This is a genomic window from Streptomyces ardesiacus (assembly GCF_003112575.1).
Taxonomy (GTDB): domain Bacteria; phylum Actinomycetota; class Actinomycetes; order Streptomycetales; family Streptomycetaceae; genus Streptomyces; species Streptomyces ardesiacus.
In genome coordinates, this window is record NZ_BEWC01000009.1 from 1 (window position 1) to 115343 (window position 115343).

Here is a 115343-nt window from a genome sequence, read left to right on the forward strand (position 1 = left end):
ACGTTCATGGCGTGGTGCGGTTGAGTGTTTCATAGTGTTTCGGTGGTCATAGCGTAGGGGAAACGCCCGGTTACATTCCGAACCCGGAAGCTAAGCCTTACAGCGCCGATGGTACTGCAGGGGGGACCCTGTGGGAGAGTAGGACGCCGCCGAACAATTATTGGAAGGGCTGGTCCCGGAACTTCGGTTCCGGGACCAGCCCTTTTTTGTTTTCCGTCACTTCGCGTTCACGTTCCGCACCGACCATCCCAGCCATGGGTACTTCAGCAATGCTCAGGGCCGCCGGCGTGGGCGTCGGTGACGAGGTCGTCGTACCTGCCTTCGGAAACGTGGAAGTCGCCGAGGCCGTGGCCCTGGTGGGCGCGTTGCCGGTGTTCGCCGACATAGATCCGGCGACGTACTGCCTGGACCCCTCCCTGGTGGAGGCGGCGCTGACGCCCCGCACCGCGGCCGTGGTCGCCGTGCACCGCTTCGGGCGGCCGGCGGACATGGGAGCGCTGCACCGCATCGGGCAGCGGCACGGGCTGCTCGTGCTGGAGCACGGCGAGTCCGAGGTGCCGTACGAGGAGATAGCCCGGCGCAGGCAGCGGGCGGCCTATCTCGACGGGAAGTTGAGGGGTGTGCGGACGCCTGACTGGGGCGACGGGCACACCTATCAGGAGTACGTGGTGCGCGTGCCGGGGAACGGGCGGCCGGATCGGGACGCGTTCGCCCGCGCGGTGCGGGGGAGAGGCGTCGAATGCCGGGTGCCGGTGAAGGTGCCGGTGCACCGGATGCCTGGATTCCGGCGATGCGTGTCGCTGCCGGAGACGGAACGGGCCGTCGACGAGACACTCGCGCTGCCCGTCGAGGCGGCGTTGACCAAGCGGGACATGCAGCGGATCGTGTCCGCCTGCAACGCTCTCGGCGGCCTGCTGCAGCCCGCCTACTGACGGCACGTCCGTGGTTGGGAGCACCGGCTTGTTCGGGGTATGATCTATTCCGTTGCCGCGAGGGAAACCTCGAAAAGCGACAGGCCCCTATAGCTCAGTCGGCAGAGCGTCTCCATGGTAAGGAGAAGGTCAACGGTTCGATTCCGTTTGGGGGCTCCGACACGAAAGGCCCCGCCCATTGGGCGGGGCCTTTCGCATGCTAGTCCGCGTGGGGCTCCGGGACGCGCATCGCGAGGATGGCCATGTCGTCGGACGGTGCGTCCGACGCGAAACGCTCCACCGCGCGCAGGATGCGAGCGGCCACCGCGCCGGCCGTCAGGCCCGTGCAGGTCTTCAGGACGTCGGCGAGGCCGTCGTCGCCCAACATGCGTGCGCCCTCACGGCGTTCGGTCACGCCGTCAGTGACGCACAGCAGGACGTCGCCCGGATCGAGGGTGACCGTCTGCTCGTACAGCTCCAGGTCCTCGATGACACCGAGGAGGGGCTGCGGTTCCGCGGCCGGTTCGACCGTGCCGTCCTGGCGCAGGCGGAGGGGGAGCGGGTGGCCGGCGCAGACCACCTTGAGCTCGGCGCTGCCGTCCTCCTGCGGGCGCATCTCGCCGTACAGCAGCGTGAGGAAGCGGCTGCGGGCACCCTCGTCGAGGATGGCGGAGTTGAGGCGCTGCAGGACCGCCGGGCCGCTGAGCCCCTCGCGGGCCAGCAGGCGCAACGCGTGCCGGGCGAGGCCCGTGACGGCCGCCGCGTTGGGGCCCGTACCGCAGACGTCGCCGATGGCGAAGCCGTACGCGTCGTCGCTGATGGGGAAGAGGTCGTAGAAGTCGCCGCCGACCTCGTTGCCCTCGCCGGCCGCGCGGTAGATGACGTCGACCTCGACGCCGTCCACGACGGGGAGTTCCGGGGGCAGCAGGCTGCGCTGGAGGGACTGGCTGATGGCCGTGCGCTCCGAGTACAGCCGGGCGTTGTCCAGGGCCAGGGCGGCCCGTCGGGAGAGGTCCTCGGCGAGTTCCAGGATCTCCTGGCGGAAGTGGTCGTCGGTGGGCTTGCCGAGGGTGAGCATGCCGATGACGCGGTTGCGGGCGACCAGCGGCAGGACGACGGTCTCGCCGCCGACGGCGGAGGCCGTCGCGAGGGTCGGGCCGATGCCGGTGCTCATCGGCTGGGGCGTGCCGCCGCTGAGGCCGAGGTCGCGCATGGAGGTGCGCAGCGCCGCCTGGTGGGCCATCTCCGCGGGGGCCGTCCACACGCGGGCACCCGGGGTGGGCACCGGGTCGGGCGGGGCGATCTTCGACAGCAGGGACTTGATGCCGTCGATGAGTTCCTCGTCCTCGTGCAGGACGTACGAGAGGTACGGGTCCGAGGACTGGTCGGCGATGGTGTAGACGGCGCACCAGGTGGCCAGGGTCGGGACCGTCATCTGGGCCATCAGGGCCAGCGTCTGGTCGCGGTCCAGGGTGCCGGCGAGGAGGTCGGAGGCCTCGACGAGGAAGCTGAGCGAGCCTCGGCGCAGCCGCTCCAGCTCGCCGAGCCGTGCGGACTCGACGGCCAGGGCGATGCGGTCGGCCGCGAACTGGAGACGCAGCGCCTCCTCGTTGGTGTACCGGCCGGGGGCCTCGGCCGCGACGCCGAGGGAGCCGGTGAGGCGGCCCTCGACCTTGAGGGGGACGGTGACGACCGAGCGCATGCCGGTGCTGCTGAGCAGCGGGACGGCGCCGGGGACGGCCTCCAGGTCGTCGTGGACGGCGGGCATGCGCGCCGAGCCGTAGCGGCCGGGGCCGGCCTCCACGGGGACGCGGGCGAAGCGCTGGCGGGCGGAGGGCAGGCCGGTGGAGGCGCGGACCTCCAGCTCCGTTTCGTCGTCGGTGGCCAGGAGCAGGAAGGCGGCGTCGGCGTCGAGCATGTCGCGGGCGCGTTCGACCGTGCGCTGGAGGAGGCCGTCGAGGTCGTCCGGGGCGGGGGAGCCGATGAACACCTCGAAGGGGTCGGCGCTCTGGCCCTCGGAGGCCGGGGAGTCGGAGGCCGGTCCGCGCGACGGGGTCTGCAGCACCGCGCGTTCGTGGTCGCGGACGAGGAGGCAGACCGTGGAGGGTTCGCCGTCGGCGTCGCGGACGCGCAGGTGGGAGGCGTAGACCGGGGTGACGCGGCCGTCGGCGCCCCTTATGCCGTAGCTGCCCTCCCAGCGGGAGAGCTGGAGCGCCTCGGCGATGCCGGTGCTGGTGCCCGGGGTGTGCGGCCAGGCGGCCAGGTCGGTCAGCGGCTTGCCGGTGACCTGGTCGGCGGGGTAGCCGAAGAGGTCCTCGGCGTCCTCGTTCCACGACGTGACGGCGCCGGTGCGGTCGATCTGGACGACGGCGACGCGGACCCGGCCGTCGGCGAGCGGCAGCAGGGCGGCCGGCAGGGAGGGACCGGCGGCACGGGTGCCGACGGGTCGCTCGGGCAGATGGAGGTGGAACCAGACGTTCTTCAGGGTCGGCGTGTACTCCACGCCCCAGCGGTCGGCCAGTGCCGCGCACAGCTGGAGGCCGCGGCCGCCCTCGCGGTCGAGGCTGCCCATCGTGGCGGGGGAGCCCTGGAGCGGGACCTCTCGCTCGGGGTAGTGGTCGGCGACCTCGATCCGTACGCCGTCGTCGCTGCGCAGGCAGACGACGTCCGCGGTGGTGCCGGCGTGGACCACGGCATTGGTCACCAGTTCGCTGGTGAGCACCACGGCGTCGTCGACGATGTCGGCCTGGCCCCAGCCCTGGAGCGTGTCGCGGACGAAGGACCGGGCGCTCGCCACGGATCGCCCGACGGGCTCGAAGCTGGCGGCCGCGCGCGCGGTGATCACAGAACTCCCCGACCCTCTCTCCCCGTGCACGGCCTCACGGCCGACCGGCTCGTGCCGCTGCTGTGGCAGTCCACCCGTCGGCCCGGGATCCGGGGGCTGCTCCCCCGGGATCAGTCCGGTGGTCATTCCGGCCGCCCCTCCGATGCCCGCTCGTCTCCGTGCCACCGCCCAGACCGGACGGACCGGTGTGGCTGGACAGCCGTGTGCAAGGTTACTTACCTTCGCCGTCCATCCGGATGCCGGTCTGCAGTGTTTCCGCCCAGAGGGTGTGCGGACGATGTGCGAAGCTGCCGAACTGTTATGGCCTGGTTCAGCCGGGGTGAAACACTGGGCAGGCTGCTTATGAAGGTCCGGGCAGGTGAATGCGCGCCGAGTCGGGTGGGCAGCAGCCCCTGGAGCGGTCCGGAGTGCCGGGCCGCGGCGCCCGGCGGTATCAGGACATGGGCGGCACAACCCGGCCCGCCGAGTGGTGGCGGCCGGGCACAGCGGTATCGGTCGACCCCCGCGGGAGGGACACAGTGGAGTCTGGCGCAGCGACGCGGGCCACGAAGACGCGCGCGAAAGGCGGACAGTCCCTGAGTAACCAGGGCAAGTCGCGGGGCGGCGGTGCGCGGACCGGCAGTACGACGGTGGACACGGCAGCGCTGAACAGGCTGCTCGCGGCACTCGTGTCCATGCGGGAGGGGAACTTCCGCAAGCGGCTCACGGTGTCCGGCGACGGCGTGATGGCGGAGATCGCGGCGGTCTTCAACGAGGTGGCCGACCGCAATCTGCACCTCACGGGTGAGCTGGCGCGGGTACGGCGCGTGGTCGGACGTGAGGGAAAGCTCACGGAGCGGCTGGAGACCGGCGCCTGCGAGGGGTCCTGGGCGGCCGCGATCGACCACTCGAACGCGCTGGTGGACGACCTGGTACGGCCCGTCTCCGAGGTCAGCCGGGTGCTGTCGGCGGTCGCGGACGGTGATCTGTCGCCACGCATGGAACTGCGGACACAGAGTGACGAGGGCACCGGGCAGCCGCTGCGCGGTGAGTTCCTGAAGGTCGGCCGGACCGTGAACAACCTGGTCGACCAGTTGTCGACGTTCACGGACGAGGTCACGCGGGTGGCCAGCGAGGTCGGCACCGAGGGCAAGCTGGGCGGTCAGGCCCGGGTGCGCGGCATGTCGGGTTCGTGGAAGGACCTGACGGACTCCGTCAACACCATGGCGTACCGGCTCACCGCCCAGGTGCGGGACATCGCGCTGGTGACGACGGCCGTGGCCAAGGGCGACCTGTCCCGGAAGGTCACGGTGCACGTGGCCGGCGAGATGCTGGAGCTGAAGAACACCGTCAACACGATGGTGGACCAGCTCTCGGCGTTCTCGTCCGAGGTGACGCGCGTCGCACGCGAGGTCGGCACCGAGGGCGCCCTGGGCGGGCAGGCACGGGTGCCGGGGGTGGCCGGGGTGTGGAAGGAGCTGACCGACTCCGTCAACACCATGGCCGGGAACCTGACGGCGCAGGTGCGGGAGATCTCCCACGTGACGACGGCGGTCGCCAACGGCGACCTGTCGAAGAAGGTGACGGTGCCGGCCCGGGGCGAGGTCGCGCAGCTCGCCGAGACGATCAACCAGATGACCGAGACGCTGCGGATCTTCGCGGACGAGGTCACGCGCGTGGCGAACGAGACCGGCGGCGAGGGACAGCTCGGCGGCCAGGCGAACGTGCCGGGCGCGGCCGGCATCTGGAAGGACCTCACCGACTCCGTCAACACGGTCTTCCGCAACCTCACCACGCAGGTGCGCGACATCGCCGCCGTGACGACGGCCGTGGCCAGCGGCGACCTGTCGCAGAAGGTCACCGTGGACGTGGCCGGCGAGATGCTGGAGCTGAAGAACACCGTCAACACGATGGTGGACCAGCTCTCCGCGTTCGGTGCCGAGGTCACGCGGGTGGCGCGCGAGGTCGGTGTCGAGGGCGAGCTGGGCGGCCAGGCGCAGGTGCCGGGGGCGGCGGGGACCTGGAAGGACCTCACCGACTCCGTCAACACCGCGTTCCGCAACCTCACCGGTCAGGTGAGGAACATCGCCCAGGTGACGACGGCGGTGGCCAACGGCGACCTGTCGCAGAAGGTCACGGTGGACGTCTCCGGCGAGATGCTCCAGCTGAAGAACACCGTGAACACGATGGTGGACCAGCTCTCCAGCTTCGCCGACCAGGTGACGCGGATGGCCCGGGACGTGGGCACGGAGGGCCGCCTGGGCGGTCAGGCCCGCGTCGACGGCGTGTCGGGGACCTGGAAGGAGCTGACGGACTCCGTCAACTCCATGGCCGGCAATCTCACCTCGCAGGTGCGCAACATCGCGCAGGTGACGACGGCGGTGGCGCGGGGCGACCTGTCGCAGAAGATCGACGTCGACGCGCGCGGCGAGATCCTGGAGCTGAAGAACACCATCAACACGATGGTCGACCAGCTCTCGTCGTTCGCCGAGCAGGTCACGCGGGTGGCCCGCGAGGTGGGGACGGAGGGCCGCCTGGGCGGTCAGGCGCAGGTGCCGGGGGTCGCGGGCGTCTGGCGCGACCTGACGGACTCCGTGAACGGCATGGCCGGCAATCTGACCGCGCAGGTGCGCAACATCGCGCAGGTCGCGACGGCGGTGGCGCGTGGTGACCTGTCCCAGAAGATCACCGTGGACGCGCGCGGGGAGATCCTGGAGCTGAAGAACACCCTGAACACGATGGTGGACCAGCTCTCGTCGTTCGCCCAGGAGGTCACGCGGGTCGCGCGCGAGGTGGGCACCGAGGGCATCCTCGGCGGCCAGGCGGAGGTGCAGGGCGTCTCCGGCACCTGGAAGGACCTCACGCAGTCCGTGAACGGCATGGCCAACAACCTGACCATGCAGGTGCGCAACATCGCCGAGGTGACGACCGCGGTCGCCAAGGGCGACCTGTCGAAGAAGATCACCGTCGACGCCAAGGGCGAGATCCTCGAACTGGTCACGACCGTGAACACCATGGTCGACCAGCTCTCCAGCTTCGCCGAGCAGGTCACGCGGGTGGCCCGCGAAGTGGGTACGGAGGGCATCCTCGGCGGTCAGGCGCACGTGCCCGGCGTGGTGGGCATCTGGAAGGACCTGAGCGACAACGTCAACCTGATGGCGAAGAACCTCACCGTGCAGGTGCGGAACATCTCCCAGGTGGCCGCGGCCGTCGCCAACGGCGACCTGACGCGGACGGTGACGATCGAGGCGCGCGGTGAGGTCGCGCAGCTCGCGGACACGTTCAACACCATGGTGAAGACGCTGAGTTCGTTCGCGGACCAGGTCACCAAGGTGGCCCGCGAGGTGGGTACGGACGGCATCCTCGGCGGTCAGGCGCACGTGCCCGGCGTGTCGGGGACGTGGAAGGACCTCACCGAGTCGGTGAACCAGATGGCGTCCAACCTGACCGGTCAGGTGCGCAACATCGCCATGGTGACCACGGCGATCGCGAAGGGCGACCTGACCAAGAAGATCGACATCGACGCGCGCGGCGAGATCCTGGAGCTGAAGACGACCATCAACACGATGGTGGACCAGCTCTCCTCCTTCGCCGAGGAGGTCACCCGCGTCGCCCGTGAGGTGGGCACGGAGGGCCAGCTCGGCGGTCAGGCCCGCGTGCGGGACGTCGACGGGACCTGGCGCGACCTGACGGAGTCCGTGAACGAGATGGCCGGGAACCTCACCCGGCAGGTGCGGGCCATCGCGCGCGTGGCGACCGCGGTGACCCGCGGCGACCTGAACCTGAAGATCGACGTGGACGCCTCCGGCGAGATCTCGGAGCTGCAGGACTACATCAACAAGATGATCGCCAACCTGCGCGACACCACGATCGCCAACAAGGAGCAGGACTGGCTCAAGGGCAATCTGGCCCGGATCTCCGGCCTGATGCAGGGCCGCCGGGACCTCCAGGACGTGGCCTCGCTGATCATGAGCGAGCTGACGCCCGTGGTCTCGGCGCAGCACGGGGCGTTCTTCCTCGCCATGCCGCTGGTCGACGGGCAGGAGCAGGCGGGTGCCGAGGGCGACGCGTACGAGCTGCGGATGCTCGGGTCGTACGGCTACTCGATGGGGTCCATGCCGACCTCCTTCCGGCCGGGGGAGGCGCTGGTGGGCACCGCGGCCAAGGAGAAGCGCACGATCCTGGTGGAGAACGCGCCGACCGGCTACCTGAAGATCTCCTCCGGCCTCGGCGAGGCCCCGCCGGCGCAGGTGATCGTCCTGCCGGTGCTGTTCGAGGGGCAGGTGCTCGGGGTCATCGAGCTGGCGTCGTTCACGCCGTTCACCCACATCCAGAAGGACTTCCTCAACCAGATCGCCGAGATGATCGCGACCAGCGTCAACACCATCTCCGTCAACACCAAGACGGAGGTGCTGCTGAAGCAGTCGCAGGAGCTGACCGAGCAACTGCGGGACCGCTCGGAGGAGTTGGAGCAGCGGCAGAAGGCGCTCCAGTCGTCCAACGCCGAACTGGAGGAGAAGGCCGAGCTGCTGGCGCAGCAGAACCGCGACATCGAGGTGAAGAACACCGAGATCGAGGAGGCGCGGCAGGTCCTGGAGGAGCGTGCCGAGCAGCTCGCGGTCTCCATGCGGTACAAGAGCGAGTTCCTGGCCAACATGTCGCACGAGCTGCGTACGCCGCTCAACTCCCTGCTGATCCTGGCCAAGTTGCTCGCCGACAACGCGGACGCGAACCTGACCCCGAAGCAGGTCGAGTTCGCCGAGACCATCCACGGCGCGGGCTCCGACCTGCTCCAGCTCATCAACGACATCCTCGACCTGTCGAAGGTCGACGCGGGGAAGATGGACGTCTCCCCGACGCGCATCGCGCTCGTCCAGCTCGTGGACTACGTGGAGGCCACCTTCCGGCCGTTGAGCGCGGAGAAGGGCCTCGACCTGTCGGTGCGGGTGTCGCCGGGGCTGCCCGCGACCATGCACACCGACGAGCAGCGGCTGCTCCAGGTGCTGCGCAACCTGCTGTCCAACGCGGTGAAGTTCACCGACTCGGGCTCGGTCGAGCTGGTCATCCGGCCGGCCCGGGACGAGGTTCCGCAGGCCATCCGGGAGCAGTTGCTGGAGGCCGGTTCGATGAGCGACCCGGACGGCGAGCTGATCGCGTTCTCCGTGAGCGACACGGGCATCGGGATCGCGGCCAGCAAGATGCAGGTGATCTTCGAGGCGTTCAAGCAGGCCGACGGCACCACCAGCCGCAAGTACGGCGGTACGGGGCTCGGGCTGTCCATCTCGCGGGAGATCGCGCAGTTGCTCGGCGGCGAGATCCACGCGCAGAGCGAGCCGGGCCGCGGCTCGACGTTCACGCTCTATCTGCCGCTGCACCCGAGCGAGCTGCCGCCGCACGGATACCAGCAGCCGCTGCCCTCCGCGGAGGGCGGTGAGCCGACGGCGTCCTCCGGCGCCGTGGCCGAACTCCCGGGCGCGGAGACCGAGACGGCGGACGAGGCGAGGCCGTACCAGGACGCGCCGAACGGGGCGGCCACGCTGTTCCGGCACCGCCGCCGGCCGGCCGGGACCGAGGAGCCGAGCGCGCCGCGCGAGCGGCGGACGGACGCCGACCGGGAGCCGGCGCCGCAGTCCGGCCGGGGGATCCGCTTCGGCGGGCAGAAGGTGCTGATCGTGGACGACGACATCCGCAACGTCTTCGCCCTCACCAGCGTCCTGGAGCAGCACGGCCTGTCCGTGCTGTACGCCGAGAACGGGCGGGAGGGCATCGAGGTCCTGGAGCAGCACGAGGACGTGGCGGTCGTCCTGATGGACATCATGATGCCGGAGATGGACGGGTACGCGACGACCACGGCGATCCGCCGGATGCCCCAGTTCGCCGGCCTGCCGATCATCGCGCTCACCGCGAAGGCGATGAAGGGCGACCGGGAGAAGGCGATCGAGTCGGGTGCGTCCGACTACGTGACGAAGCCGGTGGACCCCGACCACCTGCTGACGGTGATGCAGCAGTGGATGCACGAGGAGTGAGCACGGCCGCGCCGGTGGGGGCCGGCGGGAAGCGGCCGGTACGTTCGGACTCCGTGCCCGGAGTACCTTCGGGCACGGTGTCCTCGCACGTTCGGGCACCTTCCGTGCGGCTCGTCCGGGCGGTGTGCGAACGTGGAGTGCGTGCCGTCGGCGGGAACCTCCGGGCTCACGCGGGGTCGCGACCCGGCCTGCCCGGAGCCGTGTAGAAGCACGGGAAACGGGGAACCTTCCGGTCTCCCGCCGCGTTTCCGCTACAAGCACAGTGACATCACGGTGACAGGGTGTGGCGACAGGCGGGGTGCGGCTACGATGACCGGCACAAGGACGGACGGCGCAAGGGAGCCGTCCCCGGGGGCGGCACCCGCCGGTGCCGTGCCAAGTCCTGTGGACAGGGGAGGCCCCACGCCGGGGCGAGGAGGGCGGGCCATGGTGCAGAAGGCCAAGATCCTCCTGGTCGATGACCGGCCGGAGAATCTGCTTGCGCTGGAGGCGATCCTCTCGGCGCTCGATCAGACGCTGGTGCGGGCATCGTCCGGGGAGGAAGCGCTCAAAGCACTGCTCACGGACGACTTCGCGGTCATTCTGCTGGACGTCCAGATGCCGGGCATGGACGGTTTCGAGACCGCCGCGCACATCAAGCGACGGGAGCGGACCCGGGACATCCCGATCATCTTCCTCACGGCGATCAACCACGGCCCCCACCACACCTTCCGCGGGTACGCGGCGGGAGCGGTGGACTACATCTCCAAGCCGTTCGACCCCTGGGTGCTGCGCGCCAAGGTCTCGGTCTTCGTCGAGCTGTACATGAAGAACTGCCAGCTGCGCGAGCAGGCGGCCCTGCTGCGGCTCCAGTTGGAGGGCAACGGCAAGGCCGAGGCCGGCGAGGCCAAGGAGCCGGCCGGGCTGCTCGCCGAGCTGTCGGCGCGGCTCGCGGCCGTGGAGGAGCAGGCGGAGGCGCTGTCCAAGCAGCTCGGCGACGAGTCGACGGATGCGGCGGCGGTGGCGACGGCCGCCCATCTGGAGCGCAAGCTCACCGGACTGCGGCGGGCGCTGGACGCCCTGGAGCCGGGCTCGCCCGGAGGCCAGGCCGCCGTCAACTGACGGCGCTCGACCCCATGGTGCCGCGCAAAGCCCCGTGCGGCGGCCCGCCGGTCCGGCGCAGTCGTCCGCGAGGCGGCCTCCGTGAGCACTTGTCAGGCGCGGTACCGGATGCGTCAGTTCCGTGTCCGTCCGGGGGCGACACGAACGGGTGAAGCGGTAGGCACACGTGTCGACGGCCGTCTCCCCCGGTAACCTCACACCCATGGCCTCACGTCCCTCCGCAGCCAAGAAGCAGCCCGCGAAGAAGGCGGCCGCTCCCGCGAAGGGTCCCGCCAAGAAGGCCGCCGCGAAAAAGGCACCCGCGAAGAAGGCGCCCGCCAAGAAGGCCGCGGCGAAGAAGCCCGCGCCCCAACCGGCTCCGAACCCCACCGGAGGCGTCTACCGGCTGGTGCGCGCGCTCTGGCTGGGCCTCGCGCACGGAGTCGGCGCCGTCTTCCGCGGCATAGGGCAGGGCGCCAGGAACCTCGACCCGGCCCACCGCAAGGACGGCGTCGCCCTGCTGCTGCTCGGCGTCGCCCTGATCGTCGCCGCGGGCACCTGGGCCGACCTCAAGGGCCCCGTCGGCGACCTCGTCGAGATCCTCGTGACCGGCGCCTTCGGCCGCCTCGACCTGCTCGTGCCGATCCTGCTCGGCGCCATCGCCGTACGCCTGATCCGGCATCCCGAGAAGCCCGAGGCCAACGGGCGGATCGTGATCGGCCTGTCCGCCCTCGTCGTCGGCGTGCTCGGCCAGGTGCACATCGCCTGCGGCTCACCGGCCCGCAGCGAGGGCATGCAGGCGATAAGGGACGCCGGCGGCCTGATCGGCTGGGGCGCGGCGACCCCGCTGTCGTACACGATGACCGACGTGCTGGCCGTGCCGCTGCTCGTGCTGCTCACGGTCTTCGGGCTGCTCGTCGTCACCGCCACCCCGGTCAACGCGATCCCGCAGCGGTTGCGGCAGCTCGGGGTGCGGCTCGGCGTGGTCCACGACCCCGAGGCGGACGCCTACACGGACGACGACGAGCGCTACGACGAACAGTGGCGCGAGGCGCTGCCCGCCCGGCCCCGCAAGCGCGGAACCCCGGCCGCCGCCGAGCCGTACGACCCCGACGCCGCCGAGCAGGAGGCGCTCGGCAGGCGCCGTGGCAGGCCCCGGCGCTCCGCGGTGCCGCAGCCCGAGATGAACCGGTCGATGGACGCCGTGGACGTCGCCGCCGCGGCCGCCGCCGCGCTCGACGGCGCCGTGCTGCACGGGATGCCGCCCTCGCCGCTGGTCGCCGACCTCACCCAGGGCGTGAGCACGGGGGACCGCGAGTCCACGACGCCGACCCCCACGCCCGTGCCGGCGGCGCGGCCGCAGCCGGGGAAGCTCAAGAACGACGCCGTCAAGACGCCCGAGGAGGCCCCGGCGGGCGGTGGTGGTGTCCCCGACCTGACGAAGACACCGCTGCCCAAGGAGCGCGACCTGCCGCCGCGTGCCGAGCAGCTCCAGCTCTCCGGCGACATCACCTACTCCCTGCCGTCCCTGGACTCCCTCACGCGCGGCGGCCCCGGCAAGGCGCGCAGCGCCGCCAACGACGCCATAGTGGACTCGCTGACCACCGTCTTCACCGAGTTCAAGGTCGACGCCCGCGTCACCGGCTTCACCCGCGGTCCGACGGTCACGCGCTACGAGGTCGAGCTGGGCCCCGCCGTCAAGGTCGAGCGGATCACCGCGCTGACCAAGAACATCGCGTACGCCGTCGCCAGTCCCGACGTGCGGATCATCAGCCCGATCCCCGGCAAGTCCGCGGTGGGCATCGAGATCCCCAACACCGACCGGGAGATGGTCAACCTCGGCGACGTACTGCGCCTCGCGGAGTCCGCCGAGGACGACGACCCGATGCTGGTCGCCTTCGGCAAGGACGTCGAGGGCGGCTACGTCATGCACTCGCTGGCGAAGATGCCGCACATGCTGGTCGCCGGCGCCACCGGCTCCGGCAAGTCGTCCTGCATCAACTGCCTGATCACCTCGATCATGATGCGGGCGACCCCCGAGGACGTCCGGATGATCCTGGTCGACCCCAAACGCGTCGAGCTGACCGCGTACGAGGGCATCCCGCACCTGATCACGCCGATCATCACCAACCCGAAGCGGGCCGCCGAGGCGCTCCAGTGGGTCGTGCGCGAGATGGACCTGCGCTACGACGACCTCGCCGCCTACGGCTACCGGCACATCGACGACTTCAACCGCGCGGTGCGCGAGGGCAAGGTCAAGCCGCCCGAGGGCAGCGAGCGCGAGCTCCAGCCCTACCCGTACCTGCTGGTGATCGTGGACGAGCTGGCCGACCTGATGATGGTGGCTCCGCGCGACGTCGAGGACGCGATCGTGCGGATCACGCAGCTCGCGCGCGCGGCCGGCATCCACCTCGTCCTCGCCACCCAGCGGCCCTCCGTGGACGTCGTCACCGGTCTGATCAAGGCCAACGTGCCCTCGCGGCTGGCCTTCGCCACCTCCTCGCTCGCCGACTCCCGGGTCATCCTCGACCAGCCCGGTGCCGAGAAACTCATCGGCAAGGGCGACGGCCTCTTCCTGCCGATGGGCGCGAACAAGCCGACCCGTATGCAGGGCGCGTTCGTGACCGAGGAGGAGGTCGCGCTCGTCGTCCAGCACTGCAAGGACCAGATGGCGCCGGTCTTCCGGGACGACGTCACGGTCGGCACCAAGCAGAAGAAGGAGATCGACGAGGACATCGGCGACGACCTCGACCTGCTGTGCCAGGCCGCCGAGCTGGTCGTCTCCACGCAGTTCGGGTCGACCTCGATGCTCCAGCGCAAGCTGCGCGTCGGCTTCGCCAAGGCCGGGCGGCTGATGGACCTGATGGAGTCCCGGAGCATCGTCGGACCGAGCGAGGGTTCGAAGGCTCGTGACGTTCTGGTGAAGCCCGACGAGCTGGACGGCGTGCTCGCGGTGATCCGGGGGGAGTCTGAGGGCTAGGGACGGGTAGGCGAAGGGTTCCGCCGACGGAGGGACACGACGGCCGGGCGGCCGATCGTGACTCACCCGTTAGGGATCATTGAGCAACCGTTTCCCCATGCCCTACGTCAAGTTGAGGGAAGTGACCAACAGATGGGCCACCATCGGGGTGCCGGGCCATTCCGATGGCGTAAAGGTCGTACCGCCCGGTTGCCCCACCCCTTCGCACCCCTCCTAGACTGAACGCCCAGCACAGGCGGCTAAACGCTCGAAAGGCGCCCCCGTGTCCAACGGCATCTCTCCCGAAGACGAGCGTCCGATCGAAGACGTGTCCCACGACGTCCCCGAAGGCGTTTCCGAGGAAGCCCGCCCCTCCGTCGGCCGTGCCCTCAAGCAGGCCCGGATCGCCGCCGGGCTGACCGTCGACGACGTCACCACCGCCACCCGTGTCCGCATCGCCATCGTGCACGCCATCGAGGCGGACGACTTCGCGCCCTGCGGCGGCGACGTCTACGCGCGCGGTCACATCCGCACCCTCGCCAAGGCCGTCGGGCTCGATCCGGGCGCGCTGCTCGCCCAGTTCGACGCCGAGCACGGCGGGCGCCCGGCACCGACCCCCGCCGCGCCCCTGTTCGAGGCGGAGCGCATCCGTCCCGAGCGGCGCGGACCCAACTGGACCGCCGCCATGGTCGCCGCCATCGTCGTCGTGATCGGCTTCGTGGGCTTCACCTTCGTCAAGGGCGGCGACGACGGCGGCAACGAGGCCAGCGTCGCCGAGGGGGCCCAGCCCTCGGCCGGCCGCTCCGCCTCCTCCAGCGCCGAGCCCAAGAAGCCCGCCGACCCCAAGCCGAGCGACAGCGCCATCGCCGCCGCGCCCGCGGACAAGGTGACCGTCAAGGTCAGCGCCAGCGACGGGCGCAGCTGGATCTCCGCCAAGGACCACAACGGCCGGCTGCTCTTCGACGGACTGCTCAACCAGGGCGACTCCAAGACCTTCCAGGACAACGAGAAGGTCGACCTCGTCCTCGGCGACGCCGGTGCCATAGAGCTCTACGTCAACGGCAAGAAGATCGAGGACGACTTCCGGCCCGGCGCCGTCGAGCGGCTGACGTACACGAAGGGCGACCCGCAGGTCGGATAGCGGATCCGCCGCAGCGGGAGAAGACGGGGTCGGCCGGGAACGGCCAACCCCGTCGACGTGGGCCGTCGGCGGGACGAAGTAGTCTTGAGCCCATGCCTGAAAGCCGCACCGTCGCACTCGTCACCCTTGGCTGCGCCCGTAACGAGGTGGACTCGGAGGAGCTCGCAGGCCGTCTGGAGGCGGACGGCTGGAAGCTCGTCGACGACGCCGAGGAAGCGGACGTCGCCGTCGTGAACACGTGCGGCTTCGTCGAGGCCGCCAAGAAGGACTCCGTGGACGCCCTCCTGGAGGCCAACGACCTCAAGGGTCACGGAAGAACGCAGGCCGTGGTCGCGGTCGGCTGCATGGCCGAGCGGTACGGCAAGGAGCTGGCCGACGCCCTCCCCGAGGCCGACGGCGTGCTCGGCTTCGACGACTACGCCGACATCTCCGACCGCCTGCAGACCATCCTCAGCGGCGGCGTCCACGCCGCCCACACCCCGCGCGACCGGCGCAAGCTGCTGCCGATCAGCCCCGCCGAGCGCCAGGAGGCCGGCGCCTCCGTCGCTCTGCCGGGACACGGCCCGGCCGACCTCCCCGAGGGTGTCGCCCCCGCCTCCGGGCCCCGCGCACCCCTGCGCCGCCGGCTGGACGGCTCCCCGGTCGCCTCGGTGAAGCTGGCCTCCGGCTGCGACCGGCGCTGCTCCTTCTGCGCCATCCCGTCCTTCCGCGGCTCCTTCATCTCGCGCCGCCCGAGCGACGTGCTCAACGAGACGCGGTGGCTGGCCGAGCAGGGCGTCAAGGAGATCATGCTGGTCTCCGAGAACAACACCTCCTACGGCAAGGACCTCGGCGACATCCGCCTCCTGGAGTCGCTGCTGCCCAACCTCGCCGAGGTCGACGGCATCGAGCGGGTGCGGGTCAGCTACCTCCAGCCGGCCGAGATGCGCCCCGGGCTGATCGACGTGCTGACCTCCACGCCGAAGGTCGTGCCCTACTTCGACCTCTCCTTCCAGCACTCCGCTCCGAACGTGCTGCGCGCGATGCGCCGCTTCGGCGACACCGACCGCTTCCTGGAGCTCCTCGACACCATCCGGGCCAAGGCCCCCGAGGCGGGTGTGCGCTCCAACTTCATCGTCGGCTTCCCCGGCGAGTCCGAGGCCGACCTCGCCGAGCTGGAGCGGTTCCTGAACCACGCGCGGCTGGACGCCATCGGCGTCTTCGGCTACTCCGACGAGGAGGGCACCGAGGCCGCGACCTACGGCGACAAGCTCGACGAGGACGTCGTCGCCGAGCGGCTGGCCCGTGTCTCCCGGCTCGCCGAGGAACTGGTCTCGCAGCGGGCCGACGAGCGTGTCGGAGCGACCGTGCGGGTACTGGTCGAGTCCGTGGACCCGGCCGACGAGGGCGACGGCGTCCGCGGCCGCGCGGAGCACCAGGCGCCCGAGACGGACGGCCAGGTGCTGCTCACGAGCGGCGAGGGCCTGAGTGTGGGTCGTATGGTCGACGCGAAGGTGGTCGGTACGGAGGGTGTCGACCTGGTGGCCGAGCCCCTTCAGGGCTCGCCCGAGTGGAGTGAGGAGGCCGGCAGATGACCGGAGTCCCGGCGTCCGCGGCGGGCGGCTCCTCCCGTGCGAGCAGGACCGGCCCGCGCGGCGGCACGGGGGCGGCACAGGAACCGGGGGAGTGTACGGCTCCGGCGGGCGCCGTGGACCGGGGCAGGGCGGAACGGGGCGCGACCGAGGGCGGAGCGTCCGGGCGCGGTGGCAAGATCGCGGCCGCGGCCGTCAATCAGGCGAGCGTCTGGAACGTCGCCAATCTGCTGACGATGCTCCGGCTGCTCCTCGTGCCGGCCTTCGTCGCGCTGATGCTCGGCAACGGCGGGTACGACCCGGCCTGGCGCTCCTTCGCCTGGGCCGCCTTCGCCATCGCCATGATCACCGACCTGTTCGACGGGCATCTGGCGCGCACCTACAACCTCGTCACCGACTTCGGGAAGATCGCCGACCCCATCGCCGACAAAGCGATCATGGGAGCGGCGCTCATCTGCCTGTCCGCGCTCGGCGACCTGCCGTGGTGGGTGACGGCCGTCATCCTCGGCCGGGAACTCGGGATCACCGTCCTGCGTTTCGTGGTCATCCGGTACGGCGTCATCCCCGCCAGCCGGGGCGGCAAGCTGAAGACGCTCACCCAGGGCATCGCCGTCGGCATGTACGTCCTGGCACTGACGGGGCCCCTGGCCACCCTGAGGTTCTGGGTGATGGCCGCTGCGGTCGTCCTGACCGTGGCGACCGGGCTGGACTATGTGAAGCAGGCCATTGTGCTGCGCCGCCGGGGAATCGCCGAACGCAGAGCGGCGTTGAAGGAGACGGAAGCTTGAGTTCTACGGCCGCCGACGTGGTGCGACTACTCACGGTCAGGGGCGAGACCCTCGCGGTCGCCGAGTCACTGACGGGTGGAATGGCCGCTGCCGCGCTCACGGCGGTCCCCGGGGCGTCCAAGGCGTTCCGGGGCTCCGTCACCGCCTACGCGACGGAACTGAAGCAGGAACTCCTCGGCGTCGACGGCGAGCTGCTCGCGGCGCACGGGGCGGTGGATCCGCAGGTCGCCGCCCAGATGGCGGCAGGCGTGCGCACGGCGCTGGGCGCCGACTGGGGCATCGCGACGACGGGCGTGGCCGGTCCGGACCCCCAGGACGGGAAGCCCGTGGGGACGGTCTTCGTGGCCGTGGACGGGCCCGGCAAGGGCTGCACCGATGGCGGAAAAGTGGAGGCGCTGCGGTTGAACGGCGACCGCGCGGAAATTCGTATGGAGAGTGTACGGAGCGTACTCGCGCTTCTTTTGACGGAGCTTGCGAGCGAACAGACCGGGAATGAGCGGGCACAGGATACGGAACGGAACGGGGGGTTTTGATGTTTGCAGCCCTGAGTGAACACGACATCGCTCCCCGCACGGCCGCGGCGCGAGGCGGTACGGTGGGGCGTGAAGGATGCGGTTACACGGTCCGAGGAGGGAGCCACCGATGATTCTGCTCCGTCGCCTGCTGGGTGACGTGCTGCGTCGGCAGCGCCAACGCCAGGGCCGTACTCTGCGCGAAGTCTCCTCGTCCGCCCGAGTCTCACTCGGCTATCTCTCCGAGGTGGAGCGGGGGCAGAAGGAGGCTTCTTCCGAGCTGCTCTCCGCCATCTGCGACGCGCTGGACGTACGGATGTCCGAGCTCATGCGCGAAGTGAGCGACGAACTCGCCCTCGCCGAGCTGGCCCAGTCCGCTGCGGCGACGCCCAGCGAGACCGTACCGGCGCCGGTACGCCCGATGCTGGGTTCCGTCTCGGTGACCGGTGTGCCACCGGAACGGGTCACCATCAAGGCGCCCGCCGAGGCAGTGGACGTCGTCGCCGCCTGAACGCCCGAGAACGTGTGCGTGTGAGACCCCGGCCGGGGTCGCTCCGACGGACCGGAGTGACGTGGCCGGGGTTTTCGCATGCCCGGGGCCGTCGTGCGGGCCGCCCCGAGCGCCGTCGGCGCCGCCCGCGCCCGTTTGCCGGTCCGTGCGGGTGCGGTCATCGTGGAGGGAGATGGCCGGGGGACGAACCGACGGAGGCGTGGATGTACGTCGTGAAGAGCCCGTTGTCCGACGCGGACCTGAAGACCGTCTCCGAGGCGCTGCAGGGCGCGCTCGTCGACCTGGTCGACCTGGCCCTGGTGGCGAAGCAGATCCACTGGAACGTGGTCGGTCCGCGCTTTCGCTCCGTACACCTCCAGCTCGACGAACTCGTCGACACCGCCCGCGCGCACTCGGACACCGTGGCGGAACGCGCGTCGGCGCTCGGCGTGTCCCCGGACGGGCGGGCCGCGACGGTCGCCGTCGGCAGCGGCATCGACGTGACGCCGGAGGGCTGGGTCGACGACACCGCCGCCGTGCAGACCATCGTGGACGCGCTGGGTGCGGTGATCGGGCGGATGCGTGAGCGGATAGCGGCGAGCGGTGACCCCGATCCCGTGAGCCAGGACATCTTCATCCAGATCACGGCCGATCTCGAGAAGCAGCATTGGATGTTCCAGGCCGGAAACGGATGACCCGGGATGGCGGCGGCGCGGACGGCCCGCTGGACGGTCGCGCTGGGTCTGTGCGCGCTGTGGTGGTGGGCCGTACTGCGGCTGGTGCTGGCGCCCGGCGCCGGGGTGGTCGAAGGGGCGGTCGCGGCCGGCGGGTGGGGTCTGAGCGTGCTGCCGGTGCACTGCGTGCCGCGGCGCCGGGCCGCGGGCGCGCTGGAGGCCGGGCGGTGGCGGCGGGCCCTGCGTGGGACGGGGCCGGGTGACGGACCGAACGGGCTGACGGGAGCGAGCGGGCCGACGGAAGCCAACCGGCTGACGGACCGAACCGGCTGAGGGAAGCCAACCGGCTGACGGACCGAACCGGCTGAGGGAAGCGAGCGGGCCGACGGAAGCGAGCGGGCCGACGGAAGGGCGGAGCCGATGACAGTCACCAGTCTGGACAAGGACCTCGACCACCTGACCCTCACCCTGGTCGCCGACTTCGGCGCCCCCGTGGAACGGGTGTGGCGGCTGTGGGCCGATCCACGGCAACTGGAGCGCTGGTGGGGACCGCCGTCCTTCCCGGCGACGGTGGAGGAGCACGACCTGACCCCGGGCGGGGACGTCACGTACTACATGACCGGCCCGCAGGGTGAGAAGTACCGGGGCTGGTGGCGGGTGGCCACGGTCGACGAGCCTCGGTCGCTGGAGTTCACCGACGGGTTCGCCGACGAGCACGGGGCGCCGAACGCCGCGATGCCGACGACCGCCAACCGGGTGACGCTCACCGAGCACGACGGCGGCACCCGCCTGGAAATGCGGGCGGTCTTCGACACGCGGGAGCAGATGGACCAGCTCATGTCGATGGGCATGGACGAGGGCATGCGCGAGGCGGCCGGTCAGATGGACGCCCTCGTCACCGCCGGCTGAGCCTTCCCCGGCACCCTCAGCCGCCCGGACGGCGCCGGATCCGTGAAGCCGACGGGCCGCCGGGACGTGGCGCGGGCCCCGGCTGGCAGGTCGGGCACCAGTACGTGGGGCGCTCGCGGGAGCCGTCGCCCTGGTCGGCCACCCGGACCGACGTGCGGCAGCGCAGGCAGGGGCGGGGCGCCCGGCCGTACACGAACAGGTCGTGGCCGCGCAGGCCCGTCGTCCGACGGACCGGGCGGTCGCGGTTGGCCTCCAGGAGCTTGTGCGCGAGTGCGGGAAGCCGCGCGGCGCGGTCGGCGGGCAGCTCCCCGACCGGCAGCCAGGGCGTGACGCCGAGCAGGAAGCAGAGCTCGCACTTGTAGACGTTGCCGACGCCGGCCAGATTGCGCTGGTCGAGCAGGGCCTCGCCGAGCGGACGGGCCGGGTCCGCGCGCAGGTTGTCGAGCGCGCGCGCCGGGTCCCAGTCGGGGCCGAGCAGGTCGGGGCCCAGATGGCCGACGGCACGCTGCTCGTCGGCGGTGCGCAGGAGCTCCAGCACCGGGAGGCGATAGCCGACGGCCGTGCGGTCGGCGGTGGCGAGGACCACCCTGATCTGGTGCGCGGGGCCGCCGCTCCACCGCTGACCGGGCGCGAACACCTTCCAGGAGCCGTCCATGCGCAGGTGCGAGTGCACCGTCAGGCCGCCCTCGACGCGGGTCAGCAGGTGCTTGCCGCGCGGGGCCACCTCCAGGACCGTGCGCCCGGCCAGGTCGACCGTCGCGTACCGGGGGACGCGGAAGTCGCTGCGGGTCAGCACCTTGCCCGCGAGGGCGTCGTGCAGCCGTCGCGCCGCCTGCCAGACCGTGTCTCCTTCGGGCATGGTCCAAGGGTGACAGGGTCACGCCCTGATGCGCAGACCGCGCGGGGTGGCGACGAAGCCCGCGTCCTCCAGCAGGGGGCCGAAGGGGGATGTCAGGGCCGCCGCGCCGTTGATCCGCTCCACCGTGACAGTGCCGAGGGAACCGGCACGGGCGGACTGGGCGAGCGCCTCGGCGGCGGCTCGCAGACGGGCGTCCTCGGTGGGCAGCCGGTCGGCGTCGGAGGGCCACAGCAGGAGCGTCTTGCCGCCGCGTTCCATGTAGAGCGCCGGCTCGCCCTCGACCAGCACCACCAGGGAGCCCGCCTTGCGGCCGGGCTTGTGGGTGGCACCGGCCGGCGGCTCGGGCCAGCCGAGGGCCGCGCCGTACGCGTTCGCCGGATCGGCGGCGGCCAGGACGACAGCCCGCGGTCCGGGGGCGGTGCGGTCGCGCCGGCCGGGGAATCCGGTGTCGTACGGGGCACGCGGGCCGCCGTGCCCACCACCCCCGCGCGGACCGCCGGCACCCGGCTCGGCGTAGTCGCGCGGGGAGATGTAGTCGCCCCGGGAAGGGGAACGGCCCAGGTGGTCGGGGTCGGCGAAGACGTCGTCGAAGCCGTCGGTGGGAGGGGCGGGCTCCGGGTGCCCGAAGTCGCCGGGCGCGGAGGAGTCGTGGAAGGGTGCGAGGGAGGGGTCGGCGTCCGGGGTTCCGGGGCCGCCGTTCACGGGCATCGCGGGCGGGGGCGCGTCGTCACCGCGGTCGCGGGCGTTCGCCACCGCGCGCAGCCGGTCCACGGCCCCCTCCATGGCGAACTGCGCCGCGCCCAGCCCCTCGACGACATAGCCGCGCCGCGCCTGGCCGCTCTCCTCGAAGGCGGCCAGGATCCGGTACACCGCCGAGAAGCCGCCCTCCACACCCTCCGCGGCGACGGCGCCCCGGGTCACCACACCGTGCCGGTCGAGGAGCGTGCGGGCCAGGGCATGGGCCCGTACCGTGCCGTCGGCCTCGCGGGCCGGGAGCAGCGACCAGCGGCCCGCGACCGTCGGCGGGCCGGTGCGGGACGCCGGGCGGGCGGCGGCCGTCAGCGAGCCGTACCGCCCCCGGGGCACCGCGCGCTTGGCACGGTGGGCGGTGGACCCCGCGGTGCGTCCGGAGCCCAGCAGGGAGCGCAGGGGCGCGAGGGTGTCGTTCGTCAGCCGTCCGGACCAGGCCAGGTCCCACAGGGCGTCGGCCAACTGCGGGTCGGTGGCCTCCGGGTGGGTGGTGGCGCGGACCTGGTCGGCGATCTGCCGGAAGAACAGGCCGTACCCGCCCGAGAGCGTGCTCAGCACCGACTCGTGCAGGGCGGTCGTCTCCAGGGGATGCGGAGGCGGCAGGAGCAGGGGGGCCGCGTCCGCCAGGTAGAGGGAGACCCAGCCGTCCTTGCCGGGCAGCGAACCCGCTCCCGCCCACACCACCTCACCGGCGGCCGTCAGCTCGTCCAGCATCGCGGGGCTGTAGCCCGCCACGCGGGAGGGCAGGACCAGCTTCTCCAGAGCGGAGGCGGGCACGGAGGCGCCCTGCAACTGCTCGACGGCGCGGACCAGCCCGTCGACGCCGCGCAGGGTGTGCCCCTTGCCGATGTGCTGCCACTGGGGGAGGAACTGGCCGAGCGCGGCCGGCGCCACCGGCTCCAGCTCGTGCCGGAGCGCGGCCAGGGAACGGCGGCGCAGCCTGCGCAGCACGGTCGCGTCGCACCACTCCTGCCCGATGCCCGCCGGGTGGAACTCGCCCTGTACGACTCGTCCCGCCCCGGCGAGCCGCTGCAGGGCGCCCTCGGTGACGGCCACGCCCAGGCCGAAGCGGGCCGCCGCGGTGACCGACGTGAAGGGGCCGTGGGTGCGGGCATGGCGGGCCAGGAGGTCGCCGAGCGGGTCCTTGACCGGCTCGGTGAAGGCCTCGGGCACACCGACGGGCAGTGCCGTGCCCAGCGCGTCGCGCAGCCGGCCCGCGTCCTCGATCGCCGCCCAGTGGTCGGCGCCGGCGATCCGCACCCTGATCGCGCGGCGGGCCGCGGCCAGCTCCGGCGCCCACTGCGGCTCGGCGCCCCGCTCGGCCAGCTCCGCGTCCGTCAGCGGGCCGAGCACCCGCAGTAGGTCGGCGACACCCTCGGAGTCCTTGACCCGGCGGTCCTCGGTGAGCCACTGCAGCTCGCGCTCCAGCTCGGTGAGGACCTCGGCGTCGAGCAGCTCGCGCAGCTCCGCCTGGCCGAGCAGCTCGGCCAGCAGCCGCGAGTCCAGCGACAGCGCGGCGGCCCGGCGCTCGGCGAGCGGCGAGTCGCCCTCGTACAGGAACTGGGCGACGTAGCCGAACAGGAGGGAGCGGGCGAAGGGGGAGGGCTCGGGGGTGGTGACCTCGACGAGGCGGACCTTGCGGGTCTCCACGTCGCCCATCAGCTCGACCAGGCCGGGCACGTCGAAGACGTCCTGGAGGCACTCGCGGACGGCCTCCAGGACGATCGGGAACGAGCCGTACTCGCTCGCCACCTCCAGCAACTGCGCGGCCCGCTGGCGCTGCTGCCACAACGGGGTGCGCTTGCCCGGGCTGCGCCGGGGCAGCAGCAGCGCGCGGGCGGCGCACTCGCGGAACCGGGAGGCGAACAGCGCCGAGCCGCCCACCTGGTCGGTGACGACCCGGTCGACCTCGCCCTTGTCGAAGAGGACGTCGGCCGCGCCCACCGGCGCCTTCTCGGCGTCGTACTCCAGGCCCGGCTTCGCGGGGTCCTGGTCGAGGAAGTCCAGGCCCATCAGGTCGGCGTCCGGCAGGCGCAGCACGATGCCGTCGTCGGCGTGCATGACCTGCGCGTCCATGCCGTACCGCTCGGTGAGCCGGGCACCGAGGGCGAGGGCCCAGGGGGCGTGGACCTGGGCGCCGAAGGGGGAGTGGACCACCACCCGCCAGTCGCCCAGCTCGTCCCGGAAGCGCTCGACGACGATGGTGCGGTCGTCGGGGACGTGGCCGCAGGCCTCGCGCTGCTCGTCGAGGTACGACAGCACGTTGTCCGCGGCCCAGGCGTCCAGGCCCGCGGTGACCAGGCGCAGCCGGGCGTCCTCCTGGGACAGGGAGCCGACCTCGCGCAGGAAGGCGCCGAGGGCGCGGCCCAGCTCCAGTGGGCGGCCGAGCTGGTCGCCCTTCCAGAACGGCAGCCTGCCCGGCACGCCCGGGGCCGGGGAGACCAGGACCCGGTCGCGCGTGATGTCCTCGATCCGCCAGGAACTGGTGCCCAGCGTGAAGACGTCCCCCACGCGGGACTCGTACACCATCTCCTCGTCCAGCTCGCCGACCCGGCCACCGCCCTTCTTCGGATCGGCACCGGCGAGGAACACGCCGAAGAGCCCGCGGTCGGGGATCGTGCCCCCGGACGTCACGGCGAGCCGCTGCGCTCCCGGGCGGCCGGTGACCGTGCCGGCGATCCGGTCCCACACCACGCGCGGGCGCAGCTCGGCGAAGGCGTCGGAGGGATAGCGGCCCGCGAGCATGTCCAAAACGGCGGTGAAGGCCGACTCCGGCAGCGAGGCGAAGGGCGCGGCGCGGCGGACCGTGGCGAGGAGGTCGTCGACCTGCCAGGTGTCCAGCGCGGTCATCGCCACCAGTTGCTGGGCCAGCACGTCCAGCGGGTTGGCGGGGATCCTCAGCGCCTCGATGGCGCCGCTGCGCATCCGCTCGGTGACCACCGCCGACTGCACCAGGTCGCCCCGGTACTTGGGGAAGACCACGCCCGTGGAGACCGCGCCGACCTGGTGCCCCGCGCGGCCGACACGCTGGAGGCCGGAGGCGACGGAGGGCGGCGACTCGACCTGGACGACCAGGTCGACGGCGCCCATGTCGATGCCCAGCTCCAGGCTGGAGGTGGCGACCACGGCGGGCAGCCGGCCCGCCTTCAGGTCCTCCTCGACGAGGGCGCGCTGCTCCTTGGAGACCGAGCCGTGGTGGGCGCGGGCGATCACGGGCGGGGCGCCCTGGGCGGCGCCCGAGCCGCCCATCAGCTCGGCGGGGGAGTGGTGCTCGTCGAGCGGCTCGCCGGTCGCGCGCTCGTACGCGATCTCGTTGAGCCGGTTGCACAGGCGCTCGGCCAGCCGCCGCGAGTTGGCGAAGACGATCGTGGAGCGGTGCGACTGGACCAGGTCGGTGATCCGCTCCTCGACGTGCGGCCAGATCGACGGGCGCTCCGCGCCCTCGTTGCCGTCCGCGACCGGGGAGCCGCCCAGCTCGCCGAGGTCCTCGACCGGGACGACGACGGACAGGTCGAACTCCTTGCCCGACTCCGGCTGGACGATCTCCACCCGGCCGCGCGGCGCGAGGAACCGGGCGACCTCGTCCACCGGGCGGACCGTCGCCGACAGCCCGATGCGGCGGGCCGGCTTCGGCAGCAGCTCGTCCAGCCGCTCCAGGGTGAGCGCAAGATGGGCGCCGCGCTTGGTGCCCGCGACCGCGTGCACCTCGTCCAGGATCACCGTCTCGACGCCGGTCAGCGCGTCGCGCGTGGCCGACGTCAGCATCAGGAAGAGGGACTCCGGGGTGGTGATCAGGATGTCCGGCGGCCGGGTGGCCAGTGCGCGGCGCTCGGCGGCCGGGGTGTCGCCGGAGCGGATGCCGACCTTCACCTCGGGCTCGGGCAGGCCGAGGCGCACGGACTCCTGGCGGATGCCGGTCAGCGGGCTGCGGAGGTTGCGCTCGACGTCGACGGCCAGGGCCTTGAGCGGCGAGACGTACAGCACGCGGCAGCGCTTCTTGGGGTCGGCGGGCGGGGGTGTCGAGGTGAGCTGGTCCAGGGCGGCGAGGAAGGCGGCCAGCGTCTTGCCCGAACCGGTGGGGGCGACCACCAGCACGTCGGAACCCTGCGTGATGGCCTGCCACGCGCCCGCCTGGGCGGACGTGGGCGCGGAGAAGGCCCCCGTGAACCAGCCGCGGGTCGCGGGGGAGAAGCCGTCGAGGGCTCGGTGTGCGGAGCTGACCATGGATCCATCGTGCACCCGGCCACTGACAATCGGCCCGAGCCGAGCGTATGGGCCGGACGCGGGGCGGGTCGGGAGCCGGGCATGCGCCGGGCGGAGCGTGCGCCGGGCGGGGCGTGCGCCGGGTGGGGCGTGCGCCGGGTGGAGCGTGCGCCGGGCCGGAGGGGAGAGCGAGTCGGCCCACGGCCGGTGTGCGGGGCCTGGTGACCGGGTCGGACGCCGGGTACGCCCGGGCCGTCGCCCGAGGCCCGGCGCGGTGGGCGGAGAATGGGGGACATGGCGGGATCGAGCGAGCGGGCACGGCACTGGCGGTACGCGGAGCTGCCCGACGTCGACCTGCTCCGCGCCCAGTACATCCGCAAGACCTTCGTGCGCCACACGCACGAGCACTTCGTCATCGCGGCCATCGCGGACGGCGTGGAGGTCTTCCACCACGGCGGCGGCGACCAGTACGCCGCTGCCGGTTCGCTCGCCCTGGTCAACCCGGACACCCCGCACACCGGCCGGGCGGGCGTGCCGGAGGGGTGGCGGTACGGGGCCGTCTACCCGGCGCCCGAGCTGGTGGCCCGGATAGCGGCGGAGACGACAACGCTGCGCGGTACCCCGGGGTTCGTCCGGCCGGTGCTCGACGACCCGTACGCCGTCGAGCTGGTGCACCGCGTGCTGCGTGCCGCCGACGACGGCAACGCCCTCGCCGCCGACACCCTGCTGCGCGTGGCAGTGACCCGGCTGCTGCGGCTGAACGGCGGGTCACTGCCCCGGCGCCCGGTGCGTACGGCCGGGGCCGGGACGGCGGCACGCGCGCGTGCCGTGCTGGAGGAGCGGATGGCCGACCCGCCGAGCCTGGAGCGGCTCGCCGGGGAACTCGGGAGCAGCCCCTTCGCGCTGCTGCGCGCCTTCCGGGACGCCTACGGCATGCCGCCCCACGCCTGGCTGACGGACGCCCGGGTGCGCCGGGCGCGGCGGCTGCTGGACACCGGGACGTCCCCGGCCGAGGCGGCGGTCGCCGTGGGTTTCACGGACCAGCCCCACCTGAACCGGCACTTCGCGCGGATCGTCGGCGTACCGCCCGGTGCCTACCAGCGGGAGCGCAAGAACGTACAAGACGCGCGGTCGGAGCTGCTCCTACCGTGCGAGGCGTGACAGAACAGACAGCCCTTCCCGACGCTCCCGGCGCGGGCGCGCCCCCCGGCGGCAAGCCGGACGCCGCCGTCGTACGGGACGCCCTCGGAGTCGGAGTCGCCGTCGGACTGTCCGGGTTCGCCTTCGGGGTGACCTCGGCCGGCAGCGGACTCACCCTCGCCCAGACCTGCGCCCTCAGCCTCCTGGTGTTCACCGGGGCGTCCCAGTTCGCGCTCGTCGGCGCCCTCGCGGCCGGCGGCAACCCGCTCACCGCGGCGGCGGGGGCCTTCTTCCTGGGCATGCGCAACGCCTTCTACGGGCTGCGGCTGTCGCAGTTGCTGGCCCTCTCGCGCGCGGCGCGGCCGCTGGCCGCGCAGTGGGTCATCGACGAGACGACGGCCGTGGCCCTCGCCCAGCCCACGCGGCGCGCCGTCCGGATCGGGTTCACGGTCACCGGACTCACCCTGTACGTCCTGTGGAACCTCACCACCCTGCTCGGCGCGCTCGGCGCGGAGGCCATCGGGGACACCGACGCCTGGGGGCTCGACGCGGCCGGTCCCGCGGTCTTCCTGGCGCTGCTCGCGCCGATGCTGAGGACCACGACGGAGCGCGCAGTCGCCGCCCTCGCCGTCCTCCTGGGGCTCGGTCTGCTGCCCGTACTGCCCGCGGGCGTGCCCGTCCTGGTCGCGGCGCTGGCGGCGCCGCTCGTCCTGTGGGCGCGCGGACGCCGCGCGAGTGACGCCGGAGCCGGCCGGGGGGAGGGAGAGCGATGACCATATGGATCGCGATCGGCGTGACGGCGGTGGGCTGCTACGCCGTCAAGCTCCTGGGACTGCTGGTGCCCGCCGGCGCCCTGGAACAGCCCCTGGTCCGGCGGCTCGCCGCGCTGCTGCCCGTCGCCCTCCTCGCGGCGCTCACCGCCCAGCAGACCTTCGCCGACGGACAGGCACTCGTCCTGGACGCGCGGGCCGCGGGCGTCGCCGCGGCAGCCGTCGCGCTGCTGCTGCGCGCTCCCTTCCTGCTCGTCGTCGCGGCCGCCGTGGTCGTCACCGCGGGCGTACGGGCCATGGGAGGCTGACCGCCCGCGGACCGGCCGGCGGGTCAGCCGAGGGGACGGCCGTACGCCCGGAGCGTGCGCAGCGCCTCGACCGTCACCCGGCCGCGGGCCTCCAGCGCCGGGGCGGGGGCCCAGCGGGGCCTGCGGACGGGCCAGCCGCCGTCGGGCTCCTGCCCGGCCGCGAGGAAGTCGAGGGAGCGGGCCATCTCGTCGTCGGTGAACCACGCGCGCGCGAGCGAACGCGGATCCCGCGCGTAGTCGTGCGGGAAGCGGTGCTCGCCCGGGGCACAGCCGGGAGCGGCCGGGTGGGCGTCGAGGGCGTCCGGGTCCAGCACGGCGAGGCGCCGCTCGCGGACCAGGCGGCCCAGCCGGCCGGCCGCGGCCCGTGCGCGCGGACGGTCCGGAGCGGTGTCCAGGAAGGCCACGGCGGCCTCGGCCTCGTACGGGCACGAGGGCTCCAGCGACTCGGCCGCCTGCCAGCAGAAGTCGGTGGCGCGGAACAGCCAGGCGTGCCAGACCTCGTTGCGGTGCAGCAGACCGACCACCGGCCCCGTGGCGAGCAGCTCACCGGGAGGGCCGGTCACGAACGGCACGAAGGGCGCGGTCAAAGCCGCCTCCCCGCCCGCGCGGACCAGCGGCAGGGCACCGTCCGCGGTGGACACGGAGGTCAGGTAGCGGCAGACGCGCTCGGCCCGCTGTCCCCCGCAGAGGCCGACGGCGTCCAGGACGCCCAGGGCGCGCGCGGTGTGCAGCGGCTGACTGACCGGGCCGCGCAGATCCGGCTCGAGCCCGTGGCCGTACCCTCCGTCCTCGTTCCGGTAGGCGTCCAGGGCGGCCTCCACCGGGCCGCGGTCCCCGCCGCGGAAATGATGGGCGAACAGCCGCTGCTCCAGTACGCGCGCGGTGAGCCACACGAAGCGCTCCGCGCGCGTGAGCGGCGACCGCGGGTCCGGGGTGCGGGGGGTCGCGGGCGGCGGGATCGAGGGGAGCGGGGACGCTCCGGTTTCGGCCATGGGACAGACCGTAGGCCGGAAAGCGGTTCCGTCCGGTGGTCCCGGCCCGAGGCCCACTCTCAGGGGCGGGATACTGGGGGCATGCGGTTGACGGTCTTCTGGGAGCGGATGACGGACCACTTCGGTCCGGGGTACGCCGACACCTTCGCGCGCGACCACGTGATGACGGAGCTGGGCGGACGTACGGTGCACGAGGCGCTGGACGCCGGCTGGGACGCCAAGGAGGTGTGGCGGGTGGTGTGCACCGTCATGAACGTGCCGCGGGAGAAGCGGTGAAGTTCCACGAAGATCGCCGGGCGGGGTCCGCCCGTCAGTGGCGTGGGCGAGACTTGCTCCGTGCCATCCACTGACGAGACCGGGCAGGCGACCCGGCACGCATCCCCGGCCGGCTCGACGCCGCCCGCCGGGCCCCCGACCGACGGCGCTCCCGCCGGGCCGGGCGCCCGCATGCCGCGCTGGCTCCCGCGCGCCATGGTGCTGGCCCTCGCGCTCATCGCCGCCTTCCAGCTGGGCAGTTGGGCCTTCCACCAGCTCACCGGGCTGCTGATCAACATCCTCATCGCGTTCTTCCTGGCCCTGGCCATCGAACCGGCGGTGAGCTGGATGTCCGCGCGCGGTCTGCGCCGCGGGTTCGCCACCTTCCTGGTCTTCCTCGCCGTGCTGATCGCCGCCGCGGGGTTCGTCACCCTGCTCGGCTCCATGCTCGCCGGCCAGATCGTGAAGATGGTCGAGGAGTTCCCGGGCTACCTCGACTCCGTCATCAACTGGGTCAACAGCCACTTCCACACCGAGCTGAGACGGGTCGACATCCAGGAGGGGCTGTTGCGCTCCGACTGGCTGCGCAACTACGTGCAGAACAGCGCGACGGGCGTCCTGGACGTGTCGGCCCAGGTCCTCGGCGGTCTCTTCCAGTTGCTGACGATCGTGCTGTTCTCGTTCTACTTCGCCGCCGACGGCCCCCGGCTGCGGCGCGGGCTCTGCTCCGTCCTGCCGCCCGCCCGCCAGGCCGAGGTCCTGCGCGCGTGGGAGATCGCTGTGGACAAGACCGGCGGCTACCTGTACTCACGCGGGCTGATGGCGCTGATCTCCGGCATCGCGCACTACGTCCTCCTGGAGATCCTCGAGGTGCCCTACGCCCCCGCGCTCGCCGTGTGGGTGGGCCTGGTGTCGCAGTTCATCCCGACCATCGGCACCTATCTCGCGGGCGCCCTGCCCATGCTGATCGCTTTCACGGTCAATCCCTGGTACGCGCTGTGGGTGCTGATCTTCGTGGTGGTCTACCAGCAGTTCGAGAACTACATGCTGCAGCCCAAGCTGACGGCGAAGACCGTGGACATCCACCCCGCGGTCGCCTTCGGCTCCGTCATCGCGGGCACCGCCCTGCTCGGTGCCGTCGGCGCGCTGATCGCCATCCCGGCGGTCGCCACGCTGCAGGCGTTCCTCGGGGCGTACGTCAAACGGTACGACGTCACGGACGACCCTCGCGTCCACGGGCGCCGGATACCCCGGGCGGGACCCGCGCGGCCCGCCCGTCTGCGCAGGCTGTGGGCCCGGGACCCGGAGCAGGACCGTCCGGGCCCGGACGGATCGGAGGGGACGGGCGACGGGGGGTCCTGATGACCGGGACGCCGGGCCCGGTGCCGAGCCGGACCGGCCGGATCCGTCAGACCAGACAGAACTCGTTGCCCTCCGGGTCCGCCATCACCACGTGATCCGGTCTGCCCCGCAACCGCTCCTCGCGGACCACGGTCGCGCCCGCGGCGGTCAACCGCTCCACCGCCTCGGCCACGCGCGGCCAGCGGACCTCCCACGGTGTTTCACGGCCGCCGCCGACGTGCACATCGAGGTGCAGCCGGTTCTTCACCAGCTTCGGCTCCGGAACCTTCAAGAAGGACAGAGCGGGGCCCGCGCCGTCGGGATCCGACAGGTACGCCCCGTCGTCCCACTCGTCCCGCGGAACCTCGTGGTGCGAGAACCACTCCTCCCAGCTCCCGAACCCCGCGGGGGCGGGCTTCTCCGCGTAGCCCAGCGCCAGCGCCCAGAAGGCCGCCAGGTCCGCCGGGTGCGCGCAGTCGATCGTCAAGCTCCACGTGGCCGCCATGAGCCCTCCTGAGTCGGGGAACGGACTGTACGCCGCACCGCCGGCCGGACGCGGAACCGAAGGCGCGCGCCCATGGCTCGGCGGCACGGGCAAGTACGCTCGGAGGTGCCGCGTGGTCGCTTGACACAAAAATCGAACATCCATTCTCATGGAGGCTCCGGCAGGGCACGCGACGGGTAATTCGAGTGGTTTCGGGTGGATATGCACCTGGGTTATCCACAGGCCGGACCCGCATCGGGGCCCATTGTCAGTGGCAGGCATTAGCGTCTTTGACGTGAAGCGATCGAATCAAGCAAACCGGGTGGAACCCATGGCAGGAACCGACCGCGAGAAGGCCCTGGACGCCGCGCTCGCACAGATTGAACGGCAGTTCGGCAAGGGCGCGGTCATGCGCATGGGCGAACGGTCGAGGGAGCCCATCGAGGTCATCTCGACCGGTTCGACCGCGCTCGACGTGGCCCTCGGTGTCGGCGGCATCCCGCGCGGCCGGGTCGTGGAGATCTACGGCCCCGAGTCCTCGGGCAAGACGACCCTGACCCTGCACGCCGTGGCGAACGCGCAGAAGGCCGGCGGCCAGGTCGCGTTCGTGGACGCCGAGCACGCCCTCGACCCCGAGTACGCCAAGAAGCTCGGCGTCGACATCGACAACCTGATCCTCTCCCAGCCGGACAATGGCGAGCAGGCCCTGGAGATCGTGGACATGCTGGTCCGCTCCGGCGCCCTCGACCTCATCGTCATCGACTCCGTCGCCGCGCTCGTCCCGCGCGCGGAGATCGAGGGCGAGATGGGCGACAGCCACGTCGGTCTGCAGGCCCGGCTGATGAGCCAGGCCCTGCGGAAGATCACCAGCGCGCTCAACCAGTCCAAGACCACCGCGATCTTCATCAACCAGCTCCGCGAGAAGATCGGCGTGATGTTCGGCTCCCCGGAGACCACGACCGGTGGCCGGGCGCTGAAGTTCTACGCCTCGGTGCGCATCGACATCCGCCGCATCGAGACGCTGAAGGACGGCACGGAGGCGGTCGGCAACCGCACCCGCTGCAAGGTCGTCAAGAACAAGGTCGCGCCGCCCTTCAAGCAGGCCGAGTTCGACATCCTCTACGGCCAGGGCATCAGCCGTGAGGGCGGCCTGATCGACATGGGCGTGGAGCACGGCTTCGTCCGCAAGGCCGGCGCCTGGTACACGTACGAGGGCGACCAGCTCGGCCAGGGCAAGGAGAACGCGCGCAACTTCCTGAAGGACAACCCCGACCTGGCCAACGAGATCGAGAAGAAGATCAAGGAGAAGCTGGGCGTCGGCGTGCGTCCCGAGGAGCCGGCCACCGAGACCGGCACGGACGCCGCCCCCGCCGCCCCGGCCGACGCCGCCCCGGCGGTGCCCGCGCCCACGGCCGCCAAGGCCACCAAGTCCAAGGCCGCGGCAGCCAAGAGCTGACCCGTGACCCGACGAACCGACTGGGCCGAGTACACCGACGGCTCCGCCGGACCGGACGACGGCGCGTACGGGGCGGCTGCGGCCCCGTACGAGACGGGCCCCTTCGCCACGGGCGTCCGCGAGGACGACGAGGTGCGCCACGGTGACGGCGGGGCGCGCCGCGCAGTCGGACGGGGCCGTGGGACGGGCGGCACACGCGGCCGCCGGCGGCGCGAGCGTGCGGAGCCGTCCGCCGAGGACGGAGGTGCCACTTCCTCGTCGAGGGCCGAGAAGGGGGAACCTCCGCGGGACCCGGTCGAGCAGGCACGGGCGATCTGCCTGCGCCTGCTCACCGGGACCCCGCGCACCCGCAGACAACTGGCCGACGCCCTGCGCAAGCGGGAGATCCCCGACGAGGCTGCGGAGGAGGTGCTGTCCCGGTTCGAAGAGGTCGGCCTGATCAACGACGGCGCCTTCGCGGAGGCCTGGGTGGAGTCCCGGCACCACGGCCGCGGGCTGGCCAGACGCGCTCTCGCCCGGGAACTGCGCACCAAGGGCGTCGACGGCACGCTCATCGACGCGGCCGTGTCCCAGCTCGACTCCGAGCAGGAGGAGGAGACCGCACGCGACCTGGTCGACCGCAAGCTGCGGGCCACCCGGGGCCTCGACCGCGACAAGAGACTGCGCCGTCTCGCGGGCATGCTGGCCCGCAAAGGCTACCCCGAGGGCATGGCCCTGCGGGTGGTCCGCCAGGCGCTGGAGGAGGAGGGCGAGGACACGGAGTACCTCGGCGACGAGGGGTTCTGAGCCGTCGGCCGACGCTTCCCCCCCCGCGACCCGCCCGACTCGGGCGCACCCCGCGGCCGGACTGCCGGGCCGGTTCCGGCAGGGCCGGCAAGAGAGCGCAGGCCGACGTGTCCCGCGGGCTATGGAAGGCCGGCGGCCACCGGCAGGCCCGCCGCGCGCCAGGCCTGGAAGCCGCCGATCAGATCGGTGGCCCGGTGCAGACCCAGCCGGTGCAGGGACTCCGCCGCCAGACTCGAGGCGTAGCCCTCGTCGCACACCACGACCACCCGCACGTCGTGGTCCGTGGCCTCCGGGAGGCGGTGGCTGCCCTGCGGATCCAGCCGCCACTCCAGCTCGTTGCGCTCGATCACGAGGGCGCCGGGGATCACGCCGTCCCGCTCGCGCAGGGCCGCGTACCGGATGTCGACGAGCAGTGCCGTACCGGCCTCGGCGGCGTCGTACGCCTCGTCCGGTGCGATCCGCCGGTATCCGGAGCGCACACGCTCCAGCAGGGCGTCGATTCCGGTGGGCCCGCTCACTGCCAGTCCTGCGGGCGCTCGACCTGCTCCAGACGCAGGGTCTGGCCGGTGCGGCTGTAGCGGCGGATCCGGGGCAGCGGCGGGTAGTAGGCGTGCACGGAGACCGCGTGGCGGTCGGACGACTCGTTGAGGACCTCGTGCACGTGGTGCCGGCCGAAGGCGCGGCCCTGACCGGTGCCCAGCCGGCGTTCCCGGTCCACGCCGTCGCTGAGTTCGAGGGTCTTCCAGCCGTCGGTGGGCAGGCGGGCGGCGAGCGCGTTCTCCTTGAGCTCGCCCGCGGCCGTGACAAAGGCGCCCACGGAGTCGGCGTGGTCGTGCCAGCCGGTGCCGGTGCCGGGCGGCCAGCCGATCAGCCAGGCCTCACTGCCGCCGGGCCCGGCCAGCCGCACCCACGTGCGGCCCTCGGGGTCGAGCGGCAGGGAGGCGATCAGCTCGGCGTCGGCCGCCGCACGCCGGACGAAGTCGAGGAGTGCGGCCTGCGTCGGGGCGGCCGTGGAAGCGGAGGCAGGGGAAAGGGAGGGGAGGGACACGGGTACCGTCCTGGGAGTTCGCGAGGGAACGCGCGGCGGCAGACAGGAGCTGCGGCGGGCGCGAAGAGGGGGAGGCGAGTCAGCAGGACGGACGACACACGCAGCCCGCATAGCGGACGAGGTCCATATGGACCCTCCGCCACAGGCGCACACAGGTGTCGGTCACGATCCGGAGTAGACCACGACGGTACGGGCCGGTCAACTCAGCGTCACCATGCGGACAGTGCGCGACCCCGCCCCGTGACCGGAGGCGGGGGCGACGGCCCGCTCAGCGGGACCCGGCCGCGGCCCCCGCCCCCTCCTCGGCCTCCGTGGCGGTCCCGCCCAGCGCGCTCTCCGCGGCCGCGTAGAGGTCGGCAGGGCGCACCCCGTTCAGCGCCGTGACCAGGTGACCGTCGGGCCGCACCAGCAGCACGGTGTGCGCCGCCGCCCCCGGATAGCTCTCGGCGACCAGCAGCTCGGCGTGGTGGGGCAGCGCCGTCACCGCCGCCGCCAGCCGGGGCATGACCCCGGCCGTTACCCAGTGCTTGCGTTCCCACACCCCCGTGCCCGGCGCGATCAGCACCACCAGCAGCGCCCCGCGGCCCAGCCGGTCGCGCAGTCGTACGAAGGTGCCGTCCTCCGCCGTGACCCGCACGTCGGTGACGGGCGTCCCGGGCGCCGTGCCGACGGACACCTCGCCGGCGAGGCCCTCGGGCGCCAGCGGCGAGCCGGCGTACGGCCCCGGCGCGCCCAGCGTCCCGCGCCCGAGGTGACCGTCCGCCAGCAGCGCGTCGTTGCCACGGGCCGCGCCGGGGACGTAGGAGCGCAGTCCGCCGCCGCCACGGAGCAGGGGAAGCACCTGGTCGGCGGCGCGCAGCCGCGCGGAGACCGCCGCCCGACGCTCCGTCTGGTAGCTGTCGAGCAGCGCCTCGCGCGGGCCGTGGTGCCAGACCAGGGCCAGTTTCCAGGCGAGGTTGTCGGCGTCCAGCAGCCCCTCCTCCAGGCCCTGGGTGCCGAGCGCGCCCAGCAGATGGGCCGCGTCCCCGGCGAGCAGCACGCGGCCCACCCGCCAGCGGCGCGCGAGCCGGTGGTGGACCGTGTGGACGCCGGTGTCGAGGAGTTCGTAGGCCGGAGTCGCGCCGTCGGCCCAGCCGGTGAGGGTCTCGCGGACCCGGTTCACGAGGAGTTCCGGTGTGACCAGGTCCTTGCCGGGCGGCAGCAGCCAGTCCAGGCGCCACACACCGTCCGGCAGCGGGCGGCCGACCACCTCGCCGGCCGACGGCCCCGTCGTCCGCCACGGCGGCATGCGGTGGAGCAGCGCCTCGTCGGTCCACGGGAGTTCGGTGCGCAGGGCGGCTACGGCGTATCGTTCCACCGCCGTACGGCCGGGGAAGCGGATGTCCTGGAGTTTGCGGACGGTGGAGCGGGGGCCGTCGCAGCCGACCAGGTAACTGCCGCGCCACCAGGTGCCGGCGGGGCCACGGGTGTGGGCCGTGACACCGGACTTCTCCTGCTCGATGCCGTCCAGCCGGCTGTCCACGGCGACCTTGACCAGCCGTTCACGGGCGAGCGCCGTGCGCAGGACACCGGTCAGCTCGTGCTGGGCGATGTGCAGGGGAGCCGGTTCGGCGTCGCCGAACACGACCTCGCGTGTCACCTGCTTGCGCCGCATCGACCGCCATCCGGCCCAACGCGACCCCAGCCCCGTCAGCGGTGTGCCGGTCAGCCGCTCGACGAGCGCGACGGCCTCCTCGCGCAGGACGACGGTGCGCGCGGGGCGCGGTTCGTCCTTGCCCGGGCCCTCGTCGAGGACGACACAGGGCACCTCCTGCCGCGCCAGCGCCAGGGCGAGCGTGAGCCCGACGGGCCCCGCTCCGGTGATGATCACCGGGTCCACGGTGCGGCGCCCCCTGCCCGTGACGGTGTCCCGGGGGACGTGGGTGAACAGGACATTGGAGCAGGGTGCACGGTCACAGAACGTATGCAACCCATTGCCGCTGCTTGCGTCAAGCGACGGAGGCCGTGGCGATCATGCCACGGCCTCCGTTGACGGTCATACGAGATGACTGTGGGTCGGATGCGTCAGATCTTGCCCACGGTTCCGGCGTCGGCGGTCTCCACGTCGTCCGCGCTCAGCACCGCACCGGTCGACTTCTTCGCCCGCCGCAGCCGGCGCTCCAGCCAGCTCGCGAAGCTCGTGAGGGCGAAGTTGAGCGCGATGTAGATCACGGCGACCACGGTGTAGCTGGCGATGACGTTGGCGCCGTAGTAGCCGCTCATCGTGTTGGCCGAGGCGAGCAGCTCGGGGAAGGTGAGGATCGCGCCGCCGAGCGCGGTGTCCTTGAGGATCACGACGAGCTGGCTGACGATGGCCGGCAGCATCGCCGTGACCGCCTGCGGCAGCAGGATCAGCCGCATGACCTGGCCCTTGCGCAGGCCGATCGCCATCGCGCCCTCCGCCTGGCCCTTGGGCAGGGACAGGATGCCGGAGCGGACGATCTCGGCGAGGACCGAGGCGTTGTACAGCACCAGGCCGGTGACGACGGCGTAGAGCGGCCGGTCGTCCGAGCTGACGTCGGTGTACTCCGCGAACAGCGCCAGACCGAAGATCATCAGGACCAGCACGGGGATGGAACGGAAGAACTCGACCACGATCGCGGCCGGCACCCGGACCCACTGGTGGTCGGAGAGCCGGGCGATGCCCAGCGCCGCGCCGAGGGGCAGGGCGATGACCACGGCGAGGACCGCGGCCTTCAGCGTGTTCTGCAACCCCGGCCAGATGTACGTGGACCACGCCTCGGTGCCGGTGAAGAACGGCTTCCACAGGGCCCACTCCAGCTGGCCCTTGTCGTTGAGGGTGCTGATCACCCACCACAGCAGGGCGGCGAGGGCGACCAGGAAGACGACCGTGAAGAGGACGTTGCGCCGCTTGGCACGCGGGCCCTGGGCGTCGTAGAGAACGGAACTCATCGCTTCACCGCCACCTTCTTGCCCACCCAGCCCAGGATCAGGCCGGTCGGCAGCGTCAACACCACGAACACGAGAGCGATGACGGCGGAGATGAGCAGCAGCTGCGCCTCGTTCTCGATCATCTCCTTCATCAGCAGCGCCGTTTCCGCCACACCGATGGCCGCGGCGACCGTGGTGTTCTTGATCAGCGCGATCAGCACGTTCGCCAGCGGAACGACGGACGAGCGGAACGCCTGCGGCAGCACCACCAGCCGGAGCACCTGGCCGAAGCTCAGGCCGAGGGCCCGGGCGGCCTCCGCCTGGCCGACCGGCACCGTGTTGATGCCGGAGCGCAGCGCCTCGCACACGAACGACGACGTGTAGAGGATCAGGCCGAGGACCGCGAGGCGGAAGTTGATCGTCTCGAAGTCGTTGCCTCCGCCGAGGGTGACCCCCAGCGTCTGGCTCAGTCCCAGCGACGCGAACAGGATGATCACGGTCAGCGGGATGTTCCGCACGATGTTCACATACGCGGTTCCGAAAGCGCGCATCAACGGAACCGGGCCGACCCGCATGGCGGCCAGCATGGTGCCCCAGATCAGGGAACCGACGGCCGAGAGCACAGCGAGCTGCACTGTCGTCCAGACGGCACCCGCCAGGTCGTAATCCTGAAGAAAGTCGAACACGATCTCCCGCGCTTCCGGGTGTAGGGATGCCCGCCCCGGTGCGCCGCCCCTGCGGTGGGGCGGCGCACCTCGTCAGGCCCGGCCTCAGCTCTTGATGTCGCCGATCTTGGGCGCCGGCTCGTTGTTGTAGTTGGCCGGGCCGAAGTTGTCCTTGACGGCCTTGTCCCAGGACTTGTCCGCGACCATCTCCTCAAGGGCCTTGTTGATCTTGTCCTTGAGGTCGCTGCCCTTCTTGACGCCGATGCCGTAGTTCTCGTTCGTCAGCTTGAAGCCGCCGAGCTTGAACTTGCCCTTGAACTGCGACTGGGAGGCGTAACCGGCGAGGATCGAGTCGTCGGTGGTCAGCGCGTCGATGGCGCCGTTCTGCAGGCCGGGCAGGCAGGCCGAGTACGTCGGGTACGGCTGGAGCTGGGCCTTGGGGGCCAGCTTGTCCTTGATGTTCTGCGCCGAGGTCGAGCCGGTGACCGAGCAGAGCTTGGCGTTGTTCAGGTCCTCCGGCGACTTGATCTTGTCGTCGTCGGCGCGGATCAGCACGTCCTGGTGGGCGAGCAGGTAGGGGCCGGCGAAGTCGACCTTCTCCTGGCGCTGCGGGGTGATCGAGTACGTGGCGGCGATGAAGTCGACGTCACCGCGCTGCAGCATGGTCTCGCGGTCGGCGCTCTTCGACTCCTTCCACTCGATCTGGTCCTCGGTGTAGCCGAGCTTCTTCGCGACGTACGTGGCGATGTCCACGTCGAAGCCCGCGTAGCCGTCCGGGGTCTTCTGGCCGAGGCCGGGCTGGTCGAACTTGATGCCGATGGTGATCTTCTTGCTGTCGCCGCCGGACGAACCGCTGTCCTTGTCGTCGCCGCCGCACGCGGTGGCGGTCAGGGCGAGGGCGAGCACGGCGGCCGAGGCGGCGGAGACCTTGCGAAGCTTCATGGTGAACATCCTTTGGCTGTGATCGAGCTGTGATCGGACGATCAGAGGATCAGGCGATCAGATGCGGCCGTCGGCGCGGGCCGCCACGGCGGGCGACGCGGGACTGCGGACCGCCCCGGGAAATCAGTGGTGCAGGATCTTCGACAGGAAGTCCTTGGCACGGTCGCTGCGCGGGTTGCTGAAGAACTGGTCCGGCGCGGCCTCCTCGACGATGCGGCCGTCCGCCATGAACACCACGCGGTTGGCCGCCGAGCGGGCGAAGCCCATCTCGTGCGTGACCACGATCATGGTCATGCCGTCCTCGGCGAGCTGCTTCATGACCTCGAGGACCTCGTTGATCATCTCGGGGTCGAGGGCCGACGTCGGCTCGTCGAAGAGCATGACCTTCGGGTCCATGGCCAGCGCACGCGCGATGGCCACACGCTGCTGCTGACCGCCGGAGAGCTGCGCCGGGTACTTGTCCGCCTGGGCCCCCACGCCGACCCGGTCGAGCAGGGCGCGGGCCTTCTCCTCGGCCTTCTTGGCGTCGACCTTGCGGACCTTGACCTGGCCCAGGGTCACGTTCTCGAGCACCGTCTTGTGCGCGAAGAGGTTGAACGACTGGAAGACCATGCCGACGTCGGCCCGCAGCCGGGCCAGCTCCTTGCCCTCGGCGGGCAGCGGCTTGCCGTCGATCGTGATCGAACCGGCGTCGATGGTCTCCAGACGGTTGATGGTGCGGCACAGAGTGGACTTGCCGGACCCCGAGGGTCCGATGACCACGACGACCTCGCCGCGGTGAATGGTCAGGTCGATGTCCTGGAGCACGTGCAACGCGCCGAAGTGCTTGTTGACACTGTCCAGGACGACCAGATCGCCGGTCGCAGCCTTGTCTTCCTTGGCCACCGATACTTCGGTCATCGCTCTCGGGCTCCGTCCTCCTGGGTTTCGCAGGACAGTAGTGACCCGGGACACGTCACGTCTCTACATCTGAGCGAGATCTGAGCATCACGATCCGATAGCAATCGGACACGAGTCGTAGCACTTGTGACCTGGGCGCATATCGGCCGGATAACTTCGGGCGGCCGCACCCGGCAGCCTCTTGACTCCGCCCCCCTGCATCGGCGTCACTGCACAGGACGCACGCGCGCGTGCTCGCAGTTCCGCCCCGCCCGAACCCACCTGATTCCTACCCGCGCCGAGCGAACGGCCGATGAACCGAAGGGAGCCCGGATGAGACTGCTGCTCGTCGAGGACGACAACCACGTGGCCGCCGCCCTGTCCGCGATCCTGACACGGCACGGCTTCGACGTCACCCACGCGCGCAGCGGCGAGGAGGCGCTCCAGGCGCTCGTCCCCGAGGTCGACGGCTTCGGCGTCGTCCTGCTCGACCTGGGCCTGCCCGACCAGGACGGCTACGAGGTCTGCGGCAAGATCCGCAAGCGCACCAGCACCCCGGTCATCATGGTCACCGCACGCTCCGACGTCCGCTCCCGCATCCACGGCCTCAACCTCGGCGCCGACGACTACGTGGTCAAGCCGTACGACACCGGGGAACTGCTCGCCCGGATCCACGCCGTCAGCCGGCGCACCGCCCACGAGGAGGCCACGGGCGCCGTCGAGACGGTGGTCCGCCTCGGCGCGGTCCGCATCGAGCTGCCGACCCGCCAGGTGAGCGTGGAGGGCTCGGTGGTCCAGCTCACCCGCAAGGAGTTCGACCTGCTCGCCCTGCTCGCCCAGCGTCCCGGTGTGGTCTTCCGCCGGGAGCAGATCATCAGCGAGGTCTGGCGCACCAGCTGGGAGGGGACCGGGCGCACCCTGGAGGTGCACGTCGCCTCCCTGCGCTCCAAGCTGCACATGCCCGCGCTGATCGAGACCGTCCGCGGCGTCGGCTACCGCCTCGTCGCCCCCACCGCCCGAGGGGCCGGGTGAGCACACGCCTGCTGCCGCTGCTCATCGTCCTGATGGCGGCCGTACTGCTCGCGCTCGGTGTGCCGCTCGGCGTCAGCGTCGCCCGCGCGGAGCAGCAGAAGGTCGTCATCGACCGCATCGACGACACGGCACGTTTCGCCGCGCTCGCCCAGTTCGTCACCGAGGACGGCTCGGGCGGCTCACGCCGGACGGACACGGACGAGCGCCTGGAGACCCTGCAGACGGAGCTGACCAGCTACTACGAGGTCTACGGCATCAAGGCGGGGGTCTTCTACCGCAACCACATCCCGATGGCCAACGCGCCCACGACGTGGTTCCTGCCCCAGGACGGCGAGGTCCGCGACTCCTTCGACGAGGCGCTGCTCAGCCGCCGCAGCCACGATCCCGAGCAGGTGTGGCCGTGGCAGGACGGCCGGCTGGTGGTGGCCTCGCCGGTCATCCGGGACGGAGACGTGGTCGCGGTCGTGGTCACCGAGTCGCCGACCGACTCGATGCGCTCGAGCACCCTGCGCGGCTGGCTGGTCATCGGTGCCGGGGAGATCGCCGCGATGCTCCTCGCCGTCGGCGCCGCCCTGCGGCTGACCGGCTGGGTGCTCAGACCGGTGCGGGTGCTCGACGCCACCACGCACGACATCGCCACCGGGCGGCTCAAGTCCCGGGTCGCGCCGGCCGGGGGGCCGCCCGAGCTCAGACGCCTGGCCGGGTCCTTCAACGAGATGGCGGACCACGTGGAGAACGTGCTGGAGCAGCAGCGCGCCTTCGTCGCCGACGCCTCGCACCAACTGCGCAACCCGCTCGCCGCGCTCCTGCTCCGCATCGAGCTGCTCGCCCTGGAGCTGCCCGAGGGAAACGAGGAGATCGCCTCCGTCCGGACCGAGGGAAAGCGCCTGGCCCAGGTCCTGGACGACCTGCTCGACCTGGCCCTGGCCGAGCACACCCAGGCCGACCTCGCGCTCACCGACGTCGGCGCGCTGACCGCCGAGCGGGTGGCGGCCTGGGCGCCGACGGCCGAGGCCAAGGGCGTACGGCTGGTCGGCGACTGCCCCCCGACCACGGGCTGGGCCGACCCGGTGGCCCTGTCCAGCGCCCTGGACGCGGTCATCGACAACGCGGTGAAGTTCACGCCCCCCGACGAGACCGTCCGGGTCGAGGTCGCCTCCGCCGGGGGCGCCGCCACCGTCGTCGTCACCGACAACGGTCCCGGGCTCACCGACGACGAGCTCGCGCGCGTGGGGGACCGTTTCTGGCGCAGCGGGCGGCACCAGAACATCAAGGGGTCCGGGCTGGGCCTGTCCATCTGCCGGGCGCTGCTGGCGGCGGGCGACGGCTCGATCTCCTTCGGCCACCACGAGCCGCACGGCCTCGAAGTCACGGTCCGCGTCCCCAGGACCGGCACGGCACCCGCGGAGCCGCGGGCCTAGGGCTTGACCGACCGGTAGTAGCGCCGGGCGCCCTCGTGGAGTTCCAGCGGGTCGGTGTATATCGCGGTGCGCAGGTCGACGAGTTGCGCGGAGTGCACGTGCGCACCGATGCCGTCGCGGCTGTCCAGCACGGTCCGGGTCAGCCACTCGGTGAGCCGCGGATCGACGTCCGCGCGGGTCACCAGCAGGTTGGACACGGCCATCGTCGGCACCACCGCGCCGTTCTGGACCGTGGGGTAGGCCGACTCCGGCATGTTGGTGGTGCGGTAGTAGCGGGTCGCGCCGCCCGACTCGTGCAGCTTCGTGACCAGGTCGTCGCCGATCGGCACGAACCGGAACGCGGAGTTCTCCGCGATCCTCCTGAGCCCGTCCGTCGGCACCCCGCCGGACCAGAAGAACGCGTCCAGCTCGTCGCCGAGGCGTCCGGGCCCGGTGTCGATCCCGTCCGCCCGGGGCGTGATGTCCGTCTCCGGGTCGATGCCCACGGCCTGCAGCAGCCGGGTGGCGATCAGCCGCACCCCCGAGTTGGGCAGCCCTATGGCCACCCGCTTGCCGCGCAGATCGGCCACCGACCGGATGTCCGAGCCCGTCGGCACGACGAGTTGCACGTAGTCGTCGTAGAGCCGGGTGACCCCGCGCAGCTTGTCGGCGCCCGGGCCGCCGGCCAGCTTGTACGTCTCGACCGCGTCGGCCGCCGCGATCGTGAAGTCGGCCTCGCCGGACCCCACCCGCTCGACGTTCTCCTGCGAGCCCGCGCTGGTCATCAGCCGCACGTCCAGGCCCGGCATGTCCTTGTGCAGCTCGGCGCGCAGCAGCTCGCCGTACTTCTGGTAGACGCCCGCGCGGGTGCCCGTGCTGAACGTGATCGTCCCGCTCGGCGGCTTCTCGCCCAGCGGCAGCAGCCACCACAGCAGCAGCCCGAGCACGACGGCCCCGGCGACCGAGCCCTGGAGGGCCCGGCGCCTGCCGATACGGGAGAGCAGGGTGGGCATGGGGGCGATCCTGCCAGCCCGCACCCGCACTGAACAGGGCCGGGCTCACACCCCGCCGCCCCGCCCGCCGGTCCGGGCCGCCCCCGGGCCCCGCACGCGACGACCCCGGCACACCGGTGCCGGGGTCGTCGTACGGCGCGGGGACGCGTCGGCGTCAGTCGCCCACCGAGGCCTCCGCCTCCGCCGCCCGGGGCGTCCCCTCGGCGGGGCCGTCGGGACGGTCGGGGTTGTCGCGGCGCCGGAAGAGGCGCATCGCCAGCGGCTCGGTGAAGCGCGCGGTGAGGGGGCCGAGGACGACCAGGATGAGGACGTACGCCGTGGCCAGGGGGCCCAGCGACGGCTCGATCCCGGCCGAGACCGCGAGGCCCGCGATGACGATGGAGAACTCGCCGCGCGCCACCAGCGCGCCGCCCGCCCGCCAGCGGCCCTTGACGGAGATCCCGGCCCGCCGTGCGGCGATGTACCCGGTGGCGATCTTGGTCACGGCGGTCAGCAGCGCGAGCGCCAGCGCGGGCAGCAGGACCGGCGGAATGCTGGCCGGGTCGGTGTGCAGCCCGAAGAAGACGAAGAAGACCGCCGCGAACAGGTCCCGCAGCGGGCTCAGCAGCGTGTGCGCGCCCTCCGCCACCTCGCCGGACAGCGCGATGCCCACCAGGAAGGCGCCCACCGCGGCCGAGACCTGGAGCTGCTGCGCGACACCGGCGACGAGGATCGTCAGGCCCAGCACCACCAGGAGCAGCTTCTCGGGGTCGTCGCTGGAGACGAAGCGGGAGATGAGCCTGCCGTAGCGCACCGCGACGAAGAGCACGAGGCCCGCCGCGCCCAGCGCGATCGCCAGGGTGATGCTCCCGGTCATCAGACCGGCGCCGGCGACCAGGGCCGTGACGATCGGCAGGTACACCGCCATCGCCAGGTCCTCCAGGACCAGCACACTGAGGATCACCGGCGTCTCGCGGTTGCCGACCCGTCCCAGGTCGCCGAGGACCTTCGCGATCACACCGGACGACGAGATCCACGTGACGCCGGCGAGGACGACGGCGGCCACGGGGCCCCAGCCCATCAGCAGCGCGGCCACCGCGCCCGGCACGGCGTTGAACGCGCAGTCGACGAGGCCCGCCGGGTAGTGGGACTTGAGGTTGGTGACCAGGTCGCTGGCCGTGTACTCCAGGCCCAGCATCAGCAGCAGGAGGATGACGCCGATCTCGGCGCCGGTCGCGACGAACTCCTCGCTCGCGCCGAGCGGCAGCAGGCCGCCCTCGCCGAAGGCCAGACCGGCCAGCAGGTACAGCGGGATGGGGGAGAGCTGGTAGCGGCCGGCGAACCGGCCGAGCAGCCCGAGCCCCAGGATGATGGAACCGAACTCGATCAGAAGGACCGCGGAGTGCACCGGCTCACTCCTGCCCGAGGATCGCCGCGGCGGCGTCGACGCCCTCACGGGTGCCGATGACGATCAAGGTGTCACCACCCACGAGCCGGAAGTCCGGCGCCGGCGAGGGAATCGCCTCGGCCCGCCGCAGCACCGCCACGATCGAGGCGCCCGTGTCGGTCCGCATCTTGGTGTCACCCAGCAGCCGCCCGTTCCACCGGGAGGTCGCGGCCACCTCGATCCGCTCGGCGACCAGACCCAGGTCGGTGGTGTAGAGCAGGCTCGCGCTGTGGTGTGACGGCTTCAGCGCGTCTATCAGCGCACCCGCCTCGGGCCCCGTCAGCCGCAGGGAGTGGGCGCAGGAGTCGGGGTCGTCGGTCCGGTACACGTTCACCGTGCGGGTGCCGTCGCGGTGGGCCACCACCGACAGGTGGCGGTGCTCGCGGGTCACCAGGTCGTACTGGACCCCGATACCCGGGAGCGGCGTGGCCCTCAGGCGTGGAGCTGACACGTGCTATCCCCTCATTCGTCCTGCGTTGCCTGCCGCGTCTCCAGCCGGGGCTTCGTGCACGTCGGTGACGTGCGCGCGACCTCGCCATGCTGCCATCCGCACGTACCGTGGCGATATGGGTGTCGTGACGGATGTACGCAGCCGGTCGCGGTCGGCGAAGCTGGCAGCGGGGGTGTCGTGCGACGAAGCCGGGAGGAGCGGAAAGAGGAACGTGTCGCTGTTCTGGCGGATCTTTCTGCTCAACGCCGCCGGCCTGGTCGTCGCCACCGCACTGCTGCTGGGACCGGTCACCGTGTCGACCCCCGTGCTGGCCGGGGAGGCCCTCGTCCTGCTGGGCGGCCTCGCGGCCCTGCTCGCCGGCAACGCGGTCGTGCTGCGCATCGGACTCACCCCGCTGCACCGCCTGGGCCGGGCCATGACCACCGCCGACCTGCTGGGACCCGGCACCCGTCCCGAGGTCGGCGGACCGGCCGAGGCGGCGCAGCTGATCGAGACGTACAACACGATGCTCGACCGGCTCCAGGCCGAACGCGCCGCCGGGGCGGGCCGCGCGCTGCAGGCCCAGGAACGCGAACGGCACCGCATCGCCCGCGAGCTCCACGACGAGGTGGGCCAGACCCTCACCGCCGTCCTCCTCCAGCTCAAACGCGTCGCCGACCGGGTCCCCGGCGAACTGCGCGAGGAGGTGACCCTCGCCCAGGAGGCCACCCGGGCCGGCCTCGACGAGATCCGCCGCATCGCCCGCCGGCTGCGCCCCGGCGTCCTGGAGGAACTCGGCCTGGCCAGCGCCCTGCGCTCGCTCGCCACCGAGTTCACGCACCACGGGCTGACCGTCCAGCACCACATCCCCGGCGACCTGCCCCCGCTCGCCCCGGAGGCGGAACTCGTGCTCTACCGGGTCGCCCAGGAGGGCCTGACCAACACCGCCCGCCACGCCGCCGCCGACCGCGCCGTACTCACCCTGCGCCCGCTGCCGCCGCCCGAGGGCGGGGGTGTCGAACTGCTCGTCCGCGACAACGGCACCGGCCTCGGCAGGGCCGCCGAGGGCGCCGGCATCCGCGGGATGCGGGAGCGGGCCCTGCTGATAGGTGCCGACATCCACCTCGAAACCGCCCCCGGAGGGGGCACCGACGTACGCCTGCGCGTTCCCGCGCCGCCCGGGGACCGTTCCGCAGACCGAACCGGAGACAGCCCCTGATGCCAGCACGGCCCCCGATCCGCGTCCTGCTCGCCGACGACCACACCCTCGTGCGTCGCGGAGTCCGCCTCATCCTGGACGGCGAACCCGATCTCACGGTGGTCGCCGAGGCCGGTGACGGCGCCGAAGCGGTCGCGGCCGCGCGGGCCACCGAGGTCGACCTGGCCGTCCTGGACGTCGCCATGCCCCGCATGACCGGCCTCCAGGCGGCCCGCGAACTCTCCCGCCGCCTGCCCGAGCTGCGCATCCTGATCCTGACCATGTACGACAACGAGCAGTACTTCTTCGAGGCCCTCAAGGCGGGCGCCTGCGGATACGTCCTGAAGTCCGTCGCAGACCGCGACCTGGTCGAGGCGTGCCGTGCCGCCGTGCGCGACGAGCCGTTCATCTACCCCGGCGCCGAACGGGCCCTCGTCCGCTCCTACCTCGACCGCATGCAGGGCGGCGGCGGACTGCCCGAGCGTCCGATCACGGAACGCGAGGAGGAGATCCTCAAGCTCGTCGCCGAGGGCCACACCTCCAAGGAGATCGGCGAGCTCCTGTTCATCAGTGCCAAGACCGTCGAACGCCACCGCGCCAACCTCCTGCAGAAGCTCGGAGTGCGCGACCGCCTGGAACTGACCCGGTACGCGATCCGCGCGGGGCTCATCGAGCCCTGAGCCGCACACCCGGCGCCCGGTGTCACCGCGACCGCCTACCCTTGTCGCCATGAGCAGCATCGACCGGAGCCAGTCAGCGGGCGGCACACGCACCTACGAAGTACGCACCTACGGGTGCCAGATGAACGTCCACGACTCCGAGCGATTGTCCGGTCTGCTGGAGGACGCCGGTTACGTCCGCGCCCCCGAGGGCGCCGACGGCGACGCCGACGTCGTCGTCTTCAACACCTGCGCCGTACGGGAGAACGCCGACAACAAGCTGTACGGCAACCTCGGCCACCTCGCCCCGAAGAAGGCGAGCCGCCCCGGCATGCAGATCGCGGTCGGCGGCTGCCTGGCGCAGAAGGACCGCGACACCATCGTGAAGCGGGCCCCCTGGGTGGACGTCGTCTTCGGCACCCACAACATCGGCAAGCTCCCGGTGCTCCTCGAGCGCGCCCGCGTGCAGGAGGAGGCGCAGGTCGAGATCGCCGAGTCCCTGGAGGCGTTCCCGTCCACGCTGCCCACCCGGCGCGAGAGCGCCTACGCGGCCTGGGTCTCCATCTCCGTCGGCTGCAACAACACCTGCACCTTCTGCATCGTCCCGGCGCTGCGCGGCAAGGAGAAGGACCGCCGCCCCGGCGACATCCTCGCCGAGGTCGAGGCCCTGGTCGCCGAGGGCGTCAGCGAGATCACCCTCCTCGGGCAGAACGTCAACGCCTACGGCTCCGACATCGGCGACCGCGAGGCGTTCAGCAAGCTGCTGCGCGCCTGCGGGAACATCGACGGCCTGGAGCGCGTCCGCTTCACCTCCCCGCACCCCCGCGACTTCACCGACGACGTCATCGCCGCCATGGCCGAGACGCCGAACGTGATGCCGCAGCTGCACATGCCGCTCCAGTCCGGCTCCGACCCGGTGCTCAAGGCGATGCGCCGCTCCTACCGGCAGGAGCGCTACCTGGGGATCATCGAGAAGGTCCGCGCCGCCATCCCGCACGCGGCGATCACCACGGACATCATCGTGGGCTTCCCCGGCGAGACCGAGGAGGACTTCCAGCAGACCCTGCACGTGGTGCGCGAGGCGCGCTTCGCCCAGGCATTCACCTTCCAGTACTCCAAGCGTCCCGGCACCCCGGCCGCCGAGATGGACGGCCAGATCCCCAAGGCGGTCGTCCAGGAGCGCTACGAACGCCTGGTCGCCCTCCAGGAGGAGATCTCCTGGGAGGAGAACAAGAAGCAGGTCGGCCGCACCCTGGAGCTGATGGTCGCCGAGGGCGAGGGCCGCAAGGACGGCGCCACCCACCGCCTGTCCGGCCGTGCCCCCGACAACCGCCTGGTGCACTTCACCAAGCCGGACCAGGAGGTCCGCCCCGGCGACGTGGTGACGGTCGAGATCACCTACGCCGCCCCGCACCACCTCCTCGCCGAGGGCGCGGTGCTCGACGTGCGCCGCACGCGCGCGGGCGACGCCTGGGAGAAGCGGAACACGGCCGAGCAGGCCAAGCCCGCCGGTGTGCTGCTCGGCCTGCCGAAGATCGGCGTCCCCGAGCCCCAGCCGGCCGTGGCGAGCGGCTGCGGCTGCGACTGACCGCAGGGGGTGCCACCGGGGGCGGCGGCACGGGGATACGCTGCCGGTCATGCTTGTCGCCGCCGCCGTCTGCCCCTGCCCGCCGCTCCTCGTACCGGAGGTCGCCGCCGGCGCCGCGCCCGAGCTGGACGCCGCACGTGCCGCGTGCGCGGACGCGCTGGGCGTGCTCGCCGCGTCCCGGCCCGAGCGGCTCGTGGTCGTCGGCCCCGCGGACACCGCCGGGCCCGGGATCCATCCGCAGGGCGCGCGGGGCTCCTTCCGCGGCTTCGGTGTGGACATGGACGTGTACCTGGGCGCCGACACCGGCGACGCGCACGGCCCGGACCTGCCCCACGGACTGGCGGTGGGCGCCTGGCTGCTCGGGCGGGCCGGGTGGACCGGCACCCCGGTCGACGGCATCGGCGTGGGGGAGGAGCTGTCCGCCGAGCGCTGCGCCGCCGTGGGCCGGGACATCGCCGCCCGGAGCGGGCGGACCGCGCTGCTGGTGCTGGGCGACGCCAGCGCGTGCCGCACGCTCAAGGCGCCGGGCTACCTCGACGAGCGGGCGGCGCCCTTCGACGCGGAGGCGGGCCGCGCCCTGGGAACGGCCGACGTGGCCGCCCTCGCGGCCCTGGACCAGGCGCTGGCCCGCGAACTCAAGGTGTCCGGACGGGCACCCTGGCAGGTCCTGGCGGGCGCGGCCGAGGGCGCGGACCTCGCCGGCACGCTGCTGTACGAGGACGCGCCGTACGGGGTCGGGTACGTCGCCGCCGCCTGGTCGTAGCGGACGGCACCGCCGAAGCGGGCGCACGCGTGCACGGACGGCCCGGAGCCGGTCCACCGAGCCGGCTCCGGGCCGTCCGACGACGTACCGGAAGGGGGGTCAGGAAGCCGGAGGGGGACCGCCGGGCGTCCCGCCGCTTTCCTCTCCGCCCTTGTCGTCCTTGTGGGCCAGGCGTTCCATGGCGCCCTTGGCCTTGCCCGTGCCCGTCCGGATTCGGTCGCTGTACTTGCCCTTGGTCCGCTCGTCGACGGTCCGCGCCATCTTGTCGAGGCCGCGGTCGATCTTGTCTCCGTGCTGCTGGGCGAGGTCGGAGACCTTGCCCTTCGCCGGTTCCAGTCTGGCCTTCAAGTTGTCCAGGAGACCCATGGTTCGCCTTCCCTCACGGGGCCGTCAGGTGCGGGCGCCCTTGTCGGCCTCGTTGTCGACGGCCTCCCCGGCCGACTGCTGCTTGGGGATGCCGACGCTCTCCGAGTCGCCGCCCTCGGCGACTGGCCCGGTGGCCTCACCGGCCTCCGCCGTGTCGCGGGGGCCGGCGTCGCCCGGCTCCGGGGCCTCGGCCGTTCCTGCCTCCGCCGCGCCCCCGGTGTCCGGGGTCCCGGTCCGCGTCTCGCCGGCCGACGCCTCCTCGGTGCTCTTCGACCTCCGGAAGAGCCGTGCAAAAACGCCCATCTCAACTCCATACGTTACTCGTGCGGGCGACATCCCGCGGCGTCCGGTGCGTCCGTTTGCGTGGCCGGGGCCATGACCCGGTGGTCCGGGGAGCGGGAACCTCGCAACGGGCAACGACCCCGGCCGCGGACCGTCACGTAACTCGTTCGAGGGCCGGCCGAGAGGTTTGCGAGACTGGTCCGGTGAGCAGCGCACCCCCCGCCCCCCGCGTCATCGCCGTAGTCGGACCCACCGCGGCCGGAAAGTCCGATCTGGGCGTCTTCCTGGCCGAGCGGCTCGGCGGCGAGGTCGTCAACGCCGACTCCATGCAGCTCTACCGAGGGATGGACATCGGCACCGCCAAGCTGACGCCCGAGGAGCGCGGCGGCGTCCCGCACCACCTGCTGGACGTCTGGGACGTCACGGCCACGGCGTCCGTCGCCGAGTACCAGCGCCTCGCGCGGGAGCGGATCGACGCGCTGCTCGCCCGGGGCCGCTGGCCGGTCCTCGTCGGCGGTTCCGGCCTCTACGTCCGCGGGGCCGTCGACAACCTGGAGTTCCCCGGCACCGACCCCGAGGTCAGGGCCCGGCTCGAGGAGGAGCTCGAACGCCACGGCCCGGGGACGCTGCACACCCGCCTGGCCGCGGCCGACCCGGAGGCGGGGCGGGCCATCCTGCCCAGCAACGGCCGCCGGATCGTGCGCGCCCTCGAAGTGATCGAGATCACCGGAAGGCCCTTCACCGCCAACCTCCCCGGCCACGACTCCGTTTACGACACCGTGCAGATCGGCGTCGACGTGGCGCGCCCGGAACTGGACGAACGCATCGCCCTGCGCGTCGACCGGATGTGGGAGGCCGGTCTGGTCGACGAGGTGCGGGCCCTGGAGGCGCAGGGGCTGCGCGAGGGGCGTACGGCGTCGCGCGCGCTCGGCTACCAGCAGGTCCTCGCGGCGCTCGCCGGCGCGTGCACGCTGGACGAGGCGCGCGCCGAGACCGTCCGTGCCACCAAGCGCTTCGCGCGCCGTCAGGACTCGTGGTTCAGGCGCGACCCGCGGGTGCACTGGCTCAGTGGAGGTGTGGCGGACCGCACGGAACTTCCGCGGCTCGCCCTGTCGTTGGTCGAACGACCGGTTACAGCCTGATCACGTGATGGCATCGGGACGCCCCGGCCGTCATCCGGGCCTTCGGCGCCGTGCCATCATCGAGCTTCGATCGACCGAGTGAGTCCTAGTTGGGAGGGCGCGTGGCGATGGAGGCCGGCCCTCGTGACACCGCACCGAGCACCGAGCACGACGCCGCCGACCGCGGCGGACCGGAGCCGGACGGCGGCGCCCTGAGCCCCGACGGCCCCGACGAGTCGCCGGAGGGCGTCGCGGCGGACGGCCCCGGGCCGGGCGAGATGTACGGGGACGAGGTCGAGGTCGAGCTGCGGCCCCAGCGACGGCTGCGGATCTGGCAGCTCGCGCCCATCGTGTGCCTGGCCGCCCTCGGCTCCCTGATGTTCGCCTTCCCGCTCGCCTTCGACTTCGGCGACAGCGGCGCCGTGATCGCGATGCTGGGCCTGCTGATCTGTTCCTGCGCGGCCGGCTGGGGCATGATGGCCGCCCGCCGGGTCGGCTACACCTGGCCGGGGCTGCCCCAGCGGGATTCGGAGCGCCGTGCCGACTGGCGGACCGTCCTCGTGTACGCCCTGGCGGTCGCCGCGATCGTCGTCCTGGCCGTGTGGCGGGTCGCCCGCCTGCGCGGCTGACGCGGACCCCGCCGCCCGCGCCCCGGTCCCGCCGCCCGCGCCCCTCGTCGTCACCGTGCACCCACCCCGTACGATCGAGGAATGAGCACGCGGATCGCCTTCCTCAAGGGTCACGGCACCGAGAACGACTTCGTGATCGTCCCCGACCCGGAGAACGCCCTCGACCTGCCCCCCGCCGCCGTCGCCGCTCTGTGCGACCGCCGCGCGGGTCTCGGCGGGGACGGCCTGCTCCACGTGGTGCGCTCCGCGGCCCACCCCGAGGCCCGCGGCATGGCCGCCGAGGCCGAGTGGTTCATGGACTACCGCAACGGCGACGGCTCGGTCGCCGAGATGTGCGGCAACGGCGTGCGCGTCTTCGCCCGCTACCTCCAGCGCGCCGGGCACGTCGCCGAGGGTGACCTCGCCGTCGCCACGCGCGGGGGCGTCAAGCGCGTGCACATCGCCAAGGCCGCCTCCGACGGCGGCCCCGCCGCGGGCGACGTCACCGTCGGCATGGGCCGCGCGCTGCTCCCCGAGGGCGAGGTCGAGGTGCGCGTGGGGGAGCGCCGCTGGCCCGCGCGGAACGTGAACATGGGCAACCCGCATGCGGTCGCCTTCGTCACCGACCTGGCCCACGCCGGCGACCTCTACGCCCCGCCGCCCTTCGAGCCCGCCGACACCTACCCGGACGGGGTCAACGTCGAGTTCGTGGTCGACCGGGGCCCCGGGCACGTCGCGATGCGCGTGCACGAGCGCGGCTCCGGGGAGACCCGCTCCTGCGGCACCGGTGCCTGCGCCGTCGCCGTCGCCACCGCCCGCCGGGACGGCGCCGACCCGTCGGTCACCGGCACCCCGGCCACCTACACCGTCGACGTGCCCGGCGGCACCCTGGTGATCACCGAGCGCCCCGACGGCGAGATCGAGATGACGGGCCCCGCCGTGATCGTCGCGGAGGGCGAGTTCGACTCCGCCTGGCTGGAAGGGGTACTCGCCTGAACCACAACCCGGTGAACCACCGCCCCCGGTCCACGACCGCGGTGAACCACCGCCCGGCCCATGACACTCAGTGCGAAAACCTAAACCCTCGGACCATCGCTCGAATGGGTGATCCGTTTCACGCTCGGCGAGAGGCGGTCAGCCGCACGTGATGGGCTCGATAGCATCAAGCACCGGCCCGGACGGGGGACCGACACCATCCCCTGAGCCGTGTCCGCCCTGGGACTCCCCGTCCGCCGGTCCGCGCAGCCGGAGGTGCCCATGAATGCGGAGGCCGTGAACCCAGCGAGCCCGGGCCCCGTGCCGCCCGCGGCCGACGGTGCCGCCGCGCCGGCGCCCCGTAGGAAGGCCCGCCCCCGGATCGACCTGCGCCGGCTGGGCCGCGCCGCCCTGCTGGGCTCCGCCCCCCGCAGCCGTGCCCTGCCCGACGCCATCGGCCACGTCGTCGAGGCACACCGCGCCCACCACCCCGACGCCGACCTCGACCCGCTGCGCCGCGCCTACGTCCTGGCCGAGTCCTCGCACCGCGGCCAGATGCGCAAGAGCGGCGAGCCGTACATCACCCACCCCCTCGCCGTCACCCTGATCCTGGCCGAACTCGGCGCCGAGACCACCACCCTGACCGCCTCCCTCCTCCACGACACCGTCGAGGACACCGAGGTGACGCTCGACCAGGTCGGCGACCAGTTCGGCGCCGAGGTCCGCTATCTCGTCGACGGCGTCACCAAGCTGGAGAAGGTCGACTACGGCGCCGCCGCCGAGCCCGAGACCTTCCGCAAGATGCTCCTCGCCACCGGCAACGACGTCCGCGTGATGTCGATCAAACTCGCCGACCGGCTGCACAACATGCGCACCCTCGGCGTGATGCGCCGCGAGAAACAGGAACGCATCGCCAAGGTCACCCGCGACGTCCTCATCCCGCTCGCCGAACGCCTCGGCGTCCAGGCGCTCAAGTCGGAGCTGGAGGACCTCGTCTTCGCGGTCATGCACCCCGAGGAGTACGCGCACACGCGCGAGCTGGTCCAGGAGAACGCCGCCCGCGCGGACGACCCCCTCGCCGCGGTCGCCGACGAGGTGCGCGGCGTGCTGCGCGAGGCCGACATCCAGGCCGAAGTCCTCATCCGCCCGCGCCACTTCGTCTCGGTGCACCGCGTCTCGCGCAAGCGCGGCACGCTCCGCGGCGCGGACTTCGGCCGCCTCCTCGTGCTCGTCCAGGAGGACGCCGACTGCTACGCCGTCCTCGGTGAACTGCACACCTGCATGACGCCCGTCGTCTCGGAGTTCAAGGACTTCATCGCCGTTCCCAAGTTCAACCTCTACCAGTCGCTGCACACGGCCGTGGCCCGCGCGGAGGACGGCCAGGTCGTCGAGGTCCTCATCCGCACCCACCAGATGCACAAGGTCGCCGAGGCCGGGGTGGTCGCGCTGGGCAACCCGTACGCCCAGCCGTCCGAGGAGCAGAACGCGGGCGACGGCGAGCGGGCCGACCCCACCCGCCCCGGCTGGCTCTCCCGGCTGCTCGACTGGCAGCGCGGCGCGCCCGATCCCGACACGTTCTGGTCGACCCTGCGCGAGGACCTCGCCCAAGACCGCGAGATCACCGTCTTCCGCCCCGACGGCGGCACCCTCGGCCTCCCCGAGGGCGCGACCTGCGTCGACGCCGCCTACGCCCAGTACGGCGAGGACGCGCACGCGACCATCGGCGCCCGGGTCAACGGCCGGCTGGCGACCATGAGCACGGTCCTGCGGGACGGCGACACCGTGCAGCTCCTGATGGGCCAGGACCCCGCCTCGGAGCCGTCGCGACAGTGGCTGGAGCACGCCCACACGCCCGCCGCGCGGATCGCCATCCAGCGCCGGCTCGCCGCCCACCCCGAGCCCGCGCCCGAAGCGGCGCAGCCGTCCCGCGGCCCCGCCACGCCCGGCGCCCCTGCGGCCGCCCCGCGTCCGGCCGCGGACGCGCCGCCCGCCCGCCCCGCCGCCGACGACGTTCTCGTCGACCGGCCGGGCGCGACCGTGCGGCTGGCGGGCTGCTGCACCCCGGTGCCGCCGGACGAGATCACCGGCTTCGCCGTGCGCGGGGGCGTGGTGACCGTGCACCGCGCGGGGTGCGCCGTGGTGGCGCGCATGAAGAGCGCCGGCCGCGCGGAGGTCGGGGTGCGCTGGGGGGAGACCACCGGCTGCCGGGTCACCCTGCTCGCCGAATCGTTCGGCCGCCCGCACCTCCTGGCCGACCTCACCGAGGCCATGGCCCTCCAGGGCGCCGAGATCGTCTCCGCGACCGTCGAGCCCCCGGACCGTCAGCGCGTCCGGCACAGCTACACCGTCGTCCTCCCGGACGCGGCCCGGCTGCCCGCCCTCATGCGCGCCATGCGCGACGTCGCCGGCGTCTACGACGTCAGCCGGGCCCAGCCGCAGCCCGCCGGCGCCTGATCCGGCGCCGGGCCCCGGTACCCGTTCGGGTGCTCCGGTCGCGCGCCGTCGCCGTACGGCACGCGCGCGCTGATAGCCGTGGGGGATGCTGCACACCCCTCACGCCCCGACTCCGCGACCCCGCGCACGCTCCCGGCGCCGGCTCAGGGCCGCGGCGCTGCTCGCCTCCGCCGTCTCCGTCTGCCTGGTCGCCGCGAGCGCGCCGCCCGCCCCGCTGGGCGTCGGCGACCGCCTCTTCCCGCAGCTCGGCAACCCCGGCTACGACGTGACGGCCTACGACCTGGCCTTCACCTACTCCGGCGACAACAGCAAGCCGCTGAAGGCCGTCACCACGATCGACGCCCGGACCACCGCCGACCTGGACCGGATCAACCTCGACTTCGCCCACGGGACGGTCGACTCCGTCGAGGTCGACGGCGAGCCCGCCGGCTTCGCCGGCGCCGGTGAGGACCTCGTCGTCACGCCCGAGGACGAGCTGGAGGCGGGCGAGCGGATGCGGATCACCGTGCGGCACAGCAGCGACCCCGTGTATCCCGAGGACCGTCAGGGCGGCTGGGTGCGCACCGCCGACGGCCTCGCCATGGCCAACCAGGCGGACGTCGCCCACCTGGTGTTCCCCTGCAACGACCACCCCTCCGACAAGGCGCGTTTCACCTTCCGCATCACGGCCCCCGACGGGCTCACGGCGGTCGCCAACGGCCTGCCGACGGGCGTGGTCCGCAGCGGCGGATCGACCACCTGGACCTACCGGACCGCGCACCCCATGGCCACCGAGCTGGCCCAGGTGTCCATCGGCCGCTCCACGGTGCTGCACCGCGCGGGACCCCACGGACTGCCCGTGCGGGACGTCGTGCCGACCGAGCACCGCGCGGCGCTCGAACCGTGGCTGGCCAAGACCCCCGGCCAGATCGCGTGGATGGAGGAGAAGGCCGGGCCCTACCCCTTCGAGACCTACGGCCTGCTCATGGCCGACGCCACCACCGGCTTCGAACTCGAGACCCAGACGCTCTCCCTCTTCGAACGGGAGCTGTTCACCGAGCCCGCCTACCCCAAGTGGTACGTCGAGTCGCTCATGGTCCACGAGCTGGCCCACCAGTGGTTCGGCAACAGCGTCAGTCCGGCCACCTGGTCCGACCTGTGGCTCAACGAGGGGCACGCCACCTGGTACGAGGCGCTGTACGCGGAGGAGACAGCGGACAAGCCCCTGGCGGCCCGCATGAAGGCCGCCTACGGTGCGTCCGACCGCTGGCGCACCGCGGGCGGGCCGCCCGCCGCCCCGAAGCCGCCGAAGAACGGCAGCAAGATCGGCATCTTCCGCTCCAACGTCTACGACGGTGCCGCGCTCGTGCTCTACGCCCTGCGCCAGGAGATCGGCCGCACCGCCTTCGCACGCGTCGAGCGCGCGTGGGCCGCCCGCAACCAGGACGGCACGGGGACGACCGCCGGGTTCGTCCGGCTCGCCTCCGAGATCTCCGGCCGCGACCTGGACGGCTTCTTCCGGGCCTGGCTGTACGGGGAGAAGACTCCGCCGATGCCCGGCCACCCGGACTGGAAGCAGAACCCCGCCGAGAAGGCCCGGGGCGAATAAGCCGGTGACGAGACGGCCCGTGCCGTGCGACCATCTTCGGGACGGCGCGGCACGGGCCCCGGGAATCTCCCCGGTGGTTCGCACGTTGTACCGGATGTCGCGGCCCGTGTGCCGCGCCCACCCACTCCCAGCTACGTAAGGATCCAATGACCTCCTCTTCTTCTCCCTCCCAGGACACCAAGCGTCTCGCGCAGACCTACCCCGAGGGCCTTCGGGCCGATGCCCTGATGGAAGAGGACGTCGCCTGGAGTCACGGCATCGACTCGGAGTGGGACGGCGAGCAGTTCGACCGCTCCGACCGCGCGGCCCTGCGCCGGGTGGCGGGCCTGTCCACCGAGCTCGAGGACGTCACCGAGGTCGAGTACCGCCAGCTCCGCCTGGAGCGGGTCGTCCTCGTCGGCGTGTGGACCTCGGGCACCGTGCAGGACGCGGAGAACTCCCTCGCGGAGCTCGCCGCCCTCGCCGAGACGGCGGGCGCCCTCGTCCTCGACGGCGTGATCCAGCGCCGCGACAAGCCCGACGCCGCCACCTACATCGGCTCCGGCAAGGCCCAGGAGCTGCGGGACGTCGTCCTCGAAACGGGCGCGGACACCGTCATCTGCGACGGTGAGCTGAGCCCGGGGCAGCTGATCCACCTCGAGGACGTCGTCAAGGTCAAGGTCATCGACCGTACGGCCCTGATCCTCGACATCTTCGCCCAGCACGCCAAGTCCCGTGAGGGCAAGGCGCAGGTGGCGCTCGCGCAGATGCAGTACATGCTGCCCAGGCTGCGCGGCTGGGGGCAGTCGCTGTCCCGGCAGATGGGCGGCGGCAAGGGCGGCGGCCTCGCCACCCGCGGTCCCGGTGAGACCAAGATCGAGACGGACCGGCGCCGGATCCGCGAGAAGATGGCGAAGATGCGCCGGGAGATCGCGGAGATGAAGACCGGCCGCGAGATCAAGCGCCAGGAGCGCAAGCGCCACAAGGTGCCCTCGGTCGCCATCGCGGGCTACACCAACGCCGGCAAGTCCTCGCTGCTCAACCGCCTCACGGGCGCGGGCGTGCTGGTGGAGAACGCGCTGTTCGCCACGCTCGACCCCACCGTGCGCCGCGCGGAGACGCCGAGTGGCCGCCTGTACACCCTGGCGGACACCGTCGGCTTCGTCCGGCACCTGCCGCACCACCTGGTCGAGGCGTTCCGCTCCACGATGGAGGAGGTCGGCGACTCCGACCTGATCCTGCACGTGGTCGACGGTTCGCACCCCGTCCCGGAGGAGCAGCTGGCCGCCGTTCGCGAGGTGATCCGGGACGTCGGCGCCACCGACGTACCCGAGATCGTCGTCGTCAACAAGGCCGACATGGCGGACCCGTTGGTGCTCCAGCGGCTGCTGCGGGTCGAGAAGCGGGCCATCGCGGTCTCGGCGCGCACCGGTCAGAACATCGACGAACTGCTCGCCCTGATCGACAACGAGCTGCCGCGTCCCTCGGTCGAGATCGAGGCGCTCGTGCCGTACACCCACGGCAAGCTGGTCGCCCGCGCCCACGACGAGGGCGAGGTGATCTCCGAGGAGCACACCCCGGAGGGCACCCTGCTCAAGGTCCGGGTGCACGAGGAGCTGGCGGCGGAGCTGACGCCGTACGTTCCGGCGCCGCTCGCCTGAGACACGCGCGTCCCTACGGCGGACGACGACCGAGGGCCCGCCCCCTGCCGCGGCAGGAGGCGGGCCCTCGGTCGTCACGTGCGGCTCACTGACCGCCGTAGGTCCTGCTCATGTTCTGGTACATCGCCTCGGCCGACCGGCCGAGCTGCGGGCCCGCCAGCCAGCCGGCCGTCACCGGGCCGATCGAGGTGTTCGAGACCAGCTTGGTCTCCCCGTCCACCACCCGGAACCAGCCGCCGCCGGACGAACCGCCGGTCATGGTGCAGCCGATGCGGTACATCGTCGGCAGCGAGGGGCTCAGCGACAGCCGCCCCGGCCGGTCGACGCACTTGAACATCTCCAGGCCGTTGTACGGCGGTGCCGCCGGGTAGCCCCAGGCCCCCATGCTGGACACCTCCGTCGCCGACGGGGCGGAGAAGTCCACCTCCAGCGCGGCGCCGACCGTCTCCTCCAGGGACTTGCTGCCCTGCTCGGGCTTCACGTGCAGCACCGAGTAGTCGTACGTGGCCCCGTCGCCGCCGCTCGCCGAGCCGCCCTTGATCCACTGGTCCGAGGTCGCGGCCCAGTCGGCCCACCAGGTGCCGTACGGAGCCATCTCGGTGGCCGTCGCGTTCGCCAGCTCCGTCTCGGACTTGCCGTAGTCGTTGTACGACGGGACGAAGGCGATGTTGCGGTACCAGCCGCCGCTGCCGCCCGCGTGCACGCAGTGGCCCGCCGTCCACACCAGGTTCGACTTGCCGGGGTGGTTCACGTCCTTGACCACCGTGCCCGAGCAGACCATCGAGCCCTCGGGCGAGTCGAAGAAGACCTTGCCCACCGGAGCGGCGTTGTCGTGGTACGGCTTCTTCTCGGCGACGGCCTCGACGGGCGCCGGCTCCGGGTCGGTGGCGCCCTGGTCGGCGGACGCGTCCTTGGTGGTGACGGTCTTGTCGGCCTCCTTCGCGGACTTCATCCGGTCCGGCTGCCACAGGCCCTCGATCACCGGGTTGACGAAGTCCTTGGCCTCACTGAGCCACTTGTCCTTGTCCCAGTTCTTCCAGCCGCCGTCCTTCCACTGGTCGACGTCGATGCCGTGCTTCTTGAGCCTGTCCGCGAGACCGGCCGGCAGACCGCCCTCGCCGCCGGCGTCGCCGGTGCCGGCGGCCCGGGAGGCGTCGGCGGCGGGCTTGGCGTCCGCCTTGTCCTCGTCCGACCCGCCGCAGGCGGTCGCGGTGAGAGCCAGCGCGGCGACCAGGCCGGCGGCGGTGAGTGCGGTGCGCCGGCCGCGCCGTGGCGCGGTGGACGTACGTGTGGAACGCATGGTGCGAGGACCCCCGTGGAAACGTGTGTGTGCGTGGTTGTCTGTCATGGAACGCGTGGCGGGGTGCCGGCCTCGGCCCGGCACACCCCACCTCCTGTCGGCTCAGCGCGGGCGGGACGCGCTCACTGGCCGGCGAACTTGCCGCTCACCGCTTCGAACACGCCCTTGGCCTCCTTGCCGAGGCGCGGACCGGCCAGCCAGCCGGCCGTCACCGGGCCGATCGAGGTGTTGGAGACCAGCGCGGGCTTGCCGTCGGAGCCCGCGGCGACCCAGCCGCCGCCGGACGAACCGCCGGTCATGGTGCAGCCGATGCGGTACATCGTCGGGTCGGAGGCGTTGAGCGAGAGCCGTCCGGGCTTGTCCTGGCACTGGTACAGCTTCTGGCCGTCGTACGGCGGGGCGGCCGGGTAGCCGATCGCCTTCATGCTCTCGACCTCGGGCACGGCGGGCGCGTCGAAGTCCACCGGCAGCGCGGCGCCGACCGTCTCCTCCAGCGACTTGCCGCCGCTGCCCTTCTCCGGCGTCACGTGGATCACGGCGAAGTCGTACGGGGCGCCCTCACCGCCGGTCGCACCGCCCTGCTCGATCCACTGGTCCGAGGTCTGCGCCCAGTCTCCCCACCAGACACCGTAGGGAGCGAGCTCCTCCTTGGTGGCCTTCTGCAACTCGGTGACCGACATGTCCGCGTCGTTGTACGACGGGACGAAGGCGATGTTGCGGTACCAGCCGCCGCTCTTGCCGGCGTGCACGCAGTGACCGGCCGTCCAGACCATGTTGGACTTGCCCGGGTGGGCCGGGTCCATCACCACGGTCGCCGAGCACACCATCGAGCCCTTGGGGGAGTCGAAGAGGAGCTTGCCGGCCGTGGCCGCGTTGTCGTGGTACGTGGCCGGTACGGCCTCCGCCTTGACGGGGGCGGGCTCCGGGTCGGTGACGCCCTGGTCGCCGGAGATGTCGTTGTCGTCGACCTCCTGGTCCGGCTCCTCGGCGTCCCGCATCCGGTCCGGGTCCCACAGGCCCTCGATGATCGGGTTGACGAAGTCCTGCGCCTCGCGCAGCCAGTCGTCCTTGTCCCAGTTCTTCCAGGCGCCGTTCTTCCAGTCGTCGACGTCGATCCCGTGCTCTTTGAGCTTGTCCTTGATGTGGTCCGGGATCCGGATGCCGCCGTTGCCGTCGTCGGCGACGGCGGACGCGGAGGCCGAGGCGTCGCCGCCGGCCTCGGGGTCGCCGTCCTCGCACGCCGTGGCGGTGAGGGCGAGCGCCGAGACGAGCGCCACCGCCGCGGCCGTGGAGGAGGCTCCGCGCTGCCCGTGTCTGCGCCCGCGCGTGGTGAACGACGGCCGTATGGATCGCATGGTGTTGACTCCCCCTGCTGTGAACGAACGTGGTGCCGCGGCCCGGCCGCCGAGCGACGGCGACCGGGAACGGCACCACACACTATGCGGTGGCTGTGGGGGAGTTCCGACGGAACGGCAACGGTTCGGACACAGCCGCCTGACCTGGCACGCGGCGCCCGCGCGGCCGGGAGGCCGGGCCGCGCCGCCGCGGCGGACCGCCAAGTCCCCCACCCGGCAACGATCTTCGGGCAGGCCGTAACCCCGTGAGCGGTCCGCGGTTGGTAGCGGTGGGGGGCCCGCTGTCCGGACGCGGCCCCCCCGGGCCGGGAGTGCCCGGCACGCCGCCGCGTCCGGACAGCGGGAGGTCGACGAGACGTGGCGGGAGCCCCTTGCGGGAGCCGGGCGGCCGGATGCGGGGACGCCGGGCCGGAGGCGGTGGGGAAGCCCGCGGGCGACGGGTCCGCGCGGACGCACGCCGCGCGGGAGGGCATCGCGCGGGAGTCAGGCGCGGGGGAGGGCGCCGCGCGGGAGCCGATGGCGCGGGAGTCCGGTGCGTACGAGGGCGCTTCGAGGCGCCAGCCGGTGCGCGAACCGGCCGCGCGCACCTACGCGCGTGCTCTCCCGGTCGTACCGGTCCGCGCGCGGGGGCTGACCATCGAGGGCGCCGACGGCCGCCGTTACCTGGACTGCGTGTCCGGCGGGGGGACCCTGGCCCTGGGCCACAACCACCCCGTCGTCCTGGAGGCGATCCGCGCGGTGCTCGATTCCGGCGCCCCCTTGCATGTCATGGACCTCACCACCCCGGTCGAGGACGCCTTCGTCACCGAGCTGCTGCGCACCCTGCCGCCCGAACTCGCCGGCCACGCGCGCGTGCGGTTCTGCCCCACCGGAACCGATCCCGTCGCCTCCGCCGTCTCGCTGGTCCGCGCCGCCACCGGACGCTCCCGTGTGATCACCGTCGCCGACGAGCCGTTCCCCGACGAGCCGTTCCCCGACGGGCCGTTCCACGACGGGCCGTTCCCCCGCGACGGCGAGGCGGGGCAGGAGCCGCCCGCGGGACTGCTCCTGGAGCCGGTCCGGAGCGAGGCCGGGGTGTTTCCGGCGGCGGACGCCCTGGTACGGCACCTGCGCGCCCGCACGGCCGAACAGGCCGTCCCACTCGTCGTCGACGAGACCGGGACGGGTGTCGGCCGGACCGGCGCCTACTGGGCGTTCGAGCACAGCGGAGTCACGCCCGACGTTCTGATTCTCGCCAAGGCGATCGGCGGCAGCCTTCCGCTGGCCGCGGTGGTCCACCACGAAGACCTGGGCGAGACGGGCGAGCCGGGCGACAGCGATGGCGCGGGCGCTGCGGGCCGCCCGGCCAGTCCGCCCGCCGGAGGGCCCGGCGCGTCCGGCACCGGCGCCTTTCGCGGCAACCAACTCGCCCTGGCCGCGGGCGCCGCCACCCTCGCCCACGTCCGCGAACACCGACTCGCCGAGCACGCCGCCGCACTGGGCGGGCGGATGCTGACCCGACTGCGCGCCCTGGCCGCCGAGTTCGCGTGCCTCGGCGACGTCCGCGGGCGGGGGCTCATGGCCGGCATCGAGCTGACGGCACCGGACGGCACACCCGGCACACCCGGCACGGCCGCCCGACTCGCCGCCGCCGTCCGCCGGGAGTGCCTGCGCCGGGGTCTGATCGTGGACGTCACGGGGCCCGGCGCGAACGTCGTGCGCCTGCTGCCACCGCTCATCGTCACCGAGGAGCAGATGTCGGCCGTCCTGGACCGGCTCGCCGAAGCCGTGCGGGCCGTGGACCGTCACCGCCCCGACAGCACGGCCGCGATACGCGCCGGGCACGGCCCGCGGTGACACCCACCGCCCGGACACAGAACGCCCCGGACACAGCACGCCAGGAGGACCCGCGTTGCACCCCCACACCGCATCCGGACCGGCCCCTGCGGTCGTCCCCGCCCCCGGGAGACCCGTTGACCCGGCGTGCCCGGCCGCCGCCGGGCCCCTGCCGGTGCCGGCGCAGCTGCCGGCCCGGGCCGCGGCGCCCCCGCCTTCCCCGGCGGACGCGCTCGGTCGCCTCGACCCCCACGCCGCCGCCCAGGCCGCGGCCACGGAGAACCTGATCCGCTGCTGGGCCCGCGAGACGAACGCGCCCGCCCCCGGCGACGGCCTCCTGCGGGTGCCGCTCCCGGCCTGCGGCACCGCCCTGACCATTCCCGTCCTCTACTGGTCCCCGACCGGCCTGCACCGCTTCGGCCCCCCGCGGCTGGCCGGTGCGCCCGCCGCGGCGCCGCCCGTGGACGCGGTCACCCTCGCCGCGCTGCTCGTACGCGAGACGGTCGGCGCCACCGCCGACGGTCCCGACTTCGTCGCGCGTGTCGCCGACTCCGTCCGGCGCACCGCCGTATTCCTGCGGGAACGCGCGGAACGGCCCGCGGACGGACCGGAAGTTCGGCGTCACGGCGCGCAGGACCCCGGCGGAACGGACCTCTTCCTCGCCGCCGAACAGGCGCTCGTCCTCGGACACCCGCTGCACCCCACCCCCAAGAGCCGCGCGGGGCTCACCGAGGCGGAAGCCCGCCGGTACTCCCCGGAGCTGCGCGGTTCCTTCCCCCTGCACTGGCTGGCCGTCGCCCCCTCCGTACTCGCGACCGACTCGGCCTGGACGGAACGCGGCCGCACGCTCCCGGCGGCTCGGCTCACCGCGCGCCTGGCCGCGGACGGCCCGGCGCCGCCGGACGGCTACGCCCTGCTGCCCCTGCACCCCTGGCAGTTCCGCGCGGTGCTGCACCGGCCGGACGTGACCGCACTGCTGGACGCCGGCCTGGTCAGGGACCTCGGCCCCCAGGGCCCGGCGTGGCATCCCACGTCCTCCGTGCGCACCGTCCACCGCACGGGCGCCCCCGCCATGCTCAAGCTCTCGCTGGCCCTGCGCATCACCAACTCCCGGCGGGAGAACCTCCGCAAGGAACTCCACCGCGGTGTCGAGGTGCACCGCCTGCTGCGCCGCGGGCTGTCCCGCCAGTGGCAGGCGGCCCACCCGGGCTTCGACATCGTCCGCGACCCGGCCTGGCTCGCCGTCGACGCGGCGGACGGCACGCCGGTACGAGGGCTCGACGTCGTCGTCCGCCACAACCCCTTCCGGCCCTCGGACGACGTCTCCTGCGTGGCCTCCCTCGTCGCGGCCCGGCCGCACGCCCGGACGGCGGACGGGCCCGCCGCGCGCTCCCGGCTGGCCGAGTGCGTCACCCGGCTCGCCGCACGGACCGGCCGACCACGCGCAGCCGTCGCCGTCGAGTGGTTCCTGCGCTACCTCCACCACGTCGTCCGTCCCGTCCTGTGGCTGGACGCCCACGCGGGGATCGCCCTGGAGGCGCACCAGCAGAACACCCTGGTCCTGCTGGACGCGGAGGGCTGGCCCTCGGGCGGCCGCTACCGCGACAACCAGGGCTACTACTTCCGCGAGTCCCGCCGCGCGGAACTGGAGGCCCGGCTGCCCGGCATCGGTGAGCACAGCGACACCTTCGTGGCCGACGAGGTCACCGACGAGCGTTTCGCCTACTACCTCGCCGTCAACAACGTGTTCGGCCTCGTCGGCGCCTTCGGCTCCCAGGGGCTCGCGGACGAAGGAACGCTGCTGGCCGCCTTCCGCCGCTTCCTGGGCGGGCTGGCCGCCGGCCCGGCCCCCCTGGGCGGTCCGCTCCCCGCCCGCCTCCTCGACTCGCCGGCGCTGCGCTGCAAGGCCAACCTGCTCACCCGGATGCACGGCCTCGACGAACTCGTCGGCCCGGTGGACACCCAGTCCGTGTACGTCACCGTCGCCAACCCCCTGCGCGCCTGCTCTTCCGAAGGAGCGACCCTGTGAACCCCACCGACGCGAGCGCGGACGACACCCTGGACCTGCACCTGCCGGACGAGTTCCTCGCGCTCCTGCGGGACGTGGGCGACGACCGCGCGCAGGCAGCCGGGGCACGCGCGCGTGCCGACCTCCTCGACGGCCTCGCCGACTGGGGGCCGGTCACCACGCCCGTCGGCGTGTTCCACCTGGTCCCCGCCGACGCCGAACGGGACGCCGCGCTCGTCTCCCGCTGGATGAACGACCCCGCCGTCGCCGCGTACTGGGAACTGACCGGACCGCAGAGCGTGACCGCCGAGCACCTGCGGGCCCAGCTGACCGGGGACGGGCGCAGCGTCCCGTGCGTCGGGACGCTGGACGGGTCGCCGATGAGCTACTGGGAGATCTACCGGGCCGATCTCGACCCGCTGGCCCGTTACTGCCCGGTCCGCCCACACGACACCGGCGTCCACCTGCTGATCGGCGACGACGCCGACCGCGGGCGGGGCACCGGAACCGAGCTGATCAGGGCGGTCGCCGACCTCGTCCTCGCGCACCGCCCCGCCTGCACGCGCGTGCTCGCCGAACCCGACGTCCGCAACAGGCCGTCCGTCGCGGCGTTCCTGGGCGCCGGGTTCCGGCCGGTGGCCGAGGTGGACCTGCCGGGCAAGCGGGCCGCCCTCATGGTCCGCGAACGGACGGGGCCGCAGCCCGCGTGACGCGCGGCGCACCTCGTCGTCCCCCGCCCGTCCGCAGGCAGTCCGCCCAGGAGGCCCCCGTGACCCGCCGGCCCCGGCAGCGCCCCGTGCCGCCGCCGTCCCCGCCGTTCCCGCAGCCCTGCGCGTCGGCGTTCCCGCGCCCCGACGCGTCGCTTCCGTCCCCGCCGTCCGCCTCGCCGCCCCGTTTGTCAGTCCTGGGCCGTAGGGTGGTCGCGCTATGACGAAGCCCTCACTCCCCGAACTCCTGCACGCCGCCGTCGCCGCCGTCGGCGGTACGGAGCGTCCCGGCCAGGTGGCCATGGCCGAAGCCGTCGAGGAAGCCATCGACAGCGGCTCCCATCTGCTGGTCCAGGCCGGCACCGGTACCGGAAAGTCGCTCGGCTACCTGGTGCCCGCGCTGGCGCACGGGGAGCGGGTGGTCGTGGCCACGGCGACCCTGGCCCTGCAGCGCCAGCTCGTCGAGCGGGACCTGCCCCGCACGGTCGACGCGCTCCACCCGAAGCTGCGTCGCCGTCCGGAGTTCGCGATGCTCAAGGGCAGGTCGAACTACCTGTGCCTGCACCGGCTGCACGAGGGCGTCCCGCAGGACGAGGAGGAGGGCCTCTTCGACCAGTTCGAGGCCGCCGCGCCCACCAGCAGGCTCGGGCAGGACCTGCTGCGGATGCGCGACTGGGCCGACGAGACCGAGACCGGCGACCGCGACGACCTCACCCCGGGCGTCTCCGACCGCGCCTGGTCCCAGGTCTCGGTCTCCTCCCGGGAGTGCCTGGGCGCCTCGAAGTGCGCCTACGGTGCCGAGTGCTTCGCCGAGACGGCCCGCGAGCGCGCCAAGCTCTCCGAGGTCGTCGTCACCAACCACGCCCTGCTCGCGATCGACGCCATCGAGGGCGCGCCCGTCCTGCCGCAGCACGAGGTGCTGATCGTCGACGAGGCGCACGAGCTGGTCTCCCGGGTCACCGGCGTCGCCACCGGTGAGCTGACCCCCGGCCAGGTCAACCGGGCGGTGCGCCGGGCCGCGAAGCTGGTCAACGAGAAGGCCGCCGACCAGCTCCAGACCGCCGCCGAGGGCTTCGAGCGGCTGATGGAGCTGGCGCTCCCGGGCCGCCTCGAGGAGATCCCCGAGGACCTGGGCTACGCCCTGATGGCGCTGCGGGACGCCTGCCGTACGGTCATCTCGGCCATCGGCAGCACCCGGGACAGGTCCGTGCAGGACGAGGACGCCGTCCGCAAGCAGGCGCTGGCCTCCGTGGAGTCCGTGCACGACGTGGCGGAGCGGATCACGAACGGCTCCGAGTGGGACGTCGTCTGGTACGAGCGCCACGACCGGTTCGGCGCGTCGCTGCGGGTCGCTCCGATGTCCGTCTCGGGGCTGCTGCGGGAGAAGCTCTTCACCGACCGCTCGGTGGTCCTGACCTCCGCGACGCTGAAGCTGGGCGGCGACTTCAACGGCGTCGGGGCCTCCCTGGGGCTCGCACCCGAGGGCACCGAGGGCGACGACGTGCCCCAGTGGAAGGGCGTCGACGTCGGCTCCCCCTTCGACTACCGCAAGCAGGGCATCCTCTACGTCGCCAAGCACCTGGCCCGCCCCGCCCGGGACGGCGACCGCGGTGACATGCTCGACGAGCTGACCGAGCTGATCCAGGCGGCGGGAGGCCGCACGCTGGGGCTGTTCTCCTCGATGCGCGCGGCCCAAGTGGCCGCCGAGGAACTGCGCTCGCGCATCCCGGAGTACCCGATCCTCCTCCAGGGCGAGGAGACCCTGGGCGAGCTGATCAAGAACTTCGCCGCCGACCCGCGGACCTGTCTCTTCGGCACCCTGTCGCTGTGGCAGGGCGTCGACGTCCCCGGGCCGAGCTGCCAGCTCGTCGTCATGGACAAGATCCCGTTCCCGCGTCCCGACGATCCGCTCATGAGCGCCCGCCAGAAGGCGGTGGAGGAGGCCGGGGGCAACGGCTTCATGGCCGTCGCGGCGACGCACGCCGCGCTGCTGATGGCGCAGGGCGCGGGCCGGCTCGTCCGGGCGTCCGGCGACCGCGGCGTGGTCGCCGTACTGGACCAGCGGCTGGCGACGGCCCGGTACGGGAGCTATCTGAAGGCGTCCCTGCCCGACTTCTGGTTCACCACCGACCGCAACCAGGTCCGCAAGTCGCTCGCCGCGATCGACGCGAAGGCGAAGCAGACCGAGGGCACCGGGCCGGGCGAGGACGCGCAGCAGGCCGCGGCCGCGGGCCAGACGCAGGACGACTGAGCGGGCGGGGGGGGGGCGTCCGGTGCGTCGTGCCGTCCGCCCTCCCGACCAGTCCCGTACGACACGGCTCCGCGCAGCGCGGGGCCCCGGAACCGGCGCAGAGGTTCCGGGGCCCGGTCGGGTCGGCGGGGCGCTGTCGCGCGTACCCGCCCGCCGTGGCGCTCAGACGCGGCGCAGTACGGCCACCACCTTGCCGAGGATGGTCGCGTCGTCACCGGGGATCGGCTCGTAGGCGGCGTTGTGCGGGAGGAGCCAGACGTGGCCGTCCTCGCGCTTGAACCGCTTGACGGTGGCCTCGCCGTCGAGCATCGCGGCCACGATGTCGCCGTTCTCGGCGACCGGCTGACGGCGGACCGTGACCCAGTCGCCGTCGCAGATCGCGGCCTCGATCATCGAGTCGCCGACGACCTTGAGGACGAAGAGCTCACCGTCGCCGACCAGCTGCCGGGGGAGCGGGAAGACGTCCTCGACGGACTCCTCCGCGAGGATCGGACCACCGGCGGCGATGCGTCCGACGAGCGGCACGTAGGACGCGGCCGGCTTTCCGGCGGTGTCCGTGGGCTGTACCGAGGCGGCCTGGTCGGAGCCGCGCACCTCGTAGGCCCGCGGGCGGTGCGGGTCGCGGCGCAGGAAGCCCTTGCGCTCCAGCGCCATCAGCTGGTGTGCCACGGACGAGGTGCTGGAGAGGCCGACGGCCTGGCCGATCTCGCGCATCGACGGCGGGTACCCGCGTCGCTGCACCGAGTCGCGGATGACCTCGATCACCCGGCGCTGGCGATCGGTGAGCCCCGAGCTGTCCGCCCGGATGCCGGGAGGTCGGCCCGGCAGGGAGCGCTTGTGCCCCTCGGGATGCGCGGCGTCGCTCATCGCGTGTACCGGCTCAGGTCGGCCCTGGGGGCGTTCCTGGGCAGTGATGGTGGCACTGTCGGCGGTGGTGGTCACGTCGGCCCCTCTCGATGGTCTCCCTGCTGCACAACGGTAGTAGCTTTCGAAAGGTTGCGCCAAACACACGTTCGAGTGAAAAACCGCGAATCCCTCGCCCGTATTGCATGTCTGGGTGTATGGCTACCGTGGTGCCCGGCGGACAAAAGGGCTGATTGCTGTACTCTTCACCGCCGTGGTGACAACCTCCGGGATGTCGCCCCAGTCTGCCATCCGGCAGCCCGTTCGACGGGGCGGGTCTCCCATCTGTTGCGGTAGTCCCACGCCCCCTCCTCGCGGTGCCCACGGTATCTCCGCATTGCTGCCGGTCGTCCCGGTGCGGGCGGGCACGCACAGGCGCGACACGCGTGCACGGCGTGTTTGTTTGAGCCAATCACCACATCTAGTGGTTGGATTGCATCTGTAGCCCACAAGTTGTGGTCCCCCGGGTCTTCGAGCCCGTCGCGATCGCCTATGCTGGGGGCTGCTTCGAGGGGCTCACAGGGCCTTTCGAGGCTGTTGAGTCTGCTGTGAGGAGGGTTCGGAGTCCATGCACTGCCCCTTCTGCAGGCACCCCGACAGCCGTGTCGTCGACAGCCGTACGACTGACGACGGCACGTCGATCCGCAGGCGCCGCCAGTGCCCTGACTGCTCCCGTCGGTTCACGACCGTGGAGACGTGCTCGCTCATGGTGGTGAAGCGGTCCGGGGTCACCGAACCGTTCAGCCGCACCAAGGTGATCAACGGTGTGCGCAAGGCCTGCCAGGGCCGGCCCGTCACCGAGGACGCGCTCGCCCAGCTCGGCCAACGGGTCGAGGAGGCGGTGCGGGCGACCGGGAGTGCCGAGCTGACCACCCACGACGTGGGGCTGGCCATCCTCGGCCCGTTGCAGGAACTCGACCTCGTCGCCTATCTGCGATTCGCCTCGGTCTACCGGGCGTTCGACTCGCTCGAGGACTTCGAGGCCGCGATCGCGGAACTGAGGGAGACGACGGGGCGGCCCGGCGGAGGCGACGACACCGGCGCGGGGAGCCAGGAGAACGACCGCGGGTCCACGGGGGCGGGACACGTCCCCGAGCCCGCAGGCGCCGCCGACTGACCGGCGGGCCGGACCCGGACTTCGGCGCCCGGGCCCGGCCGGACGGCGGCGAGCAGAGACCTGTTGCGGGCGCAGCGAGAGATGCCCGCAACACCAGACAGAACACCGTGCCCACGGGAACAATCGGGGCACTTCAGGGCGTTTTCGCCCGTACAGGGAGGCGGCATGACAGAGACGGCGAGCGGTCCGGCACGGAGTTCCCGCGCCAAGGCCACCAAGGCGGGCAAGGGACTCCGCGTCGAGCGCGTCCACACCACTCCCGGCGTCCACCCCTACGACGAGGTGGCCTGGGAGCGTCGTGACGTCGTCATGACCAACTGGCGCGACGGCTCGGTCAATTTCGAGCAGCGTGGCGTCGAGTTCCCCGAGTTCTGGTCGGTGAACGCGGTCAACATCGTCACCAGCAAGTACTTCCGGGGCGCCGTGGGCACCCCGCAGCGCGAGGTGAGCCTCAAGCAGCTCATCGACCGCATCGTGAAGACGTACCGGAAGGCCGGTGAGGACAACAAGTACTTCGCCTCGCCCGCCGACGCCGAGATCTTCGAGCACGAGCTGGCCTACGCCCTCCTGCACCAGATCTTCAGCTTCAACAGCCCGGTGTGGTTCAACGTCGGCACGCCCCAGCCGCAGCAGGTCTCCGCCTGCTTCATCCTGTCCGTCGACGACTCCATGGAGTCGATCCTCGACTGGTACAAGGAAGAGGGCATGATCTTCAAGGGCGGTTCCGGCGCCGGCCTGAACCTCTCCCGGATCCGCTCCTCCAAGGAACTGCTCTCCTCCGGCGGCAACGCCTCGGGACCGGTCTCCTTCATGCGCGGCGCCGACGCCTCCGCCGGCACCATCAAGTCCGGCGGCGCCACCCGCCGCGCGGCCAAGATGGTCATCCTCGACGTCGACCACCCCGACATCGAGGACTTCATCGAGACCAAGGTGAAGGAAGAGGAGAAGATCCGCGCCCTGCGCGACGCGGGCTTCGACATGGACCTGGGCGGCGACGACATCACGTCCGTCCAGTACCAGAACGCCAACAACTCGGTCCGCGTGAACGACACGTTCATGAAGGCCGTGCAGGACGGCGGCAAGTTCGGCCTGACGTCCCGCATGACCGGCGAGGTCATCGAGGAGGTCGACGCCAAGGCGCTCTTCCGCAAGATGGCCGAGGCCGCCTGGGCCTGCGCCGACCCCGGCATCCAGTACGACGACACCATCAACGCGTGGCACACCTGCCCGGAGTCCGGCCGCATCAACGGCTCCAACCCGTGCAGCGAGTACATGCACCTGGACAACACGTCCTGCAACCTGGCGTCGCTGAACCTGATGAAGTTCCTGAAGGACGACGGCAAGGGCAACCAGTCCTTTGACGCCGAGCGCTTCTCCAAGGTCGTCGAGCTCGTCATCACCGCGATGGACATCTCCATCTGCTTCGCGGACTTCCCGACCCAGAAGATCGGCGAGAACACCCGCGCCTTCCGCCAGCTCGGCATCGGCTACGCCAACCTCGGCGCCCTGCTGATGGCGACCGGCCACGCCTACGACTCCGACGGCGGCCGCGCCCTGGCCGGTGCCATCACCTCCCTGATGACCGGCACGTCGTACCGCCGCTCCGCCGAACTCGCCGCGATCGTCGGCCCGTACGACGGCTACGCCCGCAACGCCAAGCCGCATCTGCGGGTCATGAAGCAGCACTCCGACGAGAACGCCAAGGCCGTCCGCATGGACGACCTCGACACGCCGATCTGGGCCGCCGCCACGGAGGCCTGGCAGGACGTGCTCCGCCTCGGCGAGAAGAACGGCTTCCGCAACTCCCAGGCGTCCGTCATCGCCCCGACCGGCACCATCGGTCTCGCGATGTCCTGCGACACCACCGGCCTGGAGCCCGACCTGGCCCTGGTCAAGTTCAAGAAGCTGGTCGGCGGCGGCTCGATGCAGATCGTCAACGGCACCGTCCCGCAGGCCCTGCGCCGCCTGGGCTACCAGGAGGAGCAGATCGAGGCGATCGTCGCCCACATCGCCGAGCACGGCAACGTGGTCGACGCCCCCGGTCTCAAGCACGAGCACTACGAGGTGTTCGACTGCGCGATGGGCGAGCGCTCCATCTCCGCGATGGGTCACGTCCGCATGATGGCCGCCATCCAGCCGTGGATCTCCGGCGCCCTCTCCAAGACGGTCAACCTGCCGGAGTCGGCCACCGTCGAGGACGTCGAGGAGGTCTACTTCGAGGCCTGGAAGATGGGCGTCAAGGCGCTGGCCATCTACCGCGACAACTGCAAGGTCGGCCAGCCCCTGTCCGCCAAGACCAAGTCGGTCAAGGACGCGGAGAAGGCGGAGATCACCGAGAAGACCGAGGCGGCCATCCGCGAGACGGTCGAGAAGGTCGTCGAGTACCGCCCGGTCCGCAAGCGCCTCCCGAAGGGACGCCCCGGCATCACCACGTCCTTCACCGTCGGCGGCGCCGAGGGCTACATGACCGCCAACTCCTACCCGGACGACGGTCTGGGCGAGGTCTTCCTGAAGATGTCCAAGCAGGGCTCGACCCTCGCGGGCATGATGGACGCCTTCTCCATCGCGGTCTCCGTCGGCCTCCAGTACGGCGTGCCGCTGGAGACGTACGTCTCGAAGTTCACCAACATGCGCTTCGAGCCGGCCGGCATGACGGACGACCCGGACGTGCGGATGGCCCAGTCGATCGTCGACTACATCTTCCGCCGCCTGGCGCTGGACTTCCTGCCCTTCGAGACCCGCTCCGCACTCGGCATCCACTCCGCCGAGGAGCGCCAGCGCCACCTGGAGACGGGCTCGTACGAGCCGTCCGACGACGAGCTGGACGTCGAGGGCCTGGCCCAGTCGGCGCCGCTCGCCCAGGTGAAGGCCGTCGCCACGCCGAAGGCCGAGGCCGAGGCCGCCAAGCCCGCTCCGCAGCAGGCGCACACCAGCGCCGAGCTGGTGGAGATGCAACTGGGCATCCAGGCCGACGCCCCGCTGTGCTTCTCCTGCGGCACGAAGATGCAGCGCGCCGGTTCCTGCTACATCTGCGAGGGCTGCGGCTCGACCAGCGGTTGCAGCTGAGCGCAGCCGTATGTAGTGGTGCATGAGTAAGGGGCGACCGCCATGGCGGTCGCCCCTTACTCATGCACCCGCGCCGTCAAGGCCGGTGCGCCTGGCCCATCACCCGGGTGAACGTCGCGGGATCCCCCTCGAACCCGTGCACGCCGGCCCGGAAGCCCCAGGCGCCCGTCTCGTCCCGGACGAACTCCGCGACCGTGGCCGCGGTGGCTCCGCGGACGCCGCCGAAGTCCTCCGTGGCCAGGTCCGTGTATCCCTCACGGATGCGCAGGCCCGGATGGGCCACGTCGGCGAACGTCCGGTCCTCCGTGCGCTGCTGGATGGCGACGCCCACCACCACGCGCGCGTACCGGGCGTCGAGCCGTTCCAGCTCCAGCGTCATGACCTCGTCGAAACCGAAGCCCTTGCCGTCCTTGCTGTCGCGGTTGAGATAGATCGTGCCGTCCGGTGAGCGACTGTCGAAATGCACCACGTAGGCGGGGCTGCCGTACGGATCGTCGGCCGGATAGGTACCGGCGACGAGGTCCAGGTCGGCGGCGGGCTGTCCCGCCGGACTCGGGTCCCACCGCAGTGCGACCTCGACCTTGCGCATGCCCTTGCTGAGGCCGTTCACAGACTTCCCCTTCCCAGGTCCCCCGCCCTGCCCGGCCACCCGAACTGCCGGACGGTGACGGCCGGTTGTCCATCCTGCCACGCACCGGGACGGGGGTGCGGGCAAGCGGTCCGCCGGAGAGCCACCGGTGCCGCGTTCCGGGGCCTTACCATGGCGCGGTGCTGGTCAAGTGGATTCGCTGCACCGTGGTGGACCGCCGCGGTTTCGAGCGGGGGCAGCGGAAGTGGGCGGGGCTCCCGGGGGAGCCGGGTTTCCGGGGACAAGGGGGTGGCTGGAGCAGGGCGCGGCCGGACGTGGCGCACGTCTTCGCCTTCTGGGAGAGCCGTGCCTTCTACGACTCCTTCATGGCCCGCTCCCACGACAGGCTCGCCTCGGCGCAGGTGGGCACCTTCAAGGACGCGCAGGTCAGGCTCTTCGACTACCGCTTCGACGTGAAGACCGGCTTCGAGCCGCGCTTCCACGACGCCGACCTGCTGCGCGTGGCGCTGTGCCGGGTTCACGAGGAGCGGTCCGAGCACTACGTCCTCATGCAGGAGAAGGTCTGGAACCCCGCGATGGCCGGCTCGCCGGGCATGATCCGCGGCCTGTTCGGCGAGGCCCCGGGGGACGGCTACAACGAGTACCTCGTCCTGTCCATGTGGCTGTCGGCCGCCGAACACGGGAAGTACCGTACCGAGCGGGTGGAAAGGCTCGCCCTGCGCGCCCAGACGGAGGCCGACATCGCGTCCCTGACCGGCGACATCGTGCAACTGGAACCCTCCTGGACCGTGTGAGCCCCGGTTCCCCGCCATGTCGCGGCCAGGTGTGGAAACGGTGTGACGTACGCCGTACGGGGGCCGCACGAGTGCCTGATTCCGGCCCACTCGATCTAGGGTTCTGGCATGGCACGACCACGGCGCATCGTCCTTGTCCGGCACGGCGAGTCGATCGGCAACGCCGATGACACCGTGTACGAGCGCGAGCCCGACCACGCGCTGGCCCTCACCGACCGGGGCCGGGAGCAGGCCGAGGAGACCGGCAAGGAACTGCGCGAGGTGTTCGGCCGCGAGCGGGTCAGCGTCTACGTCTCCCCGTACCGCCGCACCCACGAGACACTCCGCGCCTTCCACCTCGACCCGGACCTCATACGGGTACGGGAGGAGCCCCGGCTGCGCGAGCAGGACTGGGGCAACTGGCAGGACCGCGACGACGTGCGGCTGCAGAAGGCCTACCGGGACGCCTACGGGCACTTCTTCTACCGCTTCGCGCAGGGCGAGTCCGGTGCGGACGTGTACGACCGCGTGGGCAACTTCCTGGAGAGCCTGTTCCGCAGTTTCGAGGACCCCGACCACCCACCGAACGTGCTCCTGGTGACCCACGGGCTGGCCATGCGGCTGTTCTGCATGAGGTGGTTCCACTGGACGGTCGCGGAGTTCGAGTCGCTGTCCAACCCCGGGAACGCCGAGATGCGGATGCTCGTTCTCGGCGAGGACGGCAAGTACACCCTTGACCGGCCCTTCGAACGCTGGCGAGATCCGGAACCGTACGGGATCACCGGATAGAGTGGCAGGGCGATGACCGCTCATTCTTCTCCTGACGGGCGCCTGGACCGCGCCCTTTCCAGCCTGCGCGGACTGTCGGTGGGGGACGCGCTGGGCTCACAGTTCTTCGTTCCCGCGAACTATCCGCTGCTGGGGAGGCGCGAGCTGCCGCCCGGCACCTGGCAGTGGACGGACGACACGGAGATGGCCTGTTCCGTGGTCTCCGTCCTGGCCGCCCACCACCGCATCGACCAGGATGCGCTGGCGCTCTCCTTCGCCCGGCACCACGACTTCGACCGGGGGTACGGCCCCGCGGTCAACCGCCTGCTGCGGCTGGTCCGGGAGGGCGGCGACTGGCGCGAGCTGGCCGCGGCGCTCTTCAACGGACAGGGCTCCTGGGGCAACGGCGCGGCCATGCGCATCGCACCGCTGGGCGCCTGGTACGCGGACGATCCGGAACAGGCGACCCACCAGGCGGAGATCTCCGCCTACCCGACGCATCAGCACCGTGAGGCGGTGGTCGGGGCCATGGCCGTCGCGGCGGCCGCGGCACTGGCCGCGGACCCGGCCGGGCCGCCCCCGGCACACGCGCTCCTCGACGGGGTGATCTCGCTCGTTCCGAAGAGCGCCGTGGGTGCCGGGCTGCGCCGTGCCCGGGACATGCTCGACTACGGCGACGCGGCCACGGTCGCGGCGGTCCTGGGCTGCGGCCGGCGTACGACCGCGCACGACACGGTTCCCTTCGCCCTCTGGTCCGCGGCCCGCGCGCTCGGGCAGTACGAGACCGCCTTCTGGACGACCGCGCAGGTCGGCGGGGACGTGGACACGACCTGCGCCATCGTGGGCGGGGTGGTCGCGGCCGGTGAGGCGGGGGCGCCCCCGGCGGAATGGGCCGAGCGGGTCGAGGCGCTGCCCGCCTGGATGACGGCGTCGGTCTGACGAGATCCCGCACGGAAACGCTCCGTGTGCGACGGGAACTCTCCGTGAGCGCGTGCCCGTTGTCATGACAACCGCTGCCCGAGGCATCCGCCCCGGGCAGCCCCGGGAGGTCATGAAGGGGTGGGACATGGAGGCGCTGTCGGTGTTCGTCGCGTTGCTGTCCCCGGTGCTGCCCGTCGCGCTGTTCGTCGCGTTCTCCGGCCCGTCAGGCGCCCGCGTGGCCGTGAGCCGGCGGGGAGGGCACCGGCGGGCGCGCGTGACGCCCGCCGGTGATGCTCACCCCGTCAGCGGTCCGGTGGGATCAGCCCACGCCCGGACCGGCCGAGCCGGACAGGGCCTCCAGGTCGCTCTTGCGCACCCGGATCACCAGCCACGCCGTGGCCAGCGCGAGCACGGCCATGGCGGCGGCCGGGACGAAGGCGGCCGAGATGCCCTGCGCCAGTACGTCGTGCGACCAGGGCGAGGGCAACTGGTGCGTCTGGGCGAACTGCGCCTTCTGCTCCGGCGAACCGTTGGTGAGGAAGTCCTGGACCTGCTTCCCCGCCTCGTCCTTGCTGGCCGTGCCGAAGACCGTCGTCAAAATGGCGAGGCCGATCGATCCGCCCACCTGCTGCATCGCGTTGAGCAGCCCGGACGCCGCGCCCGCCTCGTGCGGGGCGACCCCGGAGACCGCGGTCAGCGTCAGCGTCACGAAGTTCAGTCCCATGCCGAGGCCGAAGATCAGCATCGGACCCAGGACGCCGCCGACATAGGAGCTGTCGGAGCTGATGAGGGCCTGCCAGCCGAGTCCGACCGCCGCGAGCGTCGACCCCGCGATCATGAACGGCTTCGGGCCGAAGACGGGAAGGAACCGCTGCGACACGCCCGCACCGATCGCGATCACGACCGTGACCGGCAGGAAGGCCAGACCGGCCTGGATGGGGGTGTAGCCGAGCACGTTCTGTACGAACAGGACGATGTAGAAGAACATGCCGAACATCGCGGCGGCCAGGCTCAGCATGATCACATACGTGCCGGAGCGGTTGCGGTCGGCGAACATCTTCAGTGGTGTGATCGGTTCCTTGGCCCGCTGCTCGATGAGGACGAAGGCCAGCAGGAGGACCGCCGCAGCCGTGAAGGAGCCGATGGTCAGGTTGTCCCGCCAGCCCTCGTCCGCGGCCCGGATGAAGCCGTAGACGAGGGACGCCATGCCCGCGGTGGAGGTCACCGCCCCGGCTATGTCGAAGCGGCCGGAGTGCCGTTCGGACTCGCTGATGTAGAGCGGCGCGAGCACGGCGATCAGTACACCGATCGGCACGTTGACGAAGAGCACCCAGCGCCAGTCGAGCCACTCGGTGAGCATGCCGCCCGCCAGCAGGCCGATGGCGCCGCCACCCGCGGAGACGGCGGCGAAGACGCCGAAGGCCCGGTTGCGCTCCGGTCCCTCGGGGAAGGTGGTTGTTATGAGGGCCAGCGACGTGGGCGACGCGATCGCGCCTCCCATGCCCTGAAGGACCCGCGCCGCCAGCAACTGCCAGGGTTCCTGTGCGAAGCCGCCGATCAGCGACGCGAAGGTGAACAGCAGGATGCCGGTCATGAAGACCCGGCGCCTGCCGAGGATGTCACCGGCTCGGCCGCCGAGCAGGAGCAGGCCGCCGAAGGTGAGCGTGTACGCGCTGACGACCCAGGTGAGGTCGGTGGTGCTGAACTTGAGAGCGTTTTGAATGTGCGGGAGCGCGATGTTCACAATCGTCGCGTCGAGTACGACCATGAGTTGGCAGGCCGCGATGACGGCGAGTGCGATGCCGGGATGCCCCTCCCGGCGGGCCGCTCCAGGCTTTCGGTCGTTGAGCAGAGAAGAGGTTGTCACTATGTGTCCCCCACGGATCACTTAGTGAACGCTCGCGTTCACTGTTGCCTCAACGTTAGTGACCCGGCGACAGTGAACGCAACCGTTCACTTATTGAGGGTGTCGCGCGCTCGGTCCCCCGTCGCGGTCGCACGGCACACGTCTTGTCCCCGAATACCCCTTTCCATCGCTTTTTGGAGACGTGCGACATGGTTGCTTCGCACTGGGCGGCCGCCTCCGCCCCGACGCCGTCCCGTCGGCGTGGCGCGGTCCTGGAGCGCGCCATCCTCGAGGCCGCGCTGGACCAGCTCGGCACCGTCGGCTGGAACGGCCTGACGATGGAGGGCGTGGCCGCCGGCGCGCAGACGGGCAAGGCGGCGGTCTACCGCCGCTGGCCGTCCAAGGAGGACCTCGTCGCCGACGCGCTGCGGTCCGGCCTGCCGGACTTCGACACGGTTCCCGACCTCGGGAGTGTGCGCGAGGATCTGCTGGAGCTGTGTCGCAGGGCGCGCGACGCGATGTTCTCCCGGCCGGGATTCGCGCTGCGCTCCGTCATTCACGAATGCGACAACGCGCAGGCCGAGCGCTTCCACGCGGTGATCATCAAGGGGGTGGTGGAGCCGACGCTCACGATGATCTGCGAGGTCGTCAAGCGCGGAATGGAGCGTGGGGAAGTCCGTCGTGACGCGGCCAACGGATACGTCTTCGACGCGATTCCGGCGATGATGATGTACCGCTCGAAGATTTGTGCAAGTGAATGGACGGATCGCGAGCTCGAGGAAATGATCGACCAGTTGATGGTCCCGCTGCTGCGTCCCGACGGTTCCTGACCCCGGTCCCCGGGCGGGCCGGTCTGGTACGGGGGAACCGGGGTGTCGCCCGGCGAACGCGGCGGCGTAGGCTAGGGGCGCCATGCCGTACGAACCACCTACTCACACCGTCGAGCGCTCCCTTCGCGCCACGACCGGAGCGAAGATCATTGCCGGTGTCGACGAGGTGGGGCGCGGTGCGTGGGCCGGTCCGGTCACCGTCTGTGCCGCGATCACCGGACTGCGCCGCCCTCCGGCCGGCCTGACCGACTCCAAGCTGCTCACCGTCAAGCGGCGCACCGAACTCGCCGTGGAGTTGCGTACCTGGGTCACGTCCTACGCCCTGGGGCACGCCTCTCCGGAGGAGATCGACGCGCTGGGCATGACAGCCGCGCTGCGGCTGGCGGCGGTGCGGGCCCTGGAGACCCTGCCGGTCCGCCCCGAAGCCGTCATCCTCGACGGCAAGCACGACTATCTCGGGGCGCCGTGGCGGGTTCGTACGGTGATCAAGGGCGATCAGTCCTGCGTGGCTGTCGCGGCGGCCTCGGTGCTCGCCAAGGTTCAGCGCGACAAAATGATGGCCGAACTGGGTGTCGACCATGCAGACTTCGGATTTGCGGACAACGCCGGGTATCCGTCGCCCGTGCACAAGGCCGCACTGGAGGAGCGGGGCCCCACCCCGCACCACCGGTTGTCGTGGGCGTATCTTGATGCGCTGCCCCAGTGGCGGCACCTCAAGAAGGTCCGCAGTTGGGTGGACGGAAGCGCTCCGGAAATCGAGGGTCAGCTCGGCTTCGATTTCTGACGGTTCGGCTCGCAGGCATGTGCCACCCGCCGACGCGAGCCGCACCAACGTTTGATAAACATCAGCTCATGCCTCTCATTCCCGAGGAGCCTCAGATTCACGAGAAGGCCCAGGGTCCCCGCGCCACTCCGGCCAGTGGCCGCACCGCGCCGACCCCCCGCCCCGTACCCGGCCCCCGTCCCGCGGCTCCGCCGCGCCCCGGCCGTCCCGGCCCGGTGCGGCCGACGCCGCCGGCGCAACGCGCCCCGCGCGACACGGCCGCGGCCAAACCCGGACCCTCGGGTCCGGCCGCCCCGGCCACTGCGGCCGCCACTCCGCAGGTCCAGTTGATCCCGGCCACGCCCGACGGTGCGCTCGACGCCGCCGAAGAGGCCGTGGACCTGCTGCTGGACTCGGGCCGTACCCCCGGTGACGTGCTGGTGATCACCACCGGCGATCCCCACCCGTGGGCGGCACACGAACTGTCCTTCGGCGATGCCGCCTACTGGGCGCAGCACGACGCGGGCGACGACGTCTTCTACGCCGACGCCGCCGTCGCGGACCGTGCCGCCTCGCGGGCCGTGGTCGTGGTCGCGCTCAACGGAGGTCCCGAGGCCGCCGCCGTCACCGCCCTCGGCGTGGCCCACTCCCGGGCCGGTGCCCTGCTGATCGTCTGCGGCGACCCGCAGCGGATCAACTCGGTGCTGGGCGCGGGCGTCTGAGCAGGCTTCGCCGAGCGCGACGGCCGGCGGTGTGACACGAAGGGCGCCGGGCCGGAGTCCCCGTACGGGGTCGGCCCCGGCGTCTCGTGTGCCCCGAGGGCACCGCGTGAAGTCGGGCTCGGCCCGACGCGCGGAACCGGTGGACGCGTCGGCCGTCCGGGCCCGGTGACACCGGGTTCCGGTGCAGTCCGGGCCGCGGGTCGCGTGCCGGCCGGGTCACGGGCGAGCCGTGTCACCGCTCGGGCGTGGGCGAGCGCGTCGTGGCCCCGGCCCGCCGGCGCTCAGCGGGCCGCAGCGCGGCGCAGCACGTCCGAGGCGACGCCGCCGGTACGCGGGGGCGGAGGCGGTGCCTCCGCCGTGGCGAAGGGCTCCGGCGCCGACGCCGCGTTGGGCCGGCGCCCGCCGCGGCCCTCGCCGAGCACCTGCCAGCCGTCCCGGGTCAGCGTGATGTACGCGCCGCAGCGCAGCCCGTGCAGCGTGCACGCGTCCCGCAGCCCCCACATCCACGCACCGTCCTCCTGCGTCCAACGCGCGTCGCCCTCACGGCAGTAGAGCAGCACGGCGGTGCGCACCGGGGTGCGGCGCCGCAGGTCATGCGGGATGACGCGGCGCAGCTGGGAGAGCAGCGCGTTGCGGAACACCCAGCCGTCGGCCGGGGAACGGCGGCTGGTGAACGAGGCGCTGGCGCGCAGTCGTTCGTCCGGGTCGAGTACGGCCACGACCGCCGTCGCCGGTTCGGGACGGTGCCGGGAGTGCAGCCCGCTGACGACCTCCCGGGGATTGCGCAGCAGCGGGATTCCGGCGGCGGCCCACTCCGCCGGTTCGAGCATGCGGGTGGCGGAAGCGGCGGACGACGAAAGCGAGGCCGCCGAGGACGGAGCGAATCCGAAGGTCACGTTCCTCCCTTCGGCTACGCGCCCACACTGCGGGCAGGGTCGGATTCGGGGAGCGCGCACCGCAGCGAAACCCTGCCGGAGCGCGGAAGGGCCGTGCGGGGAGCGGACTTCAATTCTTCCTGTCGAACTGGGATGCGGCAACGAGCAATTGGGACCGGGGCCCTTTATCGGTCGATCTGCCTCCTATATCCCTACCCGGAGTGCCGCCGGGCGACGCATGGGACGGGTCACGCGATCGGCCCGCCGCGGATTCGCCGATTGTCAGTGCCATCGGGTTGCATGGGGGCATGGACCACGTGGAACTCCGTACCGAAGCCGATGCCGTCCTCGCCGAGCTGGTCGGCGACCGCGAGGGATCGGCGCGGCTGCGCGAGGACCAGTGGCAGGCGGTGGCGGCCCTGGTGGAGGAGCACCGCCGTGCCCTGGTGGTGCAGCGCACCGGCTGGGGCAAGTCGGCCGTGTACTTCGTCGCCACCGCACTGCTGCGCCGGCGCGGGGCGGGCCCCACGGTGATCGTCTCGCCCCTGCTGGCACTGATGCGCAACCAGGTCGAATCGGCCGCGCGGGCGGGGATCCGGGCGCGCACGATCAACTCGGCCAACCCGGAGGAATGGGAAACGATCTACGGGGAGGTCGAGCGGGGCGAGACCGACGTCCTCCTCGTGAGCCCGGAACGCCTCAATTCCGTGGACTTCCGGGACCAGGTGCTGCCGAGGCTCGCGGCCACGACCGGACTGCTCGTGGTGGACGAGGCCCACTGCATCTCCGACTGGGGCCACGACTTCCGCCCCGACTACCGCCGGCTGCGCACGATGCTGGCCGAGCTGCCGGCCGGGGTGCCGGTGCTGGCCACCACCGCGACCGCCAATGCGCGGGTCACGGCCGACGTGGCCGAGCAGTTGGGCACGGGCGGCGAGGACGCGCTGGTCCTGCGGGGCCCGCTCGACCGGGAGAGCCTGCGGCTGGGCGTGCTCCAGTTGCCCGACGCGGCGCACCGGCTGGCCTGGCTGGGGGAGCGGCTGGGCGATCTGCCCGGCTCCGGGATCATCTACACGCTGACCGTGGCGGCGGCGGAGGAGGTCGCGTCGTTCCTGCGGCAGCGCGGACATCCGGTGGCCTCCTACACCGGGAAGACGGAGAACGCCGACCGGCTGCAGGCGGAGGAGGATCTGCTGGCGAACCGCGTGAAGGCGCTCGTGGCGACCTCGGCGCTGGGCATGGGCTTCGACAAGCCCGACCTGGGCTTCGTGGTGCACCTGGGGTCGCCGTCGTCCCCCATCGCCTACTACCAGCAGGTGGGACGTGCGGGACGCGGTGTGGACCACGCGGACGTCCTGCTGCTGCCGGGACGGGAGGACGAGGCGATCTGGGCGTACTTCGCCTCGGTGGGCTTCCCGCCGGAGGAGCAGGTGCGGCGCACGCTGGCGGTCCTGGAGGAGGCGGGACGGCCGATGTCGCTCCCGGCCCTCGAGCCGTTGGTGGACCTGCGGCGTTCACGCCTGGAGACGATGCTGAAGGTCCTGGACGTGGACGGCGCGGTCAAGCGGGTCAAGGGCGGCTGGACCGCCACGGGTCGGCCGTGGACGTACGACGCGGAGCGGTACGCGTGGGTGGCGCGGCAGCGGCAGGCGGAGCAGCAGGCCATGCGGGACTACGTGGCGACCACGGGGTGCCGCATGGAGTTCCTCCAGCGACAGCTCGACGACGAGAAGGCGACCGCGTGCGGTCGCTGCGACACCTGCGCCGGCCCCTGGCTCGACCCGGCCGTCCCGTCCGCGGCCCTGGCGGCGGCGACGGGCGAACTGGACCGTCCCGGCGCGGAGGTCGAGCCGCGCAAGATGTGGCCGACGGGGCTCGCCGCGGTGGGCATGGACCTCAAGGGCCGTATCCCCGTGGGCCAGCAGGCCCTCACCGGGCGGGCGCTGGGGCGGCTGTCGGACATCGGCTGGGGCAACCGGCTGCGCCCGCTCCTGTCGGCGCAGGCGGCGGACGGGCCGGTCCCGGACGACGTGCTGGACGCCGTGGTGACGGTGCTGGCCGACTGGGCCCGCTCCCCGGGCGGCTGGGCCGCAGGCTCTCCCGACGCGGTGGCCAGGCCCGTGGGCGTCGTGGCCATGCCCTCCCGCACCCGGCCCCAACTGGTCTCCTCGCTGGCCGAAGGGGTGGCACGGGTCGGCAGGCTCCCGATGCTGGGCCGCCTCGCGCACACCGCCCACGCCGACGAGCACGCCGCCCACCGCAGCAACTCCGCCCAGCGGCTGCGCGCCCTGGCGGAGTCGTTCACGGTGCCGGGCGAACTCGCCGCGGCCCTGGCGGGGACTTCCGGCCCGGTCCTGCTCGTCGACGACTACACCGACTCCGGCTGGACGCTGGCGGTGGGCGCGCGTCTCCTGCGGCAGGCGGGCGCCGACCAGGTGCTCCCGCTTGTCCTGGCGCTGGCGGGGTAGAGCCGGGCGCGCGTCACGTCGCGAAGGCGTGAGGCCGCCGGATCGGGCGAAGTGATGTGTCCCTGCCGAGAGTTATCCACAGGGCAAAGCGGAATTCGCCGATTCACGAGATCGTCGAGTCATGACGAACCACGGTGAAACGACCGGATCCTACGAGAACGGTGACATCCCGGGCCCCGGGCGGCCGGACCGCGCCCCGCAGGACAGCCCCGGGAGCGAACAGCAGGTCACCCTGCGCACCCCCGCCGAACTCGCCGACGCCCTGCCGTACCTGCTCGGCTACCGCCCCGAGGACAGCATCGTCCTGGCCGCCCTGCGGGACAGGGACGGACGGGGCCGCTTCGGCGGTCGCGCGCGCCTGGGCATCCCGGCCAACCCGGACGACTGGGCGGGCGCGGCCGGACAACTGGTCCACGGCCTGGTGACCGGAAGCGAGCGGCGAGGGGTGCGACCCGAGCAGATGGTCGCCTATCTCTGCCAGGAACCGGGCCCGGGCGAAACCGGACGTGAGGTGATGGAGCGGCTGCGGCCACTGGCCCAGAAGCTGCGCGTCGCGTGCGGTGCCCTCGACGTGCCCGTCGTCGAAGCCCTGTGCATCTCCGCCGGACGCTTCTGGTCGTACTGCTGCGACGAGGAGGCCTGCTGCCCCGCGGAGGGCCTCCCCATGGGGCTGCCGGGCACGTCGGTGGTGGCCGCGGCGGCCACCTATGCCGGTATCCAGGTGCGCGGCACGTTGCGTGAGCTGCGGGCCAGGATGCTTCCCAGGGAGGACGCGGCGGCGGCCGAGCAGGCGGCCGCCCTGGACGCGGCCGCCACGACGCTGGTCTCCCGGATCCTGGACGCCGCCGGCCGCTCGGAGGTGGCCGAGGAGACGCTGGACACGGCGGAGCGGGTCATGCGGCGCCTCGCCGCGGCCCCACCGGTCTCCGGCGTGCCGGCCGAGGACCTGCGCGACGACCACCTGCTCGGGCACGAGGAGGCGGCGGCGCTGATCCTCGGGCTCCAGGACCGTACGACACGTGACCGCGCGGCCGCGTGGATGGAGGGCGACGAGGCGGCAGCCGCGATGCGTCTCTGGCGGGCCCTGGCCCGTCGCTGCGTCGGGGCGTACGGCGAGCACGCGGCGGCGCCCCTCACCCTCGCGGGCTGGGTCGCCTGGTCCACCGGTGACGAGCTGGAGGCACGGGAGGCACTGGCCATGGCCCTGGGTGCGGATCCCGACTACCTCTTCGCCCGGCTCCTGCACCAGGCCTGCAACGAGGGCCTCGACCCCGAGTCGATCCGCCGCTGTCTGCGCGAGGGAAGGAAGGGTGGCGCGGACGAGGGGAGCGGCACTCCGGGCGGTGACGGACACGGCGGTGGGGCCGTGGAAGGCGAGCAGGCCGACCCCTCGTCCACCCCGCCGCCGGGCCGTCGGCGCCGCCCGCGCGCCCCCGCCCCGCGCACCGCTGCCTCGGCGCAGGGCATCCGGCGCCGCGCCAGGGCGCACGCCCATGAGCCGAGCGCCGCGATCGTGCGCCCTCGCACTCCCTCCGGAGGCGGCCGTCCCGGGGCACCGCGGACGGACCTGTCGCGCCCCCACTCCTCGAGGGCGGCGGCCGCGGGCAGGCATGCGACGCGCCCGCAAGGGGCGCGCAGGGGAGAGAGCAGGGCGGACGGGGACGGTGAGCGCCCCTGAAGCGGGTGGTGGAGGGAGTGTTTATCGTCAGGGAGACGACTATGATCACCGCATGGCCTACGACCCGTCAGCCTTTCCGCCCTTCGCCGTCACCGTGGACCTGGTCGTGCTGACCGTGCGCCGCCACTCCCTGTGCGCGCTGGCGGTGCGCAGGGGGGAGCAGCCGTTCCAGGGCCGCTGGGCTCTGCCCGGCGGGTTCGTGCGGGCCGGCGAGGACCTGGCGCAGGCCGCGGCGCGGGAACTGGCCGAGGAGACCGGGCTGTGCGTCCACGACCCGGCCGCCCCGGCCCAGGACCACGGTGCCCATCTGGAGCAGCTCGCGACCTACGGCGACCCCGACCGCGACCCCCGGATGCGTGTGGTCAGCGTCGCCCACCTCGCACTCGCCCCCGACCTGCCCGCACCACGGGCGGGGGGCGACGCCAGCAACGCCCGTTGGGCACCGGTCGAAGAACTGCTGGAGCAGAGCGGTTACGGCCACGACGGCGAGGCGGTGGCCCCCCTCGCCTTCGACCACGCCCGGATCCTGGCGGACGGGGTGGAGCGAGCCCGCTCCAAGATCGAGTACTCGTCGCTGGCCACCGCCTTCTGCCCGCCGGAGTTCACCGTCGGAGAGCTGCGCCGGGTCTACGAGGCGGTGTGGAGCGTCGTGCTCGACCCCCGCAACTTCCACCGCAAGGTGACGGGCACACCGGGGTTCCTCGTCCCCACCGGCGGGACGACCACCCGGCAGGGCGGCCGTCCCGCCCAGCTCTTCCGGGCGGGCGGCGCGACCCTCCTCAACCCGCCGATGCTCCGGCCCGAGGTCTGACGCCGAGTCCGGCCGACGGGCCGTGCGATGCCCGGAAAATCGGATATCGCACGCTATCTTGCTACGAGTGATCCAGGCCTTCGGACTGACCAGCAACCCCCGCAAGGAGCTTCCGCCCGCCGTCGACGACGTCTCGTTCGAGGCGCGTGCGGGCCGCGTCACCGCACTGCTCGGAGCATCGGGCGCCGGCAAGACGACGGCACTCAGACTCATGCTCGAGCTCCAACGGGGTCGCGGTCTCACCTACTTCAGAGGCCGCCCCCTGCACCGCATCGCCCATCCCGCCCGAGAGGTCGGCGTGCTGCTGGGCGACGTCCCGGGGCACCCGGCCCGTACGGTGCGCGGCCATCTGCGCATGCTCTGCGCGGCCGCCGGTGTTCCCGTCCGCAGGGCCGACGAGGTCCTGGAGTCGGCGGGTCTCGAGAGCCTGCGCGACGAACGCCTCGGCGCGCTCTCCCGGGGCATGGACCGCCGGCTCGGACTGGCCTGCGCGCTCGTTCCCGACCCGCACACCCTGGTCTGCGACGACCCCGCCGGTGCACTCTCGGCCCAGGACGCCCGGTGGCTGCACGGCGCCCTGCGCGCGCACGCCGCTCAGGGCGGCACGGTCCTGTTCAGCACGGCGGACCCCAAGGAGGCCGCGCGCAACGCCGACCACGTCGTCACGCTGGAGAAGGGCAGGATCGTCGCCGACCAGGAGGCGGTGGAGTTCTCCCGCACCCGGCTGCGCCCCCGCGTCGCCGTCCGCACCCCGCACGCCGCCCGCCTCGCCGCTCTGGTGACCAAGGAGGCGCGCACGGCACGCCGTTCGGTCGAGGTGGTGCCCGAGGGCGGCAACCGGCTCGCGGTGTACGGCAGTACATGCGCCGACATCGGAGAGACCGCCTTCCGGAACGGCATCCTCGTGCACCAACTGGCCGACGAGGTGGGCGACATGGGGCCCGGCGCCGGTGCCGTTCCCGCGGCCCGGAACCAGGAGCGCGGGGAGGCCGGCGGTGACCGAGCACAGGTCGCCGGGGCACAGGCCGCCGGAGCGCCGGCCCCGCCCCGCCCCGCGTCCTCCGGCGCCCCGCAGCACCCCCAGGCGGACCTTCGGCAGGCGCCCGCCACGGAGGGAGGCGCGGACACAACCGCGTCCGGGACCGTCCGGCACAGGACCCCTGGGCCCCGGCGGGCCCTCGCCCCCGACGGCGTCGCCCACAGCGCAGCCGAAGGCCCCGGGCCCGGCTCCGGTGACGCTCCCGACGTCCTCGATGCCTCCCGGCAGCGCGCATCCCGCCCGTTCGGCGCCCGCCTTTCCGGCTCGGCGAGTGCGATCCGGGCCGCGGCCGTCACGCTTCCGCCCCCCATCTCCGTCCGTTCCGCCCCCAGCCCGCTCCGGCCGCTGCGCTACGAACTCCGTCGCGCGCTCGGCGTCGGCACCGGCTTCGTCGTCGGCGCGGTCGTGCTCCTGGTCTCCGCCGTCACCGCCGTGATCCTGGCGCGGATCGGGCACACCCCGCAGGCCCGGCTCCTCGCGGCGTGGCCGCAGCAGGTGCCGTTGCCGCCCGCCGCGCTCGGTGCCGGACTGCTCGGCGCGCTCGCCTTCGGCGACGAGTTCCGTCACCCCGCCCTCGCGGCGGACCGCGGCACCGTGCCCCGCCGCATGGGGCTGCTCACCGCCAAGCTCGTCGTCTCCGCCGCCACCGCACTGCTGCTGGCCGCCCTCACCGTGGGCTGCGACACCGAAGTGCTGCGACTCTTCTACGGGTCCGAACTCGCACAGGCCCCCGCCGACTGGCCCGCGCTGAGCGCCGGTTGGCTCGGGCTCGTCGTCGGTTGCGCGTGGTCCGGAGTGCTCGCCGCGGGTGTCTTCCGGTCCACCTCCGCCGGGCTCGCGGCGGTGGTCGCCGTTCCGGTCGTCGTCGTACCGCTCGTACAGAAGGTCTGGCAGGGCCCGTCCGTACGGACCGCCGCCGGATTCCCGATGCGGGTGCGCGAGATCCTCCTGACCCAGTGGCCGTTCGGGGGCGAGCGGTACGTGGCGGAGGCGCTGCGTCTGGTCGCCCAACCCGTTGGCGGCGCAATGACGTTGTCCCTGACCACTCTCCTCTGCGCGTATCTGCTCACGACCCTGCGCAGCAGGGTCCGGTGACGCCTGTCTCGCCCTTCCGTTCCGACCCTGTGCGCAACTCCCCGGGGAAAGCCCATTTCTTTCCGATAAGGCGTCAATTGCGACGGGGTGAGCGATCACCCTTTCGTGTGCTTTTCACCAAAGACCTCAAGGGAGTTGGGAACAGCGCCGACAAAGGATGCGTGAGTACCCTTGCGCACACCATGATGACCGCCGCCCGTTCCGCCGACTCCGGCCTCGCGAACCCGGGCGAACTCGACCGCTACCCGTACGCCGAGACGCCTGGCGTCGACCGCGTCGGAGCGCCCTCCTGGGAAGGGGTGGAGACCGAGCTGGGCCGCGTGGGCCGGCGCACCGCCGGCAACCGTGGCCGCGGGCTGCACGGGCAACTCGTCCAGCAGCTTGGCCAGATGATCGTTTCGGGTGACCTGGGCGCCGACCGCCCGCTGGTGCCCGAGGAGATCGGGCAGCGTTTCGAGGTGTCCCGCACCGTCGTGCGCGAGTCCCTTCGCGTGCTGGAGGCGAAGGGCCTGGTCAGTGCCCGCCCGAACGTCGGTACGCGCGTGCGTCCCGTGAGCGACTGGAACCTCCTCGATCCGGACATCATCGAATGGCGTGCCTTCGGGCCGCAGCGCGACGACCAGCGCCGTGAGCTGAGCGAACTGCGCTGGACGATCGAGCCGCTCGCCGCGCGCCTCGCCGCCGGCCATGGGCGTGAGGACGTCCAGCAGCGGCTGTCCGACATGGTCGGGATCATGGGGCACGCCATGGGGCAGGGCGACGCGCTCACCTTCTCCCGTGCCGATGCCGAGTTCCACACCCTGCTCATCCAGGTCGCGGGCAACCGGATGCTGGACCACCTCTCCGGCATCGTCTCCGCCGCCCTCCATGTCTCCGGCGGTCCGGTCACCGGCTGTGACCGGCCGAACGACGTGTCGCTCGCGCAGCACGGCCGGATCGTCGACGCCCTCGCCACCGGCGACGGCGCGGCGGCCGAGGCGGCCATGCGCCAGCTTCTGACCGTCCACCCCGAGGTGGAACGCGTGGTGCCCGCCCCGCGCGAGCACTGACCGCCTTCCGCCGCAGCGGCGCGGTCCGGGCACGCCAAACCCCTCCTGTGGCAGTGCCCGGACCGCCGCCGTCACCGTCGGACCCCGGGGAGCCCCTCGTGGTTGCCCGGGGTCCGACGGTGTGATGAGAGGCTGAGCCGTCCCGTCATGGCCGGGCGTGCGAGTTGGTGACCCGGTTCCTTCATGTCTGACCGGTTTTGATCGCTTACGGGGTGTGACTCGGGCCACGCGGATTGGGCGTAACGCTCTTGGGAACAACACGATGACCTAAGAGGTGACAGCCGCGGAAGGAATACGGACGCCGTTCACGGCGCTGTGCATCTCCCCGGCCCGCCCGCACCGTCGGCCCATTCCCAAGCCGGTGGTCGGCTCCCGTCCGCCGTGGACGGGGCCGGAAGCCGTTTTTCAACGTTCCGAGAGGTTGTTCGTGTCGGCCAGCACATCCCGTACGCTCCCGCCGGAGATCGCCGAGTCCGTCTCTGTCATGGCGCTCATTGAGCGGGGAAAGGCTGAGGGGCAGATCGCCGGCGATGACGTGCGTCGGGCCTTCGAAGCTGACCAGATTCCGGCCACTCAGTGGAAGAACGTACTGCGCAGCCTCAACCAGATCCTCGAGGAAGAGGGTGTGACGCTGATGGTCAGTGCCGCAGAGCCCAAGCGCACCCGAAAGAGCGTCGCAGCGAAGAGTCCCGCCAAGCGCACCGCCACGAAGACGGTCGCGGCGAAGACGGTGACCAGCAGGAAGGCGACCGCTCCCGCCGCTCCGGCGGCGCCCGCCGCAGAACCCGCCGCCGAGGAAGAGGCGCCCGTCAAGAAGGCGGCGGCCAAGAAGACGACCGCCAAGAAGGCGACGGCGAAGAAGACCACCGCCAAGAAGACGGCGGCCAAGAAGACCACCGCCAAGAAGGACGACGCCGAGCTTCTCGACGACGAGGCGACCGAGGAGCCGAAGGCCGCGGCGGAGGAGCCCGAGGGCACCGAGAACGCGGGCTTCGTGCTGTCCGACGAGGACGAGGACGACGCTCCGGCCCAGCAGGTCGCCGCGGCCGGCGCCACCGCCGACCCGGTCAAGGACTACCTCAAGCAGATCGGCAAGGTCCCCCTGCTCAACGCCGAGCAGGAGGTCGAGCTGGCCAAGCGCATCGAGGCCGGGCTGTTCGCCGAGGACAAGCTCGCGAACTCCGACAAGCTGGCGCCCAAGCTCAAGCGCGAGCTGGAGATCATCGCCGAGGACGGCCGCCGCGCCAAGAACCACCTGCTGGAGGCCAACCTCCGCCTGGTGGTCTCCCTGGCCAAGCGCTACACCGGCCGCGGCATGCTCTTCCTGGACCTCATCCAGGAGGGCAACCTCGGTCTGATCCGCGCGGTGGAGAAGTTCGACTACACCAAGGGCTACAAGTTCTCCACGTACGCCACCTGGTGGATCCGTCAGGCGATCACCCGCGCGATGGCCGACCAGGCCCGCACCATCCGTATCCCGGTGCACATGGTCGAGGTCATCAACAAGCTCGCGCGCGTGCAGCGCCAGATGCTCCAGGACCTGGGCCGCGAGCCCACCCCGGAGGAGCTGGCCAAGGAGCTCGACATGACCCCGGAGAAGGTCATCGAGGTCCAGAAGTACGGTCGCGAGCCCATCTCGCTGCACACCCCGCTGGGCGAGGACGGCGACAGCGAGTTCGGTGACCTCATCGAGGACTCCGAGGCGGTCGTCCCGGCCGACGCGGTCAGCTTCACCCTCCTGCAGGAGCAGCTGCACTCCGTTCTCGACACCCTGTCCGAGCGCGAGGCCGGCGTCGTCTCCATGCGCTTCGGTCTCACCGACGGCCAGCCGAAGACCCTCGACGAGATCGGCAAGGTGTACGGCGTCACGCGTGAGCGCATCCGCCAGATCGAGTCGAAGACCATGTCGAAGCTGCGTCACCCGTCGCGCTCCCAGGTGCTGCGCGACTACCTCGACTAGGTCACGACGGGCAGTACGCGCGTCACCGAGCGCGAAGGAGGCCCGGTCCCGCCAGGTGCGGGACCGGGCCTCCTTCGCGCTGGGCAGCGGGTGCGCGACAGGGCGCACTGGATCACTCTGGGTGTCTCATGACCACCTAGGAGTGAGGAGCCCGCATGCGTCGTCTCTTGGCCCGGACACTGGCCCGGCCGCTGGTGCTGGCGGCCGCCGCGACCGCGATACCGCTGGGGTCGGCCGCTCCCGCGGCCGCCGACAGCATCGTCGTCGGAGGCTTCCCGGTCGAAGTGTCCGACAGCCCGTGGACCGTCGCCCTGTCCAGTCGTGACCGGTTCGGGGGTACACGGGCGGGGCAGTTCTGCGGGGGAGTGGCCGTCGGCCGGACCACCGTGCTCACCGCGGCCCACTGTCTGGGGGAGGAGGTTCTCGGGTCTCCTCCGGAGCAGGTGGCCGACCTGCGGGTCGTCGCCGGACGGACCGACCTGCTGTCGGACGAGGGGCAGGAGATCCCCATCCGCTCCGTCTGGGTGAACCCGGAGCACGACGACCGCAGCAACGCGGGCGACTTCGCGGTACTCACGCTGTCACAAGCGCTTCCCGCCGGCTCGGTGATAGGGATGGCGGCGGAAGGTGACCCCGCGTACACGCCCGACACGGGGGCGCTCGTGTACGGCTGGGGGGACACCTCGGGTGCCGGGGACTATGCGAACCGCCTGCACGCGGCCCGGGTGCGGGTGCTGTCCGACGCGTCCTGCGAGCGGGCGTACCCGGGCGACGACGAGGGGAGGTATCTCCCGGGCACCATGCTCTGTGCCGGGCAGGAGGCCGGGGGCCGCGACGCCTGTCAGGGGGACAGCGGGGGGCCGCTGGTCGGTCAGGGAAGGCTCATCGGCCTGGTGTCCTGGGGGAGCGGCTGCGGACGCCCGGGCAGTCCGGGGGTGTACACGCGGGTCTCCTCGGTGCTGCGGACGCTGGGATGGGACGGTACGGCCGCGAAGCAGCGCGGGGCGCCTGACGGCCGCTGACCATCTGCGGGCACGAGTACGGGCGGCCTGCCTCCGGGGCGCGGAGGCAGGCCGCCCGCTCATCGGCCTGTGCCGATTCGGCTCGTCGTCGGGCGCGTTGAGTCAGCGCTCTTCCTCGGCGGAAGATGCCGGAACAGCGGTCAGCCGCTCCGTCTCGTCCTGTATCTCAGCGGCGATCTTCTTGAGTTCCGGCTCGAACTTGCGACCGTGGTGGGCGCAGAAGAGCAGTTCTCCGCCGCTCAGCAGGACGACGCGCAGGTAGGCCTGGGCGCCGCAGCGGTCGCAGCGATCGGCGGCCGTCAGCGGGCTTGCGGAAGTCAGAACAGTAGTCACGTCGCCTCTTCTCTAGCTCGACGAGCTGTCGTACCAGGGTCAACATCCAACCAGCCCCAAAACGTTCCCGCTCGTGGCTTTTCCTCGAAAAAAACTTCCGAGGGGCCGGCTGTTGCCGATTGGCGGCGAATGTGCCGTATTGCGTGTCTGTGTGTCGTACGGGTTCGCGCAGTCGGTCAGTGTCGGTCCCGCCGGCTGGGTTGCCGGTTTGTTCATGAGGACGTGCCCGGAGCCTAAATGGTTCATGCCTCGAAGGGAACGTGATGTGTACTTCACCCCATCGAGGGATCGAACAGGTATGCGACCGTGGACTAGGGTGAGTCGGTGACGAGGGTGGCGTTACAACGGCTCTACCAGGCCTCGGTACCCTCTGACCGGTGAACCAAGCCACGCCTTTACCCAGCGGGGCCCCATCTGAAATTCAGCGAGGAGCGAACCGCGTGACCGCCGAGACATCCGTGCCGTCCACTGCGCTGCTGGCAGGAGCAGACCGGGACGGATCCAACTACACCGCGCGGCACCTGCTCGTCCTCGAGGGGCTCGAGGCCGTGCGCAAGCGTCCGGGCATGTACATCGGATCCACCGACAGCCGTGGCCTGATGCACTGCCTGTGGGAGATCATCGACAACTCCGTCGACGAGGCCCTGGGCGGTTACTGCGACCACATCGAGGTGATCCTCCACGACGACTCCTCGGTGGAGGTCCGGGACAACGGCCGGGGCATCCCGGTCGACGTCGAGCCCAAGACCGGCCTGTCCGGCGTCGAGGTCGTCATGACCAAGCTGCACGCCGGCGGCAAGTTCGGAGGCGGCTCCTACGCGGCCTCGGGCGGTCTGCACGGCGTCGGCGCCTCCGTGGTGAACGCCCTGTCCGCCCGCCTCGACATCGAGGTGGACCGCGGCGGGCACACCCACGCGATCAGCTTCCGACGCGGGGTCCCGGGCACGTTCGCGAAGACCGGCCCGGACGCGAAGTTCGACCCCGGGAACGGGCTGCGCAAGGCCAAGAAGATCCCCAAGAGCCGCAGCGGCACGCGCGTGCGGTACTGGGCGGACCGGCAGATCTTCCTCAAGGACGCGAAGCTCTCCCTGGACACGCTGCACCAGCGGGCCCGCCAGACGGCGTTCCTGGTGCCCGGGCTGACCATCGTCGTGCGGGACGAGTTCGGTCTCGGCGACGGCGGCAGCAAGGGCGAGGAGTCGTTCCGCTTCGACGGGGGCATCAGCGAGTTCTGCGAGTTCCTGGCCAGTGACCGGCCCGTCTGCGACACCCTCCGCTTCAGTGGCCAGGGCTCCTTCAAGGAGACGGTCCCGGTGCTCGACGAGGAGGGGCAGATGACCCCCACCGAGGTCACCCGTGACCTCGGCGTCGACGTCGCGCTGCGCTGGGGCACCGGCTACGACACCACCCTCAGGTCGTTCGTCAACATCATCGCCACGCCCAAGGGCGGCACCCACGTCGCCGGCTTCGAGCAGGCGGTGACGAAGACGATGAACGAGGTGCTGCGCACCAAGAAGATGCTGCGCGTCGCCGAGGACGACATCGTCAAGGACGACGCCCTGGAGGGGCTCACCGCGGTCGTCACCGTCCGGCTCGCCGAGCCGCAGTTCGAGGGCCAGACCAAGGAGGTCCTCGGCACCTCGGCGGCCCGCCGGATCGTGAACAACGTGATCAGCAAGGAACTGAAGGCGTTCCTTACCTCGACCAAGCGTGACGCCGCCCAGCAGGCCCGGGTGGTCATGGAGAAGGCCGTCGCCGCGGCCCGTACCCGCATCGCCGCACGTCAGCACAAGGACGCCCAGCGTCGCAAGACGGCGCTGGAGTCCTCCTCGCTGCCCGCGAAGCTCGCCGACTGCCGCAGCGACGACGTCGACCGCAGCGAGTTGTTCATCGTCGAGGGCGACTCCGCCCTGGGCACGGCCAAGCTCGCCCGGAACTCCGAGTTCCAGGCGCTGCTGCCGATCCGGGGCAAGATCCTCAACGTCCAGAAGTCATCCGTGACGGACATGCTGAAGAACGCCGAGTGCGGGGCGATCATCCAGGTCATAGGAGCGGGCTCGGGCCGCACCTTCGACATCGACGCGGCCCGCTACGGCAAGATCATCATGATGACCGACGCCGATGTGGACGGCTCCCACATCCGCACCCTGCTGCTGACCCTGTTCCACCGCTACATGCGGCCCATGGTGGAGGCGGGCCGCGTGTTCGCCGCGGTGCCCCCGCTGCACCGCATCGAGCTGATCCAGCCGAAGAAGGGCCAGGACAAGTACGTCTACACGTACTCGGACCGGGAGCTGCGCGACAAGCTCATGGAGTTCCAGAGCAAGAACATCCGCTACAAGGACTCCATCCAGCGCTACAAGGGCCTCGGTGAGATGGACGCCGACCAACTGGCGGAGACGACCATGGACCCCCGCCGCCGCACCCTGCGCCGGATCAACCTGACGGACCTCGACTCCGCCGAGCAGGTCTTCGACCTGCTGATGGGCAACGACGTCGCGCCCCGCAAGGAATTCATCTCCAGTTCCGCGGCCACGCTGGACCGGTCGCGCATCGACGCGTGAGGCAGCCCGACGACGCGTGAGGCAGCCCAACGGCGCGTGAGGCAGTCCTGCCGTCCTCGGACCGGGCCCGGAGCCACCACCGGGCCCGGTCCGACGTTTGCGGCCCGGACCATCACCCTCTCCACCCGTGGGTGGAGGGCAGGGACGGGCAGCGCTCCACCCATGATCCACCCGGGCTCCGATCCCGTGACCTCGCCGTTTCCGTAGCGTCGAAGGTGTCGGCGGGACCGCCGCCGGCATCTTCCTTCTTCCGCTCACGGAGGCGCGATGTCCGGGCTCCTCGACGCGTTGGCCCTCACGGCGGCGGCCGGCCTGGTGATCAGCCGGCAGTTCCGCGCGAGCCGCATCGACACCGACCGGCGCTGGTGGGTGCTGCCCGTGGTGCTGGGCGTCGTGGCGCTGCGCGAACCGGGCGTGATCGACGGCCACCATCAGACCGCGGCCGTGCTGCTCCTGGCCGCCGAGGTGATCGTCGGCCTCGTCACGGGGGCCGGCTGGGCCTGGACCACCCGGATATGGACCGAGGCCGACGGCGCCGTGTGGAGCCGGGGCACCCGGGCGAGCGTCGCGGTATGGGGCGTCGGCATCGCGGTGCGCGCCGGCCTCTACGGCATCGGTGCGGCCCTGGGAGTGCGGCAGGACGGCTCCGCCCTGCTGCTCTCCCTCGCGGTGACTCTGCTGGTCCGGTCCGGCGTCCTGGCCCGGCGCCTTCCGTCCCCAGGCCCCGCCGGAGCACCCGGTCGCGCGTACCGTGGCGCAGTGCCCCGGCCCGCCGGAAGGGAGCCCGCGTGACGGAGAACCTCTGGACGAGGTGGCCCTCCAGGGAGGCGCTTCTGCCCGAAAGCGTCTCCCGGCCCCGCCGCCTGCTCTCCCGGGGGGTGCGCCTGGCGGTGTTCGGGACACTGCTGTGGGGTGCGTTCACCAGCAGCCGGCTGCACGGCTGGGGCTCGATCGCGGCAGCCGTCGGCCTTGTGGCCGCCGTCTGTGCGGCCTGGGCCTTCTTCCGGACCACTCTCGCGCACCGGCTGTGGCCGTCCCTGGCGCTCGTCGTCGTTCTGCTCGCGCTCGCGGTCGCCGCCCGGTCCGTGGGGTTCGGCGTACCCGCTCTGATCATCTGGTGCGGCTGCGCCGTCGTCGCCCTCGAACGGCTGCCCCTCGCCGCCGCGCTGCCCGTGACCTCGGCCGCGCTGGCCTCCTACGCCTTGGTCAGCGACGACGCATGGCTGACCAAGGTCGCGACGGCGGGCGGGCTGGCTCTTGCGGGGTACGTCCTGCGGCTCGACGCCGAGGCGCGCGGGAGCGCGCAGCGGTTGCTGGCCCAGGAGCGGGCCGCCCGGGCGGCCGAGGCGGAGTCCGCGGCCCTCGCGGAGCGGGCCCGGATCGCCCGGGAGATCCACGACGTACTGGCACACAGCCTCTCGGCGCAGATGGTGCACCTGGAGGCCGCCCGGCTGCTGATCGAGCGGGACGCGGACCGCCGGCAGATTCTGGACCGGGTCGTGGCGGCACGGGGGATGGCCCGCGACGGACTGGCCGAGACCCGGCAGGCGCTCTCCGCGCTGCGCGGGGACCTGACGCCTCTGGAGGACTTCCTGACCCAGCTCGTGGAGACGGCCGGGGGCACGGCGGAGGTCACCATTACGGGGGAACGCAGACCGTTGCCGGCCGAGGCCTCGCAGGCCGTGCGCAGAGTGGCCCAGGAGGCGCTGACGAACGCCCGCAGGCACGCCCCCGGCGCCGGAGTGCGGGTGCGGCTGGACTACGGCGCCCACGAAGTGATGCTGGACGTACGGGACTCGGGAGGTCCGCCCGGCGAAGACACCGGCACCGCGGGTGGGTACGGTCTGCTGGGCATGCGGGAGCGTGCCGAACTGCTGGGCGGCTCGCTGCGGGCAGGGCCGGGCGAGGAGGGGTTCGTGGTGACGTTGAAGGTGCCCGTATGACCGAGGTGGCCGGGGGGAGGCCCGCGCGGGTGATGGTCGTGGACGACCAGACCGTGGTGCGGGAGGGGATCGTGATGCTGCTCGGACTCCTGCCCGGTGTGGAAGTCGTGGGCTCCGCCGGTGACGGGGAGGAGGCGGTGCGGCTCGTCGCCGAACTCGCCCCGGACGTGGTGCTGATGGACCTGCGCATGCCCCGCTGCGACGGTGTGGAGGCCACCCGCCGGATCCGCGCCGAACACCCCGGGACTCAGGTCGTCGTGCTCACGACGTACGTGGACGACGAGTCGCTGTTCCCCGCGTTGCACGCGGGGGCGCGCGGCTATCTCACCAAGGACGCGGGCGGGGACGAGATCGTCCGGGCGGTGCACAGCGTCCTGTCCGGCGAGGCGGGGCTCGCTCCGAGCATCCAACGGCGCCTGCTGGAGCGGCTGTCCGAGTCCGCGCCGCGACCGAGCGGTCCTCCCGAGCCGCCGGACGGGCTCACCGCCCGGGAGACCGAGGTGCTGGTCCTCATCGCCGAAGGGCTCGACAACCAACAGATCGCGAAGAGGCTGCACGTCTCCACGGCCACGGTGAAGACCCACATCAACAACCTGTTCGCCAAGACCGGTATCAAGGGCCGTGCGCAAGCGGTGCGTTACGCCTATGGAAAGGGGCTGGTGCGGCCACCGGAGGGAGGAATCACCTGATGGGGTGAAGTGCCCGGGGAAGCAGAGCCGTGGATCCCCGCGTTCTGTCCATCCTGGGGCATGCAGTCAAGCAACGACCGGCCCCGCGGCGTCGGGGGCGGTCCCGAAAGCGCGGCAGGCCACCGTGCCGCGCCGGGCGGGGCCCACGTCGACACGGCCTCCGGCCCGCGGCAGGACGAGCTGGGCCACGACGACTTGCGGTACGACGACCCGTGGTACGACGCGCTCGCCTCCGGCTGGGGCGAGCCGGCCGGGCCCGGTGCCCCCGAGCCGGCCGTGCCGTCGATGCGCCGGGAACCGGCGGTGGAGCCGTCCCGGGCCGCGGCCGACGTGTATGTGCAGGTCCAGCGCAGCGCGGCCTTCCAGGAGGTCCGCAGCCGGTACCGCCGGTTCGTGGTCCCGGCGGTGGTCGCGTTCTTCCTGTGGTACGTGGCGTACGTGGTGACCGCCACGACGGCCCCCGGGCTGATGGCGCGACCGGTGGCCGGCGCGGTGAACGTCGCGATGGTCGCGGGGCTCGGACAGTTCCTCACCACGTTCCTGCTCACGTGGGCCTACGCCCGGCACGCACGGCTGCGCAGGGACCGGGCCGCCCTCGAACTGCGCTGGGACACCCAGGAACTGACGCGTGGTGCACGAGGCGGTGTGTCGTGACGGGCGACCACCAGACGCTTGCGCTGCTGCTGTTCAGCACCTTCGTCGCCGTCACGCTGGGGATCACCACCTGGGTGGGCCGCCGCCGGCACGGCTCGGCGGAGGAGTTCTACGCGGGCGGCCGGCTCTTCTCGCCGATGGAGAATGGTTTTGCCATCTCCGGCGACTACATGTCGGCCGCATCCTTCCTCGGCATCTCGGGGCTCATCGCCCTCTACGGCTACGACGGCATGCTCTACTCGGTGGGTTTCCTGGTGGCCTGGCTCGTCGTCCTCTTCCTCGTCGCCGAACTCGTGCGCAACTGCGGGCGGTTCACCCTCGCGGACGTCGTGGCCGCCCGGATGAGGGAGCGGCCGGTACGGATCGCGGCGGGGACCTCCTCGGTCACCGTCTCCGTCCTGTACCTGGTGGCGCAGATGGTGGGCGCGGGGAGCCTCGTCGCGCTGCTGCTGGGCGGGACGAGCGAGGCGGCACGGACGTGGACCGTCATCGGCGTCGGCGCCCTCATGGTCGTCTACGTGTCGCTGGGCGGGATGCGCGCCACCACCTGGATCCAGATCGTGAAGGCGGTCCTGCTGCTGGGCGGCACCTTGACGCTGACCGCGCTCGTCCTGGTGCGCTTCCACGGTGACGTCGACCGGTTGCTGCGCACGGCGGCCGAGCGCAGTGGCCACGGCGAGGCGTTCCTCGCGCCCGGCCTCGCCTACGGCGGGGACTGGGTCTCCCGCTTCGACTTCATCAGCCTGGGCCTCGCCCTGGTGCTGGGCACCGCCGGGCTGCCGCACATCCTGTCCCGCTTCTACACCGTGCCCACCGCACGCGCGGCGCGGCGGTCCGTCGTCTGGTCGATCGGCCTCATCGGAGGCTTCTACCTGATGACGATCGTGCTCGGATTCGGCGCCGCCGCCCTGGTCGGCCCGGACACCGTCCGCGCGTCGAACGCCGCCGGGAACACGGCGGTGCCGCTGCTCGCCCTGGACCTGGGCGGCGGTGCCCAGTCCACCGGCGGGACGGTCCTGTTCGCCGTCGTCGCCGCCGTCGCGTTCGCCACCATCCTCGCGGTGGTCGCCGGCATCACCCTGGCCTCCTCGGCGTCCGTCGCCCACGACCTGTACGCCTCCCTGCGGCGGCGCCGCACCGAGCCGCGCGGCGAGGTCGCCGTGGCGCGCGTCGCCGCCGTCGGCATCGGCGCTGTCGCGATCGGGCTGGGCCTGCTGGCCCGCGACCTCAACGTCGCCTTCCTGGTGGGCCTCGCCTTCGCCGTGGCCGCCTCGGCCAACCTGCCGGTGCTGCTCTACTCCCTGTTCTGGCGCGGCTTCACCACCCGGGGCGCGGTGTGGGCGGTCTACGGCGGCCTGGTGCCGGCCGTGGTGCTGGTGCTGCTGTCCCCCGTGGTCTCGGGCAGCCCGCAGGCGCTCTTCCCCGGCGTCGACTTCCAGTGCTTCCCGCTGCAGAATCCGGGCCTCGTCTCGATCCCGCTGGGCTTCCTCGCGGGCTGGCTCGGCACGGTCACTTCCCCGGAGGCCCCGGACGAGGCCAAGCACGCCGAGACCGAGGTGCGGTCGCTGACCGGGGCGGGGGCCGTGTAGGGGCCGGTGACCGCGGCCCGGGGTCCCGTGGCCGTCTCAGGCGCGGGTCGCCCACGCGTAGCGGTGCTCGGGGCGGCCCGCATCGCCGTACTTGAGGGTCAGCACGGCGCGTCCGCTGCGTTCCAGGAGCTTCAGGTAGCGCTGCGCGGTCTGGCGGCTCACCCCGGTCCGGTCGGCGATCTCCTGCGCGGAGAGCGGTCCGTCGGCCTTCAGCAGGCACTGGCGCACCAGTTCGGCGGTGGTGGGGGAGTGCCCCTTGGGCAACCCCGGCTCGGACGGTGCCGACAGGGCGCCGAAGATCCGGTCTACCTCCGCCTGTTCCGCCTCGCCGCCCCCGTCGAGCGTGCGGCGCAGCTCCGCGTACGCCGCCAGCTTGGCGCGCAGTCCGGCGAAGGCGAACGGTTTCACCAGGTACTGGAGAGCGCCCTGGCGCATCGCCGCCTGGACGGTCGACACGTCCCGGGCGGCCGTCACCATGATCACGTCGGTCTGGAGCCCCCGCCGCCGCATCTCCCGGACGACCTCCAAGCCGGTCCGGTCGGGCAGGTAGTGGTCCAGCAGGATCAGGTCCAGGCGTTCCAGCCGCTCCACCGCGGCCAGTGCCTCCCCCGCGCTGTGCGCCTCACCGGCGACACGGAAGCCCGGCACCTTCTCGACGTACGCGGCGTTGACGCGCGCGACCCGCGTGTCGTCGTCCACGACCAGAACCTCGATCATCGGGACTCCTCCTCGGCAGCGGTGGTCACAGGGGTGGGGGTCACGGGGGCGGTGGGGGCGGGCTCCGGGGCCCGGCCGGGGCGCGGTCCGGGTCCCGGTTCCCTCTCCGGGGCCGGTTCGGCCAGGGCCTCCGGCAGAGCTACGACGAACTCCGCGCCCCCGCCGTACGCCTTGCCGACGGTCGCGCTGCCCCCCTGCCGCTCGGCCAGGCGGCGCACCAGCGGGAGGCCGATGCCGCGCTCGCGGTGGGCCGGCGCCTCCTTGGTGGACCAGCCCGCCGTGAACACCAGCTCACGGTGGTCCGCCGGTACGCCGGGCCCCGTGTCGCGCACCGTGAGCGTGACGGCGCGGCCCTCGGCGCGCAGTTCGACCTCCACGCGCGCGTGCGGTGTGCCGGCGGTGGCGTCGAGGGCGTTGTCGACCAGGTTGCCGACGATCGTGACGAGCCCCCCGGGATCGACCAGCCGGTCCGGCAGCCGCGTCCGGTCCGAGACCCACAGGGTGACGCCGCGTTCGGCCGCGACCGTCGCCTTGCCGACCAGCAGGGCGGCGAGCAGGGGGTCCCGGATCCGCTCGGTGATCTGCTCCGCGGTGACCCGGTGGTCGCCGACGACCTCGCCGACGAACTCCACGGCGTCGTCGTACATCTCCAGTTCCAGCAGCCCCAGCAAGGTGTGCATGCGGTTGGCGTGCTCGTGGTCCTGTGCGCGCAGCGCGTCGATCAGGCCCCACGTGGAATCCAGCTCACGGCCGAGCTGCTCCAGCTCGGTGCGGTCGCGCAGCGTGGCCACGGCCCCGCCGTCGTCGGTGGGCATCCGGTTGGCGACCAGGACCCGCTGGCCGCGCACGGTCAGCAGGTCGGTGCCGGTCACCCGGCCGGCCAGGACGTCGGCGGTGCGGCCCGCGCCGAGCGCCTCGTCGGGGAACCGGCCGACGGCCTCGCCGCCGATGCCCAGCAGGCGCTGCGCCTCGTCGTTGAGCAGCCGCACCCTCCCCCCGCGGTCGAGGGCGACGACGCCCTCCCGGATGCCGTGCAGCATGGCCTCGCGCTCCGCCAGCAGTCCCGCGATGTCCGAGAAGGCCAGGTCCCGGGTCTGCCGCTGCACCCGGCGCGAGATGATCCAGGACGCCAGGGCACCCACGGCCAGCGCGCCGCCTGCGTAGGCGAAGAGGCCGGGGATGGCGTGGATCAGCCGCGCCCGGACGCTGTCGTACGCGATGCCCACCGAGACCGCCCCCACGATCCGGCCCTCGCTGTCGCGCAGGGGCACCTTTCCGCGTGCGGAGCGGCCCAGGGTGCCGTTGTCGATCTCCATGACCTCGCGTCCCGCCAGGGTCTCCCCGGGGTCGGTCGAGACGACCTCGCCGATCCGCTCGGGGTCGGGGTGCGACCAGCGCACGCCGGCGCGGTCCATCACGACGACGTACTCCGCCCTGGTGGCCCTGCGGACCCGCTCCGCCTCCTGCTGCACCGGCCCGTCCGCCGTCGGCCGCGTGGTGCGCAGGTCCCGCACGACCTGCGGCTGCTGGGCGGTGGTCTGCGCGATCGCCAGCGCCCGGCGCATCGCCTGATCGTCGAGTTGGTCGCCGAGCGGCGCCAGGAACAGCCCGGTCGCGAGCACGGCGACGCCCGCGGCGATCGCCAACTGCATCAGCAGCACCTGCGAGAACACCCGCCGCGGCAGGCCCAGGCGCAGTCGGCGTACGGGGGGAGTGGAGCTCATGGCCATGACGGTACGTGGGGCGGCGGCCGGCCGTAGTGGGGTGTGGCGCGTATCTCCCGGCGGGCGGTTCGCCGGACCTCCGGCCGGGACCGCCGGTCCTTCGCGGCGCTTGAGGGACGGCGTGCCACACGGTGCGTCGGCGGGTGGTCCGTTCCCGGCCGGTCCGCGCGTCAGCTCGCCAGTGCGGCCGCCGGCACCGGCAGCTCGCGCACCGCGGTGACCTCCATCCGCGCCGGCGAACCGAGCACCGACGCTCCGCAGCTCTCCGGCCGGGCCGGCGCCGACGCGCCCTGTACGACGGTGATCCGCCAGTGCCGGCCGTCGCGGTGGGCCAGGGTCACCTCCCAGCGCGGTGCCGCGCCGTCCGTCCGTACGACCGTCAGCGCCTGGGCCGCGTCCTCGGCGACGGCCGACCGCAGGGCCAGCTCGGCCGCCTGGCCGGGGCGCTCCCAGGCGGAGTTCCCGCGGCAGCCCTCCACGACGATCCGGCCCTCCTGCGCGCGATGCAGGATCTCCTTGACGGTGTGGGCCTGGACCCGGCCGTAGACGTAGCCGTGCGGCAGTACCAGCACGGTCGGCGAGAAGCGGTGGCCTCCCAGGTGGGTGACCTCCCAGACGCCTTCGGCTCCGGAGGCGGCGACCTCGGCCGCCAGCGGCCTGCCGAGGAGGGCGCAGCACCGGTCGCGCTTGCCGTTGGTGCAGACGAGAGCGAGGGGGTCGCCCTGGTGGGGGCCGCCGTCCAGCACCGAGTCGAAGGCGTGGTGGTCGCCCCGGCCGAGGGCCGCGAAGTCGAGGTCGAGCAGTCGGCGCGGGTCGTCGAGCGTGGTGCCGTGCAGCCACACGTTCCCCGGCACGGTGTGGGCCGCGTACACCCTGCGCGCGTCGGGCGTGCCCCGGTCCGCGTGGCGCCCGGGACGGCGGATGAGGGCGATGCGTACGCCCGTCCCCTTCGCCGCCGCGTCGAGGGCACGCCCCAGGGCGGGGTCCAGGTGGCTCGAGGTGAGCGCCTTGGCGCCCCAGGGCCCGGGCTGTTCGAGCAGCAACCAGGTCCTCGCGGCGGGTGCGGTGCCCGCGAGGGGCTCGTCGAGGTCCCAGGAGACGACTGAGCACGTACTCACGGAGGTGAGCCTAACCTGACTTGCGCCACGACGACTTCCAGCCGCGCCTGGGCCTACTCCGGCAGGGGGCCCGGCTTCGGTCCGGAGTAAAGCCCGCTCGGCCGCATCCGCAGGGGGCGCTCCCCGTACTCCTCCAGGGCATGCGCGATCCAGCCCGCCGTACGGGCCACGGCGAAGACCGTCTCGGCCGCGGTGGGTGCCATGCCCGACGACGCGGTGAGGACGGCGAGCGCCAGGTCGACGTTGGCGTGCAGCGGGGCGTGGCGGGCGGCGGTGGCCTGGACGTCACGGGCCGCGGCCAGCGCGGGCGCCGCCCGGGGGATGTCCTCCAGGAGCGCGAACAGGGCACGCGCGCGCGGGTCCTCACCGGCATAGAGCCGGTGGCCGAGTCCCGGGACGCGCCGGCCGGCCCGCAGTTCCTCCGAGACCACCGGGGTCGCACTGCCCCGTTCGAGCACCTCCAGCAGCATCCGGTGGGCGAGTCCTCCGGCTGCGCCGTGCAGCGGTCCCTCGATCACGCCGAGTCCGGCGGACACGGCGGCGTAGGCGTGGGCCCGCGCGGACGCGGCGACGCGCACGGCGAGCGTGGAGGCGGCCAGATCGTGGTCGGCGAGGAGGCAGAGCGCCGTGTCGAGGGCGCGCAGCGCCGGCTCGTCGGCGGGCCGCCCGCTGAGCCGCGTCCACAGGCGGTGGGCGATCGGGTCCCGGTCGTCTCCGTCGCGCAGCACGGGGGGCAGCGCGGCGACGAGGGTGGGGATGAGGGTGCGCGCCGTGCCCAGCACCGCGCCCTCCGACAGGTCGAAGCGGAGCGGGTCCGCGACCGCCGCGGCGATCGCCGCCACGCGGAGCCGGTCGGTGGGCCCCGCGTGTTCGGGCAGGGCGTCGACGGCCCGGCGGGCGGCGGCCACGGAGGACTCCGGGGCCGAGAAGGCGGCGCCGGGACGCACCTGCCCGGTCCAGAGCCACTCGGCCACCTCCTCGTAGGTGTGGCGTGCGGCGAGCTCGACCGCGTCGACGCCCCGGTAGTAGTACCGGTCGCTCTCGATGAGCGTGAGGCGGGTGCGCACGGTCAGCTCCTGACCGGTGGCCGAGGCGGCGGGTGTGCCGCCGTCGCGCCGGTTGCGGCGGGCGAGGGCCCGGACCTCCTCGGCGTCGAAGGTGCTGCCCCGCGCGCCGGGCGTGCGTCGGCTGCTGAGCTGGCCGCGGCTCACGTACGCGTACACGGTCTCGGGCTTCACCCCGAGCAGTTCGGCCGCCTCCCGGGTGGTCAGGCGGCGCCCGCTGTCGGCGGGGTGGTCGGGGGCTTGATCACGCATGGGGTCACCGTATCCGTCGAGGAGCGGTTTGTGTTGAGCGCAAGGCTTGTTGTATTGATTCAATCAATATTGACAGATTCATAGTCAACTATGGACAGTTGAGTCAAGTTCGAGGAGGTAATCATGTCCGTCAACAGAACCGCAGCCGCCGCAACGCCCGTCGAGGTGCCGCGCGGGCTCGCCGGTGTCGTCGTGGCCGACACGGAGGTCGGCGACGTGCGAGGGCTCGAAGGCTTCTACCACTACCGGCAGTACTCCGCCGTCGAGCTCGCACAGAGCCGCGGCTTCGAGGACGTCTGGCATCTCCTGGTCCACGGCGAACTTCCCGACGCGCGCCAAGGCGCCGCCTTCGCCGCCGAGACCGCGGCGCTGCGGAGCCTTCCCGACCCGGTGCGTGCGGCGCTGCCGGCCATCGCCGCGGCCGGTGGCCACTCCGGCCCGCTCGCCGGGATGCGCACGGGTCTGTCCCTGCTGGGCGCCGCCCTGGGCTTCCGGCCGGTGTACGACCTGGCGGACGACCGGCGCCGTCAGGACACCGTGGTGGCCGCCGCGGCGGTGCCGACACTGCTCACGGCGCTGTACCGGCTGGGGCGGGGGCTCGAGCCGGTGGAGCCCCGTGAGGACCTGTCGTATGCCGCCAACTACCTCTACATGGTGACCGGCGAGGAGCCGGACGAGGCGCGTACGCGCGCGGTCGAGCAGTACCTGATCTCCACCATTGATCACGGGTTCAACGCGTCGACGTTCACCGCGCGGGTCATCGCGTCGACGGGGGCGGACGTCGCGGCCTGTCTCGCCGGGGCGGTGTCGGCGCTGTCCGGCCCGCTGCACGGCGGCGCGCCCAGCCGGGCGCTGGACACCCTGGACGCGATCGGCACGCCCGACCGCATCGACGGGTGGATCCGCGAGCGGGTGCTCGCCGGCGACCGCATCATGGGTTTCGGCCACGCGGTCTACCGCACGGAGGACCCGCGCTCACGGATGCTGCGGGAGGTGGCCCAGCGGTTCGGCGGCCCGCGCGTGGAGTTCGCCGTCGAGGTGGAACGGCAGGTCGAGGCGATCCTCGCGGAGCTGAAGCCGGGACGCGAACTGCACACCAACGTCGAGTTCTACGCGGGCGTGGTCATGGAACTGTGCGGTCTGCCCCGCGAGATGTTCACGCCCACGTTCGCGGCGGCGCGGGTGGTGGGCTGGAGTGCCAACATCCTGGAACAGGCACGCGACTCGAAGATCATCCGTCCGGCGGCGCGGTACGTGGGGCCCGGCGCTCCGGTCGGGGTGCCGGCGGTGGCCTGACGGGGTGGGCCGCCATGGCCTCCGTGCCGATGACGGCGAAGTCGCCGTCGCTCCGTTCGCAATGATCCGGGCGGTGGGCTCCCGCAGCACCGCCGACCGGCGTTCACTCCGCGGGCACTGCGCCGGCTCGTATCCTGAGCAGGCAATTCCGTACGTGGACGTACGCACTGCCGCGGGCCGGCGTACGCGTGGGTGAGAGAGAGGTCGCACGGTGGGGCAGCGCCCGACTCCGCAGCAGATCCCGGTCGTCGTACTCGCCGGATTCCTCGGCTCCGGGAAAACCACCCTCCTCAACCACCTCCTCCACCGCAGCGGAGGCAGCCGTATCGGCGCCGTCGTCAACGACTTCGGGTCCATCGAGATCGACGCGATGGCCGTCGCCGGCGCCCTCGGCGACTCCACCGTGTCGCTGGGCAACGGATGCCTGTGCTGTGCCGTCGACGCGAGCGAACTCGACGGGTACCTGGAACGACTGGCCCGCCCCGAGGCCGGTATCGACGTCATCGTCATCGAGGCCAGCGGCCTCGCCGAACCGCAGGAACTGGTGCGCATGCTGCTCGCCACCGAGCAGCCGCGGATCGTCTACGGCGGGCTCGTCGAGGTCGTCGACGCCGCCGAGTTCGACGACACCCGTGCCAGGCACCCCGAGATCGACCGGCACCTGGCCCTCGCCGACCTGGTCGTGGTCAACAAGACCGACCGGGCCCCCGACGCCGAGCGGGTGCTCGCCCTCGTGCACTCGCTCGCCGACGGTGCCGCCGTCGTCCCGGCCACCTACGGCCGTGTCGACCCCGAGTTCCTCTACGACTGCCGGCCCAGCGAGGAACGCGTGGGGCAGCTGTCCTTCGACGACCTGTACGACCACTCCGAGGGCGGGGCGCACGCCGGACACCTGCACGCCGCCTACGACACCCTGTCCTTCGTCTCCGGCCTCCCGCTCGACCCGCGCCGGCTCATGCGCTTCCTGGACAGCCGGCCCGAGGGCCTCTACCGGATCAAGGGGTACGTCGACTTCGGCCCCTACGACACGCGGAACCGGTACGCCGTCCACGCCGTCGGGCGCTTCCTGCGCTTCTACCCGGAGCCCTGGACCGCCGCCGAGTCCGCCGGTCCCTGCGGCGGCGCTCCCGTCCGCCGTACCCAGCTCGTGCTCATCGGCACGGGCATCGACACGGCGGCCCTCGGCGCGGAACTCGACGCGTGCCGCCGGGACGCCGACGCCCCACCCGCCGACGAGCACGGCATGTGGGGCGTCCTGCGCTACGTGCCCGACGGCGAGGAGCCCGACGGCGAGGAGCCGCCGGACACCCCCCTAGGCCGCTCTGGGCCGCTCTAGGCCGGACCCGCCACCACCGACACCGTCTTCGGCAGCGACACCCCCGAGCCGTCGCGGCGCGGGTCGATGTCCGGGAGCTGGGCGGGTGTGCCGTTCTTCTGCGCGGCGAGCGCCGGGGTGGCACCCGCCCAGGCGAAGGCCAGGCAGTCCTCGCCCTTCAGGAACCGCTGGCAGCGCACACCGCCCGTGGCGCGGCCCTTGCGCGGATACTGGTCGAACGGCGTCAGCTTGGCCGTGGTCTGCACGGAGTCGTCCAGCGTGCCGCGTGATCCGGCCACCGTGAAGACCACCGCGTCCGCCGCCGGATCCACCGCAGTGAACGAGATGACTTTCGCGCCGTCGGCGAGCTTGATGCCCGCCACACCGCCCGCGGGACGGCCCTGCGGGCGGACCTGCGAGGCCTGGTAGCGCAGGAGCTGCGCGTCGTCCGTGATGAAGACGAGGTCCTCGTCCCCGGTGCGCAGCTCGGCCCCGCCGACGATGCGGTCGCCGTCCTTGAGGCTGATGACCTCCAACTCGTCCTTGTTGGACGGGTAGTCGGGCACCACTCGCTTGACGACGCCCTGTTCCGTGCCGAGCGCCAGCCCCGGAGAGGACTCGTCCAGCGTGGTCAGGCAGACGACGTCCTCGTCGTCCTCCAGGGACACGAACTCGGCCAGCGGCGCACCGCCCGCGAGGTTCGGCGTCGGCATGGACTCCGGGAGCTGGGGCAGGTCCACGACGTTCACCCGCAGCAGCCGGCCGGCGGACGTCACCACGCCCACCTCGCCGCGTGCCGTGGACGGCACCGCCGAGACGATCAGGTCGTGCTTGACCCGCTTGGCACCCGCCTCCGTCACGAGCGGCTCGTCGTTCGCGGTGCGGGCCAGCAGGCCCGTCGACGACAGCAGCACCCGGCACGGGTCGTCCGCCACCTGGAGCGGCACGGCGGCGACGGGGGCGCCGCCCGACTCCAGCAGCATCGTACGGCGGTCGGTGCCGAACTTCTTCGCCACCGCCGCCAGTTCGGCCGAGACCAGCTTGCGCAGCTCCGCGTCCGAGTCGAGGATCCGGGTCAGCTCCTCGATCTCCGCGTTCAGCCGCTCCTTCTCGGACTCCAGCTCGATGCGGTCGTACTTGGTGAGCCGGCGCAGCGGCGTGTCCAGGATGTACTGCGTCTGGACGTCGCTCAGCGAGAAGCGCTCCATCAGGCGCTGCTTGGCCTGCGCGGAGTTGTCGCTGGAGCGGATGAGGCGGATGACCTCGTCGATGTCGACCAGGGCGGTGAGCAGGCCCTCCACCAGGTGCAGCCGGTCGCGCTTCTTGCCCCGGCGGAACTCGCTGCGGCGTCTGACGACGGTGAAGCGGTGGTCGAGGTAGACCTCCAGCAGCTCCTTGAGACCCAGGGTGAGCGGCTGGCCGTCCACCAGGGCGACGTTGTTGATGCCGAAGGACTCCTCCATGGCCGTCAGCTTGTAGAGCTGCTCCAGGACCGCCTCGGGCACGAAGCCGTTCTTGATCTCGATGACCAGGCGCAGACCGTGCTCGCGGTCGGTGAGGTCCTTGACGTCCGCGATGCCCTGGAGCTTCTTCGAGCCGACCAGGTCCTTGATCTTCGAGATGACCTTCTCGGGACCGACCCCGAAGGGCAGCTCGGTGACGACGAGACCCTTGCGGCGGGCCGTCACCGTCTCCACGGACACCGTCGCGCGGATCTTGAACGTGCCCCGTCCCGTCGCGTACGCGTCCCGGATGCCGGGCAGGCCGACGATCCGGCCGCCGGTGGGCAGGTCGGGGCCCGGCACGTGCTTCATCAGCGCGTCCAGGTCGGCGTTCGGATACCGGATCAGGTGCCGGGCCGCCGCGATCACCTCGCGCAGGTTGTGCGGCGGCATGTTGGTGGCCATGCCGACCGCGATGCCGGAGGCGCCGTTGACCAGCAGGTTCGGGAAGGCGGCGGGCAGCGCCACCGGCTCCTGCTCCTGGCCGTCGTAATTGGGGGCGAAGTCGACGGTGTCCTCGTCGATGGACTCCGTCATCAGGCCGGCGGCCTCGGCCATCCGGCTCTCGGTGTACCGCATGGCGGCCGGCGGGTCGTCGTTGCCCAGCGAGCCGAAGTTGCCGTGGCCGTCCACCAGGGGCACGCGCATCGAGAACGGCTGGGCCATGCGCACCAGCGCGTCGTAGATCGACGCGTCGCCGTGCGGGTGCAGCTTGCCCATCACCTCGCCGACGACGCGGGCGCACTTCACGTAGCCGCGCTCGGGCCGCAGGCCCATCTCGTTCATCTGGTAGACGATGCGGCGGTGCACCGGCTTGAGGCCGTCGCGGGCGTCCGGCAGCGCACGGGAGTAGATGACCGAGTACGCGTACTCGAGGAAGGAGCCCTGCATCTCGTCGACGACGTCGATGTCGAGGATCTTCTCCTCGTACGAGTCGTCGGGCGGCGGGGTCTTCGTACTACGGCGGGCCATCGCTGCCGGCTCCTTGCTGAAGCGTGAACGGTGATCTGACGCCGTCCATTGTGGACTGCGGCACTGACAGCGACCGACCAGGACCCGTCACGGGCTGCCCGGCCCGGCGCTGCCCGCAGGGTACGCCCTCGTGCCCGGCCGCCGTCCCCGGCGGGCCGCCGGCCGCCTGCTCGCTCTCGGCGTACGCGGCCCGGGAACTCCACCGGTGGCCCGCACGCTTGCATACAGTGGCAGGATCGGTGGAATTCCGCAGTTCCGCCCAATGATTCACCACGTGGTTCACCGAGTGCCCCACCCGGTGGATCCACCAAGAATTCCGCGATCGAAGGGACGTACATGCCCATGGGTCACACGGCCACAGCCCAGGCAGGCTCCGGCGGCCTGACAGCGACCGAGCACCGCCTGGCCAACGGCCTGCGCGTGGTGCTCTCCGAGGACCACCTGACCCCGGTCGCGGCGGTGTGCCTCTGGTACGACGTCGGCTCGCGCCACGAGGTCAAGGGGCGCACCGGCCTGGCTCACCTTTTCGAGCACCTCATGTTCCAGGGCTCCGCCCAGGTCAAGGGCAACGGCCACTTCGAGCTGGTGCAGGGCGCCGGCGGCTCGCTCAACGGCACCACCAGCTTCGAGCGGACCAACTACTTCGAGACCATGCCCGCCCACCAGTTGGAGCTCGCCCTCTGGCTGGAGGCCGACCGCATGGGCTCCCTGCTGGCCGCCCTGGACGAGGAGTCCATGGAGAACCAGCGCGACGTCGTCAAGAACGAACGCCGCCAGCGCTACGACAACGTCCCCTACGGCACGGCCTTCGAGAAGCTGACCGCCCTCGCCTATCCGGAGGGCCACCCCTACCACCACACGCCGATCGGCTCGATGGCCGACCTGGACGCGGCCACCCTGGACGACGCGCGCGCGTTCTTCCGCACCTACTACGCGCCGAACAACGCGGTGCTGTCGGTCGTCGGCGACATCGACCCCGAGCAGACCCTCGCCTGGATCGAGAAGTACTTCGGCTCCATCCCCTCGCACGACGGCAAGCAGCCTCCCCGGGACGGCTCGCTGCCCGACGTCATGGGGGAGCAGGTCCGCGAGGTCGTCGAGGAGGAGGTCCCCGCCCGCGCCCTGATGGCGGCCTACCGCCTGCCGGAGGACGGCACGCGCGCGTGCGACGCGGCCGACCTGGCCCTCACCGTCCTGGGCGGCGGTGAGTCGTCCCGCCTCTACAACCGGCTCGTACGCCGCGACCGCACGGCCGTCGCCGCCGGGTTCGGCCTGCTGCGGCTCGCCGGGGCGCCCTCCCTGGGGTGGCTGGACGTGAAGACCTCCGGCGACGTCGAGGTGCCGGTCATCGAGAGCGCCGTCGACGAGGAACTGGCCCGCTTCGCCGAAGAGGGGCCCACGGCCGAGGAGATGGAGCGCGCCCAGGCCCAGCTGGAGCGCGAGTGGCTGGACCGCCTGGGCACCGTCGCCGGCCGCGCCGACGAACTGTGCCGGTACGCCGTCCTGTTCGGCGACCCCCAGCTCGCCCTGACGGCCGTGCAGCGGGTGCTGGAGGTGACCGCGGAGGAGGTCCAGGAGGTCGCCAAGGCCCGCCTGCGCCCCGACAACCGCGCGGTGCTCGTCTACGAACCGACCGCACCGGCCGACGAGACCGACGCCGACGAGACCACCGTCACCGTCTCGGTGACCGACGCCACCGACGAGAACGAGGAGGCGGCCAAGTGACCGAGCTCGCCACCATGGACTTCCACGCACAGCCGCAGGCCGGCGAGCCCAAGCCCTGGGCGTTCCCCGCCCCCGAGCGGGGCAGCCTGGGCAACGGCCTCACTGTGCTGCGCTGCCACCGCCCCGGCCAGCAGGTCGTCGCCGTCGAGGTGCTCCTGGACGCTCCCCTGGACGCCGAGCCGGCCGGTCTCGACGGCGTCGCCACCATCATGGCGCGCGCCTTCTCCGAGGGCACCGACAAGCACTCCGCCGAGGAGTTCGCCGCCGAGCTGGAGCGCTGCGGCGCCACCCTGGACGCACACGCCGACCACCCCGGTGTCCGGCTGAGCCTGGAGGTGCCCGTCTCGCGCCTCGCCAAGGCCCTCGGCCTGCTCGCCGACGCCCTCAGGGCGCCCGCCTTCGCCGACGGCGAGGTCGAACGGCTGGTGCGCAACCGGCTCGACGAGATCCCGCACGAGCTGGCCAACCCCTCCCGCCGTGCCGCGAAGGAACTCTCCAAGGAGCTGTTCCCGGCCGACTCGCGCATGTCCCGCCCGCGCCAGGGCACCGAGGAGACAGTCGCGGCCGTCGACTCGGCCGCCGTACGCGCCTTCTACGAGCGGCACGTCCGCCCCGCCACGGCCACCGCCGTGGTCGTCGGCGACCTCACCGGCGTCGACCTGGACGCGCTGCTCGGCGAGACCCTGGGTGCCTGGACCGGTGCGGCCGCCGAGCCCCGCCCCGTGCCCCCGGTGACCGCCGACGACCGGGGCCGGGTCGTCATCGTCGACCGTCCCGGCGCCGTCCAGACGCAGTTGCTGATCGGCCGCACCGGCGCCGACCGGCACGACCGCGTCTGGCCCGCGCAGGTGCTCGGCACCTACTGCCTCGGCGGCACCCTCACCTCGCGCCTGGACCGCGTCCTGCGCGAGGAGAAGGGCTACACCTACGGCGTCCGGGCGTTCGGCCAGGTCCTGCGGTCCGCGCCGGACGGCACGGGCGCCGCGATGCTCGCCATCAGCGGCTCCGTAGACACCCCCAACACCGGTCCCGCCCTGGAGGACCTGTGGACCGTGCTGCGCAAGCTCGCCGCGGAGGGGCTCACCGACGCCGAGCGCGACGTGGCCGTGCAGAACCTGGTGGGCGTGGCTCCGCTCAAGTACGAGACGGCGGCAGCCGTGGCGGACACGCTCGCCGACCAGGTCGAGCAGCACCTGCCCGACGACTTCCAGGCCACGCTCTACCGCCAACTGGCCGCCACGGGCACCGTGGAGGCCACGGCGGCGGTCGTGAACGCCTTCCCGGTGGACCGCCTCGTGACGGTCCTCGTCGGCGACGCGGCGCAGATCAAGGAGCCCGTCGAGGCCCTCGGCATCGGTGAAGTCACCGTGGTGGCGGCCGAGTAGCGGCCCGCTCGCGCGGCGGCCCTGGTGACCGGAGTGTCACCAGGGCCGCCGTTTGTCCGGATTGGGGGAGTGGTTGCCTGTCTGCCCTGTGGCGTGCGCTACAAAAAGCCTGTTGCGTTTGAGGATGGAACGCGGCCGCGTTTAGCGTCGTCCGGGCTGTTCGTCAGGCAGTGCGCCGCACCCGCGGCACCGGACAGTCATCGCCGAGTCCCCGTACGGCGCGAGCCAGGGGAGCCGGGGACCCACCGCAGTCCCTGGGGTGAATCGGACGCCCGCGCGCAGCGAGGGGGTCCGTAGGAGACCTTCCACCTCCGAACCCGTCAGCTAACCCGGTAGGCGAGAGGGAAGGAAAGGACAAGCCTCTACATGGCGTTCACGCGCGCCACCGGGAAGCACCGCCGTACCGGCCGGGTGCACCGCACCACCGCCCGCGCGGCGGGAGTCGCGGCCCTCGCCACCACCGGCGTCGTCGGCACCCTCGCCGCTCCGGCGCTCGCCGCCGAACCCGAGGTGGAGCAGAGCGGACTCACCCCGGTCGTCACCATCGGCGACTCCATAGCCGACGAGGTCGACGCCCAGGCCGTCGCCCAGAAGCAGGCGGCCGCGGACGCCGCCGCCCGTGAGGCGGCCCGGGAAGCGGCCCGCGAGCGGGCGGCCGAGGCGGCCAAGGAGGCGCGCGAGGCCAAGGAGCGCGCCGCGCGGGAGGCGGAACGCAAGCGCCTCAACACCTTCGTCGCGCCGATCACCGCCTCCTACGTCTCCACCGCGTACCGGGCCGGCAGCTCCCTGTGGTCCTCGGGCAGCCACACCGGCATCGACTTCCACGCCGCCGGCGGCACGTCCGTGCACGCGGTCGGCGTCGGCACCGTGGTGGAGGCCGGCTGGGGCGGGGCGTACGGCAACCAGGTCGTGATCAAGATGCACGACGGTACGTACACGCAGTACGGGCACCTGTCCTCCATCGGCGTCTCGGTCGGCCAGTCGGTCGAGCCCGGCCAGCAGATCGGCCTCTCCGGCGCCACCGGCAACGTCACCGGACCGCACCTGCACTTCGAGGCCCGTACCGGCCCCGAGTACGGCTCGGACATGGACCCCGTCGCCTATCTCCGCTCCCACGGCGTGCACGTCTGACACGAGACGTCCGACAGCGGTGTCGAAAAAGCCCCGGCTTCCCGAGCCGGGGCTTTTCGCATTTAATAGCGCCTGGATGGCCCGAGGTCGCTCAACACGCGTCGATCGTCGACGTTTTCACGGGGGTCAAGGGGAGGTCGGTCATGCGCATTCCGGCGCATTCGGTGTGCACCGCGATCCGGGACGACATCGTCGCCGGTGTCCACGGCCGCGGGAGCCGGCTCACCGAGGAGATCCTCGCCCGCCGCTACGGCGTCTCCCGAGTCCCCGTTCGCGAGGCCCTGCGCACACTGGAGGCCGAGGGCTTCGTGGTGACCCGGCGGCACGCGGGCGCGTGCGTCGCGGAGCCCACCGAGCAGGAGGCCGCCGACCTGCTGGAGACCCGCACGCTCCTGGAGCCGCTCGGCGCCTCACGGGCCGCCCGGCGGCGCACCGAGGCCCACCTCAAGGTGCTGCGCGGCCTGGTACGGCTGGGACAGGAGCGGGCCAGGCAGGGTACCGGCGAGGACCTGCGCCCGCTGGGAGGCTGGTTCCACGAGACCCTCGCCCGGGCGGCCGGCAGCCCCTCCCTGACCGCCCTGCTGACCCAGCTCCGCCGCAAGATCGCCTGGATGTACGTCGTCGAGGCCCCGGCCGGACCGGTGGAGTACTGGGCGGAGTACGGCGCGATCACCGACGCGGTGGCCCGGGGCGACGGCGACCGCGCACGGGCGCTCATGGCCCTGCACGTCGAGCGGTCGGCGGCGGCGTACCGGCTGCGGTTCGGCCCCGGCGGCGGGCGGACGGAGCGTGTGAGGAATGCGCAACGTCCCGTCAACACGGCGGGTCCGCAACGGTAACGCGAGAGCCGTAGAAAAGGGCGGGGAATTCACGGTCGGCGATTTCCGCCGCCCGTGCGGGCAATGAACGGTCCGCGAACGGAATGGGTGGGCGTGCGGGCCGAAAGGGGAAAGAGGGGAAAGAGGAGAAAGGCCCGCCCGGTGGTCCCGGCGGGCCTTTCGGTACTGCTGTCCGTCACGCTCAGACGGTCTCGGGAAGCTCCTCGAGCCCCTCGGCGACCAGCTTCGCCAGCCGGTCCAGGGCGGCCTCGGCACCCTCGGCGTCGGAGGCGAGGACGATCTCCTCGCCGCCCTGGGCGCCGAGGCCGAGGACGGCCAGCATGGAGGCCGCGTTGACGGGGGACCCGTCGGCCTTGGCGATCGTCACCGGGACGCCTGTGGCCGTGGCGGCTCGGACGAAGATGGAGGCGGGGCGGGCGTGGAGACCCTCGGCCCAGCCGACGTTGACGCGGCGCTCAGCCATGTGATGCTGCCCTTCAGGTGTTCAGAGCGGTTGAGGTTGTCTAGACCAGTCTTGTCTAGACCAGTTTCCCACATCGTGAAGCGAGGCCGGGACGACCGCG

The 115343-nt window shown here is 72.3% G+C and carries 93 protein-coding genes, 1 tRNA gene, 1 rRNA gene and 1 riboswitch; of the genes, 64 read left to right on the forward strand and 31 right to left on the reverse strand.

The window, feature by feature from the left end; genetic code table 11:
* The first annotated feature begins 38 nt into the window (after window positions 1-38).
* The 3 genes from rrf to Sdi02f_RS28765 all read left to right on the forward strand — a co-directional run bounded on the left by rrf (window position 39) and on the right by Sdi02f_RS28765 (window position 1088).
* Window positions 39-155: ribosomal RNA gene (rrf, locus tag Sdi02f_RS28755) — 5S ribosomal RNA — on the forward strand.
* Between the two features lie 114 nt (window positions 156-269).
* The gene (locus tag Sdi02f_RS28760; protein ID WP_031082206.1) at window positions 270-932 is read left to right on the forward strand and encodes a DegT/DnrJ/EryC1/StrS family aminotransferase; all 663 of its coding nucleotides are present in this window, start codon (window positions 270-272) and stop codon (window positions 930-932) included.
* 83 nt (window positions 933-1015) lie between these two features.
* A tRNA-Thr gene (locus Sdi02f_RS28765) sits at window positions 1016-1088 on the forward strand.
* A 43-nt stretch (window positions 1089-1131) separates the two neighbouring features.
* Here Sdi02f_RS28765 and Sdi02f_RS28770 read toward each other — a convergent pair.
* The gene (locus Sdi02f_RS28770; protein ID WP_053637950.1) at window positions 1132-3882 is read right to left on the reverse strand and encodes a SpoIIE family protein phosphatase; all 2751 of its coding nucleotides are present in this window, start codon (window positions 3880-3882) and stop codon (window positions 1132-1134) included.
* Window positions 3883-4274: 392 nt separating this feature from the next.
* Between Sdi02f_RS28770 and Sdi02f_RS28780 the strand changes: the two genes are divergently transcribed.
* From Sdi02f_RS28780 to Sdi02f_RS28830, 11 genes are all read left to right on the forward strand, one after another.
* A complete protein-coding gene (locus Sdi02f_RS28780) occupies window positions 4275-9761 on the forward strand; it encodes a HAMP domain-containing hybrid sensor histidine kinase/response regulator (protein WP_031082205.1) in 5487 nt (1828 codons plus the stop codon).
* A gap of 426 nt (window positions 9762-10187) precedes the next feature.
* Window positions 10188-10862, forward strand: a complete 675-nt coding sequence (locus Sdi02f_RS28785) for a response regulator (RefSeq protein WP_030402665.1) — start codon at window positions 10188-10190, stop codon at window positions 10860-10862.
* Window positions 10863-11064: 202 nt separating this feature from the next.
* Window positions 11065-13821: a DNA translocase FtsK gene (locus Sdi02f_RS28790; RefSeq protein WP_174843409.1), complete on the forward strand. Its 2757-nt coding sequence runs from the start codon at window positions 11065-11067 to the stop codon at window positions 13819-13821.
* A gap of 262 nt (window positions 13822-14083) precedes the next feature.
* Window positions 14084-14941 carry a helix-turn-helix domain-containing protein gene (locus Sdi02f_RS28795; RefSeq protein WP_108934283.1) on the forward strand — a complete coding sequence of 286 codons (858 nt, stop codon included), beginning with the start codon at window positions 14084-14086 and terminating at the stop codon, window positions 14939-14941.
* Between the two features lie 92 nt (window positions 14942-15033).
* The gene (gene rimO / locus Sdi02f_RS28800; protein WP_108934284.1) at window positions 15034-16515 is read left to right on the forward strand and encodes a 30S ribosomal protein S12 methylthiotransferase RimO; all 1482 of its coding nucleotides are present in this window, start codon (window positions 15034-15036) and stop codon (window positions 16513-16515) included.
* Window positions 16512-17300 (forward strand): CDP-diacylglycerol--glycerol-3-phosphate 3-phosphatidyltransferase, encoded by a 789-nt coding sequence (gene pgsA, locus Sdi02f_RS28805; protein WP_030402661.1) that lies wholly within the window; start codon window positions 16512-16514, stop codon window positions 17298-17300. Before rimO ends, pgsA begins: the two co-directional genes overlap by 4 nt.
* Window positions 17297-17833 carry a CinA family protein gene (locus tag Sdi02f_RS28810; protein WP_030402660.1) on the forward strand — a complete coding sequence of 179 codons (537 nt, stop codon included), beginning with the start codon at window positions 17297-17299 and terminating at the stop codon, window positions 17831-17833. Before pgsA ends, Sdi02f_RS28810 begins: the two co-directional genes overlap by 4 nt.
* Before the next feature lie 109 nt (window positions 17834-17942).
* Window positions 17943-18323, forward strand: coding sequence for a helix-turn-helix domain-containing protein (locus Sdi02f_RS28815; protein WP_007387871.1), 381 nt, complete (start codon window positions 17943-17945; stop codon window positions 18321-18323).
* Between the two features lie 203 nt (window positions 18324-18526).
* A complete protein-coding gene (locus Sdi02f_RS28820) occupies window positions 18527-18997 on the forward strand; it encodes a Dps family protein (RefSeq protein WP_030402659.1) in 471 nt (156 codons plus the stop codon).
* A 6-nt stretch (window positions 18998-19003) separates the two neighbouring features.
* Complete coding sequence (locus tag Sdi02f_RS28825) at window positions 19004-19309, forward strand: hypothetical protein (RefSeq protein WP_245962247.1); 306 nt, start codon at window positions 19004-19006, stop codon at window positions 19307-19309.
* Window positions 19310-19396: 87 nt separating this feature from the next.
* Complete coding sequence (locus Sdi02f_RS28830) at window positions 19397-19885, forward strand: SRPBCC family protein (protein WP_031082197.1); 489 nt, start codon at window positions 19397-19399, stop codon at window positions 19883-19885.
* A gap of 16 nt (window positions 19886-19901) precedes the next feature.
* Here the strand turns inward: Sdi02f_RS28830 and Sdi02f_RS28835 are convergent, their stop codons facing one another.
* Complete coding sequence (locus tag Sdi02f_RS28835) at window positions 19902-20744, reverse strand: Fpg/Nei family DNA glycosylase (protein WP_108934285.1); 843 nt, start codon at window positions 20742-20744, stop codon at window positions 19902-19904.
* Between the two features lie 18 nt (window positions 20745-20762).
* Complete coding sequence (locus Sdi02f_RS28840; RefSeq protein ID WP_108934286.1) at window positions 20763-25718, reverse strand: ATP-dependent helicase; 4956 nt, start codon at window positions 25716-25718, stop codon at window positions 20763-20765.
* Window positions 25719-25991: 273 nt separating this feature from the next.
* Here Sdi02f_RS28840 and Sdi02f_RS28845 point away from each other — a divergent pair, with 273 nt between their 5' ends.
* From Sdi02f_RS28845 to Sdi02f_RS28855, 3 genes are read left to right on the forward strand one after another with little or no spacing between them, the layout of a single operon-like run.
* Window positions 25992-26858, forward strand: a complete 867-nt coding sequence (locus Sdi02f_RS28845; RefSeq protein WP_108934287.1) for an AraC family transcriptional regulator — start codon at window positions 25992-25994, stop codon at window positions 26856-26858.
* Window positions 26855-27610 (forward strand): AzlC family ABC transporter permease, encoded by a 756-nt coding sequence (locus Sdi02f_RS28850; RefSeq protein WP_108934288.1) that lies wholly within the window; start codon window positions 26855-26857, stop codon window positions 27608-27610. The genes Sdi02f_RS28845 and Sdi02f_RS28850 overlap by 4 nt, the downstream gene beginning before the upstream one ends.
* Window positions 27607-27915: an AzlD domain-containing protein gene (locus tag Sdi02f_RS28855; protein ID WP_108934289.1), complete on the forward strand. Its 309-nt coding sequence runs from the start codon at window positions 27607-27609 to the stop codon at window positions 27913-27915. The genes Sdi02f_RS28850 and Sdi02f_RS28855 overlap by 4 nt, the downstream gene beginning before the upstream one ends.
* Window positions 27916-27938: 23 nt before the next feature.
* On the opposite strand, the gene Sdi02f_RS28860 is transcribed toward Sdi02f_RS28855, so the two are convergent.
* On the reverse strand, window positions 27939-28907 hold the full coding sequence (locus Sdi02f_RS28860; RefSeq protein ID WP_167458270.1) for a hypothetical protein: 969 nt from the start codon (window positions 28905-28907) through the stop codon (window positions 27939-27941).
* A gap of 81 nt (window positions 28908-28988) precedes the next feature.
* On the opposite strand from Sdi02f_RS28860, the gene Sdi02f_RS28865 reads away from it, so the two are divergent.
* Together Sdi02f_RS28865 and Sdi02f_RS28870 are read left to right on the forward strand one after the other, a co-directional pair.
* Complete coding sequence (locus tag Sdi02f_RS28865; RefSeq protein WP_030402650.1) at window positions 28989-29183, forward strand: DUF3046 domain-containing protein; 195 nt, start codon at window positions 28989-28991, stop codon at window positions 29181-29183.
* 60 nt (window positions 29184-29243) lie between these two features.
* The gene (locus Sdi02f_RS28870; RefSeq protein ID WP_174843410.1) at window positions 29244-30524 is read left to right on the forward strand and encodes an AI-2E family transporter; all 1281 of its coding nucleotides are present in this window, start codon (window positions 29244-29246) and stop codon (window positions 30522-30524) included.
* A 46-nt stretch (window positions 30525-30570) separates the two neighbouring features.
* Here the strand turns inward: Sdi02f_RS28870 and Sdi02f_RS28875 are convergent, their stop codons facing one another.
* Window positions 30571-31008: a VOC family protein gene (locus tag Sdi02f_RS28875; protein WP_030402648.1), complete on the reverse strand. Its 438-nt coding sequence runs from the start codon at window positions 31006-31008 to the stop codon at window positions 30571-30573.
* A gap of 310 nt (window positions 31009-31318) precedes the next feature.
* Here Sdi02f_RS28875 and recA point away from each other — a divergent pair, with 310 nt between their 5' ends.
* Both recA and recX read left to right on the forward strand, forming a co-directional pair.
* The gene (recA, locus tag Sdi02f_RS28880) at window positions 31319-32443 is read left to right on the forward strand and encodes a recombinase RecA (RefSeq protein WP_030402647.1); all 1125 of its coding nucleotides are present in this window, start codon (window positions 31319-31321) and stop codon (window positions 32441-32443) included.
* 3 nt (window positions 32444-32446) lie between these two features.
* The gene (gene recX, locus Sdi02f_RS28885) at window positions 32447-33229 is read left to right on the forward strand and encodes a recombination regulator RecX (RefSeq protein ID WP_108934291.1); all 783 of its coding nucleotides are present in this window, start codon (window positions 32447-32449) and stop codon (window positions 33227-33229) included.
* A 119-nt stretch (window positions 33230-33348) separates the two neighbouring features.
* Here recX and Sdi02f_RS28890 read toward each other — a convergent pair whose 3' ends face one another.
* The 8 genes from Sdi02f_RS28890 to Sdi02f_RS28920 form a co-directional block, all read right to left on the reverse strand.
* The gene (locus tag Sdi02f_RS28890; RefSeq protein ID WP_053637959.1) at window positions 33349-33747 is read right to left on the reverse strand and encodes a rhodanese-like domain-containing protein; all 399 of its coding nucleotides are present in this window, start codon (window positions 33745-33747) and stop codon (window positions 33349-33351) included.
* Window positions 33744-34277, reverse strand: coding sequence for a cupin domain-containing protein (locus Sdi02f_RS28895; protein ID WP_053664132.1), 534 nt, complete (start codon window positions 34275-34277; stop codon window positions 33744-33746). The genes Sdi02f_RS28890 and Sdi02f_RS28895 overlap by 4 nt, the downstream gene beginning before the upstream one ends.
* A gap of 79 nt (window positions 34278-34356) precedes the next feature.
* Entirely contained in the window at window positions 34357-34443 is an 87-nt protein-coding gene (locus tag Sdi02f_RS36900) for a putative leader peptide (RefSeq protein ID WP_313960178.1), read from the reverse strand.
* Between the two features lie 102 nt (window positions 34444-34545).
* Window positions 34546-36156: an FAD-dependent monooxygenase gene (locus Sdi02f_RS28900; RefSeq protein ID WP_108934292.1), complete on the reverse strand. Its 1611-nt coding sequence runs from the start codon at window positions 36154-36156 to the stop codon at window positions 34546-34548.
* Between the two features lie 185 nt (window positions 36157-36341).
* On the reverse strand, window positions 36342-37229 hold the full coding sequence (locus Sdi02f_RS28905; RefSeq protein ID WP_030402642.1) for an amino acid ABC transporter permease: 888 nt from the start codon (window positions 37227-37229) through the stop codon (window positions 36342-36344).
* Entirely contained in the window at window positions 37226-37894 is a 669-nt protein-coding gene (locus Sdi02f_RS28910; protein ID WP_030402641.1) for an amino acid ABC transporter permease, read from the reverse strand. The genes Sdi02f_RS28905 and Sdi02f_RS28910 overlap by 4 nt, the downstream gene beginning before the upstream one ends.
* An 84-nt stretch (window positions 37895-37978) precedes the next feature.
* Complete coding sequence (locus Sdi02f_RS28915) at window positions 37979-38815, reverse strand: glutamate ABC transporter substrate-binding protein (protein ID WP_030402640.1); 837 nt, start codon at window positions 38813-38815, stop codon at window positions 37979-37981.
* Window positions 38816-38938: 123 nt separating this feature from the next.
* Window positions 38939-39715: an amino acid ABC transporter ATP-binding protein gene (locus Sdi02f_RS28920; RefSeq protein WP_030402639.1), complete on the reverse strand. Its 777-nt coding sequence runs from the start codon at window positions 39713-39715 to the stop codon at window positions 38939-38941.
* A 312-nt stretch (window positions 39716-40027) separates the two neighbouring features.
* Here Sdi02f_RS28920 and Sdi02f_RS28925 point away from each other — a divergent pair, with 312 nt between their 5' ends.
* Together Sdi02f_RS28925 and Sdi02f_RS28930 are read left to right on the forward strand one after the other, a co-directional pair.
* A complete protein-coding gene (locus tag Sdi02f_RS28925) occupies window positions 40028-40726 on the forward strand; it encodes a response regulator transcription factor (RefSeq protein WP_030402638.1) in 699 nt (232 codons plus the stop codon).
* Window positions 40723-42147 (forward strand): HAMP domain-containing sensor histidine kinase, encoded by a 1425-nt coding sequence (locus Sdi02f_RS28930; protein ID WP_030402637.1) that lies wholly within the window; start codon window positions 40723-40725, stop codon window positions 42145-42147. Before Sdi02f_RS28925 ends, Sdi02f_RS28930 begins: the two co-directional genes overlap by 4 nt.
* Here Sdi02f_RS28930 and Sdi02f_RS28935 read toward each other — a convergent pair.
* From Sdi02f_RS28935 to Sdi02f_RS28945, 3 genes are all read right to left on the reverse strand, one after another.
* On the reverse strand, window positions 42144-43139 hold the full coding sequence (locus Sdi02f_RS28935; protein ID WP_030402636.1) for a TAXI family TRAP transporter solute-binding subunit: 996 nt from the start codon (window positions 43137-43139) through the stop codon (window positions 42144-42146). The two genes, Sdi02f_RS28930 and Sdi02f_RS28935, sit on opposite strands and share 4 nt — an antisense overlap.
* Window positions 43140-43293: 154 nt before the next feature.
* The gene (locus Sdi02f_RS28940; RefSeq protein ID WP_030402635.1) at window positions 43294-44526 is read right to left on the reverse strand and encodes a cation:proton antiporter; all 1233 of its coding nucleotides are present in this window, start codon (window positions 44524-44526) and stop codon (window positions 43294-43296) included.
* A 4-nt stretch (window positions 44527-44530) separates the two neighbouring features.
* Window positions 44531-45016, reverse strand: coding sequence for a cation:proton antiporter regulatory subunit (locus Sdi02f_RS28945; protein ID WP_030402634.1), 486 nt, complete (start codon window positions 45014-45016; stop codon window positions 44531-44533).
* Between the two features lie 115 nt (window positions 45017-45131).
* Here Sdi02f_RS28945 and Sdi02f_RS28950 point away from each other — a divergent pair, with 115 nt between their 5' ends.
* The 4 genes from Sdi02f_RS28950 to Sdi02f_RS28965 are packed head-to-tail and all read left to right on the forward strand — an operon-like array spanning window position 45132 to window position 49203.
* Window positions 45132-46214 carry a HAMP domain-containing sensor histidine kinase gene (locus Sdi02f_RS28950; RefSeq protein WP_031082173.1) on the forward strand — a complete coding sequence of 361 codons (1083 nt, stop codon included), beginning with the start codon at window positions 45132-45134 and terminating at the stop codon, window positions 46212-46214.
* Window positions 46214-46873 (forward strand): response regulator, encoded by a 660-nt coding sequence (locus Sdi02f_RS28955; protein WP_030402632.1) that lies wholly within the window; start codon window positions 46214-46216, stop codon window positions 46871-46873. Before Sdi02f_RS28950 ends, Sdi02f_RS28955 begins: the two co-directional genes overlap by 1 nt.
* A gap of 49 nt (window positions 46874-46922) precedes the next feature.
* Window positions 46923-48440 carry a tRNA (N6-isopentenyl adenosine(37)-C2)-methylthiotransferase MiaB gene (miaB, locus tag Sdi02f_RS28960; RefSeq protein WP_031082171.1) on the forward strand — a complete coding sequence of 506 codons (1518 nt, stop codon included), beginning with the start codon at window positions 46923-46925 and terminating at the stop codon, window positions 48438-48440.
* Window positions 48441-48489: 49 nt separating this feature from the next.
* Entirely contained in the window at window positions 48490-49203 is a 714-nt protein-coding gene (locus Sdi02f_RS28965; protein ID WP_031082169.1) for a class III extradiol dioxygenase subunit B-like domain-containing protein, read from the forward strand.
* 99 nt (window positions 49204-49302) lie between these two features.
* Here the strand turns inward: Sdi02f_RS28965 and Sdi02f_RS28970 are convergent, their stop codons facing one another.
* Together Sdi02f_RS28970 and Sdi02f_RS28975 are read right to left on the reverse strand one after the other, a co-directional pair.
* Window positions 49303-49569, reverse strand: coding sequence for an antitoxin (locus Sdi02f_RS28970; RefSeq protein WP_108934293.1), 267 nt, complete (start codon window positions 49567-49569; stop codon window positions 49303-49305).
* A 24-nt stretch (window positions 49570-49593) separates the two neighbouring features.
* Window positions 49594-49872 carry a hypothetical protein gene (locus tag Sdi02f_RS28975; protein WP_030402628.1) on the reverse strand — a complete coding sequence of 93 codons (279 nt, stop codon included), beginning with the start codon at window positions 49870-49872 and terminating at the stop codon, window positions 49594-49596.
* Between the two features lie 182 nt (window positions 49873-50054).
* Here Sdi02f_RS28975 and miaA point away from each other — a divergent pair, with 182 nt between their 5' ends.
* The 6 genes from miaA to hflX all read left to right on the forward strand — a co-directional run bounded on the left by miaA (window position 50055) and on the right by hflX (window position 58237).
* Window positions 50055-50993 (forward strand): tRNA (adenosine(37)-N6)-dimethylallyltransferase MiaA, encoded by a 939-nt coding sequence (miaA, locus tag Sdi02f_RS28980; protein WP_108934294.1) that lies wholly within the window; start codon window positions 50055-50057, stop codon window positions 50991-50993.
* 107 nt (window positions 50994-51100) lie between these two features.
* Window positions 51101-51601 (forward strand): hypothetical protein, encoded by a 501-nt coding sequence (locus Sdi02f_RS28985; RefSeq protein WP_167458273.1) that lies wholly within the window; start codon window positions 51101-51103, stop codon window positions 51599-51601.
* Window positions 51602-51682: 81 nt separating this feature from the next.
* A complete protein-coding gene (gene dapF / locus Sdi02f_RS28990) occupies window positions 51683-52576 on the forward strand; it encodes a diaminopimelate epimerase (RefSeq protein WP_031184990.1) in 894 nt (297 codons plus the stop codon).
* 261 nt (window positions 52577-52837) lie between these two features.
* Complete coding sequence (locus Sdi02f_RS28995; RefSeq protein WP_108934349.1) at window positions 52838-55009, forward strand: RelA/SpoT family protein; 2172 nt, start codon at window positions 52838-52840, stop codon at window positions 55007-55009.
* 85 nt (window positions 55010-55094) lie between these two features.
* Window positions 55095-56597, forward strand: coding sequence for a M1 family metallopeptidase (locus Sdi02f_RS29000; RefSeq protein ID WP_108934296.1), 1503 nt, complete (start codon window positions 55095-55097; stop codon window positions 56595-56597).
* 146 nt (window positions 56598-56743) lie between these two features.
* The gene (hflX, locus tag Sdi02f_RS29005; RefSeq protein ID WP_030402622.1) at window positions 56744-58237 is read left to right on the forward strand and encodes a GTPase HflX; all 1494 of its coding nucleotides are present in this window, start codon (window positions 56744-56746) and stop codon (window positions 58235-58237) included.
* Between the two features lie 85 nt (window positions 58238-58322).
* Here hflX and Sdi02f_RS29010 read toward each other — a convergent pair whose 3' ends face one another.
* Both Sdi02f_RS29010 and Sdi02f_RS29015 read right to left on the reverse strand, forming a co-directional pair.
* Window positions 58323-59537, reverse strand: coding sequence for a trypsin-like serine peptidase (locus Sdi02f_RS29010; protein WP_108934297.1), 1215 nt, complete (start codon window positions 59535-59537; stop codon window positions 58323-58325).
* Between the two features lie 122 nt (window positions 59538-59659).
* The gene (locus tag Sdi02f_RS29015) at window positions 59660-60892 is read right to left on the reverse strand and encodes a trypsin-like serine peptidase (RefSeq protein WP_108934298.1); all 1233 of its coding nucleotides are present in this window, start codon (window positions 60890-60892) and stop codon (window positions 59660-59662) included.
* 516 nt (window positions 60893-61408) lie between these two features.
* On the opposite strand from Sdi02f_RS29015, the gene Sdi02f_RS29020 reads away from it, so the two are divergent.
* The 4 genes from Sdi02f_RS29020 (at window position 61409) to Sdi02f_RS29035 (ending at window position 67673) form a co-directional block, all read left to right on the forward strand.
* A complete protein-coding gene (locus Sdi02f_RS29020) occupies window positions 61409-62728 on the forward strand; it encodes an aminotransferase class III-fold pyridoxal phosphate-dependent enzyme (protein WP_167458275.1) in 1320 nt (439 codons plus the stop codon).
* Between the two features lie 55 nt (window positions 62729-62783).
* On the forward strand, window positions 62784-64736 hold the full coding sequence (locus Sdi02f_RS29025; RefSeq protein ID WP_438363750.1) for an IucA/IucC family protein: 1953 nt from the start codon (window positions 62784-62786) through the stop codon (window positions 64734-64736).
* Complete coding sequence (locus Sdi02f_RS29030; RefSeq protein WP_030402617.1) at window positions 64733-65425, forward strand: GNAT family N-acetyltransferase; 693 nt, start codon at window positions 64733-64735, stop codon at window positions 65423-65425. The genes Sdi02f_RS29025 and Sdi02f_RS29030 overlap by 4 nt, the downstream gene beginning before the upstream one ends.
* Window positions 65426-65642: 217 nt before the next feature.
* Window positions 65643-67673 (forward strand): ATP-dependent DNA helicase, encoded by a 2031-nt coding sequence (locus Sdi02f_RS29035; RefSeq protein ID WP_051849581.1) that lies wholly within the window; start codon window positions 65643-65645, stop codon window positions 67671-67673.
* A gap of 162 nt (window positions 67674-67835) precedes the next feature.
* On the opposite strand, the gene lexA is transcribed toward Sdi02f_RS29035, so the two are convergent.
* Window positions 67836-68615, reverse strand: a complete 780-nt coding sequence (lexA, locus tag Sdi02f_RS29040; RefSeq protein ID WP_030402615.1) for a transcriptional repressor LexA — start codon at window positions 68613-68615, stop codon at window positions 67836-67838.
* A 529-nt stretch (window positions 68616-69144) separates the two neighbouring features.
* Here lexA and nrdR point away from each other — a divergent pair.
* Both nrdR and Sdi02f_RS29050 read left to right on the forward strand, forming a co-directional pair.
* Complete coding sequence (gene nrdR / locus Sdi02f_RS29045) at window positions 69145-69693, forward strand: transcriptional regulator NrdR (RefSeq protein ID WP_030402614.1); 549 nt, start codon at window positions 69145-69147, stop codon at window positions 69691-69693.
* A 165-nt stretch (window positions 69694-69858) separates the two neighbouring features.
* Window positions 69859-72759 carry a vitamin B12-dependent ribonucleotide reductase gene (locus Sdi02f_RS29050; protein WP_030402613.1) on the forward strand — a complete coding sequence of 967 codons (2901 nt, stop codon included), beginning with the start codon at window positions 69859-69861 and terminating at the stop codon, window positions 72757-72759.
* 76 nt (window positions 72760-72835) lie between these two features.
* On the opposite strand, the gene Sdi02f_RS29055 is transcribed toward Sdi02f_RS29050, so the two are convergent.
* On the reverse strand, window positions 72836-73369 hold the full coding sequence (locus Sdi02f_RS29055) for a TerD family protein (protein ID WP_031082152.1): 534 nt from the start codon (window positions 73367-73369) through the stop codon (window positions 72836-72838).
* 158 nt (window positions 73370-73527) lie between these two features.
* On the opposite strand from Sdi02f_RS29055, the gene Sdi02f_RS29060 reads away from it, so the two are divergent.
* The 3 genes from Sdi02f_RS29060 to Sdi02f_RS29070 all read left to right on the forward strand — a co-directional run bounded on the left by Sdi02f_RS29060 (window position 73528) and on the right by Sdi02f_RS29070 (window position 75828).
* A complete protein-coding gene (locus Sdi02f_RS29060; protein ID WP_037798847.1) occupies window positions 73528-74142 on the forward strand; it encodes a YdbC family protein in 615 nt (204 codons plus the stop codon).
* Between the two features lie 108 nt (window positions 74143-74250).
* Entirely contained in the window at window positions 74251-74910 is a 660-nt protein-coding gene (locus tag Sdi02f_RS29065) for a histidine phosphatase family protein (RefSeq protein WP_030402610.1), read from the forward strand.
* Window positions 74911-74922: 12 nt separating this feature from the next.
* Window positions 74923-75828 carry an ADP-ribosylglycohydrolase family protein gene (locus Sdi02f_RS29070; RefSeq protein ID WP_031082150.1) on the forward strand — a complete coding sequence of 302 codons (906 nt, stop codon included), beginning with the start codon at window positions 74923-74925 and terminating at the stop codon, window positions 75826-75828.
* Window positions 75829-76129: 301 nt separating this feature from the next.
* On the opposite strand, the gene Sdi02f_RS29075 is transcribed toward Sdi02f_RS29070, so the two are convergent.
* Complete coding sequence (locus tag Sdi02f_RS29075; RefSeq protein ID WP_108934299.1) at window positions 76130-77677, reverse strand: MFS transporter; 1548 nt, start codon at window positions 77675-77677, stop codon at window positions 76130-76132.
* A gap of 188 nt (window positions 77678-77865) precedes the next feature.
* On the opposite strand from Sdi02f_RS29075, the gene Sdi02f_RS29080 reads away from it, so the two are divergent.
* From Sdi02f_RS29080 to Sdi02f_RS29090, 3 genes are all read left to right on the forward strand, one after another.
* Window positions 77866-78486: a TetR/AcrR family transcriptional regulator gene (locus Sdi02f_RS29080; RefSeq protein WP_030402607.1), complete on the forward strand. Its 621-nt coding sequence runs from the start codon at window positions 77866-77868 to the stop codon at window positions 78484-78486.
* Between the two features lie 82 nt (window positions 78487-78568).
* On the forward strand, window positions 78569-79270 hold the full coding sequence (rnhB, locus tag Sdi02f_RS29085; protein WP_030402606.1) for a ribonuclease HII: 702 nt from the start codon (window positions 78569-78571) through the stop codon (window positions 79268-79270).
* A 68-nt stretch (window positions 79271-79338) separates the two neighbouring features.
* On the forward strand, window positions 79339-79971 hold the full coding sequence (locus Sdi02f_RS29090) for a hypothetical protein (RefSeq protein ID WP_108934300.1): 633 nt from the start codon (window positions 79339-79341) through the stop codon (window positions 79969-79971).
* Between the two features lie 281 nt (window positions 79972-80252).
* Here the strand turns inward: Sdi02f_RS29090 and Sdi02f_RS29095 are convergent, their stop codons facing one another.
* Window positions 80253-80867: a hypothetical protein gene (locus Sdi02f_RS29095; protein ID WP_030402604.1), complete on the reverse strand. Its 615-nt coding sequence runs from the start codon at window positions 80865-80867 to the stop codon at window positions 80253-80255.
* Window positions 80868-81154: 287 nt separating this feature from the next.
* On the opposite strand from Sdi02f_RS29095, the gene Sdi02f_RS29100 reads away from it, so the two are divergent.
* The 7 genes from Sdi02f_RS29100 to Sdi02f_RS29130 all read left to right on the forward strand — a co-directional run bounded on the left by Sdi02f_RS29100 (window position 81155) and on the right by Sdi02f_RS29130 (window position 91968).
* A complete protein-coding gene (locus tag Sdi02f_RS29100) occupies window positions 81155-83314 on the forward strand; it encodes a RecQ family ATP-dependent DNA helicase (RefSeq protein WP_030402603.1) in 2160 nt (719 codons plus the stop codon).
* A 121-nt stretch (window positions 83315-83435) separates the two neighbouring features.
* Window positions 83436-84992 carry a DUF4192 domain-containing protein gene (locus tag Sdi02f_RS29105; protein ID WP_030402602.1) on the forward strand — a complete coding sequence of 519 codons (1557 nt, stop codon included), beginning with the start codon at window positions 83436-83438 and terminating at the stop codon, window positions 84990-84992.
* A 52-nt stretch (window positions 84993-85044) separates the two neighbouring features.
* Window positions 85045-85803, forward strand: coding sequence for an NUDIX hydrolase (locus tag Sdi02f_RS29110; RefSeq protein ID WP_030402601.1), 759 nt, complete (start codon window positions 85045-85047; stop codon window positions 85801-85803).
* A 67-nt stretch (window positions 85804-85870) separates the two neighbouring features.
* A complete protein-coding gene (locus Sdi02f_RS29115) occupies window positions 85871-87937 on the forward strand; it encodes an ABC transporter ATP-binding protein (protein WP_108934301.1) in 2067 nt (688 codons plus the stop codon).
* A 161-nt stretch (window positions 87938-88098) separates the two neighbouring features.
* Window positions 88099-88986 (forward strand): sporulation transcriptional regulator WhiH, encoded by an 888-nt coding sequence (whiH, locus tag Sdi02f_RS29120; RefSeq protein WP_030402599.1) that lies wholly within the window; start codon window positions 88099-88101, stop codon window positions 88984-88986.
* Window positions 88987-89413: 427 nt separating this feature from the next.
* Entirely contained in the window at window positions 89414-90946 is a 1533-nt protein-coding gene (locus tag Sdi02f_RS29125; protein ID WP_030402598.1) for an RNA polymerase sigma factor, read from the forward strand.
* Between the two features lie 155 nt (window positions 90947-91101).
* Entirely contained in the window at window positions 91102-91968 is an 867-nt protein-coding gene (locus tag Sdi02f_RS29130) for a S1 family peptidase (protein WP_055469743.1), read from the forward strand.
* A gap of 102 nt (window positions 91969-92070) precedes the next feature.
* Here the strand turns inward: Sdi02f_RS29130 and Sdi02f_RS29135 are convergent, their stop codons facing one another.
* Complete coding sequence (locus Sdi02f_RS29135) at window positions 92071-92301, reverse strand: DUF7455 domain-containing protein (protein ID WP_007445070.1); 231 nt, start codon at window positions 92299-92301, stop codon at window positions 92071-92073.
* A 440-nt stretch (window positions 92302-92741) separates the two neighbouring features.
* Here Sdi02f_RS29135 and Sdi02f_RS29140 point away from each other — a divergent pair, with 440 nt between their 5' ends.
* From Sdi02f_RS29140 to Sdi02f_RS29165, 6 genes are all read left to right on the forward strand, one after another.
* Window positions 92742-94865: a DNA gyrase/topoisomerase IV subunit B gene (locus Sdi02f_RS29140; RefSeq protein ID WP_030402596.1), complete on the forward strand. Its 2124-nt coding sequence runs from the start codon at window positions 92742-92744 to the stop codon at window positions 94863-94865.
* Window positions 94866-95132: 267 nt separating this feature from the next.
* Entirely contained in the window at window positions 95133-95657 is a 525-nt protein-coding gene (locus Sdi02f_RS29145; RefSeq protein ID WP_055469742.1) for a hypothetical protein, read from the forward strand.
* Window positions 95654-96808: a sensor histidine kinase gene (locus Sdi02f_RS29150; protein ID WP_055469741.1), complete on the forward strand. Its 1155-nt coding sequence runs from the start codon at window positions 95654-95656 to the stop codon at window positions 96806-96808. The genes Sdi02f_RS29145 and Sdi02f_RS29150 overlap by 4 nt, the downstream gene beginning before the upstream one ends.
* A complete protein-coding gene (locus Sdi02f_RS29155) occupies window positions 96805-97497 on the forward strand; it encodes a response regulator transcription factor (protein ID WP_030402593.1) in 693 nt (230 codons plus the stop codon). Before Sdi02f_RS29150 ends, Sdi02f_RS29155 begins: the two co-directional genes overlap by 4 nt.
* A 60-nt stretch (window positions 97498-97557) precedes the next feature.
* A complete protein-coding gene (locus Sdi02f_RS29160; RefSeq protein WP_108934302.1) occupies window positions 97558-98151 on the forward strand; it encodes a DUF485 domain-containing protein in 594 nt (197 codons plus the stop codon).
* On the forward strand, window positions 98148-99740 hold the full coding sequence (locus tag Sdi02f_RS29165; RefSeq protein ID WP_031184980.1) for a monocarboxylic acid transporter: 1593 nt from the start codon (window positions 98148-98150) through the stop codon (window positions 99738-99740). The genes Sdi02f_RS29160 and Sdi02f_RS29165 overlap by 4 nt, the downstream gene beginning before the upstream one ends.
* Window positions 99741-99776: 36 nt before the next feature.
* Here Sdi02f_RS29165 and Sdi02f_RS29170 read toward each other — a convergent pair whose 3' ends face one another.
* The 4 genes from Sdi02f_RS29170 to Sdi02f_RS29185 form a co-directional block, all read right to left on the reverse strand.
* A complete protein-coding gene (locus tag Sdi02f_RS29170) occupies window positions 99777-100457 on the reverse strand; it encodes a response regulator (protein WP_108934303.1) in 681 nt (226 codons plus the stop codon).
* Window positions 100454-102181 (reverse strand): ATP-binding protein, encoded by a 1728-nt coding sequence (locus tag Sdi02f_RS29175; RefSeq protein WP_108934351.1) that lies wholly within the window; start codon window positions 102179-102181, stop codon window positions 100454-100456. Before Sdi02f_RS29175 ends, Sdi02f_RS29170 begins: the two co-directional genes overlap by 4 nt.
* Before the next feature lie 170 nt (window positions 102182-102351).
* On the reverse strand, window positions 102352-103299 hold the full coding sequence (locus Sdi02f_RS29180) for a ferredoxin family protein (protein ID WP_108934304.1): 948 nt from the start codon (window positions 103297-103299) through the stop codon (window positions 102352-102354).
* Between the two features lie 53 nt (window positions 103300-103352).
* Complete coding sequence (locus Sdi02f_RS29185; protein ID WP_108934305.1) at window positions 103353-104615, reverse strand: citrate synthase; 1263 nt, start codon at window positions 104613-104615, stop codon at window positions 103353-103355.
* 123 nt (window positions 104616-104738) lie between these two features.
* Here Sdi02f_RS29185 and Sdi02f_RS29190 point away from each other — a divergent pair, with 123 nt between their 5' ends.
* Window positions 104739-105911, forward strand: coding sequence for a citrate synthase/methylcitrate synthase (locus Sdi02f_RS29190; protein ID WP_030402586.1), 1173 nt, complete (start codon window positions 104739-104741; stop codon window positions 105909-105911).
* Between the two features lie 211 nt (window positions 105912-106122).
* Entirely contained in the window at window positions 106123-107247 is a 1125-nt protein-coding gene (locus tag Sdi02f_RS29195; RefSeq protein ID WP_108934306.1) for a CobW family GTP-binding protein, read from the forward strand.
* On the opposite strand, the gene Sdi02f_RS29200 is transcribed toward Sdi02f_RS29195, so the two are convergent.
* Entirely contained in the window at window positions 107244-109700 is a 2457-nt protein-coding gene (locus Sdi02f_RS29200; protein WP_053664103.1) for a DNA gyrase/topoisomerase IV subunit A, read from the reverse strand. The genes Sdi02f_RS29195 and Sdi02f_RS29200 overlap by 4 nt on opposite strands.
* 336 nt (window positions 109701-110036) lie before the next feature.
* Between Sdi02f_RS29200 and Sdi02f_RS29205 the strand changes: the two genes are divergently transcribed.
* The 4 genes from Sdi02f_RS29205 to Sdi02f_RS29220 all read left to right on the forward strand — a co-directional run bounded on the left by Sdi02f_RS29205 (window position 110037) and on the right by Sdi02f_RS29220 (window position 114780).
* Window positions 110037-111425: a M16 family metallopeptidase gene (locus Sdi02f_RS29205; protein WP_030402583.1), complete on the forward strand. Its 1389-nt coding sequence runs from the start codon at window positions 110037-110039 to the stop codon at window positions 111423-111425.
* Window positions 111422-112810, forward strand: a complete 1389-nt coding sequence (locus Sdi02f_RS29210; RefSeq protein ID WP_031082120.1) for a M16 family metallopeptidase — start codon at window positions 111422-111424, stop codon at window positions 112808-112810. The genes Sdi02f_RS29205 and Sdi02f_RS29210 overlap by 4 nt, the downstream gene beginning before the upstream one ends.
* Before the next feature lie 191 nt (window positions 112811-113001).
* Window positions 113002-113164, forward strand: a riboswitch (cyclic di-AMP (ydaO/yuaA leader).
* A 12-nt stretch (window positions 113165-113176) separates the two neighbouring features.
* Entirely contained in the window at window positions 113177-113941 is a 765-nt protein-coding gene (locus Sdi02f_RS29215) for a M23 family metallopeptidase (protein ID WP_030402581.1), read from the forward strand.
* Window positions 113942-114084: 143 nt separating this feature from the next.
* Window positions 114085-114780: a GntR family transcriptional regulator gene (locus Sdi02f_RS29220; RefSeq protein ID WP_031082117.1), complete on the forward strand. Its 696-nt coding sequence runs from the start codon at window positions 114085-114087 to the stop codon at window positions 114778-114780.
* A gap of 181 nt (window positions 114781-114961) precedes the next feature.
* Here Sdi02f_RS29220 and Sdi02f_RS29225 read toward each other — a convergent pair whose 3' ends face one another.
* Window positions 114962-115243 (reverse strand): HPr family phosphocarrier protein, encoded by a 282-nt coding sequence (locus Sdi02f_RS29225; RefSeq protein ID WP_007445064.1) that lies wholly within the window; start codon window positions 115241-115243, stop codon window positions 114962-114964.
* Between the last annotated feature and the right edge of the window lie 100 nt (window positions 115244-115343).

Bases quoted from the DNA above. Each gene is read 5' to 3' on its own strand.
- Sdi02f_RS28845 (WP_108934287.1), top strand. From the start codon at position 25,992: ATGGCGGGATCGAGCGAGCGGGCACGGCACTGGCGGTACGCGGAGCTG.
- Sdi02f_RS28860 (WP_167458270.1), bottom strand. From the start codon at position 28,907: ATGGCCGAAACCGGAGCGTCCCCGCTCCCCTCGATCCCGCCGCCCGCG.
- Sdi02f_RS28875 (WP_030402648.1), bottom strand. From the start codon at position 31,008: ATGGCGGCCACGTGGAGCTTGACGATCGACTGCGCGCACCCGGCGGAC.
- Sdi02f_RS29110 (WP_030402601.1), top strand. From the start codon at position 85,045: ATGGCCTACGACCCGTCAGCCTTTCCGCCCTTCGCCGTCACCGTGGAC.
- Sdi02f_RS29225 (WP_007445064.1), bottom strand. From the start codon at position 115,243: ATGGCTGAGCGCCGCGTCAACGTCGGCTGGGCCGAGGGTCTCCACGCC.
- Sdi02f_RS29145 (WP_055469742.1), top strand. From the start codon at position 95,133: ATGTCCGGGCTCCTCGACGCGTTGGCCCTCACGGCGGCGGCCGGCCTG.
- hflX (WP_030402622.1), top strand. From the start codon at position 56,744: ATGACCTCCTCTTCTTCTCCCTCCCAGGACACCAAGCGTCTCGCGCAG.
- Sdi02f_RS28835 (WP_108934285.1), bottom strand. From the start codon at position 20,744: ATGCCCGAAGGAGACACGGTCTGGCAGGCGGCGCGACGGCTGCACGAC.
- Sdi02f_RS28965 (WP_031082169.1), top strand. From the start codon at position 48,490: ATGCTTGTCGCCGCCGCCGTCTGCCCCTGCCCGCCGCTCCTCGTACCG.
- Sdi02f_RS28975 (WP_030402628.1), bottom strand. From the start codon at position 49,872: ATGGGCGTTTTTGCACGGCTCTTCCGGAGGTCGAAGAGCACCGAGGAG.
- Sdi02f_RS28760 (WP_031082206.1), top strand. From the start codon at position 270: ATGCTCAGGGCCGCCGGCGTGGGCGTCGGTGACGAGGTCGTCGTACCT.
- Sdi02f_RS29010 (WP_108934297.1), bottom strand. From the start codon at position 59,537: ATGCGTTCCACACGTACGTCCACCGCGCCACGGCGCGGCCGGCGCACC.
- Sdi02f_RS29070 (WP_031082150.1), top strand. From the start codon at position 74,923: ATGACCGCTCATTCTTCTCCTGACGGGCGCCTGGACCGCGCCCTTTCC.
- Sdi02f_RS28920 (WP_030402639.1), bottom strand. From the start codon at position 39,715: ATGACCGAAGTATCGGTGGCCAAGGAAGACAAGGCTGCGACCGGCGAT.
- Sdi02f_RS29205 (WP_030402583.1), top strand. From the start codon at position 110,037: ATGCCCATGGGTCACACGGCCACAGCCCAGGCAGGCTCCGGCGGCCTG.
- pgsA (WP_030402661.1), top strand. From the start codon at position 16,512: ATGACCGGAGTCCCGGCGTCCGCGGCGGGCGGCTCCTCCCGTGCGAGC.
- Sdi02f_RS28915 (WP_030402640.1), bottom strand. From the start codon at position 38,815: ATGAAGCTTCGCAAGGTCTCCGCCGCCTCGGCCGCCGTGCTCGCCCTC.
- Sdi02f_RS28770 (WP_053637950.1), bottom strand. From the start codon at position 3,882: ATGACCACCGGACTGATCCCGGGGGAGCAGCCCCCGGATCCCGGGCCG.
- Sdi02f_RS29020 (WP_167458275.1), top strand. From the start codon at position 61,409: ATGGCGCGGGAGTCCGGTGCGTACGAGGGCGCTTCGAGGCGCCAGCCG.
- rnhB (WP_030402606.1), top strand. From the start codon at position 78,569: ATGCCGTACGAACCACCTACTCACACCGTCGAGCGCTCCCTTCGCGCC.
- Sdi02f_RS29000 (WP_108934296.1), top strand. From the start codon at position 55,095: ATGCTGCACACCCCTCACGCCCCGACTCCGCGACCCCGCGCACGCTCC.
- Sdi02f_RS29220 (WP_031082117.1), top strand. From the start codon at position 114,085: ATGCGCATTCCGGCGCATTCGGTGTGCACCGCGATCCGGGACGACATC.
- Sdi02f_RS28855 (WP_108934289.1), top strand. From the start codon at position 27,607: ATGACCATATGGATCGCGATCGGCGTGACGGCGGTGGGCTGCTACGCC.
- Sdi02f_RS29105 (WP_030402602.1), top strand. From the start codon at position 83,436: ATGACGAACCACGGTGAAACGACCGGATCCTACGAGAACGGTGACATC.
- Sdi02f_RS28830 (WP_031082197.1), top strand. From the start codon at position 19,397: ATGACAGTCACCAGTCTGGACAAGGACCTCGACCACCTGACCCTCACC.
- Sdi02f_RS28815 (WP_007387871.1), top strand. From the start codon at position 17,943: ATGATTCTGCTCCGTCGCCTGCTGGGTGACGTGCTGCGTCGGCAGCGC.
- Sdi02f_RS29065 (WP_030402610.1), top strand. From the start codon at position 74,251: ATGGCACGACCACGGCGCATCGTCCTTGTCCGGCACGGCGAGTCGATC.
- Sdi02f_RS28985 (WP_167458273.1), top strand. From the start codon at position 51,101: ATGGAGGCCGGCCCTCGTGACACCGCACCGAGCACCGAGCACGACGCC.
- Sdi02f_RS28955 (WP_030402632.1), top strand. From the start codon at position 46,214: ATGCCAGCACGGCCCCCGATCCGCGTCCTGCTCGCCGACGACCACACC.
- Sdi02f_RS29050 (WP_030402613.1), top strand. From the start codon at position 69,859: ATGACAGAGACGGCGAGCGGTCCGGCACGGAGTTCCCGCGCCAAGGCC.
- Sdi02f_RS28995 (WP_108934349.1), top strand. From the start codon at position 52,838: ATGAATGCGGAGGCCGTGAACCCAGCGAGCCCGGGCCCCGTGCCGCCC.
- Sdi02f_RS28935 (WP_030402636.1), bottom strand. From the start codon at position 43,139: ATGCCCACCCTGCTCTCCCGTATCGGCAGGCGCCGGGCCCTCCAGGGC.
- Sdi02f_RS29130 (WP_055469743.1), top strand. From the start codon at position 91,102: ATGCGTCGTCTCTTGGCCCGGACACTGGCCCGGCCGCTGGTGCTGGCG.
- recA (WP_030402647.1), top strand. From the start codon at position 31,319: ATGGCAGGAACCGACCGCGAGAAGGCCCTGGACGCCGCGCTCGCACAG.
- Sdi02f_RS29160 (WP_108934302.1), top strand. From the start codon at position 97,558: ATGCAGTCAAGCAACGACCGGCCCCGCGGCGTCGGGGGCGGTCCCGAA.
- Sdi02f_RS28925 (WP_030402638.1), top strand. From the start codon at position 40,028: ATGAGACTGCTGCTCGTCGAGGACGACAACCACGTGGCCGCCGCCCTG.
- Sdi02f_RS29190 (WP_030402586.1), top strand. From the start codon at position 104,739: ATGTCCGTCAACAGAACCGCAGCCGCCGCAACGCCCGTCGAGGTGCCG.
- Sdi02f_RS28820 (WP_030402659.1), top strand. From the start codon at position 18,527: ATGTACGTCGTGAAGAGCCCGTTGTCCGACGCGGACCTGAAGACCGTC.
- Sdi02f_RS28825 (WP_245962247.1), top strand. From the start codon at position 19,004: ATGGCGGCGGCGCGGACGGCCCGCTGGACGGTCGCGCTGGGTCTGTGC.
- Sdi02f_RS29185 (WP_108934305.1), bottom strand. From the start codon at position 104,615: ATGCGTGATCAAGCCCCCGACCACCCCGCCGACAGCGGGCGCCGCCTG.
- Sdi02f_RS29155 (WP_030402593.1), top strand. From the start codon at position 96,805: ATGACCGAGGTGGCCGGGGGGAGGCCCGCGCGGGTGATGGTCGTGGAC.
- Sdi02f_RS28840 (WP_108934286.1), bottom strand. From the start codon at position 25,718: ATGGTCAGCTCCGCACACCGAGCCCTCGACGGCTTCTCCCCCGCGACC.
- Sdi02f_RS28950 (WP_031082173.1), top strand. From the start codon at position 45,132: ATGGGTGTCGTGACGGATGTACGCAGCCGGTCGCGGTCGGCGAAGCTG.
- Sdi02f_RS29170 (WP_108934303.1), bottom strand. From the start codon at position 100,457: ATGATCGAGGTTCTGGTCGTGGACGACGACACGCGGGTCGCGCGCGTC.
- Sdi02f_RS28790 (WP_174843409.1), top strand. From the start codon at position 11,065: ATGGCCTCACGTCCCTCCGCAGCCAAGAAGCAGCCCGCGAAGAAGGCG.
- nrdR (WP_030402614.1), top strand. From the start codon at position 69,145: ATGCACTGCCCCTTCTGCAGGCACCCCGACAGCCGTGTCGTCGACAGC.
- Sdi02f_RS29090 (WP_108934300.1), top strand. From the start codon at position 79,339: ATGCCTCTCATTCCCGAGGAGCCTCAGATTCACGAGAAGGCCCAGGGT.
- Sdi02f_RS29175 (WP_108934351.1), bottom strand. From the start codon at position 102,181: ATGAGCTCCACTCCCCCCGTACGCCGACTGCGCCTGGGCCTGCCGCGG.
- Sdi02f_RS28970 (WP_108934293.1), bottom strand. From the start codon at position 49,569: ATGGGTCTCCTGGACAACTTGAAGGCCAGACTGGAACCGGCGAAGGGC.
- Sdi02f_RS29200 (WP_053664103.1), bottom strand. From the start codon at position 109,700: ATGGCCCGCCGTAGTACGAAGACCCCGCCGCCCGACGACTCGTACGAG.
- Sdi02f_RS29080 (WP_030402607.1), top strand. From the start codon at position 77,866: ATGGTTGCTTCGCACTGGGCGGCCGCCTCCGCCCCGACGCCGTCCCGT.
- Sdi02f_RS28785 (WP_030402665.1), top strand. From the start codon at position 10,188: ATGGTGCAGAAGGCCAAGATCCTCCTGGTCGATGACCGGCCGGAGAAT.
- Sdi02f_RS29215 (WP_030402581.1), top strand. From the start codon at position 113,177: ATGGCGTTCACGCGCGCCACCGGGAAGCACCGCCGTACCGGCCGGGTG.
- rimO (WP_108934284.1), top strand. From the start codon at position 15,034: ATGCCTGAAAGCCGCACCGTCGCACTCGTCACCCTTGGCTGCGCCCGT.
- Sdi02f_RS29100 (WP_030402603.1), top strand. From the start codon at position 81,155: ATGGACCACGTGGAACTCCGTACCGAAGCCGATGCCGTCCTCGCCGAG.
- dapF (WP_031184990.1), top strand. From the start codon at position 51,683: ATGAGCACGCGGATCGCCTTCCTCAAGGGTCACGGCACCGAGAACGAC.
- Sdi02f_RS28905 (WP_030402642.1), bottom strand. From the start codon at position 37,229: ATGAGTTCCGTTCTCTACGACGCCCAGGGCCCGCGTGCCAAGCGGCGC.
- Sdi02f_RS29035 (WP_051849581.1), top strand. From the start codon at position 65,643: ATGACGAAGCCCTCACTCCCCGAACTCCTGCACGCCGCCGTCGCCGCC.
- Sdi02f_RS28865 (WP_030402650.1), top strand. From the start codon at position 28,989: ATGCGGTTGACGGTCTTCTGGGAGCGGATGACGGACCACTTCGGTCCG.
- miaB (WP_031082171.1), top strand. From the start codon at position 46,923: ATGAGCAGCATCGACCGGAGCCAGTCAGCGGGCGGCACACGCACCTAC.
- Sdi02f_RS29015 (WP_108934298.1), bottom strand. From the start codon at position 60,892: ATGCGATCCATACGGCCGTCGTTCACCACGCGCGGGCGCAGACACGGG.